This is a genomic window from Amycolatopsis orientalis DSM 40040 = KCTC 9412, from assembly GCF_000478275.1.
GTDB classification, from domain to species: Bacteria; Actinomycetota; Actinomycetes; order Mycobacteriales; family Pseudonocardiaceae; genus Amycolatopsis; species Amycolatopsis orientalis.
Genome location: NZ_ASJB01000083.1, coordinates 560,435 through 675,777, shown reverse-complemented (window position 1 = coordinate 675,777; position 115,343 = coordinate 560,435). Strand labels below are relative to the sequence as shown.

At 69.1% G+C, this 115,343-nt stretch carries 104 protein-coding genes, 1 tRNA gene and 2 pseudogenes (2 of these 107 running past the window's edge); 72 read left to right on the top strand and 35 right to left on the bottom strand.

What is annotated here, in order from left to right:
• From L324_RS34400 to L324_RS34375, 6 genes are all read right to left on the bottom strand, one after another.
• Nucleotides 1-164, bottom strand: the start of a protein-coding gene (locus L324_RS34400; protein WP_037318482.1) for an N-acetylmuramic acid 6-phosphate etherase. The gene continues 766 nt to the left of window position 1, outside the view; 164 of the gene's 930 nt are visible here — the first part of the coding sequence; the start codon lies at nt 162-164; its stop codon lies beyond the left edge, outside the window.
• 17 nt (nt 165-181) lie between these two features.
• Nucleotides 182-1,180 (bottom strand): MurR/RpiR family transcriptional regulator, encoded by a 999-nt coding sequence (locus L324_RS34395; protein ID WP_037318479.1) that lies wholly within the window; start codon nt 1,178-1,180, stop codon nt 182-184.
• A 210-nt stretch (nt 1,181-1,390) separates the two neighbouring features.
• Nucleotides 1,391-3,166: a serine hydrolase domain-containing protein gene (locus L324_RS34390; protein WP_152547078.1), complete on the bottom strand. Its 1,776-nt coding sequence runs from the start codon at nt 3,164-3,166 to the stop codon at nt 1,391-1,393.
• A gap of 11 nt (nt 3,167-3,177) precedes the next feature.
• On the bottom strand, nt 3,178-4,446 hold the full coding sequence (locus L324_RS34385) for an exo-beta-N-acetylmuramidase NamZ family protein (RefSeq protein ID WP_037318476.1): 1,269 nt from the start codon (nt 4,444-4,446) through the stop codon (nt 3,178-3,180).
• A complete protein-coding gene (locus L324_RS34380) occupies nt 4,443-6,296 on the bottom strand; it encodes a glycoside hydrolase family 3 protein (RefSeq protein ID WP_037318471.1) in 1,854 nt (617 codons plus the stop codon). The genes L324_RS34385 and L324_RS34380 overlap by 4 nt, the downstream gene beginning before the upstream one ends.
• Before the next feature lie 619 nt (nt 6,297-6,915).
• Nucleotides 6,916-7,713, bottom strand: a complete 798-nt coding sequence (locus L324_RS34375; RefSeq protein WP_037318469.1) for an HAD family hydrolase — start codon at nt 7,711-7,713, stop codon at nt 6,916-6,918.
• Between the two features lie 595 nt (nt 7,714-8,308).
• Between L324_RS34375 and ssd the strand changes: the two genes are divergently transcribed.
• From ssd to L324_RS34335, 8 genes are all read left to right on the top strand, one after another.
• Nucleotides 8,309-9,382, top strand: coding sequence for a septum site-determining protein Ssd (gene ssd, locus L324_RS34370; protein ID WP_037318468.1), 1,074 nt, complete (start codon nt 8,309-8,311; stop codon nt 9,380-9,382).
• Nucleotides 9,379-10,521, top strand: a complete 1,143-nt coding sequence (locus L324_RS34365; RefSeq protein WP_037318466.1) for a TadA family conjugal transfer-associated ATPase — start codon at nt 9,379-9,381, stop codon at nt 10,519-10,521. Before ssd ends, L324_RS34365 begins: the two co-directional genes overlap by 4 nt.
• Nucleotides 10,518-11,255: a type II secretion system F family protein gene (locus tag L324_RS34360; RefSeq protein ID WP_037318464.1), complete on the top strand. Its 738-nt coding sequence runs from the start codon at nt 10,518-10,520 to the stop codon at nt 11,253-11,255. The genes L324_RS34365 and L324_RS34360 overlap by 4 nt, the downstream gene beginning before the upstream one ends.
• Complete coding sequence (locus tag L324_RS34355; RefSeq protein WP_037318953.1) at nt 11,249-11,827, top strand: type II secretion system F family protein; 579 nt, start codon at nt 11,249-11,251, stop codon at nt 11,825-11,827. Before L324_RS34360 ends, L324_RS34355 begins: the two co-directional genes overlap by 7 nt.
• A gap of 16 nt (nt 11,828-11,843) precedes the next feature.
• Nucleotides 11,844-12,017: a DUF4244 domain-containing protein gene (locus tag L324_RS41885; RefSeq protein ID WP_037318462.1), complete on the top strand. Its 174-nt coding sequence runs from the start codon at nt 11,844-11,846 to the stop codon at nt 12,015-12,017.
• Nucleotides 12,017-12,385: a TadE family type IV pilus minor pilin gene (locus L324_RS34345; RefSeq protein WP_037318460.1), complete on the top strand. Its 369-nt coding sequence runs from the start codon at nt 12,017-12,019 to the stop codon at nt 12,383-12,385. Before L324_RS41885 ends, L324_RS34345 begins: the two co-directional genes overlap by 1 nt.
• On the top strand, nt 12,382-12,738 hold the full coding sequence (locus L324_RS34340) for an Rv3654c family TadE-like protein (RefSeq protein WP_037318458.1): 357 nt from the start codon (nt 12,382-12,384) through the stop codon (nt 12,736-12,738). The genes L324_RS34345 and L324_RS34340 overlap by 4 nt, the downstream gene beginning before the upstream one ends.
• Nucleotides 12,739-13,156: 418 nt before the next feature.
• Nucleotides 13,157-13,783 carry a bifunctional DNA primase/polymerase gene (locus tag L324_RS34335; protein WP_037318456.1) on the top strand — a complete coding sequence of 209 codons (627 nt, stop codon included), beginning with the start codon at nt 13,157-13,159 and terminating at the stop codon, nt 13,781-13,783.
• A gap of 28 nt (nt 13,784-13,811) precedes the next feature.
• Here the strand turns inward: L324_RS34335 and L324_RS34330 are convergent, their stop codons facing one another.
• Nucleotides 13,812-16,295 (bottom strand): DEAD/DEAH box helicase, encoded by a 2,484-nt coding sequence (locus L324_RS34330; protein WP_037318454.1) that lies wholly within the window; start codon nt 16,293-16,295, stop codon nt 13,812-13,814.
• 318 nt (nt 16,296-16,613) lie between these two features.
• Between L324_RS34330 and L324_RS34325 the strand changes: the two genes are divergently transcribed.
• The 4 genes from L324_RS34325 to L324_RS34310 all read left to right on the top strand — a co-directional run bounded on the left by L324_RS34325 (nt 16,614) and on the right by L324_RS34310 (nt 20,918).
• Nucleotides 16,614-18,908 carry a sodium-translocating pyrophosphatase gene (locus L324_RS34325; protein WP_037318452.1) on the top strand — a complete coding sequence of 765 codons (2,295 nt, stop codon included), beginning with the start codon at nt 16,614-16,616 and terminating at the stop codon, nt 18,906-18,908.
• A 115-nt stretch (nt 18,909-19,023) separates the two neighbouring features.
• Nucleotides 19,024-19,596 carry a hypothetical protein gene (locus tag L324_RS34320; protein ID WP_235783724.1) on the top strand — a complete coding sequence of 191 codons (573 nt, stop codon included), beginning with the start codon at nt 19,024-19,026 and terminating at the stop codon, nt 19,594-19,596.
• 91 nt (nt 19,597-19,687) lie between these two features.
• Nucleotides 19,688-20,272, top strand: coding sequence for a hypothetical protein (locus L324_RS34315; protein ID WP_037318445.1), 585 nt, complete (start codon nt 19,688-19,690; stop codon nt 20,270-20,272).
• 34 nt (nt 20,273-20,306) lie between these two features.
• Nucleotides 20,307-20,918, top strand: a complete 612-nt coding sequence (locus L324_RS34310; protein ID WP_037318442.1) for a hypothetical protein — start codon at nt 20,307-20,309, stop codon at nt 20,916-20,918.
• Nucleotides 20,919-21,001: 83 nt separating this feature from the next.
• Here the strand turns inward: L324_RS34310 and L324_RS34305 are convergent, their stop codons facing one another.
• On the bottom strand, nt 21,002-21,814 hold the full coding sequence (locus tag L324_RS34305) for a S1 family peptidase (protein WP_037318440.1): 813 nt from the start codon (nt 21,812-21,814) through the stop codon (nt 21,002-21,004).
• A 268-nt stretch (nt 21,815-22,082) separates the two neighbouring features.
• On the opposite strand from L324_RS34305, the gene topA reads away from it, so the two are divergent.
• From topA to L324_RS34270, 7 genes are all read left to right on the top strand, one after another.
• Complete coding sequence (topA, locus tag L324_RS34300; protein ID WP_173426431.1) at nt 22,083-24,995, top strand: type I DNA topoisomerase; 2,913 nt, start codon at nt 22,083-22,085, stop codon at nt 24,993-24,995.
• Nucleotides 24,996-25,201: 206 nt separating this feature from the next.
• A complete protein-coding gene (locus L324_RS34295; RefSeq protein ID WP_037318437.1) occupies nt 25,202-25,993 on the top strand; it encodes an ESX secretion-associated protein EspG in 792 nt (263 codons plus the stop codon).
• On the top strand, nt 25,986-26,759 hold the full coding sequence (locus tag L324_RS34290; protein ID WP_037318436.1) for an ESX secretion-associated protein EspG: 774 nt from the start codon (nt 25,986-25,988) through the stop codon (nt 26,757-26,759). Before L324_RS34295 ends, L324_RS34290 begins: the two co-directional genes overlap by 8 nt.
• Before the next feature lie 29 nt (nt 26,760-26,788).
• Nucleotides 26,789-28,012 (top strand): hypothetical protein, encoded by a 1,224-nt coding sequence (locus L324_RS34285; RefSeq protein ID WP_037318434.1) that lies wholly within the window; start codon nt 26,789-26,791, stop codon nt 28,010-28,012.
• Nucleotides 28,013-28,175: 163 nt separating this feature from the next.
• On the top strand, nt 28,176-28,640 hold the full coding sequence (locus L324_RS34280; RefSeq protein ID WP_235783723.1) for a hypothetical protein: 465 nt from the start codon (nt 28,176-28,178) through the stop codon (nt 28,638-28,640).
• Between the two features lie 144 nt (nt 28,641-28,784).
• On the top strand, nt 28,785-30,839 hold the full coding sequence (locus tag L324_RS34275) for a bifunctional MFS transporter/dTMP kinase (protein WP_037318430.1): 2,055 nt from the start codon (nt 28,785-28,787) through the stop codon (nt 30,837-30,839).
• Nucleotides 30,836-32,044, top strand: a complete 1,209-nt coding sequence (locus L324_RS34270) for a DNA polymerase III subunit delta' (protein ID WP_037318428.1) — start codon at nt 30,836-30,838, stop codon at nt 32,042-32,044. The genes L324_RS34275 and L324_RS34270 overlap by 4 nt, the downstream gene beginning before the upstream one ends.
• A 419-nt stretch (nt 32,045-32,463) precedes the next feature.
• Here the strand turns inward: L324_RS34270 and L324_RS34265 are convergent, their stop codons facing one another.
• Nucleotides 32,464-34,140, bottom strand: a complete 1,677-nt coding sequence (locus L324_RS34265; RefSeq protein WP_152547077.1) for a hypothetical protein — start codon at nt 34,138-34,140, stop codon at nt 32,464-32,466.
• Between the two features lie 140 nt (nt 34,141-34,280).
• Between L324_RS34265 and L324_RS34260 the strand changes: the two genes are divergently transcribed.
• Nucleotides 34,281-34,354, top strand: a tRNA-Thr gene (locus L324_RS34260).
• A 94-nt stretch (nt 34,355-34,448) separates the two neighbouring features.
• Here the strand turns inward: L324_RS34260 and L324_RS34255 are convergent.
• Nucleotides 34,449-35,075 carry a TetR/AcrR family transcriptional regulator gene (locus tag L324_RS34255; protein WP_037318425.1) on the bottom strand — a complete coding sequence of 209 codons (627 nt, stop codon included), beginning with the start codon at nt 35,073-35,075 and terminating at the stop codon, nt 34,449-34,451.
• A 44-nt stretch (nt 35,076-35,119) separates the two neighbouring features.
• On the opposite strand from L324_RS34255, the gene L324_RS34250 reads away from it, so the two are divergent.
• The 6 genes from L324_RS34250 to L324_RS34225 all read left to right on the top strand — a co-directional run bounded on the left by L324_RS34250 (nt 35,120) and on the right by L324_RS34225 (nt 41,370).
• Nucleotides 35,120-36,046, top strand: a complete 927-nt coding sequence (locus tag L324_RS34250; protein ID WP_173426430.1) for an alpha/beta hydrolase — start codon at nt 35,120-35,122, stop codon at nt 36,044-36,046.
• Entirely contained in the window at nt 36,043-36,867 is an 825-nt protein-coding gene (locus L324_RS34245) for an SDR family NAD(P)-dependent oxidoreductase (protein ID WP_037318419.1), read from the top strand. Before L324_RS34250 ends, L324_RS34245 begins: the two co-directional genes overlap by 4 nt.
• A complete protein-coding gene (locus L324_RS34240) occupies nt 36,867-37,796 on the top strand; it encodes a hypothetical protein (protein WP_037318418.1) in 930 nt (309 codons plus the stop codon). The genes L324_RS34245 and L324_RS34240 overlap by 1 nt, the downstream gene beginning before the upstream one ends.
• On the top strand, nt 37,793-38,278 hold the full coding sequence (locus L324_RS34235; RefSeq protein WP_037318415.1) for an NAD(P)/FAD-dependent oxidoreductase: 486 nt from the start codon (nt 37,793-37,795) through the stop codon (nt 38,276-38,278). Before L324_RS34240 ends, L324_RS34235 begins: the two co-directional genes overlap by 4 nt.
• Complete coding sequence (locus L324_RS34230; RefSeq protein WP_037318412.1) at nt 38,275-39,765, top strand: flavin-containing monooxygenase; 1,491 nt, start codon at nt 38,275-38,277, stop codon at nt 39,763-39,765. Before L324_RS34235 ends, L324_RS34230 begins: the two co-directional genes overlap by 4 nt.
• A gap of 72 nt (nt 39,766-39,837) precedes the next feature.
• The gene (locus tag L324_RS34225; RefSeq protein ID WP_037318409.1) at nt 39,838-41,370 is read left to right on the top strand and encodes a PstS family phosphate ABC transporter substrate-binding protein; all 1,533 of its coding nucleotides are present in this window, start codon (nt 39,838-39,840) and stop codon (nt 41,368-41,370) included.
• Nucleotides 41,371-41,435: 65 nt separating this feature from the next.
• On the opposite strand, the gene L324_RS34220 is transcribed toward L324_RS34225, so the two are convergent.
• The gene (locus L324_RS34220) at nt 41,436-41,900 is read right to left on the bottom strand and encodes a GreA/GreB family elongation factor (RefSeq protein WP_037318404.1); all 465 of its coding nucleotides are present in this window, start codon (nt 41,898-41,900) and stop codon (nt 41,436-41,438) included.
• A 123-nt stretch (nt 41,901-42,023) separates the two neighbouring features.
• On the opposite strand from L324_RS34220, the gene L324_RS34215 reads away from it, so the two are divergent.
• The 6 genes from L324_RS34215 (at nt 42,024) to glyA (ending at nt 46,901) form a co-directional block, all read left to right on the top strand.
• Nucleotides 42,024-42,611 (top strand): TetR/AcrR family transcriptional regulator, encoded by a 588-nt coding sequence (locus L324_RS34215; RefSeq protein ID WP_037318402.1) that lies wholly within the window; start codon nt 42,024-42,026, stop codon nt 42,609-42,611.
• A 115-nt stretch (nt 42,612-42,726) separates the two neighbouring features.
• A complete protein-coding gene (locus L324_RS34210; protein ID WP_037318395.1) occupies nt 42,727-43,953 on the top strand; it encodes a M14 family metallopeptidase in 1,227 nt (408 codons plus the stop codon).
• A gap of 164 nt (nt 43,954-44,117) precedes the next feature.
• Nucleotides 44,118-44,639 carry a gamma carbonic anhydrase family protein gene (locus tag L324_RS34205; RefSeq protein ID WP_037318393.1) on the top strand — a complete coding sequence of 174 codons (522 nt, stop codon included), beginning with the start codon at nt 44,118-44,120 and terminating at the stop codon, nt 44,637-44,639.
• A gap of 34 nt (nt 44,640-44,673) precedes the next feature.
• Nucleotides 44,674-45,105, top strand: coding sequence for an uL11 family ribosomal protein (locus L324_RS34200; RefSeq protein WP_037318392.1), 432 nt, complete (start codon nt 44,674-44,676; stop codon nt 45,103-45,105).
• Nucleotides 45,102-45,521, top strand: coding sequence for an ABATE domain-containing protein (locus tag L324_RS34195; protein ID WP_051174250.1), 420 nt, complete (start codon nt 45,102-45,104; stop codon nt 45,519-45,521). The genes L324_RS34200 and L324_RS34195 overlap by 4 nt, the downstream gene beginning before the upstream one ends.
• 111 nt (nt 45,522-45,632) lie before the next feature.
• A complete protein-coding gene (gene glyA / locus L324_RS34190; protein WP_037318391.1) occupies nt 45,633-46,901 on the top strand; it encodes a serine hydroxymethyltransferase in 1,269 nt (422 codons plus the stop codon).
• Between the two features lie 125 nt (nt 46,902-47,026).
• Here the strand turns inward: glyA and L324_RS34185 are convergent, their stop codons facing one another.
• Nucleotides 47,027-47,545 carry an inorganic diphosphatase gene (locus L324_RS34185; protein WP_037318389.1) on the bottom strand — a complete coding sequence of 173 codons (519 nt, stop codon included), beginning with the start codon at nt 47,543-47,545 and terminating at the stop codon, nt 47,027-47,029.
• 152 nt (nt 47,546-47,697) lie between these two features.
• Here L324_RS34185 and dacB point away from each other — a divergent pair, with 152 nt between their 5' ends.
• The 14 genes and pseudogenes from dacB (at nt 47,698) to folK (ending at nt 62,365) form a co-directional block, all read left to right on the top strand.
• Nucleotides 47,698-49,800: a D-alanyl-D-alanine carboxypeptidase/D-alanyl-D-alanine endopeptidase gene (gene dacB, locus L324_RS34180; protein WP_152547076.1), complete on the top strand. Its 2,103-nt coding sequence runs from the start codon at nt 47,698-47,700 to the stop codon at nt 49,798-49,800.
• Between the two features lie 109 nt (nt 49,801-49,909).
• Entirely contained in the window at nt 49,910-50,938 is a 1,029-nt protein-coding gene (locus L324_RS34175) for a zinc-dependent metalloprotease (protein WP_037318383.1), read from the top strand.
• Nucleotides 50,935-51,912 carry a tRNA lysidine(34) synthetase TilS gene (gene tilS / locus L324_RS34170; RefSeq protein ID WP_037318380.1) on the top strand — a complete coding sequence of 326 codons (978 nt, stop codon included), beginning with the start codon at nt 50,935-50,937 and terminating at the stop codon, nt 51,910-51,912. The genes L324_RS34175 and tilS overlap by 4 nt, the downstream gene beginning before the upstream one ends.
• A gap of 13 nt (nt 51,913-51,925) precedes the next feature.
• Entirely contained in the window at nt 51,926-52,489 is a 564-nt protein-coding gene (gene hpt, locus L324_RS34165; RefSeq protein WP_037318378.1) for a hypoxanthine phosphoribosyltransferase, read from the top strand.
• A gap of 144 nt (nt 52,490-52,633) precedes the next feature.
• Entirely contained in the window at nt 52,634-52,999 is a 366-nt protein-coding gene (locus L324_RS34160) for a hypothetical protein (protein WP_037318375.1), read from the top strand.
• Nucleotides 53,000-53,016: 17 nt separating this feature from the next.
• Nucleotides 53,017-54,387, top strand: a complete 1,371-nt coding sequence (locus tag L324_RS34155) for a WXG100 family type VII secretion target (protein ID WP_037318366.1) — start codon at nt 53,017-53,019, stop codon at nt 54,385-54,387.
• A gap of 65 nt (nt 54,388-54,452) precedes the next feature.
• Nucleotides 54,453-55,247 carry an ESX secretion-associated protein EspG gene (locus L324_RS34150; RefSeq protein ID WP_037318364.1) on the top strand — a complete coding sequence of 265 codons (795 nt, stop codon included), beginning with the start codon at nt 54,453-54,455 and terminating at the stop codon, nt 55,245-55,247.
• A gap of 422 nt (nt 55,248-55,669) precedes the next feature.
• Nucleotides 55,670-56,503 carry an ESX secretion-associated protein EspG gene (locus L324_RS34145; RefSeq protein WP_037318361.1) on the top strand — a complete coding sequence of 278 codons (834 nt, stop codon included), beginning with the start codon at nt 55,670-55,672 and terminating at the stop codon, nt 56,501-56,503.
• Nucleotides 56,504-56,704: 201 nt separating this feature from the next.
• Nucleotides 56,705-59,134, top strand: coding sequence for an ATP-dependent zinc metalloprotease FtsH (ftsH, locus tag L324_RS34140; RefSeq protein ID WP_037318358.1), 2,430 nt, complete (start codon nt 56,705-56,707; stop codon nt 59,132-59,134).
• Nucleotides 59,103-59,375: pseudogene (locus L324_RS41090) on the top strand (GTP cyclohydrolase I); the annotation flags it as partial. The gene ftsH and the pseudogene L324_RS41090, both read left to right, overlap by 32 nt.
• A 969-nt stretch (nt 59,376-60,344) precedes the next feature.
• A pseudogene (gene folE / locus L324_RS34130) lies at nt 60,345-60,689 on the top strand (GTP cyclohydrolase I); the annotation flags it as partial.
• Entirely contained in the window at nt 60,686-61,528 is an 843-nt protein-coding gene (gene folP, locus L324_RS34125; protein WP_037318357.1) for a dihydropteroate synthase, read from the top strand. The pseudogene folE and the gene folP, both read left to right, overlap by 4 nt.
• Entirely contained in the window at nt 61,521-61,880 is a 360-nt protein-coding gene (gene folB / locus L324_RS34120) for a dihydroneopterin aldolase (protein WP_037318356.1), read from the top strand. The genes folP and folB overlap by 8 nt, the downstream gene beginning before the upstream one ends.
• Nucleotides 61,877-62,365 carry a 2-amino-4-hydroxy-6-hydroxymethyldihydropteridine diphosphokinase gene (gene folK / locus L324_RS34115; RefSeq protein WP_037318355.1) on the top strand — a complete coding sequence of 163 codons (489 nt, stop codon included), beginning with the start codon at nt 61,877-61,879 and terminating at the stop codon, nt 62,363-62,365. The genes folB and folK overlap by 4 nt, the downstream gene beginning before the upstream one ends.
• An 83-nt stretch (nt 62,366-62,448) precedes the next feature.
• Here folK and L324_RS34110 read toward each other — a convergent pair whose 3' ends face one another.
• Nucleotides 62,449-63,390, bottom strand: a complete 942-nt coding sequence (locus tag L324_RS34110; RefSeq protein ID WP_037318354.1) for a MerR family transcriptional regulator — start codon at nt 63,388-63,390, stop codon at nt 62,449-62,451.
• A gap of 60 nt (nt 63,391-63,450) precedes the next feature.
• Here L324_RS34110 and L324_RS34105 point away from each other — a divergent pair, with 60 nt between their 5' ends.
• The 7 genes from L324_RS34105 (at nt 63,451) to L324_RS34075 (ending at nt 70,590) form a co-directional block, all read left to right on the top strand.
• A complete protein-coding gene (locus L324_RS34105; RefSeq protein ID WP_037318353.1) occupies nt 63,451-63,912 on the top strand; it encodes a DUF3180 domain-containing protein in 462 nt (153 codons plus the stop codon).
• 69 nt (nt 63,913-63,981) lie between these two features.
• Nucleotides 63,982-66,078, top strand: coding sequence for a DUF6779 domain-containing protein (locus L324_RS34100; RefSeq protein ID WP_037318351.1), 2,097 nt, complete (start codon nt 63,982-63,984; stop codon nt 66,076-66,078).
• 75 nt (nt 66,079-66,153) lie between these two features.
• On the top strand, nt 66,154-67,323 hold the full coding sequence (locus tag L324_RS34095) for a PrsW family intramembrane metalloprotease (protein WP_081736552.1): 1,170 nt from the start codon (nt 66,154-66,156) through the stop codon (nt 67,321-67,323).
• Between the two features lie 147 nt (nt 67,324-67,470).
• The gene (locus L324_RS34090; protein ID WP_037318347.1) at nt 67,471-68,394 is read left to right on the top strand and encodes a Rossmann-like and DUF2520 domain-containing protein; all 924 of its coding nucleotides are present in this window, start codon (nt 67,471-67,473) and stop codon (nt 68,392-68,394) included.
• Nucleotides 68,391-69,299, top strand: coding sequence for a pantoate--beta-alanine ligase (panC, locus tag L324_RS34085; protein WP_037318345.1), 909 nt, complete (start codon nt 68,391-68,393; stop codon nt 69,297-69,299). Before L324_RS34090 ends, panC begins: the two co-directional genes overlap by 4 nt.
• Before the next feature lie 12 nt (nt 69,300-69,311).
• A complete protein-coding gene (panD, locus tag L324_RS34080; protein WP_037318343.1) occupies nt 69,312-69,806 on the top strand; it encodes an aspartate 1-decarboxylase in 495 nt (164 codons plus the stop codon).
• A gap of 4 nt (nt 69,807-69,810) precedes the next feature.
• Entirely contained in the window at nt 69,811-70,590 is a 780-nt protein-coding gene (locus tag L324_RS34075; protein WP_037318341.1) for a type III pantothenate kinase, read from the top strand.
• Between the two features lie 236 nt (nt 70,591-70,826).
• Here L324_RS34075 and L324_RS34070 read toward each other — a convergent pair whose 3' ends face one another.
• On the bottom strand, nt 70,827-71,636 hold the full coding sequence (locus L324_RS34070) for a class I SAM-dependent methyltransferase (RefSeq protein ID WP_051174247.1): 810 nt from the start codon (nt 71,634-71,636) through the stop codon (nt 70,827-70,829).
• A 96-nt stretch (nt 71,637-71,732) separates the two neighbouring features.
• Here L324_RS34070 and lysS point away from each other — a divergent pair, with 96 nt between their 5' ends.
• On the top strand, nt 71,733-73,244 hold the full coding sequence (gene lysS / locus L324_RS34065; protein ID WP_037318338.1) for a lysine--tRNA ligase: 1,512 nt from the start codon (nt 71,733-71,735) through the stop codon (nt 73,242-73,244).
• Between the two features lie 151 nt (nt 73,245-73,395).
• The gene (locus tag L324_RS34060) at nt 73,396-73,749 is read left to right on the top strand and encodes a histone-like nucleoid-structuring protein Lsr2 (protein WP_037318336.1); all 354 of its coding nucleotides are present in this window, start codon (nt 73,396-73,398) and stop codon (nt 73,747-73,749) included.
• A 29-nt stretch (nt 73,750-73,778) separates the two neighbouring features.
• Here the strand turns inward: L324_RS34060 and L324_RS34055 are convergent, their stop codons facing one another.
• Nucleotides 73,779-74,600, bottom strand: a complete 822-nt coding sequence (locus L324_RS34055; RefSeq protein WP_037318334.1) for an AraC family transcriptional regulator — start codon at nt 74,598-74,600, stop codon at nt 73,779-73,781.
• Between the two features lie 66 nt (nt 74,601-74,666).
• Between L324_RS34055 and L324_RS34050 the strand changes: the two genes are divergently transcribed.
• Nucleotides 74,667-75,257 (top strand): TIGR03086 family metal-binding protein, encoded by a 591-nt coding sequence (locus tag L324_RS34050; protein WP_037318331.1) that lies wholly within the window; start codon nt 74,667-74,669, stop codon nt 75,255-75,257.
• Here L324_RS34050 and L324_RS34045 read toward each other — a convergent pair.
• Complete coding sequence (locus L324_RS34045) at nt 75,254-76,072, bottom strand: (2Fe-2S)-binding protein (protein WP_037318328.1); 819 nt, start codon at nt 76,070-76,072, stop codon at nt 75,254-75,256. The genes L324_RS34050 and L324_RS34045 overlap by 4 nt on opposite strands.
• Before the next feature lie 357 nt (nt 76,073-76,429).
• On the opposite strand from L324_RS34045, the gene L324_RS34040 reads away from it, so the two are divergent.
• The 4 genes from L324_RS34040 (at nt 76,430) to L324_RS34025 (ending at nt 81,615) form a co-directional block, all read left to right on the top strand.
• On the top strand, nt 76,430-78,988 hold the full coding sequence (locus L324_RS34040; protein ID WP_037318325.1) for an ATP-dependent Clp protease ATP-binding subunit: 2,559 nt from the start codon (nt 76,430-76,432) through the stop codon (nt 78,986-78,988).
• A gap of 124 nt (nt 78,989-79,112) precedes the next feature.
• A complete protein-coding gene (locus tag L324_RS34035) occupies nt 79,113-79,427 on the top strand; it encodes a type II toxin-antitoxin system RelE/ParE family toxin (RefSeq protein ID WP_037318323.1) in 315 nt (104 codons plus the stop codon).
• 1 nt (nt 79,428) lies between these two features.
• Entirely contained in the window at nt 79,429-79,767 is a 339-nt protein-coding gene (locus L324_RS34030) for a helix-turn-helix domain-containing protein (protein WP_037318320.1), read from the top strand.
• Between the two features lie 60 nt (nt 79,768-79,827).
• Nucleotides 79,828-81,615 (top strand): Hsp70 family protein, encoded by a 1,788-nt coding sequence (locus L324_RS34025; RefSeq protein ID WP_037318319.1) that lies wholly within the window; start codon nt 79,828-79,830, stop codon nt 81,613-81,615.
• A 172-nt stretch (nt 81,616-81,787) separates the two neighbouring features.
• Here the strand turns inward: L324_RS34025 and pcp are convergent, their stop codons facing one another.
• Together pcp and L324_RS34015 are read right to left on the bottom strand one after the other, a co-directional pair.
• Nucleotides 81,788-82,423: a pyroglutamyl-peptidase I gene (gene pcp, locus L324_RS34020; protein WP_037318317.1), complete on the bottom strand. Its 636-nt coding sequence runs from the start codon at nt 82,421-82,423 to the stop codon at nt 81,788-81,790.
• Between the two features lie 204 nt (nt 82,424-82,627).
• Nucleotides 82,628-84,043: a M1 family metallopeptidase gene (locus L324_RS34015; protein ID WP_037318316.1), complete on the bottom strand. Its 1,416-nt coding sequence runs from the start codon at nt 84,041-84,043 to the stop codon at nt 82,628-82,630.
• Nucleotides 84,044-84,192: 149 nt separating this feature from the next.
• Here L324_RS34015 and L324_RS34010 point away from each other — a divergent pair, with 149 nt between their 5' ends.
• Nucleotides 84,193-87,378 (top strand): ATP-binding protein, encoded by a 3,186-nt coding sequence (locus tag L324_RS34010; protein WP_037318315.1) that lies wholly within the window; start codon nt 84,193-84,195, stop codon nt 87,376-87,378.
• A 61-nt stretch (nt 87,379-87,439) separates the two neighbouring features.
• On the opposite strand, the gene L324_RS34005 is transcribed toward L324_RS34010, so the two are convergent.
• Together L324_RS34005 and L324_RS34000 are read right to left on the bottom strand one after the other, a co-directional pair.
• Entirely contained in the window at nt 87,440-88,237 is a 798-nt protein-coding gene (locus L324_RS34005) for an ABC transporter permease (protein WP_037318314.1), read from the bottom strand.
• Nucleotides 88,234-89,211: a daunorubicin resistance protein DrrA family ABC transporter ATP-binding protein gene (locus L324_RS34000; protein WP_037318313.1), complete on the bottom strand. Its 978-nt coding sequence runs from the start codon at nt 89,209-89,211 to the stop codon at nt 88,234-88,236. Before L324_RS34000 ends, L324_RS34005 begins: the two co-directional genes overlap by 4 nt.
• 180 nt (nt 89,212-89,391) lie before the next feature.
• Between L324_RS34000 and L324_RS33995 the strand changes: the two genes are divergently transcribed.
• Together L324_RS33995 and L324_RS33990 are read left to right on the top strand one after the other, a co-directional pair.
• Nucleotides 89,392-90,375: an endonuclease/exonuclease/phosphatase family protein gene (locus L324_RS33995; RefSeq protein ID WP_081736551.1), complete on the top strand. Its 984-nt coding sequence runs from the start codon at nt 89,392-89,394 to the stop codon at nt 90,373-90,375.
• A 31-nt stretch (nt 90,376-90,406) separates the two neighbouring features.
• Nucleotides 90,407-91,243 (top strand): hypothetical protein, encoded by an 837-nt coding sequence (locus L324_RS33990; RefSeq protein WP_037318310.1) that lies wholly within the window; start codon nt 90,407-90,409, stop codon nt 91,241-91,243.
• On the opposite strand, the gene L324_RS33985 is transcribed toward L324_RS33990, so the two are convergent.
• A complete protein-coding gene (locus L324_RS33985) occupies nt 91,236-92,048 on the bottom strand; it encodes an SIR2 family NAD-dependent protein deacylase (RefSeq protein ID WP_037318308.1) in 813 nt (270 codons plus the stop codon). The genes L324_RS33990 and L324_RS33985 overlap by 8 nt on opposite strands.
• Nucleotides 92,041-92,349 (bottom strand): antibiotic biosynthesis monooxygenase family protein, encoded by a 309-nt coding sequence (locus L324_RS33980; protein WP_005165349.1) that lies wholly within the window; start codon nt 92,347-92,349, stop codon nt 92,041-92,043. Before L324_RS33980 ends, L324_RS33985 begins: the two co-directional genes overlap by 8 nt.
• Before the next feature lie 76 nt (nt 92,350-92,425).
• On the opposite strand from L324_RS33980, the gene L324_RS33975 reads away from it, so the two are divergent.
• Entirely contained in the window at nt 92,426-93,625 is a 1,200-nt protein-coding gene (locus tag L324_RS33975; protein ID WP_037318934.1) for an FAD-dependent monooxygenase, read from the top strand.
• 64 nt (nt 93,626-93,689) lie between these two features.
• On the opposite strand, the gene L324_RS33970 is transcribed toward L324_RS33975, so the two are convergent.
• On the bottom strand, nt 93,690-95,132 hold the full coding sequence (locus tag L324_RS33970; RefSeq protein ID WP_037318306.1) for a M1 family metallopeptidase: 1,443 nt from the start codon (nt 95,130-95,132) through the stop codon (nt 93,690-93,692).
• Here L324_RS33970 and L324_RS33965 point away from each other — a divergent pair.
• Nucleotides 95,131-95,913 carry an alpha/beta fold hydrolase gene (locus tag L324_RS33965; protein WP_152547075.1) on the top strand — a complete coding sequence of 261 codons (783 nt, stop codon included), beginning with the start codon at nt 95,131-95,133 and terminating at the stop codon, nt 95,911-95,913. The genes L324_RS33970 and L324_RS33965 overlap by 2 nt on opposite strands.
• Nucleotides 95,914-95,919: 6 nt before the next feature.
• Here the strand turns inward: L324_RS33965 and L324_RS33960 are convergent, their stop codons facing one another.
• From L324_RS33960 to L324_RS33950, 3 genes are all read right to left on the bottom strand, one after another.
• On the bottom strand, nt 95,920-96,360 hold the full coding sequence (locus tag L324_RS33960; protein WP_037318304.1) for a thioredoxin family protein: 441 nt from the start codon (nt 96,358-96,360) through the stop codon (nt 95,920-95,922).
• Nucleotides 96,361-96,388: 28 nt separating this feature from the next.
• Nucleotides 96,389-96,739, bottom strand: coding sequence for a rhodanese-like domain-containing protein (locus L324_RS33955; protein ID WP_037318302.1), 351 nt, complete (start codon nt 96,737-96,739; stop codon nt 96,389-96,391).
• 92 nt (nt 96,740-96,831) lie between these two features.
• Nucleotides 96,832-97,785: a LysR family transcriptional regulator gene (locus L324_RS33950; RefSeq protein WP_037318300.1), complete on the bottom strand. Its 954-nt coding sequence runs from the start codon at nt 97,783-97,785 to the stop codon at nt 96,832-96,834.
• Nucleotides 97,786-97,990: 205 nt separating this feature from the next.
• Here L324_RS33950 and L324_RS33945 point away from each other — a divergent pair, with 205 nt between their 5' ends.
• From L324_RS33945 to L324_RS33935, 3 genes are read left to right on the top strand one after another with little or no spacing between them, the layout of a single operon-like run.
• Nucleotides 97,991-98,677: a tRNA-dependent cyclodipeptide synthase gene (locus tag L324_RS33945; RefSeq protein ID WP_037318298.1), complete on the top strand. Its 687-nt coding sequence runs from the start codon at nt 97,991-97,993 to the stop codon at nt 98,675-98,677.
• A 2-nt stretch (nt 98,678-98,679) separates the two neighbouring features.
• On the top strand, nt 98,680-99,993 hold the full coding sequence (locus tag L324_RS33940; RefSeq protein ID WP_037318928.1) for a purine-cytosine permease family protein: 1,314 nt from the start codon (nt 98,680-98,682) through the stop codon (nt 99,991-99,993).
• Entirely contained in the window at nt 99,990-100,991 is a 1,002-nt protein-coding gene (locus L324_RS33935) for a LysR family transcriptional regulator (protein ID WP_037318297.1), read from the top strand. The genes L324_RS33940 and L324_RS33935 overlap by 4 nt, the downstream gene beginning before the upstream one ends.
• Before the next feature lie 28 nt (nt 100,992-101,019).
• Here L324_RS33935 and L324_RS33930 read toward each other — a convergent pair whose 3' ends face one another.
• Nucleotides 101,020-102,474, bottom strand: a complete 1,455-nt coding sequence (locus L324_RS33930; RefSeq protein WP_037318296.1) for a M1 family metallopeptidase — start codon at nt 102,472-102,474, stop codon at nt 101,020-101,022.
• A 525-nt stretch (nt 102,475-102,999) separates the two neighbouring features.
• Here L324_RS33930 and L324_RS33925 point away from each other — a divergent pair.
• Nucleotides 103,000-104,154, top strand: coding sequence for an MFS transporter (locus tag L324_RS33925; RefSeq protein WP_037318295.1), 1,155 nt, complete (start codon nt 103,000-103,002; stop codon nt 104,152-104,154).
• Here the strand turns inward: L324_RS33925 and L324_RS33920 are convergent.
• The 4 genes from L324_RS33920 to L324_RS33905 form a co-directional block, all read right to left on the bottom strand.
• A complete protein-coding gene (locus L324_RS33920) occupies nt 104,099-105,061 on the bottom strand; it encodes a peptidoglycan recognition protein family protein (RefSeq protein ID WP_037318294.1) in 963 nt (320 codons plus the stop codon). The genes L324_RS33925 and L324_RS33920 overlap by 56 nt on opposite strands.
• 87 nt (nt 105,062-105,148) lie before the next feature.
• Nucleotides 105,149-106,024: an iron-sulfur binding domain-containing protein gene (locus L324_RS33915; protein WP_037318292.1), complete on the bottom strand. Its 876-nt coding sequence runs from the start codon at nt 106,022-106,024 to the stop codon at nt 105,149-105,151.
• Between the two features lie 19 nt (nt 106,025-106,043).
• Nucleotides 106,044-106,535, bottom strand: coding sequence for a beta-class carbonic anhydrase (locus L324_RS33910; protein WP_037318925.1), 492 nt, complete (start codon nt 106,533-106,535; stop codon nt 106,044-106,046).
• A gap of 52 nt (nt 106,536-106,587) precedes the next feature.
• A complete protein-coding gene (locus L324_RS33905) occupies nt 106,588-107,688 on the bottom strand; it encodes a LacI family DNA-binding transcriptional regulator (protein ID WP_037318290.1) in 1,101 nt (366 codons plus the stop codon).
• 200 nt (nt 107,689-107,888) lie between these two features.
• Between L324_RS33905 and L324_RS33900 the strand changes: the two genes are divergently transcribed.
• Genes L324_RS33900 through L324_RS33890 form a run of 3 tightly spaced genes read left to right on the top strand, consistent with a single transcriptional unit; the run spans nt 107,889 to nt 110,540 of the window.
• Entirely contained in the window at nt 107,889-108,821 is a 933-nt protein-coding gene (locus L324_RS33900) for a metal ABC transporter solute-binding protein, Zn/Mn family (protein WP_037318287.1), read from the top strand.
• Complete coding sequence (locus L324_RS33895; protein ID WP_037318285.1) at nt 108,821-109,654, top strand: metal ABC transporter ATP-binding protein; 834 nt, start codon at nt 108,821-108,823, stop codon at nt 109,652-109,654. The genes L324_RS33900 and L324_RS33895 overlap by 1 nt, the downstream gene beginning before the upstream one ends.
• A gap of 4 nt (nt 109,655-109,658) precedes the next feature.
• The gene (locus L324_RS33890) at nt 109,659-110,540 is read left to right on the top strand and encodes a metal ABC transporter permease (RefSeq protein ID WP_037318283.1); all 882 of its coding nucleotides are present in this window, start codon (nt 109,659-109,661) and stop codon (nt 110,538-110,540) included.
• On the opposite strand, the gene L324_RS33885 is transcribed toward L324_RS33890, so the two are convergent.
• The 4 genes from L324_RS33885 to L324_RS33870 form a co-directional block, all read right to left on the bottom strand.
• Nucleotides 110,537-111,850, bottom strand: coding sequence for an alginate O-acetyltransferase AlgX-related protein (locus L324_RS33885; protein ID WP_037318277.1), 1,314 nt, complete (start codon nt 111,848-111,850; stop codon nt 110,537-110,539). The genes L324_RS33890 and L324_RS33885 overlap by 4 nt on opposite strands.
• Before the next feature lie 242 nt (nt 111,851-112,092).
• On the bottom strand, nt 112,093-113,316 hold the full coding sequence (locus tag L324_RS33880; RefSeq protein ID WP_037318275.1) for a DUF445 domain-containing protein: 1,224 nt from the start codon (nt 113,314-113,316) through the stop codon (nt 112,093-112,095).
• Between the two features lie 50 nt (nt 113,317-113,366).
• Entirely contained in the window at nt 113,367-114,593 is a 1,227-nt protein-coding gene (locus L324_RS33875) for a DUF445 domain-containing protein (RefSeq protein ID WP_438938473.1), read from the bottom strand.
• A 48-nt stretch (nt 114,594-114,641) separates the two neighbouring features.
• Nucleotides 114,642-115,343: the 3' portion of a DUF445 domain-containing protein gene (locus L324_RS33870; RefSeq protein ID WP_037318271.1), read on the bottom strand. 528 nt of this gene lie beyond the right edge of the window; the window shows 702 of its 1,230 coding nt (coding positions 529-1,230); its start codon lies off the right edge, out of view; the stop codon is at nt 114,642-114,644.

Genomic DNA, 115,343 nt, shown 5'->3' with positions numbered 1-115,343 from the left:
ACCTGCGGCAGAACGGCCGCGACGGCTTCGGGGACCCGGCGGTCCTCGGCGTTGATCGCACCGAGGATGCCCATGGTCGACATCAGGTCGATGTCGGTCGTCCGTGGATTGCGCTGTTCGGTTGGCGAATCGACGTGCACCACCTGGCGTGGGACGGTCATCATGCGCCTCACTTTTTCGCTCATTTGCCGGTTTCCCGCGGCCGTCGCCTGCCGTCGGGCCGTACGCCCAGCCGGTGCGAACCCACCGCGTCCCTGGTCGCGTCGAGCGCGTTGACCGACGCGTCCATGTGCCGCTGCGCGACACCGATGAACAGGCAGTCGATGACGGTCAGCTGCGCGATGCGACTGGCGGTCGCACCGGAACGGAACGTCGTCTCCCGTGCCGCCGTGGTCAGCACGTGGTCGGAGACCTCGGTGATCGGCGAACGCGGGAAGTTCGTGACCGCGACGGTGATCGCGCCGTGCTCGCGAGCCACCCGCAGCGCCTCGACGGTGTCCGTGGTCGCGCCCGTGTGGGAGATGCCGATCGCGACGTCTCCGGGGCTCAGCACGGCGGCCGAGGTCAGCATGATGTGCGTGTCGGACCAGGCGAAGCTGACCCGGCCGATGCGGTGCAGCTTCTGCTGCAGGTCCGCGGCGACGAACGCGCTCGCGCCCACGCCGTAGACGTCCACCCGGCCCGCGCCTGCCAGGACATCGATCACCCGCTGTAGCGACGGGATGTCGAGCTGGTCGGCGGTCTCCTCCACGGCACGGGCGTCCGCGAAGCTCACCTTGCCGATCACGGCGGCCAGGTCGTCCTCCGGGCCGATCTCGCCGCCGAGGTTCCGGCTCGACCGGGCCTCCGTGCGGGCGGTGTCGGCCGCCAAGGCGATCCTGAGCTGCGGATAACCGCCGACGCCGACGGCCTTGCAGAACCGCGTGACGGTGGTTTCGCTGGTGTTGGCCGCGAGCGCGACCTCGGTGATGCTGCGCCGCGCGACCGTCGCCGGGTCGTCGAGGACGACCTTCGCGACGCGCTGCTCCGCCCGGGCGAGCCCAGGCAGAAGTGAGCGGATCCGGACAAGCGGGCTCGCGTCAGCGTCCCGTGTCGGCTGCGCCGGCACGGCCTCGGACGGTGCGGCCGCGATTACGGAATCGGTATCGCCCACCGTGGGAAAGTTACTAACCGTTGGCATCTGCGACAAGGCTACCCACACCCTTCGGGAAGATCGCAACCTATCCGTGTCTGCGGATTCGATTTGCGATTAATCGTTGACCAGAAAGTCGCTAACCAGGTCGAGGCCGTTAACGAGGTCGAGCTAACGACTTGGCAACTTAGTGTCGCGATGCAAGGGGCTGTGTCCCGGTCAACGGGGCCGTACGGTCAGCGCATCGGAGCTGCCCGGTTACCTAGTGCTCAACTTCCAACCGGTAGCGACGAAAGTAGGGGGATTATGCTCACTGTCCAGCAGTATGTGGCCGCGTTCAGTGACTTTCACACCGTCCAAAGAAATTCCGCGCCCGGTGTAACGAGCATCGGTCGTGTAACGCCAGCGGAGGGTGATTTGTGAGCTTTGTGGCACTTCGGCGGCGACCCGCCACCACGCCCGATGACCATGCCCGCCGAGACCGGTCTGGTCGCCCGCGGGAGCCCCTGGTCCGTTTGCACGCAGAGTAATCGTTTTCCAGGTCGCTCCGTCGTCGGTACTTATTTCCAGAAAAAGCGAATCAGCGGGCCCTTCGGTGTCCACGAAGGCATCGAAGGAGACCTTCAGCGGTCCGCCGGAGGTCCGCAGCGGCTGGGTCGTGAGCGTGGCCGTGGAGACGTCTCCGGCTCCGCTGAACCAGGCGTCCCGCCCGCGTACCGGGCGGACAGCCATCGCCTTCGCGAGCGAACTCGCCCACGTCTCCCTGGCGAGGTTGATCGAGCCCCAGGTCCGCGTCGGGTGCACGCGGTTGGTGAGCAGGATCGCGAACGACCGCGAGAGTGGATCGATCACCAAGGACGTCCCGGTGAACCCGGTGTGCCCGGCGGTCGAGGGCGCCGACAGCGCGCCCATGTACCAGGGCTGGTCGAGTTCGAAGCCGAGTCCGTGAGAGTTGTCGGGGAACTTGTGGTTGTAGTTCGTCAGCATCGCCCGCACGGTCTCCTCGCGCAGGATCCGGTGACCGCGGTACGCGCCGCCGTTGAGGATCGTCTGCGCCAGCACGGCCATGTCGGACGCCGTGGAGAACACGCCCGCGTGCCCGGCGACGCCGCCCAGCGACCACGCGTTCTCGTCGTGGACCACGCCCCGCACGAGTCCCCGAGGCGGCTTCGCGGCGTACTCGGTCGCCGCGACCCTGGCGAGTTTCGAGGCCGGCGGGTTGTACCCGGTGTCGGCCAGGCCCAGCGGTGCCGCGATGCGGTCCTGGACCACCTGGTCCAGCGGCGCTCCGGCCACCTTCTCGACCAGGAAGCCGAGCGTCAGCAGGTTGATGTCGGAGTAGAGGTACGTACTGCCCGGCGGGTTCTTCAGCGGGCTGTCGAGGACGGCCTTCCGGCGCGACGGGATGTCCGGGTAGCCCTCCCACAGTGACGGGAGCGGCGTCGCGGCGAACCCCGACACGTGGGTGAGCAGCTGCTGGACGGTGACGGCCTCCTTGCCGTTCACCCCGAACTCCGGCAGATACCGCACCACCGGCGCCGAGATCTCCAGCTTGCCGGTCTCGGCCAGTTGCATCACCGCGATGGAGGTGAACAGCTTCGAGATCGAAGCCATGTCGAAGATCGTGTCCGCACGCATCGGGACCTGCTGCTCCGGCGGCAGCTCGGTGCCGTTCGCGTCGGCGTAGCGGACCGCGCCGCCGACGGCCTGGCGTTCGACGATCACGCCGTCGTGCGCCAGCAGCCCGACCGCGCCGGAGAAGTGCGGATGCCCGGTGGCGTCCGGTTTCGTCCAGCCGTCGATGAAGCTCTCGGCCGCCTTGATCGGCGCCGGGTCGAGCCCGACGTCCGCGGGCGCGCCGTCACGCAGGACGGTGGAAGGGGGCGCGAAACCCACCCGCGGCCGGTCGAACCGCCCGGCCGCGCGGTTTCCCTGGTCTTCGGTACCCGGAATCGCCTGTGCTCCCGCCGTCGACAGCGTGGTCGCCGCGACCAGGACGGAAACAGCCGCGATCAGGCTCTTCCTAACACGCAAGGTCGTTCCCCTCAGCGATAGATGAGATGGCGACGGCGTTTCCGGTCGAACTCGGCCAGTTCGGCCTGCCAGGAGCCGACGATCTCGTCCACCCCGGCGCCCTTGTCGACCATCGTGCGCAGCCTGTCGGAGCCCGAGAGCTTGTCGAGGAAGTTGTCGGGCCGCCACTTGAACTTGTCCGGATGCACCTGCTTCGCGGTGACGAACATGGTGACCGCGGTGCGGATGGCGTCGAACACCCGCGGCTCCGTGATCGTCACCTGCACACCGCCGCACGGCTCGTTGACGAACTTGCCGAACGTCGGCACGAAGTACGCCTCACGGAACTTCACGCCGGGAAGCCGCAGCTCGCCGAGCTTCTCGCGCCAGCGCCAATCGAGGCCCGGCGCGCCGATGATCTCGAACGGCCTGGTGGTCCCGCGGCCTTCGGAGAACACGGTGCCTTCGAACATCCCGGTGCCGGGATAGACGAGCGCGGTGTCCGGCGTCGGCATGTTCGGACTCGGCGGGACCCAGGTCAGGCCGGTGCGGTCGAAGAGCTGGTCACGCCGCCAATCGCGGACCTCGACGATCTCCAGCCTGCCCGGGGTGACCCCTTCGGCGGGCAGGAACTCGGCGGCGAAGAACCGCGCGAGTTCGCCGACGGTCATGCCGTGCTGCTGCACGATCGGCTTCCGGCCGACGCCCGACGCGTACGCCGGGTCCAGCATCGGCCCGGCGGCCTTGCCGCCCAACGGGTTCGGCCGGTCCAGTACGACCACGGCCGCGCCGACCCTGGCCGCCGCGACCATCGCCGTGTACAGCGACCAGATGTAGGTGTAGAACCGCGCGCCGACATCGGCGATGTCGAAGACGACGGTGTCGACGCCGGCCTTCGTGAACATCCCGGCGAGCTTCGTCGCGTCCGCGCCGTACGCGTCGTAGACGGGGACGCCGGTGCGAGGGTCGGTGTAGTCGCCTTCGGAACCGCCCGCTTGCGCGCTGCCGCGGAAACCGTGTTCGGGGCCGAACGCGGCGAGGGGGCGGACTCCGGCGGCCACCATCGAGTCGACGATGTGATCGCCGCTCGCCAGCACACCTGTCGGGTTCGACAGCACGCCGAGCTTGCGGCCGGACAGCGGCGCCCAGCCCCGCGCCGCGAGGACCTCCGCTCCGGTGCGGGTGAGCGGGGGACCTTTGCTCTCGCTCGGCGCCTGGGCCTGCGCGACCGAGGACCCGGCCGTCAGCGTGGGGACCGCGAGCGCGCCCGCGGCGAGAAAGTGACGACGGTTGAGGTTCACCAGGTCAGCCCGTGTCCGAAGGGGTATTTCACCGTGCCCACGTCCTTGCCCGCGGGGACGTCCACCGGCAGCTTGCCCTGCGGCTTCACCTTCCCGAGGATCACCTTCGCCAGCGCCTCGAGCGAAGGCGAGATGTACCCGTACGTCGCGAGCCAGGTCTTGACGGGGTTCTCGTAGCCGGCGTCGTAGGGGATCTGCGCGGCGACGGCGACCACGGGCTTCCCGGTGTCGGCCAGCGCCTGCAACAGCTTGCCCTGCAACGGATACGTGCCGACGTTGTTGGTCAGCACCACGACCAGGTCCACGTTCCGCGCCGCCGCGACCGCCTGCGCGATCTGCGCGTCGGTCGGGGTCTGACCGGTCTGCAGCGCCGTCGCGCTCGTGCCGTGCGCGGTGAGCTTCGCGGCCAGTGACGCCGTCGTGCTCACGCCCCAGCCGGTCACGAGTGTCTTCGCGGGCTGCTGCTTGAGCGGGAGGACGCCGCCGTCATTGCGGATCGCGGTGACCGAGCGGTCGGCGATGCCCTGCGCGGTCGCGAGGTTCGCCGGCGTGCCGACCTTCGAGGCGACCTTGGCCGGATCGACGAACGGCGAGGTCAGGATGCCCCGGTGCAGCTTGAGCTTGAGGATCCGCAGGACGCTCTCGTCGATGCGGCGTTCGGTCAGCTCGCCCTTGCGGACCGCGTCGAGCACCGAGTTGATCGCGAGGTCCAGGTTCACCGGCATGAGCAGCTGATCGGCGCCAGCCTTGAGCGCCAGCACCGGGATCTCCGCGTCGGTGTGCATCTCGCGCACGGCGTCCATCGAGAGCGAGTCGGTGACGACGACGCCGCGGTAGCCGAGTTCTCCGCGCAGCTTGCCGGTGAGGATCGGCTTCGACAGCGTCGCGGGCTCACCCGACGGGTCGAGGCTGGGGAACTGGATGTGCGCGCTCATGATCGAGTCGATGCCCGCCTCGATGGCGGCCTTGAACGGCGGCACGTCGGTCGCGCGCCAGCTGGCCTCGCTCCGGTCGATCCGGGGCAGTTCGAGGTGACTGTCGGTGGCCGCGTCACCGTGACCGGGGAAGTGCTTCGCGGCGGCAGACACGGTTTCGGTGCGGCGGCCCCAGCCCGAGGTGCTCTTTCCCGCCGAGGGCGCGTCGACAGAGTCTTGGAAGCCCTTCACCTGTGCCGCGACGAACTGGCTCGCCAGCTCCGGGCGGCCGGAGAAGGAACGGACGCCGATCACCGGGTTCGCCGGGTTGGAGTTCACGTCGGCGTCGGGCGCGAAGTCCTGGTTGATGCCGACGGCGCGCAGCTCGTGCCCCAGTATCCGCGCGGCCTCCTGCGCGGCGGTGGTGTCGCGGCCCGCCGAGATCGCCATCGCGTTCGGCAGTTCGGTGGCGGGGGAACCCATCCGGGTGACCGTGCCGCCTTCCTGGTCGGTCGCGATCTGCAGCGGGATGCGGGCACCGCTGCGAACGGCCGCCCGCTGGAGCCCGTTCGACAGCTTGGCGACCTGTACCGGGTCGTCGAAGTTGTCGCGGCTGTCGTTGTTGAAGTAGATGACGCCGCCGAGGTGGTACTTCTCGATCACCTGCGCCGGGGTGTCCACTCCGAAGTCGGCCTTGTTCTTGGCGTTGACCTCGTCGGCGGACTTCCCGTTCACCCACGTGACGAACAGCTGCCCGACCTTCTCCTCCAGGCTCAGCCCGCGCAGCGTCCGCTGTGCTTCCGCGTCCGCCGTCACCGGCTGCGCGGTGGCCGGAACGCCCGCCGCGGCTCCGGCGGCGAGAGTGAGCAGACCCGCGAGGGGCAGTGCGAGCGCATGGATCCTCCGATGACGGGCGTGCGCGGTTCGGGTCGTCACCTCAAGCCTCCCAGATTCGTGCCTGACTCTCAGATGGAAAGAAGTCCACCTGGAAGCACTGATATCCGGAAGCTACCCACGAGCACTTTGGTTGTCCATCAGCCACTCGCACGAACGGACCGTTCATACACAAAGGGACGCGAAGTGGCCGGTCACGACGGGAAACGGGAGCGTCGCCGGTGCGTGACCGGACCGGTCACGACGAAAAGGAGGGGCAAAACACTGGCGGCGCCCGTCGGCCGAAGCCGGCGGGCGCCGCCAGTCAGTGCGGACCACTCGGGCGACCAAGCGTGCAACTCTGGTCGTACCTTCATGGACTCGGCGTCCGGCGTCCCGGTACGCAGTCCCTAGACGACGAGCCTCCCGCGGCGCGCTGCGCGTGGGTACCCGGTGTCCGCACACGGAGATTCGCCGGGGTGGAACAGGCTTCTCTTCTACCTGTTCCCTGGCCGACCGAACGTCCGCACCTACTTTCTACGCCGTGAGCCGGGTCACTTCAAGTGCGCAGACGGGTGCACCGGTACAGAGGCTCGATCTAGTGACACGGGCACCCTCCGCGACGGACAATTCGCGGCCCTGGCTGCGAAAACCGGCCCTGTACCGCCGTATGGGTGTGCGCTCAGCGAGTGCGTTTGCGCCGGTTGTAGCCGTACCAGGTGGCGCCCGCGGCGACCGCTCCGAGCGCCACCAGACCCGCCGAGCGGGCCGGGATCCGGGTCCGCAGCGACATCGGGTGCTCGAACGCGAGGATCTCCCAGCCCTGTTCGGTCGCGTGCTTGCGCAGGACGCGGTCGGGATTGACCGCGTGCGGCCGTCCGACGGCTTCGAGGAGCGGGATGTCGGTGCTCGAGTCGGTGTACGCGTGGCATTGCGTGAGGTCGTAGCCGTAGGTCGCCGCGAGTTGCTTCGCGGCGACGGCCTTGTTCTCGCCGTAGCAATAGAAATCGACTTCGCCGGAGTAGCGGCCGTCGACGATTTGCATCCGCGTGGCCACACTCCGTGTCGCGCCGAGCATTTCGGCGACCGGGGCGACGACCTCTTCGCCGGTCGCCGAAAGCACGACGACGTCGTGACCGTCGGCGCGATGCGAGGAGATCAGTTCGGCGGCCTCGGCGTAGACGAGCGGGTCGACGACGTCGTGCAGCGTTTCGCGAACGATCGCGGATACCTGTGCGACGTCCCATCCGGTGCACAGTGCGGAAACCTCGGCCCGCATCCGCTCCGTTTTCGCCGCGTCCGCACCCGCGAGCGAGAAGACGAGCTGGGCATACGCGCTGCGAAGCGCGGCTCGGCGGTTGATCAGGCCTTCGCGCAGTAGGGGCTTGCTGAAGGCCAGCGCGCTCGAGGACGCGATGATCGTCTTGTCGAGATCGAAGAACGCCGCGACCGGGCTCGGTGTCGTGCTGGGTTGGGCCACCCGCCAAGGATAGGAGAGCCGGACGGCGGCTCGCCCGTTGGTCGACCACGATCGGGATACGGCGGTGGAAAATTCGCGACCGCGCACCGGATCCGGCGTGTCGTGCCGTTACCGAATTGTGGGTACCGCTGTCCGCCGCAACGGGCCGGTACCGGAGTTACAGTGAGAATGTCCGGTCTCGTACCGGGCCCAGGTTCAGTCCGACCCCCCGGGGCTGAACCCCAGGCGGCCCTCGTCCCTCCCCCCTGGCGAGGGCCGCCCTCTATTTTCCCGCCCCGCCAATGGTTCAGACCTCGTCGGTCGCGGAAACTTCGCTGAATCAAGGCTGAATCGCCCTTTCGTCGCCACTTTTCCTTTGTTCGCAAGCTTTTTCACGCCTTTCATGGGTGGTGAGACGAGAAGGCGCGCTCGGTGCGAAAAGCCGGAAAGTGTGCCAGAAGGGTCCGACGGAAACGGTGGGAAATGGGTTTCCGCCGTCGGAGTTGTCCACAACACCCCAGTTGTCCACAGGTGGGAAGGAATGGCGTTGTGCGGACCGGGACGCGGCGCGACCGTGGAGTCACAGACCGAGTCCGACCGAACCCCTGGGGGAGTCATGGCCGAGGAACATCCGCTCGTCGTCGCCGGAGACGACGTCCTGCTCGACGAGATCCTGCGCGTGGCCGCGGCCGCGGGCTGCGAGGTCGAACGCGCACCCGATCTGGCCGCCGCTCGCGGGAGGTGGGCCCGCGCGCCGCTCGTCGTGCTCGACGAGGAAGCCGCGCGGACGCCGAGCAAATTGCTGCGGCGGAACAAGGTTCTGCTCGTCTGCAAGGGCGCGCCGACACCGTTGACTTGGGAACGTGCCTTCAACACCGGTTCGGAGAAGGTCCTTTCGCTCCCGGAGGAGGAAGGCGACCTCATCGGCGCGTTCGCGGACGTCGTCGACGGGCCCGCCCGTGACGACGGCGTCGTCATCGGCGTGATCGGCGGCCGGGGCGGAGCCGGGGCCTCCGTGCTGGCGGCCGCCGTCGCGTACCGGGCGGAGAAGACCGCGAACGGCGGGCTCCTCGTCGACTGCGACCCGCTCGGCGGCGGCATCGACGTCCTCCTCGCCGCCGAACGCGATCGCGGGCCGCGGTGGCCGGAGCTCGACCTCGGCGGCCGGGTGTCCATGACGGCGTTGAGTGAAGCCCTGCCGCGGAAACGGTACGCGACCGGAGCACTGTCCTTTGTGTCCTATGGCCGGGAAGGGCGGGGTCCAGAGCCGGCCGCGATCGAGGGGGTGTTGCACGCCGGACGGCGGGCGGGGCGGACGGTCGTCTGCGATCTGCCGAGGCATTTCGGTGCCGAGACGGCCACGGTCCTCGGACTGGCCGATCTGGTCGTGGTCGTCGTCCCGGCGGAACTCCGCGCCTGCGCCGCGGCGAGACAGGTCCTCGCCAGACTCGAACCTCAGTCGACACGGATCGGGGTCGCCGTCCGCACGCCGTCTCCCACCGGACTGGACCCGCGAGAGATCGCCGACGCCGTCGGCGCCCCGCTCATCGCGTCGATGGGCCGAGAGCGGTCGCTGTCGGCAGCGCTCGACCGCGGCGAGTTCGTCCTCAAGCATCGCGGTCAACTGGCCTCGGCCGCCGCCGACGTCCTCGCGGCCGCGCACGGGAATCCGGCCGGTGTGCCGCGATGAGCGACGATCTGGTGGAGCGGGTCCGGCGGCGGCTGGCCGGATCGGCCGTCCCGGCGGATCCGGTGAGCGTCGCGCGGGCGGTCCGCGCCGAAGCGGGCGGCGCGCTCGGGCAGGACGCCGTCCTCGGAGCGGTGCGGTTGGCCCGTGACGAGTTCGTCGGCGCCGGGCCGCTCGCGCCGCTTCTCGAAAACCCTTGCACCACCGACGTTCTCGTCACCGCGCCGGACGAAGTCTGGACCGACACAGGACAAGGTCTCGAAAGGACGGAGATCCGTTTCGCGGACGAAGAGGCCGTCCGCAGGCTGGCCCAGCGACTCGCCCTCGCCGGCGGACGGCGGCTCGACGACGCCCAACCGTTCACCGACTGCTGGCTGCCGGGAGTGGGACCGCACGGCCGGATCCGGATGCACGCGATCCTCCCGCCGATCGCGCCGGCCGGGACCTCCCTTTCGCTCCGCGTGTTGCGTCCCGCCACCCATGACCTCGCCGCGTTGCGCTTGCGCGGGGCGTTCGGCACCAGCGGCGCGGAGCTGCTCGATTCGGTCCTCCGCCGACGGCTCGCGTTCCTGGTGTCCGGCGGGACCGGGGCGGGCAAGACGACCTTGCTTTCCGCGCTGCTCGGCGCGGTGTCCCCGGCCGAACGCATCGTCTGTGTCGAGGACGCCGGTGAACTGCAACCGGACCATCCGCAGTTCGTCAGCCTGATCGCCCGCCCCGCCAACGTCGAGGGCGCCGGGGAGATCGGACTCGGCGAACTGGTCCGGCAGGCGTTGCGCATGCGCCCGGATCGGCTGGTCGTGGGCGAAGTGCGGGGCGAAGAGGTCTGCGCGCTGCTCAACGCGATGAACACCGGGCACGAGGGCGGAGCCTGCACCCTGCACGCCAATTCGCCGTCGGAGGTCCCGGCCCGGATGGAGGCGCTGGCCGCGCTGGGCGGACTGAAACGGGACGCGTTGCACAGCCAGCTGACCGCGGCGGTGCGGGTCGTCCTGCACATGCGCCGCCTGCCGAGCGGGATCCGGCGGCTGGACGAGGTCGGCGTGCTGCGGTCGTTCCGGGGCGAGGCCAAGGTCGTGCCGGTGTGGAGCCAGGGCCACTGGATCGGCGACGAGACACCGTTCGAGGAGATGGCGGCGTGACTCCGTGGTTCCTCCTTTCCTGCGGCGCGGCGTTGGCCTGCTGGCCGAGACCGGTGGCGGGCACCTCGTTCTCATGGCGCCTCCCTCGGGCCGTTCGCGTGGGCTGGTGGCTGTTGCCTGCTGTGCTCGTCCTGCCGGTTCTCGGGTTCGGCTGGGCGACGGCGACGCTGATGCTCACCCTCGCCGTCCGCCAGGAGCACCGGCACCGGGCACGGGCGAAGGCGGCGATGGCCGAAGCCGAACTCACCGCGTCCGTACTGCGGACGATGATCGGTGAACTCCGGGCGGGCGCCCATCCGGTGACGGCGGCCGAAGCCGCGGCGGAAGCGGTGCCCGCGGCGTCCGGACGGCTGCGCGGGCTGATCGCGGCCGCCCGGCTCGGCGGGACGGCCGATCCCGACGCGCCACCGGCGCTGGTGAACGCGTGGGCGCTCGCGAGCAGGTACGGGCTCCCGATGGCCGACGTGCTCGACGCCGCACGCCGGGACGCCGAGGCGGCGGCCGGTTTCCGCCGCCGTCTCAAGGCCAAGATGGCAGGCCCCCGGGCGAGCGCCACCGTGCTCGCGGTCCTCCCGCTGGTCTGCCTGCCGCTCGGAGAGGCGATGGGAGCGGGTCCGGTCCGCGTCCTCACCGAAACGGGCGTCGGTCGGTTGCTGCTCGTTTTGGGCGCCGGGCTGATCTGGGCGGGTACGGCCTGGTGCCGGGCACTCACCGGGCGGGTGGCGCCATGCTGACCGGAACGGCGTTGATCCTGCTGGGCGCCGCGCTCTGCTGCTGGCCACGTCACGGTCCCTGGGTCGCCGCACGGCCGGGACGTCTCCTCACGTGGCTCCGGGAACGGACGGCGCGGGACAAGGGCGGCTCCGAACTCCTCCGCTCCGCGGCCACCCTCGACCTCCTGGCCGCCTGTCTGGCCGGTGGGCTCCCGGTGCCCGTCGCGCTCGAAGCCGTCGCGCCGTCGGCGTCAGCGGCGACCGCGACGGCGCTGCGTTCGGTCGCGGCGCATCTCGCCGTGGGTGTCGGACCCGCCGACGCCTGGGCTCCGGTCCGTGACCGGCCGGGCCTGACCGAACTGTCCGTCGCCGCGGTGCGCACCGCGAGGGCGGGCACCGCGCTGGCGGCGCACGCGAAAGATCTCGCGTCCCGGCTGCGCGAGTCGCTTTCCGCCGAAGCCGAGGAACGTGCCGAACGGGCCGGAGTGCTGCTGGCCGCGCCGATCGGTCTCTGTTTCCTTCCCGCGTTCCTCTGCCTCGGCGTCCTGCCCGTCGTGCTCGGCCTCGCCGGCCGTCTCGACGGCTTCCTCTGAACGAAAGGCGAATCCCATGAGCAAGTTCCCCACCTTCGGCGAGGACGACGGCATGGCGACGGTCGAATACGCCATCGCCACCCTGGCCGCGGCGGCACTGGCCGGTGTCCTCTACCTGATCGTCAACGGCGAGGCCGTCGTCGCCGGGCTCACCGCGCTCATCGAGCGCGCCTTGTCGGTGAAGTTCTGATGCCCGGCGGCGACCGCGGGTCCGTCACGGTGGAGGCCGCGCTCGGCATCGGCGCGCTGACGTTCGTCTCGGCCCTGCTGCTGTCCGGGATCGGGGTCGCCGCCGATCAGCTCCGCTGCACCGACGCCGCCCGTGAGGCGGCCCGGCTACTCGCCCGCGGCCAGCCCGCCCGAGCCGAACAGGCGGTGCGGGAGATAGCGCCACCCGGCGCCCGGCTGGACGTCGTCCGCGAAGGGGACGCCATCACCGCCGGGGTCGAGGCCGAACCGGTGGCCGGACTGCTGCCCGGCATCCGGCTGCGTTCTCGCGCCTTCGCGATCGCCGAGCCGACCGCCGACCCGGCCGCCGAGCCTGGCGGCGGGCCATGAAGGCGGACGACCGCGGGGTCGCGACCGCGTGGACGGCCTCGATCCTCGCCGTCCTGATCTCCGTGGCGGCGTTCACCTTCTGGATCGGCGCGGCCGTCGCGACCCGGCATCACACCGAGGCCGCCGCCGATCTGGCCGCGCTCGCCGCGGCTTCGCACGCGGCCGACGGTCCCGCCGCCGCCTGCGAACGGGCCCGGCAGGTCACCGTCCGGATGTCGGTCACGCTGCTGACCTGCCGATGGGAGCGAGGCGACGCGCTGGTCGAGGTGCGATCGGCGGTGCCCGGACGCCTGGCGGACATCGGCCAGGCGGAGGCACGTGCCCGGGCCGGGCCGGTCGACCGGCCACCGTGACGGGCGTCGCACGGTGAACGGTCGCCCGGCGGTGACCGGCCGGTAGTACGGGCGAGTAACCGCCGGGCGCGAGCAGCGGTCGTTGGTGCGCGGCGAGCGGTCGAAGTCATGATCAGCGCTCCGCCGAACGGTCACGCCACTCGCCTGTGAGCGGGGTCACGAGGACGAGATGCCCTGCTCGGCTGCGACGAACGGCGCCGTACCGGTCGCGTCCGCCCGTTCATCGGACGTGCGGCGTTCGGTCCGTCCTGTCGGGCTACCGCGCGTTCATCGCTAAGTAACCGCCGGTTGTCGCGTGAGGTCTTCTCCCGATGTGCAACTTGCCGTTTATTGAGATGTGCGCCACCTCGAGAAGGTCGCCGGGTGGCCGCGGCACAGGACAGACACAGGACAGAGTTGACCTGAGGCAGGGACAGTAATGTTGGACGCGAATTGGCCGGACAGCTGGCGGGGCGCCTTCCGCATCGAAATGCGGGCGGAGGCGATCGGCCTCGCGTGGCGTGGCTGGCCGGTGCTCCCGGGAGCGGAGCCCGCCGCGATCACCCCGGAAGGTGACGACCTCACCTGGCGGCGTCCCGTCCCCGCCCAGGACAACTGGCGTGAACTGATCGAGACCCATCCGCACGAGGTCGCCACCTGGTTCGGCGACGACACCCACAGCCTGCTCGTGGCCACCGGCACCGTGCTGGACGCCATCGAGGTCGATGACGAGCTCGGCAAGCGGGCCGCCCGCCTGCTGCGCGCCACCGGTCACCCGGCCCCGATCGTCGCGATGCCGAACGGCCGCTGGCTGTTCCTCACCACCGTCGCCGCGAGCATCCCGCAGGAACTGGCCGCGCAGGCCTCGATCCAGTGGCACGGCGCGAACGACTACATCCCGCTGCCCCCGTCGCCGTTCCAGCACGGTGTCGTGCACTGGCGGGTCAAGCCCGAGGTCTGGGGCTGGCAGCTGCCCGAGGCCGCCGAGGTGCACGACGTGCTCGTCCGTGCGCTGGCCGGTGACAAGGCCGCCGCCCCCGTGGCGACCCTGACCACCGCCGCCTGATCAACCCACAATTTCAAGCCATATCGATTCACACCACCAAGTGGCCTGACCGGTCCCCGTGCTGACGCAAAGCCCCGAGCACGGTGTCCAGAACGGCCACTGCCCCTGCCTTGTCCAGCGGATCGTTGCCGTTCCCGCACTTCGGCGACTGGACGCAGGACGGGCAGCCGGCCGGGCACTCGCAGGAAACGATCGCCTCCCGCGTTGCGGCCAGCCAAGGGACAATTGCGGCAAACCCGCGATCGGCGAATCCCGCACCCCCGGGATGGCCATCGTGCACGAACACCGTCGCCTCCCCGGTGTTCTCGTGCCACGCGGTCGACACCCCGCCGATGTCCCAGCGGTCGCAGGTAGCGAACAGCGGTAGCAGGCCGATCGCCGCGTGCTCGGCGGCATGCAGGGCACCGGGGACGCGCGCCGGATCCAACTCGGCGCACGTCCTCGGTGCCTTGCCAAGATCCTCGGTCCCCACCCTGGAGCCTCCGGTCCCCACCGGCTCCAGAACTTCGGTCCCCGGCCGATGGCCCCCGGTCCCCGCCACGCCATCGGAACCGCCGAGGTCCTCGGACGGGCCGAGCAGGTCCGCCGAGATCGTGTACCAGACGGCGCGGGTGTGCAGGCTCTGCTCCGGCAGGTCGAGCGGAGTCTGGTCCAGCACCTCACCCGAGGGACGCCGCCGCAGGTAGCCGACTACTTGCGAACTCACCGACACCTCGCCGAGGTTCACCGTGACCCCGCCGTGCACCCGGGTCTCCTCGGTGCGCAGCACACTGATGTCGACGATCTCGCGCGGTGACGTGGTCCAGTCCGGATCCTCCGCGTGCACCAGGGCCAGCCCGGTTTCCAGATCCAGTTCGTCGACCACGTAGGACGAACCCTGGTGCAGGTACACCGCACCGGGATGTACCGCGTAACAGGCGGATCCCGGATCGACGGTGCCGAGCATCCGCCCGGAATCGGCCTCCACCACGGCGATCTGCTCGCCGCCGGAACCGCGGATGCCGACGTCGGCGTGCGGCCGGTCGCGTGAAGTCCAGTACCAGCCGCTCGTCCGGCGCCGGATGATCTTCTCCTTGACCAGATCGGAGAGCACCGCCCGCGCCGCGTCGCCGCCGAAGGCCGCGACCTCCGGTTCGGTCAGCGGGAGTTCGGCGATGGCGCAGGCCAGCTGCGGTGCCAGCACATACGGGTTCGACGGGTCGAGGACGGCGGCTTCCACCGGCCGGTCCAGGATCGCGGCCGGATGGTGCACGAGATAGGTGTCCAGCGGATCGTCGCGGGCGACGAACACGACCAGTGCCGCGTCACCCGCGCGCCCGGCCCGCCCCGCCTGCTGCCAGAACGACGCGAGCGTGCCGGGATAACCGGCCAGTACCACCGCGTCGAGGCCCGCGATGTCCACGCCGAGTTCGAGCGCGTTCGTCGTCGCCACGCCGAGCAGCCGGCCGGACAGCAGCGCCGCTTCGAGGGCGCGGCGCTCCTCGGGCAGATAACCGGATCGGTACGCGGCGACGGACTCCGCCAGTGAACCGTCCACTTCGGACAGAATCCGCCGGGCGCCGAGCGCGGTCAGTTCCGCGCCCCGCCGTGACCGGACGAAGGCCAGCGAGCGGGCACCCTCGATGACCAGCTCGGCGAGGATCCGGGAGGCCTCGGCGCCGGCCGAGCGCCGCACCGGCGCCCCGTTCTCGCCGGAAAGTTCCGACAACAGCGGGGGTTCCCACAACGCGACCGTGCGGGCGCCGCGCGGCGAGCCGTCTTCGGTGACCGGGACGCACTCCTGCCCGGAAAGTTTCGCCGCGAACGCCGCCGGGTCCGCCGTCGTCGCCGACGCGAGGACGAAGACCGGCGAAGCGCCGTAGTACGCGGCGACCCGCCGCAACCTGCGCAGCAGCAGCGCGACATGGGAGCCGAAGACGCCGCGATAGCTGTGGCATTCGTCGATGACGACGAACGAGAGCCGCCGGAAGAACCGTGACCAGCGCGCGTGCGAAGAGAGGATCCCCCGGTGCAGCATGTCCGGGTTGGTGAACACCCAGTTCGCGTGCGCGCGGACCCAGTCCCGCTCCTCCAGCGGGGTGTCGCCGTCGAACGACGCCGCGCGCACCTTCTTGATGTCCAAAGAGGACACTGCGCGCAACTGGTCGGCGCCGAGCGCCTTGGTCGGGGACAGGTACAGCGCCGAAGTCCGCTCGTCCTCGACCACCGCCGAGAGCACCGGCAGCTGGTACGCGAGTGACTTGCCCGACGCCGTGCCGGTGGAGATGACGACATGCCTGCCTTCGCGGACCAGCGACGCGGCTTGGGCCTGATGCCGCCACGGCGTCTCGACGCCGCTCGCCGTCAGCGCCTCGACGACCGGGGCCGCGACCCACTCCGGCCAGTCCACCGAATCCGCCGGACGGGCGGGCAGTTCGGCCACATGGGTGACCGGGTACAGCGAAGCCGGGATACCCGCCGTCGCGCGGTCGAGAAGCCGCCGGCCCTTGCCGGATTCCGCCGTGCCGTCCACCTTCGGAAGCTTCGCACAGCACCCCGACAGAAAACGTCCGCCCGCGACCGGAACGGGCCCCGGGGAGGGGCGCGGATGATCGATACAGTGATCAGCCTCACAAGGTAACGGAACGTGCGGTGCCGGGGACGCCTTGCCGCCCGCCATCCCACTACCAATACACTCCCGCAATCCACACCGTCTGTGGCGAGCGTCATGTGAGACGTGCCTTGCAGTGCGACTAGCGTGACGTTCGGTTCAGATCCCCATGCCAACGTCGGCACGCCGGTTCCATCGGCGGATCGTCGTTGGCCAACGGCGACGTCTCCAGGAGGACGAATGTCCCGGCAGTTCCTCGCGGCGGGCGAACTCTCGCTCACCGGAGGTGGTTACACCATTGTCGGTGTAATCGCCGTGGTCGCCCTTGCCGCACTGGTCATCGGCTACGTTCTGCTCAAGGAGGTGCTGGCCGCGGGCCAGGGCACCACCAAGATGCAGGACATCGCGAAGGCAGTGCAGGAAGGTGCGGCTGCCTATCTCAAACGGCAGCGCAACACCCTCGTGATCTTCGGGGGAATCGTGTTCTTGCTGCTCTTCGCCTTGCCGGCCGATGACTGGAACGAGAAGATCGGCAGGTCGATCTTCTTCCTGGTCGGCGCGGCGTTCTCCTTCGCGATCGGCTATCTCGGCATGTGGCTGGCGACGCAGGCGAACCTGCGGGTCGCGGCCGCGTCGCGTGAGGAAGGCGGTCGCGAGAAGGCGATGCGCCTGGCCTTCCGCACCGGTGGCGTGGTCGGCATGATCACCGTCGGCCTCGGTCTCTTCGGCGCCGCGGTGGTCGTCCTGGTCTACACCGGACAGGCGCCGAAGGTGTTGGAGGGCTTCGGTTTCGGTGCCGCGCTGATCGCGATGTTCATGCGTGTCGGCGGCGGTATCTTCACGAAGGCCGCCGACGTCGGCGCGGACCTGGTCGGCAAGGTCGAGCAGGGCATCCCCGAGGACGACCCGCGCAACGCGGCCACCATCGCCGACAACGTCGGTGACAACGTGGGTGACTGCGCCGGGATGGCGGCGGACCTCTTCGAGTCGTACGCGGTCATGCTCGTGGCGGCACTGATCCTGGGCAGCACCGCCTTCGGCGTGCACGGCCTGATCTTCCCGCTCATCGTCCCCGCCATCGGCGTGATCACCGCGGTCATCGGTGTCTACATCACCAAGGCCAAGGCGGGCGAGGGCGGCCTCGTCACGATCAACCGCTCGTTCTACATCTCCGCGGCCATTTCCGCGGTGCTTTCGACGATCGCGGCGTTCGTCTACCTGCCCGGCTCGTTCTCCGAGCTGACCAGCGGGGCCACCACCCAGTCCGGCAGCCCGGCCCTCATCGCGACCATCTCGGTGATCATCGGCATCGTGCTCGCCGCAGTCATCCTGAAGCTCACCGGGTACTACACCGGCACCGAGCACAAGCCGGTGAAGGAAGTCGGCAAGTCGTCGGAAACCGGTGCGGCGACGGTGATCCTGGCCGGTATCTCGGTCGGTTTCGAATCCGCCGTGTACACCGCCCTGGTCATCGGCGCGGCCGTGTTCGGCGCGTACCTGCTCGGCGGCGGCGTGGCGCTGTTCGCCGTGGCGCTGGCCGGAACCGGTCTGCTCACCACCGTCGGCGTCATCGTCGCCATGGACACCTTCGGCCCGATTTCGGACAACGCGCAGGGCATCGCCGAGATGTCGGGCGACGTCGACGAAGAGGCGGCGCAGATCCTCACCGAACTCGACGCGGTCGGCAACACCACCAAGGCGATCACCAAGGGCATCGCGATCGCCACGGCGGTCCTCGCGGCGACGGCGCTGTTCGGGTCCTATCAGGACGCGATCAGCAAGGCGCTGAAGTCGATTCCGGAGGCGGCGCAGGCCAGTACGGACGCGCTGAACTTCTTCGTCAACTCGGTCGTCAGCCCGAACACCCTCGTCGGCGTGATCGTCGGCGCGGCGGTCGTGTTCCTGTTCTCCGGTCTCGCGGTCAACGCGGTGTCCCGGGCCGCCGGCGCGGTCGTCTACGAAGTGCGCCGCCAGTTCCGCGACATCCCGGGGATCATGGAGGGCACCACCCGTCCCGAGTACGGCCGGGTCGTCGACATCGTCACGCGTGACTCGCTGCGTGAGCTGACCACGCCCGGTCTGCTCGCGGTCTTCGCCCCGATCGCGGTCGGTTTCGGCCTCGGCACCGGCGCGCTCGCCGGCTACCTCGCCGGCGCGATCGCGACCGGCACCCTGATGGCGATCTTCCTCGCCAACTCCGGTGGCGCCTGGGACAACGCGAAGAAGCTCGTGGAGGACGGAAGCCACGGCGGCAAGGGTTCGGACGCGCACGAGGCCACCATCATCGGTGACACCGTGGGTGACCCGTTCAAGGACACCGCCGGTCCGGCGATCAACCCGCTGATCAAGGTGATGAACCTGGTTTCGGTGCTGATCGCCCCGGCGGTCGTGCAGTTCTCGATCGGCGCGGACGCCAACGTCGGCATCCGTATCGCGATTTCGCTGGTCGCCGTCGCGATCATCGTCGCGGCGATCGTCGTTTCCAAGCGGCGTGAGTCGGTTCTCTCCGACACACCCGCGGAAGCGAAGGCGTAACGCCGAAGATCCCCACCGCCGGGCCCGTCACGTTTTCCGTGGCGGGCCCGGCGTTTTTGCCGGGGCAGGCTAATCTCTGCGCGTCACGCCGATCCTGTTCCGGGGGAGTCCTGCCATGAGGCGTCCGTTCGCGCTTTTCGCCACCGCGTTCCTGCTGACGGCCTGCGGTGGTGGTGCCGAGACGCCGCCCGCCGCTCCCGCACCTTCTTCTCCCGCCACTTCTTCTCCCGCCGCCGCTGCCGGAGCCTCGTGGATGGACGGCTTCTGCGGCTCGCTGATCGACTTCGCCAAGATCGGCGACTTCAAGATGCCCGAAGTCCAGCAGGGCGATGTCGCGAGCGCGCGGAAGGCGATGGACGAAGCCTTCGGGGTGTTCGCTCCCGGTTTCGACAACGCCGTCACCGGACTGAAGGGGCTCAGCCAGGCGCCGAGCCCGGAAGCCGAGGCCGCACGCAAGAGCCTCGTCGACGCGCTGACGCCGCTGCGCGACCAGGTCGTCGCGGCGAAGACCAAACTGGACGCCGCGCCGAAGGACGACAAGATGGCCGCCGCGGCCGCCGCGGTCTCGTTCCAGCAGATCGGGTCCGCCATCAACGACATGCCCGACCCGTTCCAGCAGCTGGAAACGAACGCGTCGCTGAAAGCGCTGGCAGCACAGGCCCCGAACTGCAAGAAGCTGCCTTCCTGACCTTTCTTGTCGTCACGTTGATTTGCATTGCCCCCCGGGATCGGTACCGTCGGGGGCCAGCTGGGAAGTCGTCAGGTCGGGAGGTGTTTTCGTGCGGCCGCGGTTCACCGTCCTTGCCGCGCTAGCAACAGGTATCGGGCTCGGCCTCGCCGGGTGCGGGCAGCAGCCCGCGGTGACTTCCCAAGCCAGACAAGAAGGTCTCGCGACGGTCAGTGCGTCGCAGGCCGACCCCACCTCCGCCTGGGCGGAGGGATACTGCGGCGCCGCGGGCAGCCTCGTGCGTGCGCTGTCGACGTTGCCCAGCGTCGATCCGAGCACGCTGCAGCAGGCGTCCCGGACCTCCAGTGAGCTGATGGGCTCGGTGGTCGAAGGGCTGAACCGCACGTCCGCCGCGCTCCGGAGCCTCGGCCCGTCGCCGGTCGCCGGCGGCGACGCCTCGCGAACGGCCGCGGTCGCCCAGCTCGACGGCATCCGCGTCCGCGCAGACGACGTCCGTCACCGCCTCGACTCCTCAACCGACGCCGAGGCGACGAAGACGGCCCTTCGCGACGCGAGGTCGTCCCTCGACGAACTCGACCGCCTCGACCTCCTCAGGGGCCTTAACGACGTCCCTCAGCTCGCTTCGGCGAGCAGCCGGATCCCCGCTTGCCAGGAATTGGTCAAGCAACCGCGCTGAGTCACCGGGCTGTCACTGGCCATGAGTCGAACTTGTGTTCTATTCTGTCGGGGTGGACGGGACGATCTCGCTCTTCTCGGCGGAGGCGAGCGGGCCTGGGCTCGCCGACCTCGCCGGTGTGCTGTGCGGGCCCGGGTGGATGGCGGGCTTCGGGCGGACGGCCGCGCGGCTGTCCGCCGTGGTCGACGAGCCGTGGCGGGCGCGTGCCCTGGCGAGGGAATGCCGACGTCGCGGCGCGGAGGCGCAGGTCACCGCCGCGGACTGCGGGCGGCCGCTGGTGAGAACGCCGTTCCGGGTCGATCTGCTGCCGCTGGAACGGCACTGGACCCGTGGTGAGGAAAAGGTACTGCCGGACGGGTTCCGGCTCAACGGGGCGATGCTGAGGATGTGGGCACTGGCGGCGGGTAGCCCGCAGGGCAACGGCTACCTGCTCGCACTCGATCCGGAGGCGCCGGAAACGCACGAACGGCTGATCACGGCGCTGGCCCGGCTGGGCGTCCCGGCGAAAGCCTTCAAGGGTGAAGAGGCGCTGCTGCGCATCACGGGCCGTCGGCGGCTCGCGCACGTGCTGGAGCTGATCGGGGACGCGCCTGTCGGCGCGGAGCCCGCTTGGCCGAGTCTGGTGCCCGCCGTCCGCGCCGGGTGAACCTCGCCAAAATGCCAGGAAAGGTCCTTTCCTCGCAAATTTTGCAAGGAAAGGACCTTTCATGGCACTCGAGACGAGGGGTGTCAGGGCTTCGGCGCCCTGCAGTTCGGATTCGCCAGGTCCAGCTCGCTATGGGAAAGGCAGGACGTCAGCTGATAGGTCTGCTCCCCGTAGTTGATGCCCTTCCGCACGGTCACGTTCCCGGCGGCGTCGACCTCGCACGGGTTGTTCATCGTGCACCGCTGACCGCTTTCGTTGCCGGTGTTGTTGACGCCGACGACCTTCCCGGTCGAGGTCTCGATGATCGGCGAACCCGAGGTCCCGCCGATCGTCTTGCACGCCGAGGTGTACCTGATCGAGTCCTTCCAGACCCAGTCCGCCTCGTGCAGCTCGTGCACGAAACCGTCGATGTTGCAGGAGTAGATCTTCTTCCAGTACCCCGAGACCACGTCCATCGCGACGCCGGCCGAAGGACGGGTCGGCGACAGCGTCAGCGGGGAGATACCGTAGGTCGACTGGATCTTCGAATAGCTGGTGCCGAGCTGGTACAGCGAGACGTCGGTGTCGGTCATCGTCGCGTAGAGCAGCTTCTTCGCCTTGAGTGTGCCCAGCGACGAACGGCCGTCCTTGGACAGCAGGCTGAAGGTTCGTGACGACGGCTTGTTGACGATTACTTCTCCAGGGTCCGGGAAACCTTCTTGGAGGCAATGCCCGTTGGAGAGGACGAGGGCCGGGTCGTCCAGGCTCGCCTCGGGCGGTTTGACCACCGACCCGGAGCAGTTCGACAAGGCCACGGTTCCGGCGAACGTGGTCGTCGCCGCCTCCGCCGGGGTGACGCCGACCAGTGCGGATGCGGTCAGCATGGCGAACAGGGTGCCGAGAAGTCGTCGGGTCACGTGGAGTCCTTTCGGGTCGGCGTGGACATCAAGTGAAGCGTTGGCGGGAAGGACCCACCACCGTCGAACGGAGGGTGTTGACCCGGTCACGCGGGACCCCAGGCGGACGTGTCCGACATCACGTGCTAGGTGTTGAAAGGAAACATCGGCGAGGTCAGCGGCGATGCGCTGGACACACGATCGGCGGCGTGTTGCACCACCTAGACGTGGTCCGGGCGGTGCGAGCGTGCACACTGACGGGTCGAGAGGCGGCGCGAAGGCGCCGAAGATGAGCGGAGAGCAGGACAGCGTGGCAGGAGCACGGACGAAGAAGACCGCGGCGTCGGACGATGGCGCGGGCCGCCGTCGGCTGGTGATCGTCGAGTCGCCGACCAAGGCCCGCAAGATCGCCCCGTACCTCGGCGCGAACTACGTCGTGGAGTCCTCCGTCGGGCACATCCGTGACCTTCCCCGCGGCGCGGCCGACGTACCCGCCCAGTACAAGGGTGAGTCGTGGGCCCGGCTGGGTGTCGACGTCGACAACGACTTCAAGGCGCTCTACGTCGTCACACCGGACAAGAAGTCCAAGGTCACCGAGCTGAAGGGCTTGTTGAAGGACGTCGACGAGCTCTACCTCGCCACGGACCCCGACCGCGAGGGTGAAGCCATCGCGTGGCATCTGCTGGAGACCCTCAAGCCGAAGGTCCCGGTCCGCCGGATGGTCTTCCACGAGGTCACCGAGCAGGCGATCCGCGCCGCGGCCGACAGCACCCGTGAACTCGACGGCGACCTGGTCGACGCGCAGGAGACCCGCCGCATCCTGGACCGGCTCTACGGCTACGAGGTCTCGCCCGTGCTGTGGAAGAAGGTCATGCCGAAGCTTTCGGCGGGCCGGGTGCAGTCCGTGGCGACCCGGATCGTGGTCGAACGCGAGCGTGAGCGCATGCGCTTCACCTCGGCGTCGTACTGGGACATCTCCGCGACGATGGACGCCGGTGCCGAGGCGTCGCCGCGGAACTTCCCGGCCAGGATGATCGCCGTCGACGGCGCGCGCCTGGCCACGGGCCGCGACTTCGGCTCCGACGGGCGGCTGAAGGCTTCGAACAACGAGATCCGTGTGCTGGCCGAGGCCGACGCCGTGCGGCTGGCCGAGGCGCTGAAGAACCGCGACTTCAAGGTCGCGAGCGTCGAGGAGAAGCCGTACACGCGGAAGCCGTACGCGCCCTTCATGACCTCGACCCTGCAGCAGGAGGCGGGCCGCAAGCTGCGGTTCACCTCCGAGCGCACCATGCGGATCGCGCAGAAGCTGTACGAGAACGGGTACATCACTTATATGCGTACCGACTCCACGACGCTGTCGGAGTCGGCGATCTCGGCGGCGCGCAGCCAGGCGACGCAGCTGTACGGCAAGGAATACGTCTCGCCGTCGCCGCGCCAGTACACCCGCAAGGTGAAGAACGCGCAGGAAGCCCACGAGGCGATCCGTCCCTCGGGCGAGGTCTTCCGCACGCCGGGCCAGGTCGCGAAGGATCTGGACACCGACGAGTACCGCCTTTACGAGATGATCTGGCAGCGCACGATCGCGTCGCAGATGGCGGACGCGAAGGGCACCACGATGTCGGTGCGCATCGTCGGCACGGCCACCAGCGGCGAGGAGTGCACCTTCGCCTCCTCGGGCCGCACGATCACCTTCGCCGGGTTCCTCAAGGCGTACGTCGAGGCCGTCGACACCGAAAGCGGTGGCGAGGCGGACGACAAGCAGAGCCGTCTCCCGCAGCTGGTCAAGGACCAGGCGCTGACCGCGACCGACCTGAGCCCCGACGGGCACACCACGTCGCCGCCGGCGCGCTACTCGGAGCCGAGCCTGGTCAGCAAGCTCGAAGAGCTGGGCATCGGCCGCCCGTCGACGTACGCGTCGATCATCAAGACCATCCAGGACCGCGGCTACGTGTGGAAGAAGGGTTCCGCGCTGGTGCCCTCCTGGGTCGCGTTCGCCGTGATCGGCCTGATGGAGCGGCACTTCGAGCGGCTGGTCGACTACGACTTCACCGCCGGGATGGAGGACGAGCTCGACCGCATCGCCGCCGGTGACGAACACCGGACGCAGTGGCTGTCGAAGTTCTACTTCGGCGGCGACATGGGCGTCGACGGTTCCGTCGGCAGGCTCGGCGGGCTGAAGAAGCTGGTCGGCTCCGGCGTCGAGGACATCGACGCCCGCGAGATCAACTCGATCCCGCTGTTCAGCGACGCCGACGGCCACGCCGTCGTTGTGCGCGTCGGCCGCTACGGTCCGTACCTCGAGCGCGAGGTCGACGGCACGTCGCAGCGGGCGAACCTGCCCGAGGACCTGCCGCCGGACGAGCTGACCGCGGAACTCGCCGAGAAGCTGTTCGCGACGCCGCAGGAAGGCCGCGTGCTCGGCACGGACCCGGTCAGCGGGCACGAGATCGTGGCGAAGGAAGGCCGCTTCGGCCCGTACGTCACCGAGCTGCTGCCCGAGCCGGAGCCGCTGCCCGAGGGAGCGACAGCCGCACAGAAGAAGGCCGCGAAGGCGAAGCAGCCGAAGCCGCGTACGGGCTCGTTGTTCAAGTCGATGTCGATCGAGACGATGACCCTCGAAGACGCGCTGAAGCTGCTCTCGCTGCCGCGCGTGGTCGGCAAGGACCCGGAGTCCGGCGACGAGATCACCGCGCAGAACGGGCGCTACGGGCCGTACCTGAAGAAGGGCACGGACTCGCGTTCGCTCACGACCGAGGACCAGCTGTTCTCGATCACGCTCGAAGAGGCACTGAAGATCTACTCGGAGCCGAAGCAGCGTGGCCGCTCCGCGACCGCGAAGCCGCCGCTGAAGGAGCTGGGCGACGACCCGGTGTCCGGCAAGCCGATGGTGGTCAAGGACGGCCGCTTCGGTCCGTACGTGACCGATGGCGAGTACAACGCGACGCTGCGGAAGTCGGACAGCATCGAGGAGCTGACCGCCGAGCGCGGTGCCGAACTGCTGGCGGAGAAGCGCGCGAAGGGCCCGGCGCCCAAGCGCAAGGCTCCGGCGCGCAAGCCCGCGGCGTCGAAGACGACGGCCACCAAGACGGCCGCGGCGAAGAAGACCACCGCGACCAAGACGACCGCGACCAAGACGGCGGCCGCGAAGTCGACTGCCGCCAAGAAGCCCGCTTCGCGCTCTACGGCCACGAAGACGAAGTAGCTTCTGTCGCCGGCCCAGCCCGAGTGTCATAAGGGGTCCCCATAGGACGAAATTCGTCCCATGGGGACCCCTTATGACATCCGGCGGCGGGTGCCGAGAGCGGCCCACCGGAGGCGACACCAAAGGTCCCCCGCTACCGCTCACCGACCGCTCGCCGACCGGCCTCACCCGTTCGAACAAAAGTTCTAAAAATTGTCGGTACCAGGGTGTTCAATGGTCAGGTGAGCACTTCAACGACCGCTGTCTTCGACGTCATCGACGAGGTCATCGCCCCGCTGGCCGCCGAGGTTCCGGAGCGTCCCTCGGTGATGGAGTTCTACGATCCGGAGCTCTCCGTGCCGCCGGTGCTGGCCGACGAGGAGCCGACCCCAGGGCTCACCCTTGCCGAGGAGGTGGAGCAGTACACCCGGTTCGTCAGCGGGATGACGGCGATCGGGCTCGCCCCGGGCGGTGAGGTCACGCCCGAGGCCGTCGGCCTGTATCGCGCGCTGCGCGGAGGGTTCATCCGCGGCGTGGTGACCGGCGTCTTCCCGTCGCGCGCGGAGCCGTGGGAGGTCCGGTTCTTCGGCGACGAGGACTACACCACGGTGCTGAACAAGCTCGGCAGGCGAGCGCGCCTGCGGTCCGGTTTCCTCAGCGCGCTTCCGGGATGGGTGTTCGACGGGCTGCCCGATCACCCGCCGGGCGCCGGCGAGACAATGCGCATCGAGACGGACGCGGGCGGCTTGATCCCCACGCGGGCCCGGGAGGCCGTCGAGGTGATCCGCGAGGGTGCTTCGCGGCCGCGTCACGGCACGGTCCTGGTCGATCTCGCGGTGCGGAACGCCATCCTCGCCGAGTATCCGCACGGCGCGTTCGGCCTGGTGGACAACGACCTCGGCCGCTACCAGTTCAGCGCGGCGATGAACAGCGCCGGCCGCTGGACGCTCACCTGGGGACCGGCCACCCGGTCGACGGCCGAACAGTGGATCGTGAAGGCGGTGCAGAACCATGCGTGAACCGACCACGGTGCGGGAACTGATGAAGCGCGCCGCCGAGCCGGTGCTGCGCGCCGTGCCGGAACGCCGGAGCGTGTACCTGGGCTACGACCCGGAGATCACCGACGACGAGATACGCCGTCTGTGCCCGTCCTACGACGAGCCGGCGGATCTCGTCACGCAGGCCGAGCGGTACGCGGCCAAGGCGGCGATGCTCGAAGAGGCCGGGCTGATGGAGAACGGCGAGATCCATCCCGCCGCGGTCCGGATGCACGGCGTGATGCTGCGGGGTTCGGTGCGCGGCGTCCTCACCGGCGTCTTCGCGTCCGCTCCCCGCTCGGTGCGGGTCGATTGCTACGGCGACGGGCAGCAGGCGGTCGTCTGGCGGATGCGGTCGGGGCGGCGGACCACCTTCAGCCTGAGCGATTTCGGTGAGCTGGGCGCCCGCGTCTTCGGCGGGCTCCCGCACGTTCCCGCCGGTGAAAGCGCCCCGATGCGCATCCGCATCGACGAACACGGCGTGCCGTTGCTCGGTCAGGAGGAAGAGGTCGGCCTGGTCGGCGAGACGCTCAGCCGTCCGCGGACCGGGACGGCGATCCTCGACCTCGTGGCCTTCGGCGGGCTGAACGCCGAGTATCCGGACTACGGCTTCGTCATCGTCGACAACGATTCAGGGAGGTTCGTTCTGTACGCCGCCCCTTCCGAAGGGTGGCTGATGTTCGGTGGAATGGACCGCCGGGCATTGGCGGGCTGGCTGCACGAGGCGGTGGACTTGAGCCGGACGTAGCCGCCTCTTGTGAACGAGGGAGGGCGGCGATGGATCTGGACCGGCCGGCGGCCGACGCGTGGTTCCGGCGTCGAGGGCTGCCGATGGTCATCCACCGGCGAAGGCGAGGGGCGGGCATGGTGCGTCGCTCGACGCCCGGACTGGTGTTCCTGTGCCTGCTCGACCTGTTGCTCGCGGGGCTGCTGAAGCTGCTCGACGTCCCACCGGACGTACTCGAAGCCCGGATGCGCGGCAACGGCCTCGCCTACGTCCTCGGCGTGCTGGCGCTGACGTTCGCCGTGGTCGTGGTGCCGGTGGTCGCCGGCCGCCTGATGGCGAAGCTGCTCCGGGTGCTGAGTCGCGCCCGAGTCCGGCTGGCCGTCATGGTGGCGACGGTCGGGTTCTGGGTGCTGGTGCTGCCGCTCGGTGAACGCCTCACCGGGCTGGTGTCGTGGGAAGACCCGTTGTGGGTCGCCGTGCTCACCAACGTCGCCGCGCTGGCGGTGCTGATGCTGCTGGTGCGGATCGGTGTCGGTTCGATCCTGACCTGGGCGGCGCGCAGCGCGGTCGCCCAGGTCAGGGCCATCGGCACGCTGGCGTCGCGGGCGCTTCCGCTGCTCCTGCTGGTGGTGATGTTCAGCTTCTTCACCGCCGAGCTGTGGCAGGCCGTGGAACGGCTGAGCCCGGGACGGTTGTGGCTGGTGGTCGGCTTCCTCGTCCTGATCGGCGCGGTGTTCCTGGCGTCGATGCTGTCCGACGAGATCAAGGAGCTGAAGTCCTGGACCGTGGAGCCCGGGGCATCCGTCCTGCGCGGTACGCCCTTCGCCGACGACGACACCCCGCTGCCGGCGCGGCGCGCCCTGTCGAGGGTGGAGCGGTTCAACATCGCCCTGGTGCTGTTCCTCGCCCAGGCGGTGCAGATCGTGGCGTTCGGGGTGCTGGTGTTCGCCTTCTTCGTCGTGTTCGGCGTGCTGATCCTCCGGCCGGAGGTGGTGACGGTGTTCGCCGGCCGTGAATCGGCGCCCGGAACCCTGCTGGGTGTCCCCCTTCCGGTGAGTTCCGCGCTCATCAACGTCTCCGTTTTCCTCGCGGTCTTCTCCGGTCTGTACTTCGCCGCATCGACGGCGACGGACGCCCGGTACCGGCGTTCTTTCTTCGAACCTTTGCTGGAGGATGTGAAGATCAGCCTTGCCGCGCGTGACATTTATCTGGCCCATTGGGCGGATGTGCGCCGGGCCGAGGTGGTTACCCTGGAAGCAGAGGACATTCCGTAGTGAGGTGGTCACCATGAGCGGGAAGGGCGATACACCCTTCTTCGATGCCCCCGACTTCGTGAAAGGCGATGGCACTCAGGCAGATCCTCCGGGCGACACGTTCGCCGACCCGGTATCCGGGCTGGTCACGACCAGTACGGCCGCGCAGCCGGACGCTTCGTCGGTGGCAGAAGAAAATCACCTGCCGATCCCCGGGCCGGTGCAGCACGACCCCGAAGTCGTGAGCCGGATGGTCGACGCGGCGATGCTGGCGGAAGAGCAGCCCGCCCGGACGCCGGACACGGGGCAGTCCGCCCTTCTTCCGTCCGCCGGGATCATCAGCACGGTCGGTGAGCAGGGCGCTACGCCGATCGGGATCCTTCCGCAGCAACGCACCTGGCCGTCGAGGCCCCCACAGCTGCTTCGCCAGCCTCGCCGCGCGAGGCAGGAAGAGCCGGTCGACGTCGACGAAGAGGCCGAGGTCGAAGTACGGCGGGCCAAGCGTTCGATGCAGCTTCCGCGGCTCGCCAAGCCGTCGTCCAACACCACCGGTGTGATGATCGCGATCGCCCTCATGATCGTCTTCGCGGTCCTCGCCATCCAGCTGCTGGCCAGCCTCTTCAACAGCATCGCGGGCATCTTCGGGTAACCCGTCCGGCGGTAGCGCCGGACGGGCCCGTCCGTGCCGACGTCACCCATCGGGCTACCCTGGCCCTACGGTCGGGGGACTCGGCGTACACGCGGGTCGCGCCCGGCGCCGCGTGACTAGTGGGGTGGGCGTATCAGCGAGGGCGTGCAATCGGTGCCCGAAGCGGGCACGGGTGGTTCGACGGGCCGTGACACGTCCACCATCCACCGCGTGCGGCGGGTGCTGGCGATCAAGCCGTTCCGCCGGCTCTGGGGTGTCACCTATCTGTGCAGCGTCGCGGACTGGCTGAACCTGCTGACACTGACCGGTCTGGTCACCAAGCTGACCGACAACTACGCCGCGCAGAACTTCGCGTTCGTCGGGGTCGTGCTGACGTCGCTGCTGCCCGGCCTGCTGTTCGCCCCGCTGGGCGGGCTGCTGGCCGACCGGTTCGACCGCCGCAAGGTGATGGTGCTCTGCGACCTCGGCCGGTGCGGGTTCCTGCTGTCGATCGCGTTCGTCGGCACGCCGTGGTGGGTGTTCGTCGGCAACTTCCTGGTCGGCTGCTGCTCGATGATGTGGATCCCGTCGAAGGACGCGGCGGTGCCGAACCTGCTGCGCCGCCCGGACCAGGTCGAGACGGCCAACCAGCTCGGCATGGTGATGACCTACGGCCTCGCGGTGATCACCGCGGCCGGGGCGAACGCCGTGCTCACCGGTAGTAACACCACGTTCCACTTCTTCGACGGTGACGCCCAGCTCGGCATCGCGAAGGTGGCCGTCGTCATCACCGGCATGCTGTACCTGGCCAGCGCCATCGTGATCGCCACCCGGATCCCCGAACTTTCGCTGCGCAACGTCCACGCGGTCGAGAAACCCAAGGTCAAGGCCGCCGACGAGGAGAAGTTCGGCTTCCGCCAGATGATCTCCGACGGCGCCCGTTTCGTGCGGACGACGCCGCTGGTACGCGGGCTGATGATCGGTGCTTTCGGTGCTTTCGCCGCCGGTGGCGCGGTGATCGGTTCGGCCAAGCCGTACTCGTCCAGCCTGCTCGCCGGTGACGCGGCGTTCAACCTCCTCGTGCTCGCCGTCTTCCTCGGACTCGCCACCGGGATGGCCGTGGCGCCGAAGCTCGCCCGCCGTCTCGCGCACGATCGGCTGTTCGGCATTTCGATCGTCGCCGCTGGTCTCTGTCTCATCGTCGTCGCGCTGTCGCCGCACCTCGCCGTTTCGCTGGTCGCCGTCGCGGCCGTCGGGGTCTGGGCCGGGACGGCGTTCCTGACCGGTGTCACGATCATCGGCTCGCGGATCGAGGACTCCATCCGCGGCCGGATCAACGCGATCTACCAGTCGCTGATGAAGATCGTGCTGTTCGGCTCGACCGTGCTGGTGCCGGTGCTGATCAGCCTGGTGCAGTCGCGCAAGATCGACGTCTGGGGCGGCCAGATCACGATCGACGGCACGCGGCCGGTGATGATCGGCGGCGGTGTCCTCGCGCTGCTCGCCGGGATCTTCGCCTACCGGCAGATGGACGACAGGCGCGCCGAGCCGATCCTCGCCGATCTCCGCAACGCGCTTCGCCGGAGCCCGCGTCGCGTCAACGGGCTGCTGATCGCGCTCGAAGGCACGCGGGCGGTCAACACCGAGACCCAGGCCGCACGGCTCGCCGAATGGCTGCGCGCGGGTACGCGTCCCGTCGTCCTGGCGGCCGACCCGGCTCTGGACGACCAGCGGCTTGCGAAGCTCCTCTCCGGTGCTTCGCTGTCCGGCGCGCGGGCGCAGGCGCTCGCCGCCGCCGCGGTCCGCGCCGACATCGTCGAACGGGACATCCAGCCGGCGCTCGACGCCGGTTCGGTCGTGGTGATGGAACGGTTCGTGGATTCGCCGCTGGCGCATCTGTCCGCGGTCGCCGGACTGGACAGCCAGGAACTCGAAGGGCTCGCCGACTGGGCGACCGGCAGGCTGCGGCCCGACATCACCGTCCTGCTCGACGCCGATCCCGGCACGGTGATGGTGAAGTCGGAGTCGCTGGACGCGCAGTGGCGGGTGCAGCATCTGCTCACGGAGATGGCCGCCGCCGATCCGGACCGGTATGTCGTGGTGGACGCGGACGGCACCGAGGACGAGGTGAGCGACCGGATCCGGACCGCGATCCGCGCGGTGCTCGTCGGCAGGCTCGCCGGGCTCGCCCCGGCGGAGGAAAAGGTCGAGGTGAGATGACGGAAGCCCCTGTGCTGATCGGTGTCTGGAAGCAGCTCGTCGGCCAGGAGCCCGCCGCGCGCACGCTTTCCTCGGCGTCGGCGGCGGCCACGCGGATCATCGAGAACCAGCCCGTCGCGCCCGGTGCGATGACCCACGCGTGGCTGGTCACCGGCCCGCCCGGATCGGGGCGTTCGACCGCCGCGAGGGTGTTCGCGGCGGCGTTGCAGTGCAGCACCGGCACCGGTTGCGGGGAATGCCCCGGCTGCCGCACCGTGCTCGCCGGTACCCACGCCGACGTCAAGCTCGTCGTGCCTGAGGGTCTCTCGATCTCGGTCGCCGAAATGCGTTCGCTCGTCCAGGCCGCCGCCCGCCGCCCGACCAACGGGAAGTGGCAGGTGGTGATCATCGAGGACGCCGACAGGCTGACCGAAGGCGCGTCGAACGCGTTGCTGAAGGCCGTCGAGGAGCCGCCGGACCGCACGGTGTTCCTGCTGTGCGCGCCGTCCGATCACCCGGACGACGTCTCGGTGACGATCCGCTCGCGGTGCCGTCTGGTCACCCTGCGGACGCCGCCGCCCGAAGCGATCGCGCAGGTGCTGGTGGAACGCGACGGTGTCGACCCCGAGCGCGCGCGGTGGGCCGCGTCCGTCTCGAGTGGACACGTCGGCCGCGCGCGGCGGCTCGCCACCGACGAGGCGGCCCGGCAGCGGCGGACGACGGTGCTGCGGATCCCGCTCGGCCTGCGCCGTCCGTCCGATGTGTTCACCTGCGCCGATCAGCTGATCAGCGCGGCCGAGGCCGACGCGGGCGAGGAGAGCAAGGTCCGCGACGAGGCCGAGCGTTCCGAACTCCGCACCGCGATGGGTGGTGACGGCATCGGAAAGGGCGTCGCCGGAGCGAAACGGGCCGCCGAAGCCGCGGTGAAGCAACTCGAGAAGCGCCAGAAGTCACGGGCGACCCGGACGCAGCGGGACACTCTCGACCTCGCGCTGGTGGACCTCGCCGCGTTCTACCGGGACGTGCTCGTGACCGCGAGCGGCGCGAAGGCGACGCTGAACCACCCCGACCACGCCGCGGAAATCGCCCAGGCCGCCTCCGCCTGGGCGCCGGACTCGATCCTGCGCCGGCTCGAAGCCGTCCTGGAATGCCGCGACGCCATCGACCTGAACGTGAAGCCGCGAATCGCCGTCGAAGCCATGGTCACCACACTGCGCCAAGGCTGACGCGCCTACCCCAGCCCCCCCCGCCCGTCCCAGGGGGGCGTCCCCGAGTCCAGTCTACCGGGGGTGGGGCGGGGAAAGTGCTGGTAGCGCGAGTTGTCCACAGTGGGAGCGGGTTGTGGATAAGTGCTGTGGGTAAGTGAGGAACCTTCGGGTCTCCGGTAAGTCACGGTCCCGACGTCTCCAATGTGGCAGGGGAGACGCTCCCTGGCCCCAATGCCACATTGGGGCCAGGGCCCGCGCACATTGGGGACACGGCCCGCGGCGAGCCAGGCAAAGCGAAGGGGACCTTCGCCGCTCGAAGCGAAAGCGGCGAAGGTCCCCTTCGGCTCACTGAACTCAAGCGAGAGAGGGTGGCACGAACGGGCCTCCCACGCGGGGGCAAGGCGTGAAAGGACCGTTCATCACCCTCCTCGCCCCGTCTAGTCCCGCGGTCGCGGTGAAGGCTTGAAGCCGGGCGAGTCCTTCGAGACCGGAACCGGAACAAGCCGGCGTCGTCCCGGCATCGCGGCGACGAGGACGACACCGATCAGCAGCATCGCCGTACCCGTCCAGAACATCGGCACGGTGTCGTACGCGGCGTTGGTGTAGGCCAGGTTCTTGACCGGGCCCTTCGGCGCCGCGCCACCGTTGTTGCCCGCGGGCGGCGGGGTCACCGTGCCGCACTCCACCCCGCCGGCCGGCGCGTACGCCCGGGCGATCTGCTCACCGAGCGAGATCTGGGCCAGCGACGAAGGCAGCTTCTTCGCGGCGTCCGGCGGCAGCGCCTTCTGCAGCGCGGAGGTCGGCAGGATCTGCAGGTCCAGCAGTCGCGCCGAGGCGCCCATCTGGAAGCCCTTGAACGGCGACGTCATGTCGCTCGACTTCTGGTTCAGCCCGGCGATCGACAGCTTCAGCACGCCGAGGTCGAGGGTGAGCCCGTTCCCGGCTTCACCGCCCGGAAGCTGTTTCGTGGCACCGTTCAGCATCTCGGCGAGGCCGCCGATGACCGGCACGTTCTTCAGCTGCTCGAAGCCCGGGACCTGCTTGAGCGACGGCAGCGGGATGCCGATCGGGATGTCCTTGGTCGGGTTGTTCGCGTCGAGGGTGTACAGCACCTTGTCACCGCGGACGATCTGCAGCACCGGAGCGGTGTACTCGACCTTCGACGTCTTCTTGTCGCCGGTCGAGGTGACCCGCAGCGTCGGCTGGCTGGCGACCTTGATCGTCAGGCCGAGCGGCGTGCCCTTCAGCAGTTCGATGCTGGCCGCCTGCAGGGTCGACGTCGATTCGACGGCCTTGTTCTTCGAGCCGGGGATGTCGACCAGCCGCACGACCGAACGCGACGACAGCGTGTTCGGCAGGCTCAGCACCGCGCCCTTGCCGTCGCTGCCCGCGCTGGTCCCCGACAGCAGCCCGCCCAGGTTCGCCAGCGGGCCGGGCAGTCCGGCGAGGCCGGCCTTGAGCTGGTCGCTCGCCGCGGTGAGTTGCTCGGCGCCCGGGATGTTCGGGATCGTCGGCAGCAGCGCGAGGTTCGCGATCGACGTGCTCGAATCGGCGATCGTGCCGACGCACGGCCCGAGCGTCGGGCTCCAGCGCGCGTGCGCCTCACCGTTCAGCAGGCCGAGGTTGAACAGCGGGTTCTTCGGCGCGTTGAGGCCGCCGCTGATCGGCTTCGGGTTGTCCGGCAGCGCCGTCTGCACGAGGCTGCCCGGCGTCTGCGGCGCGTTGCCCGCGGCCGACAGACCGAACGGCGACGACTGCGCGATCGACTTCTCGTAGTTCAGGTACGCCTCGGAGTTGGCCTGGGCGCTGGAGAGTCCCATCCCGGCTTCGAGCGCGGACTGTTTCGGCAGCATCTCGCCGGCGCCGGGCAGGATGGCGCTCGTCGGCACCGCGTTCGGCAGCAGCCGCAGCACGCCGAGGGCCGCCCCCGCGTCACCGACCGCCCTGCCCAGCGGCTGCGGTCCGATCGGCGCCGACATCGGCGGCTGACCCGGGTTCGCCGGATCGGGGATCGGCGTCGTGGGCATCGTCTGGGCGGTCGCCGGAGCCGCGGTCAGCAGAAGCAGGGCCGCGGCGGCCGGAAGCGCCAGCACACGGGGCAGTCGTTGCCGCATGAACAGGTCCTCCAGTGGGGATGGGCCGATCTTGGGGGACTGAGACCGGCGTCATAGGACCTTAACGACGGTGGCCCTGGAAGGTGACGTTCAAGCCTCCGCTACACTTGACCCCGTCATCGGGTGCGAGCCCGATGTCCGCCGCCTTAGCTCAGTCGGCCAGAGCGATTCACTCGTAATGAATAGGTCAGGGGTTCGATTCCCCTAGGCGGCTCCGCAGGTCAGGGCCTCATTCGGATACTCCGGATGGGGCCCTGACCTGTTTCCGGGGCAGTCGCGCGGCCGCGACGAAAGTTCACCCGTTGGTGTCACCCCTTGAGGAACATCCGCGACAGTGACGTGCCGACACCGGTGAGGTGGTCGACGAGGGTGTCCGCGTCCGCGTCGAGCAGGCCGGAGCGCCACGCGAGCATGATCTCCACGAAGCCGCCGATGCCCAGCAGGACGTTGACCCGGAACTCCAGCCCGTCCACGTCCGGCTTCAGATGCGGCCGGGCCAGTTCGATGAGCAGCCCGGTGGTCTCCTGGACGGTCTGCCGCCGCAGCTGCTCCAGCACCGCGCTGCCCGCGTGGTCGCCGAACAGGATCTGCGCGCGGGCGGGCTCCTCCTGCACGTGGTGCACGACGACGTCGACAGCGGCGCGGAGCTGGTCCAGGGCGGGTTGCTCGATGTGGGCGGCGACCGCGTCGAGGACCATCCGCAGGGTTTCGTCGCGGACCTGTTCCCAGGCGGTGGCGAGGAGTTCGTCGCGGTTGGTGAAGCTTTCGTAGAAGTACCGGTCGGTCAGGTTCGCCCGCGCGCAGACCCCCCGCATGGTGACCGCCGCCCAACCCTGTTCCTGCCAGATGTCCAAGGTGGCGCCGAGCAGGGCGAGCCGTCGTTCGGCGCGGCGCTCGTCGGCGGTTTTGCCGCTGTAGCGGCGGGACGCGGTCACCCCTCCATCTTGACAGCAGGTGCCCTCAGATTCATTCTGAGGGCATGCGACCGCAGAATGGCCTGCGACCCGGTTTGGCCGCCACGCTGACGTCCGCCTTCGTGCGGCCGATCGCCAACGCGATCCCTGCCAACCGGGCAGGCGTCGCCTTCTCCCGCGCATTCATCGCGAGCAGCCTGTGGTTGGCTTCGCCGCCACTGAAGGGAAGCCGCATCGAGCCGGGCGTCCGCGGCGAGTGGGTTCGCGCGCCCGAGGTGACCGAGGGCAACGCGGTGGTCCTCTATATCCACGGCAGCGGGTACGCGCTCTGTTCCGCTCGCACGCATCGCGGGCTGACCACGCGGGTCTCCGCGGGCACCGGGCTGCCGGTGTTCGCCTGCGAGTACCGGCTCGCGCCCCGGCACCGGTTCCCGAACGCCGCCGACGACGTCCGCGCGGCCTACGAACGCCTTGTCGGCCAGGGATACCGGCGGATTCTGGTGGCAGGCGACTCCGCGGGCGGGCATCTCGCGGTCGACCTCGCCGCGCAGCTCATCCGAGAGCGCAAGGCGTCACCCGCCGCGCTCGCCCTCTTCTCGCCGTTGTTCGACGTGACCTTCGGGCTCGCGGCGGAACGGGAACGTATGCGGCCCGATCCGATGATCTCCGCCGCCGCGGCCGCCCGGCTGGTCGGTCTGTACACAGTGGACGCCGATCTCGCGTCGACGCGGCTGCGGTTCGCCTTCGACGACATCAAGGGCTTCCCGCCGACGCTCATCCAGGCCGGCGGCCTCGAAATGCTCGCCGCCGACGCGATCGAACTGGACAGGGCGCTGCGCCGCGCGGGGGCGGACTGCGAACTTGACATCGTCCCCGGCCAGATGCACGTCTTCCAGGCATTGACCCGCTTCATCCCCGAAGCGGCACCGGCGATGGAGCGGGCTTGCCGGTTCCTCACCGGCAATCTTCCGGCGATCGTGAGGGCGGCATGACGAAACGGACCCACGGAGCGCATGCCGTCGTCACCGGCGCGGGCAGCGGTATCGGCCGGGCGATCGCGGCCGAACTCGTCCGGCGTGGCAGCCGGGTCGTCTGCGCCGACATCGACCTCGAAGCCGCCGAAGAGACCGTGAGGATGCTCAAGGACAAGGGCGAAGCGGTCGCCGTCGCCTGTGACGTGTCCATTGTGGACGACGTCGCCGAACTCGCGAGCCAGGCGCGTTCCTGGCTGGGCCGCGAGCCGGACCTCGTCGTCAACAACGCCGGGATCGGCGCGGGCGGAACCCTGGTGGGAGAGAGCCCGCTGGCTGACTGGCAACGGACCCTCGGGGTGAACCTCTGGGGCGTGATCCATGGCTGCCACACCTTCGTGCCCGCCATGCGAGCGGCGAAGGCGGGCGGCGTCATCAACGTCGCCTCGGCGGCCGGGTTCACGGCCGCGCCGAGGATGGCCGCGTACAACGTGAGCAAGGCCGGGGTCGTCAGCCTTTCCGAAACCTTGGCCGCCGAGTTGTCCGGCACCGGCGTCGCGGTCACCGTGCTGTGCCCGACTTTCGTCCGCACCAACATCTTCGGCGGCGAACTCATCGACGCCGGAGCACGCGGTCTCGCGCAGCGGGTCTCCGATGTCGTCGGGTTCTCGCCGGAGCGCGTCGCCCGGATGACGCTCGACGCCCACGATCGCGGGCGCCTGTACGTGGTGCCGCAGCCCGACGCCCAGCTTTTGTGGCACGCCAAGCGGTTCGTGCCGGTCCCGTATACGCGGATCGCCGGTCTCCTCGGCCGGTTCCTGCCCGCCGAAAAGGAGAAGTGATGGCCTACGACTTCGCCGCGATGCTCCAGACCATCAAGGACAAGCAGTGGTCGCTGGCCGACATCGACTGGGACGCGCCCGGCGCCGAGACGATGACCGACGAACTACGCGCCAAGATGCGGCCGTTCATGGCCGATCTCGTGTGGATCGAGCACGTCGGAGCGCGCGGCTTCGCGTCGCTGGCCAAGAAGGCGCCGACGCCGGTGATCCAGGAGATCTACCGGTATTTCCACGCGGAGGAACAGAAGCACGCCAACGCCGAGCTGGCGCTGATGAAGCGCTGGGGCATGCTCGACGAGAACGGTTCGATGCCCGAGCCGAACATCAACGTCAAGCTGGCCATCAAGGTCCTCGACGACTACGGCGACTCGCTGCCGTTGACCGCGCTGGCCACGCTCATCCCGCTGCTGGAATGCGCGCTCGACGGGGCACTGGTGAAGTTCCTGCTCGAAGAGGTCTCCGATCCGGTGTGCCATCAGGTGTTCCGGCATATCAACTCGGACGAGTCCCGGCACATCACGGCCGATTTCGAGGTGCTGGAACTGATCGGCGCCGGCTCGACGACCAAGATCGTCACCGAATCCGTCGGCTCGCTCAAACCGCAGATCGTGCTGGGCCTGATCGTGGTGTTCGTCCCGCTGATCAACAAGATGCGGGACAACATCGTCGCGATGGGCCTGCCGGAGAAGAAGCTGTACAACGCCGTGAAGCGGTTCTCCGCGATCGGCGGCCGCGGCGAGTTCACCAAGCGCATCCCGGCCTATCACGTGCTCAAGGCGCAGGCGGCGATGATCGTCGACCGCTCGCACGTCTACCACCGGCTGCTGGCCGACCCGATGGTCAAGGTGACCCGCCTGATCCCCGCGCGGCTGCTGGGCAAACCGCAGTCGTGGACCGAGGAGATCACCCACGAACCGGTCGCGTCATGATGCTCGGCGAGTTCCGGGGCGAGGTGCTGCGCGGCACCGAATGGTTCGGGCACGACTTCGCCGGGCAGCGGGTCGCCGTCGTCGCACCCGGCCGCGAGGCCGCGCAGATCGTGCCCGAGGTGGCGGCCACGGCGCTTTCGGTGAAGGTGTTCCAGGAGGAACCGGACTGGGTGGTGCCGATGCCGGTCCCCGGGCCGACCGTCGTCGGGATCGCCGTCGCCCGCGTTTTCCTGCGCTGGCAGGTGAAAGACCCCTGGCTCCGCCGACTGCTGACGCCCGACCGCCGCTTCGGCTCGCGGAAGACCGCACCCGGCCTCGGCTATTACGGCGCGCTCGCGCGGCCCGGTTGCAAGCTCATCACCTGGCCGGTCTACGCCTTCGCGCCCCACGGTGTCCGCACCGCCGAGGGCATCGAGCATCAGGCGGACGTCGTCGTACTCGGCGCGAGTTCGCTGTTCGCCAAGGAAGGACTTCCCGCATGACCACGCCCGACCACGAGATCGCGATCATCGGCGGCGGTTTCTCCGGCATCGGCGCCGCGATCCTGCTGGAGAAGGCGGGTTTCGGCGACTTCCTGATGCTGGAGGAGGGTGACGGCGTCGGCGGCGCCTGGCACTGGAACACCTATCCCGGCGTCGCCGTCGACATCCCGTCGTTCAGCTACCAGTTCTCGTTCGAGCAGATCTCCGGCTGGTCGCGGGTCTACGCACCGGGCCGCGAACTGAAGGCCTACGCCGACTACTGCGTCGACAAGTACGACATCCGCCGCCGCACCCGCCTCGGGGCCAAGGTCGTCGCCGCGACGTTCGACGACGAAACGCATTTGTGGCGCCTCGAAACCGCCGACGGCTGGTCGATGACTGCGCGGTTCGTCGTCGGCGCCACCGGCGTGCTCACCCAGCCGAAGCCGCCGGACATCGACGGCCTCGCCGACTTCCGCGGCACCGTCATGCACACCGCCCGCTGGGACCACGGCGTCGATCTGCGCGGGAAACGCGTCGCCGTCGTCGGGACCGGAGCCTCGGCCGTGCAGGTCATCCCGTCCATCGCGCCGGAAGCTGGGCATTTGACGGTGTTCCAGCGGACGCCGATCTGGTGCCTGCCCAAACCCGACGCCGCCCTGCCCCGGCCCGCGCGGCTGGCGCTGCGAAGGCTGCCGGGCGCGAAACTGGTTTCCCGGCTGGCCAGTCAGGCGCTGGTCGAACTGACCTTCCCGCTGGCCGCGCACTTCCACCAGCTCCTGCCGACCGCGGGGGCCGGCGAGCGGATCGGGCTCGCGCATCTGCGCCGTGCGGTGAAGGACCCGGCGACCCGCGAGAAGCTCACCCCGCGTTACGCGCTGGGCTGCAAGCGGCCGAGCTTCTCCAACGACTACCTGCAGACGTTCAACCGCGACGACGTCACGCTGGAGACCACGAGCATCGACGCGATCACCGAACACGGCGTGCGCACCGTCGACGGCACCGAACACGCTGTCGACGTCCTCGTGCTGGCGACCGGGTTCAAGGTGTTCGAGAAGGGCAACATGCCCGCCTTCACCGTGCGCGGAACGGGCGGTGCCGATCTGGAGAAGTTCTGGGAGGAGAACCGGTTCCAGGCCTACCAGGGAGTCAGCGTCCCCGGTTTTCCCAACCTGTTCACCATTCTCGGGCCCTACGGCTACAACGGTTCCTCGTACTTCAACCTCATCGAGACACAGACCGCGCATATCGTCCGGTGCCTGCGCAACGCGCGCAAGACCGGCGCGACGCGGGTGGAGGTCACGGCCGAGGCCAACGACCGGTACTTCCAGACCATGCTGGACCGCCGCAAGCACCAGGTGTTCTTCCAGGACAGCTGTTCGCTGGCCAACAGCTACTACTTCGACGCGAACGGGGACGTGCCGTTCCGGGCGTCGCCGACGCTGGAAACGATGGTGACGAGCCGGTTCTTCGACCTCGACGACTACGCCTTCGCGGACGGCCGGTGAACACTGGCTGAAGTCCGCCGCCCCTGGCCGAAATGAGCCTTAGGTTCGATTTCCCGAACCTGGAGGCTGGTCTTGGAAGGCTTTCCCTGGGACGTCCTGCTAGCGGTGGTCGGGATCGCCGTCCCGGCCGTCGCGTTCCTGTGGGAGTTCGTGCTCGTCGGCCGCAAGCGGCTCGGCTACCGCGTGCAGATGGACACCCCGACCGGATCCGAACGCGGGTTCGCGCCGACGGCCGACGCGCTGGCGCAGCTGCAGCACGAGAACGGCGAGCGGCTCGTCGACCCGTCGTTCGTGCTGCTGCGCATCGAGAACAGCGGCACCACCGACATCGACACCGACGACTACGCGGTCAACGAGAACGACCGCGTCGGCGTCCGCGTGAAGTTCCCCGGCCGTACCGTGGCCGGGATGGTGGTGACCGAACTCAGCTCGCCGCATCTGCACGAATGTTTCGGCGACGACTCCGGGTTCGGCGCGCGCGACGAGAATCCCGAGCGGCCGGTCGGGGTGATCGACCTGCCGAGGGTGCCGCTGAACCGCGGCGCGCACTACAAGATCCTCGCCGTACTCGACCGGATCCCGAACGGCTCGACCGAAGACTTCGCCGATCCCCAGGTCGTCGGGGAGATCAAGGGCGGCAGCCTCCGCGAGACCAAGAGCCGCACCGGGCCGACGGGTTCGGTGATGGCGCTGATCCTCTTCCTCGTGGTGCTCAGCATCTTCCAGCTGGCCCGCTCGCTGGTCTTCGACGAGAAGCCGCCTCCGCTGGATTGCGCGTCCGGGAAGCTTACGATCACCGGATCGACGGCGTTCACGCCGGTGCTGAAGGAGGCGACGGCCTCGTACACGAAGACGTGTCCGGGCGCGTCCTTCGTCTTCGACACCCGGGGGAGCGCGGAGGGGCTCGGCAGCCTGAACCAGGCCGGGAACGACGGCGTGCTGGCGTTCTCCGACGGCGCCAAGGGCGAGGGCTTCCCGCAGCTGCTGCCGCGTCCGGTCGCGTTCTCGCTGTTCACGCTCGTGGTCAACAAGGAGGCGGGCGTCCAGGACCTTTCGCTCGCGCAGATCCGCGACCTCTACGACGGCAAGATCGCGAACTGGCGGGAGATCGGCGGCAAGGACCAGCCCGTCCGGCTCGTCGACCGGCATTCCGACTCGGGCACGCGGCGGACGTTCGAGGTCCGGCTCCTGGCGGGCAAGCGGGAGCCGGGTGACAACTCCGACGACTGCCTCAAGCAGGCGCCGGGCGCCCAGCCGGGGGTGGTGCGCTGCGCGAGGCCGTCCACGAACGACGTCCTCGACGCGGTGGCGCGGGTCCCCGGCGCTCTCGGCTACAGCGAACTGGGGGCGGCGACGAAACGCGAAGAGGTTCTGCCGGTCCGGATCGACGGCCACCAGGCGACCCTGGAGGGGGCGATCCACGCGGCGTACCCGTTCTGGGAGACCGAGTACGCCTACACGTTCGGGGAGCCGAAGGCCGACTCGCTCGTCGCGAGCTTCCTGCGGTACCTGACCAACCAGGTCGGGAAGGACATCGTGCGGTCGCACGGGCACCGGCCGTGTGCCGAACTGGCGAATCCGGTCCTCTGCCGTCCAGGTACGTGACGCGCGTGAAGGCCCCCTTTCCTCGGCTCAGCCGTGGGAAGGGGGCCTTCACGCGCGAAGAAGGGTCAGGCAGGCGGCTTCAGGGTGACGACGGTGGCGCTGGTCTCGCCGCGCGGCGTCCGGTACTTGATCTCGTCGCCCTCCTTGGCGCCCACGAGCGCGAGGCCGAGCGGGCTGTCCGAGGTGACCGTCGAGGCGTCGGCGTCCTCGCCGGGGATGGTGACGACGTGGAGTTCGTCCTCGTCACCGTCGGAGAACCGGAGGGTGACGGTGGTGCCGTCGGGGAGCAGGCCCTTGCTGTTGCGCCCGCCGTGCTCGAGTTTCGCGGCGACGTCGGCGATGCGCCGGTCGAGGTAGGCCGCGGCTTCCGCGCGGTCCAGCACCTCCGCCTGGTCTGCCGCGTCGCCGGTTCGTTCCTGTTCGCCGACGAGCGGCGCCATCGCGTCGCGCTGCGCACGCAGATCGGCGAGTTCCTTCTCCAGCTGCCGGCGCGCGGCCGGACTGAACCCGTTGTCCCCTGAGGTCACCATGCCGGGCATTGTCCGCTACAGATCGGCTGCGAGCCACCTAGATTTTTCACCCGCTGTGATCGGCCAGGACGGACGGCCTAAGCTTCAGGTCCCCTGTCCTGAAGACTTCGTGTAAGGAACCCCGTGACCGTCGTGCCGGGCCGCAGCGAGCGGCTTTCCCCCAACCAGCTGCAGAAACAGGAGCAGATCGTCGAAGCGGCGCGCGTCGTGCTGGCCAGGGACGGGCTCGCGGGATGCACGGTGCGGGCGATCGCGGAGGCCGGGCCGCTCACGAAAAGTGCGATTCATTACTACTTCGCGGACATCGACGTCCTGATCGACCGGGCCATGGCGGCGCATATCACAACGTTCGCGGCCGATTTGCGCAAAATCGCGGCGAACCACGATCACCCGGATGAGCGGCTCTTCGCCGCGCTCGAAGCGTTCCTCGCCGAGTTCTCCGGCCGCCCGAACGCGGCCTTCCTCTGGTTCGAGTACTGGATCGCCGCGGGCCGCGCGCAGCATCCGCAGGCCATCGACGTCATGCTGACGTCGATCACCGAACTGCTCGCGGAGCTCCTCGCCCCGTTGGACGTCGAGGACCCGCGGGCACGGGCGAGGGCCCTGCTGTCGTATCTCCTCGGTGCGATCGTCCAGCAGCGCGTCCGGCGGCGGCCGTTCGCCGCACTGCGCGGCGACATCGAAGCGCTCTGTTTCGCGAACTACGGGTAGAAATACGCATTAGATCCGTACCGTTACGGATTGTTCGGTCCACCGGCTCCCGCCATGGTGAGGTTCCCTTCCCTTGCCTGAGAGCTAGGAGACGACGATGCGCATAAGACGGTGCATGGCCGTGGCGATCGCGGCCGTCGCGGCGTTCACCATCCCGGTCGCCGCGAGTCCGGCGACCGCGGACCAGCGGGCCGAAGAAGCGCAGGTCCAGATCTACGAGGTCTTCGGAACCGGCACCTCGCAGCAGCGCACCCAGATCTCCCGGCTGGGCGTCGACGTCCTCGGCACCTCCGGCTCCACGACCACGTTCATCGGCGAGGAACGCGACGCGGCGAAGATCCGCTCGCTCGGCTTCCGCGTCGAGCAGCGCGGCGTCGTCGACCGCTCGCCCGAGGTGAGCACGAACGCGATCAACGACTTCCCGCCCGCCGACTCCGGCTTCCACAACTACACCGAGGTCACGACGGAACTGCGCAACGCCCAGACGAACTACGGTTCGATCGCGCGGCTGAGCAGCGTCGGCAACTCCTACCAGGGCCGCGCGCTGAACATGCTCAAGATCAGCGACAACGTCGGCACCGACGAGAACGAGCCCGAAGTCCTCTTCACCTGCAACCAGCACGCCCGCGAGCACCTCACCACCGAGATGTGCCTGCGGATCGTGAACCGGTTCACCCAGGGCTACGCCTCCGACCCGGCGATCAAGCGGTTCGTCGACAGCACCGAGATCTACGTGATCCCGAACGTCAACCCGGACGGCTCGGAGTACGACATCTCCGGCGGCAGCTACAAGTACTGGCGCAAGAACCGCCAGGGCAACGGCACCGACCCCAACCGCAACTGGGGTTACAACTGGGGCTGCTGCGGCGGTTCGTCGGGCTCGACGACCAGCGAGACCTACCGCGGCCCCTCGGCCTTCTCCGCGCCGGAGACGAAGGCGGTGTCGAACTTCGTGAACTCGCGCAAGATCGGCGGCGTCCAGCAGATCAAGGCGAGCATCGACTTCCACACCTACTCGGAGCTCGTCCTGTGGCCGTTCGGCTTCACCTACAACGACACCGCCCCCGGGATGACCGCGGCCGAGGCGCAGCGTTTCCAGACGCTGGGCAGGCAGCTCGCGGCGACCAACGGCTACACGCCGCAGCAGTCGAGCGACCTGTACATCACGGACGGGACGATCGACGACTGGATGTGGGGCACGCACAAGATCCTGAGCTTCACCTTCGAGATGTACCCGCGGGGTTCGAGCCCCGGCTTCTACCCGCCCGACGAGGTGATCGTCCGGGAGACCACGCGTAACGACAAGGCCGTGGACCTCCTGCTGAACACCGCCATCGGCTGACGCACGTGGGCTGAAAGCGTCCTTCACCGCTCCATCCATGCCCCCGCCGCCGCCCTCAACGGAGGCGCTGCGCGCCCGGCCTGGATTCCAGCGGTGAAGGACGCTTTCGTCGCGTCTTATGCGGGCATGGTCCCCTTCAGCCCCCGCCGCATAGGGTGCGGGGCATGCCGATGTTCGAATTCGAGGGGCACCGACCCCAGGTGGATCCCGAAGCGTGGATCGCCCCCACCGCCACCCTGATCGGCGACGTCGTCGTCGAGAAGGGCGCCTCCGTCTGGTACGGCGCCGTCCTGCGCGCCGACTTCGGGCGGATCCTCATCCGCGAAGGCGCCAACATCCAGGACAACTCGGTCATCCACGTCAACGGCGGCGTGACCGAGGTCGGCAAGAACGTCACCGTCGGGCATCAGTGCCTCGTGCACGACTGCACGATCGGCGAGCAGGCGCTGATCGGGAACGGCTCGACCGTGCTCGACAAGGCGCAGATCGGCGCGAAGGCGCTCGTCGCCGCCGGTGCCACGGTGACGCCCGGCATGATCATCCCGCCCGAGACCGTCGCCATGGGCAGCCCGGCGAAGAAGCACGTCCCCCTCGACGGCACCGCGCGCGGCTGGGTCGAGCACAACGCGGCGATCTACCAGGAACTGGCGCGCAGGCACGCGGAGAGCGTCAAGCAGATCGATTGACTCTCCAGTAACTGGAGACCTTAGCTTCGGGCGTATGGCACCGAAGACCAGGAAGAAGACCCACCAAGCGACGCTCGAGCTGACCGCCGGCAACGCGCCGGTGGTCGACCTCGGCAAGATGCTCGGCCAGACCGGCGTGAACCTCGTCGAGGTCAAGAAGGCCTACGACGCGGCGACGGCGGCGCAGCGGGGCGACATCGTCCCGGTGGTCGTCTCGGTGTTCGAAGACCGCTCGTTCGAACTCCGCCTGAAGACCCCGCCGACGTCGTTCCTCATCAAGAAAGCCTTGGGCGGTAAGGGATCCGGCCGCCCAGGACATGAGGTCGCCGGGAAACTCACCCAGGACCAGCTGCGCGAGATCGCCGAGCGGAAGCTGCCGGACCTCAACACCGGCGACCTCGGCGCGGCCATGCGCACGATCGCGGGCACCGCCCGCTCGATGGGCGTCGCGATCGAAGAACCGTGACGCGCAAGCACGTGATCGTCCCGCCTTTCCGTGACCTCGACCCGGAACTCGAGGTCGCGGAAAGGCTGCTGGCCCAAGGGAATCCGTGGCTCGACGGGGTGGTGGCAGCGCTGCCCGACGAACCCGCGGCCGCGGACCGGCTCAACCGGATCCTGGCGGGCACTGGGGCGGCGCCGCGCCTGCGCCGCGCCGGAAACGGTTGGCGCGTAGTGCATGTGACGTCGTGGCCGGGCTGCGGCGACCTGGTCGCCGGCGCTTCCGGGCTGGCCGGACTGGTCGCGTACGGCGGCTGGCGGCGGCTCAAACGCTGCGCCGTCTGCGCGCAGGCGTTCTGCGATCGGACGTCCGGCTGCAGCCGCCGTTGGTGTAGCGGGCATCGTCCGCACGCCGAGGCCGGCACGAGCGGAGTGCACTAGTCTTGTGCGCACCAGCGACTGGCGCCATTTGAGGTGGAGCACCACCGGGAAGCGACGACAAGGCCGGTACCGCGCGCCTGGGTCCGGCCGTCTCTGGCAGGAGAACGTCCGATGACACACCAGCCCGAACTTTCCGCGCTCGCCGCCGCCGACCCGCAGATCGCGGGGCTCGTCGAGGACGAGGCGAAACGCCAGCACGACAAGATCCGCCTGATCGCGTCCGAGAACTACGTCTCCCAGGCCGTACTGGAGGCGACGGGCACCGTCCTCACCAACAAGTACTCCGAGGGCTACGCCGGCAAGCGGTACTACGAGGGCCAGCAGCTCATCGACCAGGTCGAGAACCTCGCCATCGAGCGCGCGAAGGCCGTCTTCGGCGTTGACCACGCCAACGTCCAGCCCTACTCCGGCTCCCCGGCGAACCTGGCGGTGTACCTCGCCTTCGCCCAGCCGGGCGACACCGTCCTCGGCATGGCGCTGCCGGACGGCGGCCACCTCACGCACGGCTGGAGCGTGTCCGCGACCGGCAAGTGGTTCACCCCGGTCCGCTACGGCGTCCGCAAGGAGACCGGCCGCGTCGACCTCGACCAGGTCCGCGAACTCGCGCTGCAGCACCGGCCGAAGCTGATCTTCGCGGGCGGCACCGCGATCCCGCGCACCATCGACTTCCCGGCGTTCGCGGAGATCGCCCGCGAGGTCGACGCCGTCCTCGTCGCCGACATCGCGCATATCGCCGGGCTCGTCGCCGGTGGCGCGCATCCGTCGCCGGTCGGGCACGCGCAGGTCATCACCACGACCACGCACAAGACGCTCCGCGGTCCGCGCGGCGCGATGATCCTCTCCGACGCCGACCACGCGAAGGCCGTCGACAAGGCCGTCTTCCCTGGGCTGCAGGGCGGCCCGCACAACCACACGACCGCGGCGATCGCGGTGGCGCTCGGCGAGGCGCAGAAGCCGGAGTTCGCCGAGTACGCCCACGCGATCGTGGCCAACGCGAAGGCGCTGGCGGAGGCGCTGACCGAACGCGGCTACGACCTCGTGTCCGGCGGTACCGACAACCACCTGCTGCTCATCGACCTGACGAACAAGAACGTGCCGGGCAAGCCCGCGGCGCAGGCGCTGGACCGCGCCGGGATCGAACTGAACTACAACACCGTGCCGTTCGACCCGCGCAAGCCGTTCGACCCGTCGGGTATCCGGCTCGGCACCTCCGCGATCACCACCCGCGGGCTCAAGCCGGAGCACCAGGTGCAGGTCGCGGACTGGATCGACCGCACGATCACCGCGGCGGCGGCCGAGGAACAGTCCGCTTTGGACAGCATCGCCGCCGAGATCCGCGAGTTCCTGGCGCCGTTCCCGATCCCCGGCTACTCGGCCTAGTCAGACGCGTCGCGTTTAGCGGGCTAAACGCGACGCGCCTGAGGGACCCCAGGGCGACCCCAGAACGCAGCGAAGGGGCCTTTCACCACGTCAGACGTGGTGAAAGGCCCCTTCGGCGCAAAGAACTAGTGAGCCGCCGGACCGTCGATGGCCTCCTTGGCCAGCCGGTCGGTCTCACGCTCGAGCGAACGCTTGATCTCGGCCTCGGCGTCGGCACGCCCGACCCAGGACGAGCCCTCGACGCTCTTGCCCGGCTCCAGGTCCTTGTACACCTCGAAGAAGTGCTGGATCTCGAGCTTGTGGAACTCGTTCAGGTGGTGGATGTCGCGCAGGTGCTCCAGGCGCGGGTCGTTCGTCGGGACCGCGAGGACCTTGTCGTCCGGACCCTTCTCGTCGGTCATCCGGAACATGCCGATCGCGCGGCAGCGGATCAGGCAGCCCGGGAAGGTCGGCTCCTGGACGAGCACCAGCACGTCGAGCGGGTCGCCGTCCTGGCCGAGGGTGTCGTCGATGAACCCGTAGTCGGCGGGGTACTGGGTGGCGGTGAACAGCGTCCGGTCGAGTTTGATCCGACCGGTCTTGTGGTCCACCTCGTACTTGTTGCGCTCCCCCTTGGGGATTTCGATAGTGACGTCGAATTCCACGCCGGCCTCGCTGCTCTCGTCTTTGGTACGCCCCGCCGTCGCGGACGGCTCACCGAAATCATCGTCTTGTCTTCACTAGTGTGGACCACGGGGGCCCGGACGGTCGCATCGATGTGGTCGTATGTGAGCTTGGCCCCTTCCCCTGGCGGTGGATGAAGGAGTGTCGAGTGCCGGAAAACGATGACCCGAGGTGGCCGTCGGACGACAAGGACACCTCATCCACCGAGCCCAAGGGCACCGAGGGGAACGGCGAGTCCACGATCTGGCTCCCCATGACCGGCCTGGCGAGCGGCAAGACCGAAGAGCTGTCAGTGCCCAAGGTCACACCCGAAAGTGGCTCGTGGTTCGAGCCGGTCGTCGAGGTCGAGGAAGAACCGGACGTCCCGGACACCCCCACGCCGCAGTGGTCCGCCTTCGCCCCGGTGACACCGGTCGAGCCGAAGGAGCCCGAGGCACCGAAGACGGTCTTCGTGCAGCCTGTCCAGCCGCAGCACCTGACCGAACCCGACTGGGACCAGTTCGACCGAAACGCCGGTACGCCGTCCCGCGATCCCGAGCCGCGCCAAGAACCCCAGCGCCAGGAACCCCAGCGCCAGGAACCGCCGCACCAGGAACTCCAGCGGCAGGAGCCCCCGCGCCAGGAACCCCAGCGCCGTCCTGAGCAGAACCGGGTCGAGCCGCCGCGTCCGGCGCCGGTCCCGTCGGCGACCATGCACGCGCGGCCGGTCCGCATCGAGCCGGCCGAAGAGCGTTTCGACTCCGAAGCCACCGTCGGCATGCGGCACGCCGAACCGCCGTCGGAAGAGCCCCCGGCCGCCGAGACCGAGGCCGCGCCCGCACCCGCGCCGAAGCCGAAGAAGCGCAAGCGCAAGGTCCTCGTGATCACGACCGTGGTCGTCGTCCTGCTGCTCGCCGGGCTCGGCGGGGCCGCCGCGATGCCGAAGGTGTCGAACCGGCTCGGCCTGCCATGGGCACCGAACGCGCCGAAGGGCGAGATCCCGAAGCCAGCCGGCGTCACCCGGGTCCTGCACGGCCCGGACGTCAACGGCGCCGGGCCGACGAAGGAAGGGCTCGCCGCCGCGCTGAAGGGCCCCGCCGGATCCGCCGACCTCGGCACGCTCACCGGCACCGTCGTGGACGCGGCGAGCGGGACCGTCCTCTGGGACAAGAACTCCGGCACCCCGCTGACCCCGGCGTCGACCACGAAGATCCTCGTCGTGGCGGCCGCGCTGCTGTCGATGGACCACGGGACGCAGATCTCGACGAAGATCGTCCAGGGTGCGGACCCGGGCACGGTCATCCTCGTCGCGGGTGGCGACCCCTCGCTGACCGCGCTCCCGCTGGGCACCGACTCGCCGCTGTATCCGGGTGCCGCCCATGTCGACGACCTCGTCGCCCAGGTCAAGAAGGCGGCGGGCGGCAAGATCTCCAAGGTTCAGCTGGACGTCAGCCTGTTCAAGGGGCCGACAGGGGCGGTGGGCTGGGATCCCGAGGACACCGCCGCCGGGAACACCTACATGGCGCCGGTCGTCCCGGTGATGGCCGACGGCGGCCGCACCGATCCGAAGAACGACCACTCGCCCCGGGTCGCGAACCCCGCGACGGCGCTGACCCAGAAGATCGCCGGAAAGCTCGAAGCCCAAGCCGGTGGCACGACGACGGCGCCGAAGGACGCGAAGGTGCTCGGCGAGGTCAAGTCGCAGCCGTTGACGGAGTTCGCGAACTCGCTGCTGCAGCTTTCGGACAACATGCTCGCCGACGCCCTCGCCCGCCAGGTCGCGCTGGCGAAGGGCGCCGAGCCGTCGTTCGCCGGCGGCGCGTCCGCGACGATGGACGTCCTGAAGCAGGCCGGTTTCGACCTCACCGGCGTCCAGCTCAACGACGGCAGCGGGCTGTCCGACCAGAACAAGATCCCGGCCAAGGTGCTCAGCGAGATCCTCGCGGTCGCGGCCGCGCCGGACGGGCAGGATCCGCGGACGGCCAAACTGCGGCCGATGCTGGCGGGTCTCCCCGTCGCCGGTGGCAGCGGGACGCTGGAGAAGCGCTACGGCGACCCGGCGTCGTCGGCGGGCCGGGGCTGGGTCCGCGGCAAGACCGGGACGCTGTCCGGGGTGAACACCCTGGCCGGGGTGGTGCTCGACACCGACGGCCGGATGCTGGTGTTCGCGCTGATGTCGTCCGGATCGGATCAGAACAAGGGCCGGGCCGCGCTCGACGTCGTCGCGGCGACGCTGCACAAGTGCGGTTGCCGGTGACTTCCGTGAGCGACCGGAACCGGAGCGTGAGGAATTCGCGGCGGAATCCGGCCTTTCAGCGGGTAGCGTCATAAGAGTGACTGAGGAAACGCCGACCAAGACACGTTCGATGGTCGACTGGTCCCTGGCCGCCTCGACGGGCGCCCTGCTGGTGCGCGGCGGCCCGGTGGTCGATCGCGAAGAGGCCGAAGAAGCCGTCGCCGATCTTCGCGAGCTGACCAGCGAAGCGGAGGGGCACGTCCGTGAGCTGACCGGGCTCGGCCTCGACCTGCCGCTGCTGCCCGCCGACGTCGTCGACAGGCCCGGCTGGGTCCGCTCGGCCGCCGCCGGGCTCGACGCGCTCACCGGCCGCGCCCTGCCGCAGGCGCAGGGCGGGCCGCTCGGTCCCGTGCTGGCCTCCGGCGCCGGCGTCCAGACCGGTCTGGTGCTCGCTTTCCTGGCTTCCCGCGTACTCGGCCAGTACGACCCGTTCGGCGGGCCGGACCGCGAGGGCCGCCTGGTGCTCGTCGCGCCGAACGTGGTCGCCGCCCAGCGCGCGATGGACGTGCCGGGCCACGACTTCCGGCTGTGGGTCTGCCTGCACGAATGCACCCACCGGCTGCAGTTCACCGCGGTCACCTGGCTGCGCGACTACTTCGCCGACGAGGTCGAGCGCCTGATCGGCGGGCTCGCCGGCCGCGACGCGGACGGGCTGAGCGACCTGGTCGGACGGCTGCCGGACACGATCAAGCAGATCGGCAAGGGCAAGACGGGCGGCGCGGGACTGGCGGAACTGCTGCAGTCGCCGGGCGAGCGTGCGGTGTTCGACCGGCTGCTCGCCCTCTCCACCCTGCTGGAGGGGCAAGCCGACTTCGTGATGGACGCCGTCGGCCCGCAGGTCGTGCCGAGCGTCGAGCTGATCCGGTCGCGGTTCACCGCCCGTCGCAAGGGCGGCGGGCTGATCGACCGCGTGCTGCGCAGCCTGCTCGGCGTGGACGCGAAGATGCGCCAGTACGAACAGGGCGCGAAGTTCACGAAGCACGTCGTCGGCGCCGTCGGCATGGACGGTTTCAACGCGGTGTGGACCTCGCCGAACACGCTGCCGACCCGCGCCGAGATCACCGATCCGGCGGCCTGGGTGCGGCGCCTGCACGGGTGAGCGGGCCGGATCCGGCGATCGCGGCCGTCCGGACGGCCGTGCGGGAGTTCCTCGCGTCGATCACCGACGTCCGTGACGAGCTGTGCGTCGCCGTCTCCGGCGGCGCCGATTCGCTGGCGCTCGCCGAAGCCGCGGCCTTCACCGGTTCCCGCGCGGGGCTGAAGGTCCGGGCGCTCGTCGTCGATCACGGTCTCCAGGACGGCTCCGCCGAAACGGCGGCTCGGGCCGCGAGCACCGCGCGGGAACTGGGCGCCGACTCGGCGGAAGTGCTGAAGGTGCGCGTCGAGGGTGCGGGCGGCCCGGAAGCGGCGGCCCGCCGGGCTCGCTACCGCGCACTGCGCTCGGCGCTACCGGAGGGACACGGCGTCGTCCTCCTCGGCCACACCCTCGACGACCAGGCCGAAACCGTCCTCCTCGGCCTCGGCCGGGGTTCGGGACCACGGTCGCTGGCCGGGATGCGGCCGCACGACCCGCCCTGGGGACGGCCGCTGCTCGGCGTCACCCGCGCCACCACCCGGCGGGCGTGCCGCGCGCTCGGCGTCGACCCGTGGCAGGACCCGCACAACGAGGATCCGCGGTTCACCCGTGTCCGGTTACGGACGGAAGTACTGCCCCTGCTGGAGGAGGTGCTTTCCGGCGGTGTCGCGGCCTCGCTCGCCCGCACCGCGGCGCAGCTGCGCGAGGACACCGAGGCGTTGGACACACTCGCCGACGAGGTCTACCTGCGCGCCTTCACCGAGGAAGGGCTCGACATCGCGGTGCTCTCCACCGAGCCGCCCGCGCTGCGACGGCGTGTCCTCCGCAGGTGGCTGCTGGACTCCGGCGTCCGCGAACTCACCGACGCCCACCTGCGTTCGGTCGACGCGCTGGTGGGGAACTGGCGGGGTCAGGGCGGGGTCTGGCTACCCGGCGACTTGGTGGCCGCGCGGGCGCATGGCAGGCTCTCCCTCGCAGCACCCCATTCCACCACCTAGAGGGGAACGTCCCGTGTACGAAGGCGAGATCGCCTCCGTGCTCGTCACCGAGCAGCAGATCAACGACAAGATCGCCGAGCTGGCCGCGCAGGTAGCCGCGGACTATCCGGCCGACGGCCCCGGCGCCGGGCAGGGAGACCTCCTGCTCGTCGGCGTGCTCAAGGGCGCGGTGATGTTCATGACGGACTTCGCCAGGGCACTTCCTCTTCCCTCCCAGCTCGAGTTCATGGCGGTCTCCTCCTACGGCTCGTCGACCTCGTCGTCGGGCGTGGTGCGGATCCTGAAGGACCTCGATCGCGACATCGCCGGCCGCGACGTGCTCATCGTCGAGGACATCGTCGACTCCGGTCTCACGCTGTCCTGGCTCCTGAAGAACCTCGCCAGCCGCAACCCGGCCTCGCTCGAAGTCGTCTCGCTCCTGCGCAAGCCGGAGGCGGTCAAGGTCGACGTACCGGTCAAGTACATCGGGTTCGACATCCCCAACGAATTCGTAGTCGGATACGGCCTGGACTACGCGGAGCGTTACCGGGACCTGCCCTACATCGGCACCCTGGATCCGCACGTTTACACGTCCTGAGAACCGCTTGCCCGGGTCCGCGGGAATGGGGAACCCTGAGCACCGAGAACGCGTCATAGGCTGCGATCAAGTGCGTTAACCTATGCGAAGACCTTTGCCACGGAGACGTCGTGGCCTGGCCCGGGGGAAACGGAGAGAGCTCAGATGGGGAACAGCAGCTTGGCGGACGCGAACGCGTTCAAGAACGCCGCGGCCCAGGGTCAGGTCGGGATCGACCCGGACGCGGCCCAGACCGTCCTGAACAAGATCCGTACCGGCAAGGACGCCATCGAGTCCCTGCTGCACCGTGCCGGTGACCTCGGGCAGGCGCCGAAGCTGGGCGACAACCCGGTCGGGCACGCCATCGCCGCGAAGGTCGCGAACCGCGCCGACGGCGGCGGCGACTCGTACGCCGCGGCCCTCCAGAACCTTTACCAGCAGTACGAGGCCGCCGAGTCCGGCATCGTGACGGCGATGGCCCGCTACCACGAGATCGACCAGGCCGCGGCCGAGCCGTTCCGTAACGTCTGAGGGGGAGTCAGAAAGCCATGCCACCGAAGCACAGCGCCGACTCTTACGGCGAGCAGAGCAGCACCCCGGTCCAGCTCGGAGACAGCGGGCAGACGTCCGGCATCGTCGAGTCCGCGCGCGGCCGCTCCGACGGGTTCGAGATCGGCGCCGACCGCGCCATCACGAACCCGCCGAACTGGGAGAGCGCCCCGACCAGCCAGGACCTGTGGAACCAGGCCAACCTCGGCAACGACCCGAGCACGGCGACGGCCATCAGCCAGTCGTGGAGCTCGCACGGCAGCCAGCTGAACCAGGCGTCGAACGACCTCTACAACGCGATCTCCGAACTGGGCGCCGCCTGGATCGGCCAGGGCGCGGCGAGCGCGCAGGGCGCGCTGGTCGCCATCGCGAACTCGGGCTCGCAGGCCTCCGAGGCCGCGGTCACGATGTCGGACAGGCTGCAGAAGCAGGCCGACGCGGCCACCAAGGTCAAGCTGATGCCGAAGCCGACCGACTACAGCCCCGAGAAGGCGATGGGGCAGGCCCTCGCGGCGGGTCCGCTCGGCATGATCACCGACCAGAAGCCCCTCGCCGACCAGGACAAGGAAGTGCGGGCGGAGCAGGCCAGGTTCCTCGAGGCCTACACCAAGGAGATGAGCGAGGTCGACAGCTCGACCCCGAGCTTCGGCCCCGAATCCCTCGGCATGAAGCCGACTGCCACGCACAACAGTGCCTCGTTCAGCGGCGTCGGCAACGTCGGCGCGGGCGGCATCAACCCCGGTGCCGTCTCCGGCACCCCCGTCCTCGCCGGCACCCACGGCTACGGCGGCGCGCAGGGCGGTCCGCACGCCGGAGCCGTCCACGCCGGACCGGACTCGGGCGTCTTCTCGCAGGCCGGTTACAGCCCCGCCACCGGCAACCTGCCGGCCGCGGGTGTCGCGCCCGGCGCCGGTGTCGCCTCCGGCGCGGGCGCCCCGATCGCCCCGCACGCCCCGGCGAGCGGTGGCAACGGGCTCGGCCAGGCGCTCACAGCGGCCGCGCTCGGCGGCGGTCTCGGCTACGCCGGTGCCAAGGCGCTCGGACAGGGCAACAAGTCCGGCGCCAAGGACACCGACAGCACCGACGCCGCGGCGACCGACAACGCCCCCGCGCAGAGCGCCGCGTCCCAGGCCGTGCCGCAGCAGGGCATCGTGTCCTCCAGCGGCACCATCGGTGGTGGCCCCACCCCGCCGATGCAGGGCATGGGCGGCGGCATGGGCATGGGCGCCCACGGCGCGCAGGCCGAGCAGGAAGAGGAGCACACGCACGCGTCGTTCCTCATCGAGCCGGACCCGGACGACGCTTTCGGCGCCAACGAGGCGACCCCGCCGCCGGTCATCGGCGCGTGGACCGAAGACGACGATCGCTAGAGCCGTTTTCACCGGGCGCGCGGCCGAACCGGCCGCGCGCCCGCTGACCTGTATGGGGGCGTTGAATGGCGAACGGTGACCTGCTCACCCCGGTCGAACTGGACTTCCTCTGGGAGACCGCGAACGCCGGGGAGCTGCCGTATCCGCTGCGGCTCCGTTCGCACGGGGCGACCGTGGACGAGCGCGCCGCGCTGCGGAAGCAGACCCTCGAGTCGCTGAACCAGCGCCGTCTCGCCGACGACCGCGGGCGTCCCGAACCCCACCTCGAAGACTTCTTCGGCATCCTCGCGAGGCCGGACCTGAGCCTGGACTGTGTCCAGCTCAACAACCCCAACACCGAACCGCTGCTCGCGGTCGCGTCGCTGCTCGGCGGACAGGGTCTCCTGACCGTGCAGGACCCGCGCGGTTTCCACTTCCACCCCATCGCCCCGGACGGTCTCGCGAGCGCCATCGTCTCCCTGCTGCCGCCGGGCGCGCGCGGCACGGAGAAGTCGATCACCCTCCCGCTGGACGGTCTCGTCGGCGCTTCGGGCGCGGACTTCCTCCAGCGTCGCCAGCCGCAGGTCGACGGGCGGGCCACGTCCGACGAGGACCGCAAGGCCCTCTCGCGGCTCCAGGCGCAGCCCCGGTTGCGCGGGGGTCAGTTCGGCGCCAACGCGCGCAGCCGGCATGGCACTCGGAGCCGGTCTTCGGTGCTGAGCTGGTTCGACACGCAGTCGGGCCGGTACTTCACCCAGGCCACCCGCGGCTCCGACGGACGGGACTGGATCACCATCGCGCCCGCGGATCCGGCGACGCTGCGGCACCGGCTCACGGAGATGCTGGGCAAGATCGCGGCGGACGCCTCCTTGGCGCACTGACTCCCTGCTCTCTCTCGTTCGTCCTCTGGTTCCGGAGGGGGCTGAAGGGGCCCTTCACCGCATCGCATGCGGTGAAAGCGCCCTTCGCCGCATGCGATGCGGTGAAAGCGTCCTTCAGCTCCCACGCTCGCGCGTGTGCCGGGGTCCTGAGTGGCGTGACCCCCGCGCGCTACCTCGCAACCAGTCGACTACTTGCGCCGGTCCGCACCATCCGCCACCAGAGTCCACTCCACACCCAGTCGAAATCGCCCCTCGCGGACACCGTCACCGGCCCATTCGCGCATCCGCCCACCGCGGGCGCGGACCCTTCGCTATCGTGAACCCGGGGCCCCCTGACGCACAGCGACCGGCCGGGCACGGGGACCGTCCCGGCGGGCATACGCCCCGCAGCAAGAGCCAAGGTGCCGGGAGGGCACAGAGCAATGCACCAGGAACACTTCACGCCGATGGCGTTCGACTTCCTCTGGGAGTCCGCCGAACTCGGCGACCTGCCGTATCCGCTGCGGAACCGCTCGCACGGCGCGACCGAGGCCGAGCGCCGCGCGCTGCGCAACCGCACAGACGTCGAGTTCAAGGCCCGCGGCATCCGCGACAGCAGGGGAAGGCTGGAGCCGAGGATCGAGGACTGGCTCTACCTCCTCGCCCGCGGCTCGCTGACCATCGACGCGTTGCACATCCCCGAATTCCAGGCCCCGACGATCGCCGTACTCGGCGCCACCGACGGCCGCGACGGCGTGCTCGCGATCCAGGACCAGTCCGGGATCTGGCTGCGCGAGGCCCCGGCCGACGGACTGCCGACCGCGGTCGTCGACCTGCTGCCCCCGGGGCAGCGCGGCTCCGAGGCGTCCGTCACGCTGCCGATCGACGACGCCCGCCGCACCCAGCCGATCCGGGCCGCCGTCAACCCGACGAAGCAGTCCGAAGAGTCCGAAGCGGCGAAGACCCGTCGCAAGGAGAAGGCCCGAGTCTCACTCAGTGAGCGCATCACGGCGGACCCGCGCGAGGCGTTCGGCAAGCTCACCGGCCAGCCTCGGTTGCGCGGCGGTCAGCTGGCAGCGAACAGCCGGTCCCACGTCGGCGCCAAGCAGCGATCCCGCGTCCTCGGCTGGTTCGACACCGTCAGCGGGCGCTACCTCAGCACGTCACAGGCCGGTCCGGACGGACGCGAGTGGGTCACCGTCTCACCCGCCGACGTCAAGACACTGCGCATGAGGCTGGGTGAAATGGTCGCCGGTGTGGCGGTCGACACACGTTAGGGTGGCCGACGCGTTCACGCTCCGGGAACCCTCGCGAGGCGTCCGCCGTTGACGTCCGAGAGGCTCACCACCCTCGTCCGTCCAGGCGGGCGGTATCCTGAGGGGCGGGTGTCGGAGCACCATGGGTCGTCAAGATCGTGATGGCGGGTATCACAGGAGCCGCCCAACCAGGAAGGGTCGAGGCCACCAGGGCCGAGTCGTATGAACCGGAAGAGCGTGCTCAGGAACCCAGTGCTCTGGATTCTCGCGGCGGTACTGGCGTTTCTCGCATACAACACGATCTTCGACAGTGATCGTGGCTACACCCAGGTGCCGATCTCGGTCGCGAACCAGCAGATCACCACGAACAACGTCAAGGAAGCCTCGCAAGAGGACAAGGAGCAGCAGGTCAAGCTGCTCCTGAACAAGAAGATCGAGGTCGACGGCCAGCAGGTCGACCAGATCATCGCGCAGTACCCGGCGAACGTCGCGGGCACCATCTACAACCAGCTCATCGCCCTCAAGGCCGGTGACAACCCGATCAAGTTCACCACCAAGGTCACCCAGCAGAACGTCCTCACCCAGATCCTGATCTTCGCCATCCCCTTGGCGCTGGTGCTGGGCCTGCTGATGTGGATGATGAACAACGCCCAGGGCGGCGGGAACCGCGTCCTCAACTTCGGCAAGTCGAAGGCCAAGCAGCTCAACAAGGACATGCCCAAGACGACCTTCGGGGACGTCGCGGGCGCCGACGAGGCCGTCGAAGAGCTGTACGAGATCAAGGACTTCCTGCAGAATCCCGCGCGCTACCAGGCACTCGGCGCGAAGATCCCCAAGGGCGTCCTGCTCTACGGGCCGCCCGGTACCGGTAAGACGCTGCTCGCCAGGGCCGTCGCCGGCGAGGCGGGCGTGCCGTTCTACACGATCTCCGGTTCCGACTTCGTCGAGATGTTCGTCGGTGTCGGTGCTTCGCGAGTCCGCGACCTGTTCGAGCAGGCCAAGCAGAACGCGCCCTGCATCATCTTCGTCGACGAGATCGACGCGGTCGGCCGCCAGCGCGGCGCCGGCCTCGGCGGCGGCCACGACGAACGTGAGCAGACGCTGAACCAGCTCCTCGTCGAGATGGACGGCTTCGACGCGCGCGGCGGCATCATCCTGATCGCCGCGACCAACCGTCCCGACATCCTCGACCCGGCGCTCCTGCGCCCTGGCCGCTTCGACCGCCAGATCCCGGTGTCCGCACCGGACATGCGCGGCCGCAAGGCGATCCTCGAGGTGCACGCCAAGGGCAAGCCGATCGCGCAGGGCACCGACCTGAGCAGCCTCGCCAAGCGGACCGTCGGCATGTCCGGCGCCGACCTGGCCAACGTGCTCAACGAGGCCGCGCTGCTCACCGCCCGCCAGAACGGGCACGTGATCACCGACGCCGCGCTGGAGGAGTCGGTCGACCGCGTCGTCGGCGGCCCCGCCCGCAAGAGCCGGATCATCTCCGAGAAGGAGAAGAAGATCACGGCCTACCACGAGGGCGGGCACGCGCTCGCCGCGTGGGCGATGCCGGACATCGAACCGGTCTACAAGCTGACGATCCTGCCGCGCGGGCGCACCGGCGGGCACGCCCTGCTCGTCCCGGAGGACGACAAGGAGTTGATGACCCGCTCGGAGATGATCGGGCGCCTGGTCTTCGCGATGGGCGGCCGGACGGCGGAGGAACTCGTCTTCCACGAGCCCACCACCGGTGCCTCCTCCGACATCGAGCAGGCGACCAAGATCGCCCGCGCGATGGTCACCGAATACGGCATGAGCGCCCGGCTCGGCGCGGTCAAGTACGGCCAGGAACAGGGCGACCCGTTCCTCGGCCGCTCGGCGGGCCGCCAGGCCGACTACTCGCTCGAGGTCGCGCACGAGATCGACGAGGAGGTGCGCAAGCTCATCGAGACCGCGCACACCGAGGCGTGGCACGTGCTGAGCACCTACCGCGACGTGCTGGACGAGCTGGTCATCGAACTCCTCGAGAAGGAGACGCTGACCCGAAAGGACCTCGAGCGGATCTTCGCGACCGTCGAGAAGCGCCCGCACATCACCATCTTCAACGAGTTCGGCGAGCGGAAGCCGTCGGACAAGCCGCCGATCAAGACCCCCGGCGAACTGGCGATGGAGCGCGGCGAGCCGTGGCCCCCGCCGGAGGAGAAGAAGGAGCAGCCGGTGCTGCAGCCGGCGCCGACCCCGGTCGGCACCGCGCAGGGCGGTAACGACCTTCCCGGTGGCCCGCCGTACGGGGCCCCGGCCCCGCCGCCGGACCCGAACGCCAACCCCTACGCTCCTCCGCCGCCCGGCGCCTACCCCAACGGTGGTCGCCCCAACGGTGGGCCGAACGGCACCGGCCACTGGCCGCAGGCATATGGTGGGCAGCAGCCGGGCGGACCGGCAGGTGGTTACCAGGGTGGGCCCGTCGGTGGCCCGCCGAACTACGGGGCTCCTCCCGGATGGACCCCGGCGACCCAGCCGGGCGGCCAGCCGAACCAGCCCTGGCGTCCCGCCGAAGACCGCCCGCGTGACGGCTGGTTTGCCGACCAGCCTGACCAGCCCGGCGGTCAGCAGCAGGACGAAGGACAACAACGGCGTGACGACGGACAGGACGAAACCAAGCGATAACGGCGCAAGCCCGGTCTTCGACCAGGACCGGGCCGAGAAAGCCGTACGCGAACTCCTGCTCGCCTGTGGTGAGGACCCGGACCGGGACGGTCTCCTTGAGACCCCGGCCCGGGTCGCTCGCGCTTACCGGGAAATGTTCGCCGGGCTCTACACCGAACCGGACCACGTCCTGGACCGCACGTTCGACGAGGCGCACGAAGAACTCGTCCTCGTGACCGACATCCCGATGTTCAGCACCTGTGTGCCCAGCAAACAGACGGTGAACGCGGTCGGAGGCCGTAAGCAGGCGGCCGAGGTCGAAGTTGGTGACAAGCTGTGGACTCTTTCGGGCGGCAAGGTCGAGGAGACCACTGTCACCGAGATCAGCTCGCATCAGACTCGCGATCTGGTCGAGGTCACGACCGCGGGTGGAAGCTTCAAGGTCACGCCCGACCACCCCTTGGCGACGCCCAAGGGCTGGGTGGAGGCCAAGGATGTCGAGGGTTCCTTCATCGAGTGGACCCACGCGCGCAAGCTTTGCCGGGATCGCTGGAAGCCGAAGTTCGGATATGACTTCGGCTATGTCATCGGTGCGACCTGCTCGGACGGGACTGTCGCTGAGCGTTACGTCTCGCTGGTGGTGAACGACCGCGACTTCGCGAAGAAGTACGCCGAGTCGCTCTACCGTGCCTTCGGGATCGAGGCGAAACTCGAACCGGTCACGCGGCCATCGGGCTATCTGGGACGTGACGTGGCGGGTTTCCGGGTGCGAGTCGTCTCGTCGTTCCTCGCGGATCTGATTCGGCAGTACGTCGGTGGCGACGCTCATCATCAGAGGCAGCGCTTCCCGATGGTCGTGCTCAACGACTTGAGTACCTTCAACGGCTTTCTCGACGGGTATGTGGACGGGGACGGCTGCGAGGATCCCGGTAGATCAGGGCGCCGGATCACGAGTGCGAACGTCCACTTCTTGGAGGACTTGGCCACTGTCATCGGCGCTCGCTTCTCGCCGAGTCTCAAGACCACTTCACAGCTGTGGGTCGCCGACAGCTGGTTCCGGCGACACGGCTTCCCTCACGATGACTACACAACCGACCTGATCGAGTCGGAGTACGTCGAGGTGGAGTCCGTCCGGCCGGTGAAGGCGACGGGAACCAAGCCCTACACGGTGTACAGCTTCAAATGCGAGCCTCACCCGACCTTCCTGATCGCCGGGCACCTGACGCATAACTGTGAACACCACCTGGTGCCCTTCCACGGGGTCGCCCACGTCGGCTACATCCCGAACGGCCACGGCAAGGTCACCGGCCTCTCCAAACTGGCCCGTCTCGTCGACCTCTACGCCAAGCGCCCCCAGGTCCAGGAACGGCTCACCTCGCAGGTCGCCGACGCGCTCATGCGCAAACTCGCGCCCCGCGGCGCGATCGTGGTGGTCGAGGCCGAGCATCTCTGCATGGCCATGCGCGGCATCCGCAAACCCGGCGCCCGGACGACGACGTCGGCCGTGCGCGGGCTGCTGCAGTCTTCGCCGTCCTCGCGGGCGGAGGCGCTGGACCTGATCAAGGGCCGCCGATGACCGCCCTGCCCCGGCCCGGCCGGTGCGCGGTGATGGGCATCCTCAACGTCACGCCCGATTCCTTTTCGGACGGTGGCCGTTACCTCGACGTCGACCAGGCGCTGGAGCACGCGCATGAGATGTGGGCGCGCGGCGCGGACCTGATCGACGTCGGCGGGGAGTCGACGCGGCCGGGAGCGTCCCGGGTGGACGCCGATACCGAGAATTCCCGGATCATGCCGGTGATCCGCTCGCTCGCCGCCGACGGTGTCGCGATGTCGGTGGACACCACGCGCGCCGAGGTCGCCCTCGCGGCCGTCGAGGCGGGCGCGTCCGTGATCAACGATGTCTCCGGTGGGCTGGCCGACCCGAACATGGCGAAGGTCGCCGCCGAGACCGGGGTCCCGTATGTGCTGATGCACTGGCGAGGGCACAGCAAGGACATGAACGCGCTGGCGTCCTATGAGGACGTCGTCGCGGACGTGCGCGCCGAACTGCTGTCCCGAGTGGACGAAGCGGTCGCCGACGGTGTCGACTCCGGCGCGATCGTGCTCGACCCGGGGCTCGGGTTCGCGAAGAACGCCGAACACGACTGGGCGCTGTTGAACGGTCTGGATTCCTTCCTGTCACTGGGTTTCCCGGTGCTCGTCGGTGCCTCGCGCAAGCGTTTCCTCGGGCGCCTGTTGTCCGGAAAGGACGGAAAGCCCGCCCCGCCGGACGGTCGTGAGAACGCGACCGCGGCCGTGTCCGCGCTCGCCGCGGCGGCGGGCGCCTGGGGTGTGCGGGTGCACGAGGTCGGCGCGAGTATCGACGCCGTGACCGTCGCGGCCGCTTGGCGAAAGGGGAGTCCCGTTGTCTGACCGGATCACGTTGACCGGGTTGAGGGTCTTCGGCAGGCACGGGGTCTTCGACCACGAGAAGCGCGACGGGCAGGAGTTCGTCGTCGACATCGTGGTGTGGCTGGACCTCGGCCCGGCCGCCGCGTCCGACGACCTGACCAAGACGCTGCACTACGGCGAACTGGCCCAGCTCGCCGCCGGGATCGTGGCGGGCGAACCGTACGACCTCATCGAGAGTGTCGCCGGGAAGATCGCCGACGAGGTGCTGCGCGACGAGCGGCTGAGCGCCGTCGAGGTGACGGTGCACAAGCCGTCCGCGCCGATCCCGCTGAACTTCGACGACGTCGCCGTCACGGTGCGGCGGGAGCGATGAGCCGCGCGCTGCTCTCGCTCGGTTCCAACCTGGGAGACCGGCTCGCGTTCCTCCGGTCGGCCGTCGACGCCGTCCGGCCGGCGGTCGTCGCGGTGTCGTCGGTTTACGAGACGAAGGCGTGGGGCGTCGAGGACCAGCCGGACTTCCTCAACGCCGTCGTCCTGGTCGACGACCCTGCGCGCGATCACTGGGATTGGCTGCGCACCGGGCAGGCCGCGGAGCAGGCGGCGGAGCGCGTGCGCGAACTCCGGTGGGGTCCGCGCACGCTGGATGTCGACATAGTGACCGTGGACGGGGTGTGCTCCGACGACCCCCAGTTGCTGCTCCCGCATCCCGGCACGCCGGAGCGCGCGAGCGTGCTGATCCCCTGGCTGGAGATCGAGCCCGACGCGGTGCTCCCCGGCCACGGCCCGGTCGTCGACCTCCTCGCCGCCCGCCCCGCCTCGGACCGCGACTCCGTCCGACTCACGCATTTCGTCCTCTGAATGCGTGGGCCAGGCTCGCGTTTAGCCCGCTAAATGCGGTCGTCGGCGCCACGAACTACCGCATTCAGAGGACGAAACGCAGGTCAGGCGAGGGTGGCCCGTAGGGCGGCGATGATCCACTCGGCCTGCGGCATCTGCGAGGGGAACGACGGCCAGCCGTTGATCTTCCCCAGCAGCAGCCAGTACCGCTCGGCCCGCGGGTCGGAGCTGATCGCCATCCCGTCGGTCAGCCGCTCGCGCCAGGCCGGATCGGCCGGGTCCTGCCCGTTCCGCGAGGACTCCGTAAAGATCGTCTCCGCCAGTTCCCGCCCCTCCGCCGAGTCCGGGGCGATGCCGGCTTCGAGCGCTTCGGACGCCTTCTGACTCCATGCCATCCACAGCTGCTGCTGCTTCTGCCCGAAGTCGGCCCCGTCCTCCTTCCGGAGCTTCGAGTGCCATTCGCTCATCCGGCGGATGGACGCGCGGAACTCGTCGTCCTGCACGAGTTCGGCGAACTCGATCCAGGCCTCCAGCTGTTCCGGCGTCGGGTCGTCGGGCAGTTCCGGTTTCGCCGAGCGCATCCGCTCGTAGAACTCCGGATCCAGTTCGAGCCCTTCGACCATGTCCGCCCAGAACCGGTCCAGCAAACGTTTGCGGTCTTCGTCCGACATCGATGCGAGCTTGTTCATCAGTTCGACCTCCTCCAGTGGTGAGTCCCGTTTGGCCACCGCTCGCAGTACCGCCCGGCGCAACTCCAGTCGCCGGATCTGCTCGTCCAGGGCGGCGACATGCTGGACCGCGAGGTCCCCGATGGTCGCTTCCCTGGTCAGCGCCCGCTCCACGTCCGCGAGCCCCAGCCCGAGCTCCCGCAGCGTCCGGACCAGCTCCAGGCGAGCCATCGCGGTGGCGTCGTAGAGGCGGTAACCGGAATCGGTGCGGTCGGTCGGCGGCAAGAGCCCTTCGTCGGAGTAGAAGCGGATGGTCTTCACCGGCAGGCCGGTCCGTTTGGCCAGCTCCCCGATGGTGAAAACCGCTGCGGTGCCCATATGCTTCATCGTCGACTCTCCAGTTGGTGGAGAGTCAAGCCTGCCAGGTAGCGTTGGACCATGCACTTCACCCGGCCACGCGAGCTGGCGGTGGCCGGCCTTCTGGGCTTGGTCCTGGCCTACCTGCTCTTCCAGCTCGCCTACGGCTCCATCCCCGCGCTTCCGCTCTTCGCCGGAATCACGCTGCTCGTCCTCGCTCTCTGCGAGTTCGTGCTCGCCTTCATCATCCGTTCGAGGATCAAGGAGGGCCGGGTCCTGTCGGCGATCTCTGTCGCCCGATCGGTGGCACTCGCCAAGGCCTCGTCACTCGCCGGATCCGCCATGACGGGTGTCTGGCTGGCGGCTTTCGCGTATCTTTTTCCGCGACGTGACGAACTCCTCGCGGCGAGCGGTGACCTCCGTTCGGCGACGGTCGGGATCGTCAGCTCGGTGGCCCTGGTAGCTGCGGCTTTGTGGCTCGAACACTGCTGCCGGACGCCCGAAGGCGGTGATCGGGAGCGCGATGCCGAGCCGACCGGTTAACGCTTGAGAGACGCCGCTCGAAGTACCGACTAGGTCTCGTTCGGATTACTAGAAGGTACGGTGTTGGGCATGACCGGGGTGGGTGACGACTCGCGCGGCCGCCTTGCGGGTAGGCCGTGGCTTGTCGTCGGCTTGGTTCTCGCCGTCGGCGCGACTCTCGCATTGGTGCTTTCCGACGACCTCCGCTACTTGCGGCTGGGTATCGTCGCGGCGTTGTGGGCCGCGTTGATCGGCGCCTTCCTGGCGGTCCGCTACCGCAAGCACGTGTCACAGAGTGAGGACGCCGTCGCCGAGGCGCAGGCCGTCTACGAGCTGGAGCTGGAACGCGAGATCGCCGCCCGCCGCGAGTTCGAGCTGGAGATGGAAGCGGAGACCCGGCAGGCCGCCGAGAGCCGCTCCCACGACGAACTCGAAGCGCTCAGAGCCGAGGTGAGCGCCCTGCGTGAGAGCCTCCAGTCGCTCTTCGGTGGCGAGGTTCTCCTCGAACGTGTCGCGCTCACCGCGCAGGCCACCCGGATGCGGTCCCTCGACAACAAGCAGCTGATGAGCGCGGGATCCGACAACGGCAACGGCAAACCGCAGCTCATGGCGTCCAACGGCACCACGATCGACGTCGACGACCGCGAACGCGGGCGTGACCGCCCGACCGAGATGATCGACCGCGTCCTCGAACCCGCGTCCGCCCGTGCCGGTGCCCCGGCCGCCGCGCGCCGCAAACCGTCGAACGGCCAGGTCAACGGCAACAACGGGGTCAACGGCGTCAAGGGCGGCAACGGCGCGAACGGCTACGGCCAGAGCAATCAGGTCCCCCGGCCCAAACCGGTCGACGAATCGACTCGCCGCAGCATGCGCAAGGCCGACGCCCGCGCCTCGAAGGCCGCCGAAGCGCTCGCCGCCGAAGCCGCCCGCCGCGAGCGGCTGGAGATGTCCAACCCCGGGATGTCGCCCGCCGAGGTCTCCCGGCCGATGCCGAGGGTCGACGCCAAACGCAAGACCCCGCCGCCGGTGACCCCGGCCGAGGTGTCCCGTCCCTCCATGCCCGGCATTTCGCGGGCCGAGGTCTCGCAGCCGTCGATGCCCACCGTCGCGCGGCAGCCCCAGCGTCCGGAACCCCCGCGCCAGGAACCCCAGCGCCGTCCGCAGCAGCCGTCGCTGCAGCAACGTCTCGACGCCGGCACCGTGCAGCGCCCGCCCGCGCCGCGGCCGGAGGAGCAGACCCGCAAGCAGACGCCGCCGGTGAAGCCCCCCGCGCAGGCGAAGCCGGCGGTGAAGAAGGTCGAGCCGGATCGTCCCCGGCCGAATCGTGAACTGGGTCTGACCCGGCCCGGCATGAAACCGGTCGAACGGCCCCGTCCGGCCGGTGGCACGCCGCCGCCGGTGAACAAGCCCGCCGATCCGGAGCCGATGGAGGCCACCGGCGAGTGGAAGCCGTCGTGGACGCAGGAGCGCCCGGTCTCCGACCTGAGCGCCGCGTTCCCCAGGAAGGACGACTTCCAGGACCGGCTGCGTCCCACGCCGCCGTCGAAGCCCCAGCCGTCGGCGTCCCTGCCGCGGCCCCCGGCCCCGAGCCCCCAGTCACGTCCGGAGCCGCGTCCCGAGCCCCGTCGTGAACCGGAGCCCCCGACCCCGCTGTCGATCCCGATCGTTTCCGAGCCGCCTCGCCGTGCCGAGCCGGTGCGGCCGCCGGAGCCCGAACCCGTACGCCGCCCGGCCGCCGAGACGCCGTCCCGGCACAGCCCGCCCGCCGAGACCCCCGCGCGGCACAGCCCGCCCGCCGAGGAACCGCCCGCGGTCAACCCGACGCTGCCCGAAGAGGTCCGTGCCCTGCAGAACCGGCCCGGCGGACGCCGTCGCCGGGCGGCGGAAGACTCTTCGACCTCGCTCACCCCGGCCCCCAACGTGCCCGAGCCCACCGGTGGTGGCCGTCGTCGCCGTCCGGACGGCGAGCCCCCGGCGTGGCAGAACACCGAGTCCTCGGGTGGCCGTCACGGCGGCAAGCGGGCGAAGCCGGACGACGAGGCGCCGTCCCGCAACGGCTCTTCGCACAGCCGCCCCGAGACGCCTCCCGCCGGCTCGCACGCGTCCGGCCGGTCGGTGATGGATCTGCTCGCCGCCAACGGCGCGAACGAGTCCACTCCGCGGCGCAGGCGGCGTGCGGAGGATTAACCGATCACCGCCGAATAGCCCCGAAGGACTTCCGGCGGCAACCACTGCCCCGTACCGACGGTAGGGTGACCCGCTGTGAGCGAGCCTTCCTCCCCGGAGCCCGGTTCCGACCGCGCCCGACGGCCTCGGTCGATCACCGTGCTCCTGCCGGTGCTCGGGCTGATCGCCGTCGCGCTGTGCGGGCTGTTCGTCTTCGGCACGGTGACCGAGAAGGTCGGCCTTCCCGCGGTGACGATCGGCGTGCTCGCCGCGCTCGTCCCGGTCGCCGTGGTGGTCACCGCGTTCCTGTGGGTCGACCGCTGGGAACCGGAACCACCGAAGCTCCTGCTGCTGTCCTTTGTCTGGGGAGCGTGCGTCGCGACGATCATCGCGCTGCTGCTCAACAGCGGTGCCGAGGCCGTCGGTGACCTGCTGCTCGGCAGTGGTGGCGGCGGCAAGATCAGCGGCCTGGTCTCCGCGCCGCTGGTCGAGGAGGCCGCGAAGGCCGCGTTCATCCTCCTGCTGTGGTGGCGCCGCCCGATCGAGTTCGACGGCGTCGTGGACGGCATCGTCTACGCCGGGTTCACCGCGGCCGGATTCGCCTTCACCGAGAACATCTACTACTTCGGCCGCGCCTTCGCCGAGCACGGTTTCGGCGACGGCACGAGCGCGGGAGTGGTCGCCGCGTTCTTCCTCCGCGGGGTCCTTTCGCCGTTCACGCATCCGCTGTTCGCGGTGATGACCGGGATCGGGCTCGGCGTCGCGGCGAGCAGCAAGGTCCGCTCGCTGCGGATCCTCGCGCCGATCGGCGGTTACCTCGTCGCCGTGCTGCTGCACGCGCTGTGGAACGGCGCCGCGCTGCTCGGTGGCGCCAAGACCTTCCTGAACGTCTACTTCCTGATCATGGTGCCGCTGTTCATCGGCGTCTTCTCGGTGGTGGTCATGCAGCGGCGCCGCGAGCAGCGGATCGTCGCGGCCGCGCTGCCGATGATGGTCGACGCACGCTGGATCGCGCCGTCCGAGGTGCCCCTGCTGGCCAGCCTGTCCGGACGGCGGTCGTGGCGGAAACAGGCGCGGAAGCAGTCGGGGCGGGACGCGGCGAAGGCCGTCGGCCGCTACCAGGCCAGCGTGACCGAACTCGCGTTCCTGCGGCGGGGCCGGAAGCTCACCGACGAGGCGAAACAGCGGCAGCGTGAACTGCTGCGAGTGCTCAAGACCTCGCGAGCCGAGGCCGTGAGGCTGGCGGACGGTGCTCCGCGCGGGTGACCTCGGTCAGGTGAAGCTGGTCACGGGGGTCGTTTCAGACACGGGCCGGAGGGTTACCCTCGCGCCGTCGTCTGGTACCCGCGACCGCAGAGCGGGACTGGAACGAGTTGAGGAGTTTTCGACCATGAGCGTCCATTGGCGCACGCCATGACGAGGCCCGCCCGGCTGGCCGTGGGTGTCGTTTCCGCGGGCCGGGTCGGCAGCGTCGTCGGCGCTGCACTCACGAGGGCCGGGCACACGGTCGTCGCCGCTTCGGGCCTTTCCAACGCCTCGGTACGCCGGGCGGAGCAACTGCTCCCCGAAGTCCCCCTTCTGCCTCCCGACGAGGTCGCGCGCCGCGCCGACCTCGTCCTGCTCGCCCTGCCGGACGACGCGCTGCCCGGGATGGTGCGCGGCTTCGTCGCGACCGGTTCCCTGCGGCCGGGGCAGATCGTCGTGCACACCTCCGGGGCACACGGCATCGACGTCCTCGCGCCCGCCGCCGAGGCCGGGGCGCTGCCGCTGGCCCTGCATCCCGTGATGACCTTCACCGGCCGCGCGGAGGACCTCGACCGGCTGACCGCCTGCAGCATCGGCGTCACCGCCACAGAGGGTGACGAAGCGGCCTGGAACGTCGGTGAAGCGCTGGCCGTGGAAATGGGCGCGGAGCCCGTCCGGATCCCTGACGAAGCGCGAGCGCTCTATCACGCGGCGTTGGCGCACGGGGCGAACCACCTGATGACACTGGTCGCCGATTGCGCGGAACTGTTGCGGGAAGCGGGAATCGCCCAGCCCGAACGCCTGGTGGCTCCGTTGTTGTCGGCGGCATTGGATAATGTTCTCCGGCACGGGGACCGGGCGCTGACCGGGCCGGTGGCCCGTGGTGATCTCGGCACCGTGCGTAAGCATCTCGCGGTGCTGGCCGAGCGGGCTCCCGGAGTCGCTCCGGGCTATCGCGCGCTGGCCAAGCGCACGGTGGCGCGCAGCAACGCCGCCGGGCTCCTCGACGCCTCGGCCGCCGCCGAGCTCACCGAACTCCTCAGTGAACCGGCAGACCCCACAGATCCCGCCGAAGGGCAGCAAATCCAGTGACCACACCGAAATTCGCCCGAGGCACGCTGCACACCTTCCAGCCGCCCGAGCAGGTGAGCCAGGTGACGCGTGCCCTGCACGGGGTCGGCCGCAAGGTCGCGCTGGTGCCCACCATGGGCGCGCTGCACGCGGGTCACCGTGAGCTGATCCGCCGGGCCAAGCGGCTGCCGAACACGGTCGTCGCGACGTCGATCTTCGTGAATCCCCTGCAGTTCGGGGAGGGCGAGGACTTCGAGGCGTACCCGCGTCCGCTGGACAAGGACCTCGAGGTGCTGAAGGAGGACGGCGTCGAACTGGGCTTCCTGCCCAAGGCGTCGGATCTGTATCCCGACGGTGCCACCGTCACGGTCCACCCCGGCGCGCTCGGGGACGAGCTGGAAGGGGCGGTACGGCCGGGGCATTTCGCCGGCGTGCTGACCGTGGTGGCGAAACTGTTCAACATCGTGCGGCCGGACTACGCCTTCTTCGGGGAGAAGGACTACCAGCAGCTGGTGCTGATCAAGAAGATGGTGCGCGACCTGAACTTCGAAACCCGCGTCATCGGGGTGCCGACGGTCAGGGAGCGCGACGGGCTGGCGTTGTCCTCGCGCAACGTCTACCTCACTCCTGAGCAGCGCGAGGACGCGATCGTGTTGTCGGCGGCACTCACCGCGGGTGCCTTCGTCGGCCGCGACGGTGCGGACGCCGTGCTGGCGACCGCCAGGAAGACCCTCGCCGCGCGACCCGCGGTCGAGGTCGATTATCTGGAATTGAGGGGAACCGACCTCGGGCCCGCGCCCGTCGACGGTGAAGCGCGGTTGCTGATCGCGGCCAGGGTGGGGAGTACCCGGCTGATCGACAACGTGCCGGTGGTGCTCGGCGCGGCCGCGGACCATCCGGAACACGCGCTGGACGCAGGGGAATAGGGAGAGTCCACGATGTACCGCACAATGCTGAAGTCGAAGATCCATCGGGCGACGGTCACCCAGGCCGATCTCCACTACGTCGGATCGGTGACCGTCGACGAGGACCTGATGGACGCGGCGGATCTGCTGCCGGGCGAGCAGGTGTCCATTGTGGACGTCACCAACGGCGCGCGGCTCGAGACCTACGTGATCGCGGGCGAACGCGGCAGCGGGGTGCTCGGCATCAACGGCGCCGCGGCGCATCTGGTGCACCCCGGCGATCTGGTGATCCTGATTTCGTACGCGCAGATGGAGAACGCCGAGGCGGCCTCGTTCCGGCCGCGGGTCATCTTCGTCGACGCGGACAACCGGATCGTCGAGAAGGGCGCCAACCCGGGGCACGCGCCGGAGGGGTCCGGGCTGCTGAGCGGCACCGTGACGCTGGCCGACGACGACACGATGACCTTCCCGGTCGCCGAAACCGCCGACGCCCGCCGTCTCGACGCGCTGCTGCACGCCGAGAGCTGAGTCGTTGCTGCTCACGGTCGACGTCGGCAACACCAACATCGTGCTCGGCCTCTACGACGGCCCGGCACTCAAAGGTGACTGGCGGATGCGCACCGACGCGCGGATCACCGCCGACGAGCTCGCGCTGACCATGCGCGGGCTCCTCGGCGCGCACGCGGACGCGATCACCGGTATCAGCGCGCTGTCCACGGTGCCCGCCGTACTGCGCGAGCTGCGCGTCATGCTCTCGCGCTACTACGGCGGGCTGCCGAAGATCGTCATCGAGCCGGGGGTGCGCACGGGCGTGCCGCTCCTGGTCGACAACCCCAAGGAGGTGGGCGCGGACAGGCTGGTGAACACCCTGGCCGCGCACCATCTGCACCCCACCACAGCCTGTGTCGTGGTGGATTTCGGCACTTCGACCAATGTGGACGCCATTTCCGCCAAGGGTGAGTTCCTCGGCGGCGCGTTCGCGCCCGGGATCGAGATCTCGGTCGACGCGCTGGCCGCGCGGGCCGCGGCGCTGCGCAAGGTGGAACTGGTGCCGCCGCGGTCGGTGATCGGGAAGAACACCGTCGAATGCCTGCAGTCCGGCATCCTCTACGGTTTCGCCGGCCAGGTCGACGGCCTGGTGAAGCGGATCAAGCGCGAGCTTTCGCCGGACGGGTCGGAACCCGTCGCCGTGATCGCGACCGGTGGCCTGGCCCCTCTGGTGCTGGAGGAGTCGGAGACGATCACCGAGCACGTGCCGGACCTCACCCTGCTGGGCCTGCGCCTCGTCTACGACCGCAACCACCGCGTTTAGTCCTCTGAATGCGGTAGGCCGGTGCTCGCTGCCTGGTCGTGAGTGGCGAGTGTCGTTCTAACGGCACTTACCACTCACGACCAGGCCTGACTGCGCAAGTAGTCGACTACGTGCGACGTCCCGCACTGGGCCTGCTCATCCTGGTGCGACTCGGGGCGCGGGGCTGAAGGGCGCTTTCCCCGCATCGCATGCGGGGAAAGCGCCCTTCGCCGCGTGAGATGAGGGGAAAGGGCCCTTCAGCCGCGTCCGTCGCGACCTTGGCCGGGCCACTCAAGACCGCGGCGGGTCCGGAAGACCGTGGTGGTGAGCGGGAGGTCGAATTCCCCCGAGGCGGTTTCCGGGTTCCGGTCGAGGAATTCCCGCGCCGCGCGCAGTTTGGCCGCGCGTTCCGCTTCCGGGGCGACCAGGAGATGCGAATGGGTGGCGATGGTCTCCACCAGGCTTTCGGCCGTCCTGCGCTGTTTGTGGTCGAAAGTCTTCTTCTCGAACGGTTCGAAGGCCTCGTGTTCCGGCAGCGATTCGTAGTCGCTCAGCCAGCGCCTGCTCATCGAGCTCTTGATCAGTGAGTTGAACTCCGCCAGCCAGCCGGTCGACTCGTCGTCGTGATTCCACAGCGCGGCAACGACTCCGCCCGGCCTCAGCACCCTGGCGATCTCCGGATAGGCCAGATCGAGGTCGAACCAGTGGAAAGCCTGTCCGATGAACACGGCGTCCACGGATTCGTCCGCCAGCGGGATCCGCTCGGCGGTCCCGATGAGGGGCGTCACGGCCGGGAGCGCCTTGGCGAGTTCTTCGAGCATCTGCGCGTCCGGTTCGACGGCGGTGACCGTGACCCCCAGCGCGACCAGCCCTTCGCTGACCTTGCCGGTACCGGCGCCCAGGTCGAGGACCCGTTCCGGTGGCCGGTTCGCGCCGGCCAGCCCCCAGGCCAGTGCCTTTTCCGGATAGTCGGGCCGGTGCGCGGCATAGGCGGCGGCCTTCGCGCCGAACGAAGCGGCGCGGCGGGCGTGCAGTTCGGGTTCGATGCCGGGAGTGGATGAGTTCACGCGAACCAGGTTAATGGAGAGAAAACCGACCGGTCCGGACCCGGAAAAGGTAATCCGGTTGGCGTAGGGAACCGGTGGGTTCGTACGCTGTGCGGCATGACTGAAATCCCCGCATCCGAGGGCGTGAGCCCCGACGAAGACCTGCCGGAACAGATGCGGGTGCGCCGGGACAAGCGCGACCGGATAATCGCGGAGGGTATCGATCCGTATCCGGTCGAGGTGCCCCGGACGCACTCACTGGCCGAAGTGCGCGCGAAGCATTCCGACCTTCCCGTCGACACCGCCACCGGCGACATCGTCGGTGTGACCGGCCGGGTCATGTTCATGCGCAATACCGGAAAACTGTGTTTCGCCAGTCTCCGTGAAGGTGACGGCACCGAGTTGCAGGCGATGATCAGCCTCGCGAAGGTGGGCGCGGACGCGCTCGCGGCGTGGAAGTCCGATGTCGATCTCGGCGATCACGTATTCGTCTCCGGCGAGGTCATCACCTCCAAGCGCGGTGAACTTTCCGTGATGGCCGACTCCTGGCGGATCACGTCGAAAGCATTGCGCCCGTTGCCGGTGATGTACAAAGACCTGGCCGAGGAAACGCGGATCCGGCAGCGTTATGTCGATCTGATCGTGCGTCCCAAGGCGCGGGACGTGGTCCGTACCCGGGCCGGTGTGCTGCGTTCCCTGCGTGACTCGTTTCACGGCCGGGGATTCCTCGAGGTCGAGACGCCGATGCTGCAGACGCTGCACGGGGGTGCGGCGGCCAGGCCATTCGTCACGCATTCGAATGCCTTCGACCTCGATCTGTACTTGAGGATCGCGCCGGAGCTGTACCTCAAGCGTTGCGTGGTCGGCGGTATCGAGAAGGTCTTCGAGATCAACCGGAACTTCCGGAACGAGGGCAGCGACTCGTCCCACTCGCCCGAGTTCGCCATGTTGGAGTACTACGAAGCGTATGCGACCTATGACTCCAATGCGGTGATGACGCGGCAGCTCATCCAGGAGGCGGCGCAGAACGTTCTCGGTACTCAGGTGGTCACTCTCGCCGACGGTTCGGAGTACGACCTGTCCGGCGAGTGGACCACACTCGGAATGTACGAGTCGTTGTCCGAGGCGTTGTCGGAAGAGGTCACTCCCGAGACATCGGTGGACAAGCTGCGTTCCTATGCCGAAGCGCGAGAGCTGGAGGTCGACCCCAAGTTAGGGCACGGCAAACTCATCGAGGAACTGTGGGAACACCTCGTCGGCGATCATCTGCACGAACCTACTTTTGTCCGTGATTTTCCGGTCGAGACATCCCCGCTGACCAGGCAACATCGCAGCAAGCCGGGGGTGGCGGAGAAGTGGGATCTGTACGTGCGCGGTTTCGAACTGGCCACCGGATACTCCGAGCTGGTCGATCCCGTGGTGGAGCGTCAGCGTCTGGTGGAACAGGCCAGGCTGGGTGCGCAGGGCGATAGTGAGGCCATGAACCTGGATGAGGATTTCCTCCGGGCACTGGAGTACGGAATGCCGCCGAGCGGTGGTGTCGGAATGGGGATCGACCGGTTGCTGATGGCGCTGACCGGCCTTGGTATCCGGGAGACCATCCTGTTCCCGCTCGTCCGACCTGAATAACCCGTCCGCGTGACAGATACCTCGATCGTTCTCGTAAACGAGATTTGCGTTATGTCACGGTAGCGGGTATTAATGTCGCTAGACAAAGTCTTCTGTCCGGGGCATGCCCCGTACCAGATCATTCGTGTAAGCCCCCAGCAGGAGGAAACAGATGGCACAGAAGGTGCTCGTCTCGCTCGTTGACGACCTCGACGGCAGCGAGGCGGAAGAGACCGTTGAGTTCGGTTTGGACGGTGTCAGCTACCAGATCGACCTTTCCGCGGAAAACGCGGAAGAACTTCGCGACGCGCTGGCCCAGTATGTGGAGCACGCCCGCCGCGCGGGTGGCCGTAAGCGCACCGCCATTCGTCCGGTCGCCGGCGTGAAGGCCGCCGCCCGCCCCGCGACCGTGGACCGCGAGCAGAACCAGGCCATTCGCGCCTGGGCCCGCAAGAACGGCTTCCAGGTTTCCGACCGTGGACGTATCCCGTCCGAGGTCGTGGAGGCCTACCACAAGAAGAACTGAGGTCTCTCGACCTTCGAGCCGCCGGGAACCTATTCCCGGCGGCTTTCTTGTTCTTGTACACGGTTCAAGCGGGCGTACTCCGTGGGCGCCCATCCGGTCACGGAGCGAAAATCCCGGATGAAGTGTGCTTGGTCGCTATAGCCCAGCTCGGTCGCCAGTTTCGCGTAGTCCGGCTGTTCCTCGGCCGCGATCCGTGCCGCCGCTTCGTTCAACCGGTATACCTGAATCGCCCATTTGGGGGCGGTGCCGACATGTTCGGCGAACAGTCGTTGCAGGCTCCGCTGAGACAGGCCCGTTCGGCTTGACAGCTCGGAGACCCGGGTAATGGCCGGTTCGGCCGCGATTGTTTCCACCGCTTCGATGGCCGTCCGTGCCGCCGCGGTGAGGACAGGGCGTTTCGTGAGGAGCAGTTCCTCCGCCATGCGGACCATTTCGAAGTCGTTCGTCGCATTGCGTACCGATTCCGTCACTCCTCCGGCGCAGGCGAAGAGATCGGTGAGCGGAACGGAACCGCCGGAGATCATCGAGACCGGACCGGTGAGGAATGCCCGGAAAGCCCCGGGCCGGAATCGCACGCCGATACCTTGATCCACACCGTCGACGACGTAGCGGAAAGGCCGTTTCCCCGGCCCGAAGGCGCCGGCCGCGTCGCGGAAGAACGTCACGTTGACCGCGAGATTCGGCAGAACCACCTGTTCATGGGGCCGACGGCCGGTCAGCTCCCAGCGCAGCACCCAGTGGTGGTCGACGAACGGGCGCAGTTCCGGTGCGGGCGCGTGCCGGACCAGGCTGAACTTCGCGCTCGCCTCCCGCGCGTTGACGATTCCCGCCGGGATCCGGTGCCTGCTCACCCGCTCAACGTAATCGTGTCGCGTTTCTTCAAGACGGCGTGGCGGCCGCCGTGAACTCATGCCCGTATGTCCGAACACGCCGCTCTCATCGCCCCCGCCGCCGCGAAGTTCACCGCGGTCCTGCGCGGGATGGGCGAAGCCGATCTCGCCGCGCGCACCCCGTGTACCGAGTACGACGTCCGCGCGTTGCTGAACCACCTTCTCTACTGGGGTCCCTGGCTCGAAGCCGCCGGACGCAAGGCGCCGCCGCCCGAGGTGTCGTCGGGCGAGGCGGAGACGGACCTCGTGGGCGACGATCGGCTCGGTGCCATCAGTGCCATCGAGGAGCAGACCGCCCGGCTCGTCGAAGTCTTCGGAGCTCCTGATGCTTGGCAGGGGCAGACCACCTTCGGCGGCCAGCCGATGCCCGCCTCGATGGCGGGGTACATGGTGCTGGACGAGTTCGTCTTCCACGGCTGGGACCTCGCCAGGGCGACCGGCGCGGAGTTCACTGTTCTCCCCGAAGTCGCCGACGCCGTGTACGCGATCGCACTGGAGATCGGCGATCAGGCGCGGGCGATGAAGGTTTACGGCGACGAAGTGCCCGTCGAGGAAGGCGCGACGACGTTCGAACGCGCTCTCGGCGCGACCGGACGGGATCCCGGCTGGACCCCTTAACGGATTCGCGGACAGCCCTCGCATTCCGATTCCGCGGGCAACAGATAGGAGTAACAGCAGCTTTCCCGGTTTCTCGTCCACTCGCGGCGACCATCGGCGGCCGGGGCCAGCCTCAGCTTCGACGCGGACGTCAGCGGCGGGAATCGTGCTTCGAGGACCAGCGCGGCGTCCGCGACGCCGGAGCCCTCGGCGTCCGCGGTCCCGCCCAGCCGTCCCGCCGACCACAGCGCGTTGTCGAGCGCGTCCGTGGCGGCCGCCCACAACTGCCGCCGCCCGAGCCTCGTCAACGGCCCGTAGACGTCGATGAACCGGTTCGCGTGCGCGACGAACCTTCCGCGCAGCACGGTCGCCAGCGTTCGCTCGTCCGGCACGACGACGGCGGCCGGATGCGCCGAACCCGGGTCGGTCGGCAGGCAGTGGAACCCGTCGCCGAGGACGGCGATCGACGCGGGATGCGGCCGGTCGCCGCCGATCCGGAAGGCCAGCGCGGACGGCGCCAGCGACGGGACGCGGCGTTCGTGGTGCAGCAGCATCGCGCCGGCGAACGCCGGGACGTGCAGGTACCAGGACAGGATCCAGCTCGCCGCGATCCGCTCCGGAATCGCGGACGCTTCCGGGTACGCCCCGGCCAGCCAGCCGCCGAGCCGTTCCCGCCAGCGGACGAGACGCGCCGGTTCGCCGAGCAGGGCGTCGCAGCGGACCCAGTCCGGCTCGCTCACGGGCACCACGCTGCGGAGCCCGGCGTCTTCGGGCATCCTCGACAACGAGGCCCGGAGGCCGTCCTCGGGTGACGCGAGCGTGTGATGATGCGACACGGCCCTCCCGTCATTAGGTACGCCTAACCTTACATACGGTCGGTGACTACTCCGGACGGGTGTCCATCCACCGGGCTGTCTCTGGCCGACTCGGCGTGTTCGCGCTCAGCGGACAAGGCGCATCCGACGGAATCCGAGTGCGGGTTCGCACGTTGGGCTTGACGTAAAGGTGCAGGGCAACCGGAAGATGAAGGAGCGCACGGCCGGAGAACGGCCGGGGCGCGAACGGGCCGCAATCAGCCGTAGTGGTACGCCAGCGCGACCGCTTGGCTACTAGAGTGGTCTCACGGTGCTGAATCCATCGCGGTGAAAGCACGATGGAAACGGGCCGCCGTCGCAGCAGTCGAGGGAGTGCACATGTTTGAGAGGTTCACCGACCGCGCGAGGCGGGTGGTCGTCCTGGCCCAAGAAGAGGCCAGGATGCTCAACCACAACTACATCGGCACCGAGCACATCCTCCTGGGTCTGATCCACGAGGGTGAAGGTGTCGCCGCCAAGGCGCTGGAATCGCTGGGCATCGCGCTGGAGGGCGTCCGCCAGCAGGTCGAGGAGATCATCGGCCAGGGGCAGCAGGCCCCGAGCGGGCACATCCCCTTCACCCCGCGGGCCAAGAAGGTGCTTGAGCTGTCGCTGCGCGAAGCGCTGCAGCTCGGCCACAACTACATCGGCACCGAGCACATCCTGCTCGGGCTGATCCGCGAGGGAGAAGGCGTCGCCGCGCAGGTGCTCGTCAAGCTCGGCGCGGACCTCAACCGGGTGCGTCAGCAGGTTCTGCAGCTGCTGTCGGGCTACCAGGGTGGCAAGGAGTCGGCCGAGACCGGCTCCGGACGCGGTGAAGGCACCCCGTCGTCGTCGCTGGTGCTCGACCAGTTCGGCCGCAACCTGACCGTGCAGGCCCGCGAAGGCAAGCTCGACCCGGTCATCGGCCGTGGCAAGGAGATCGAGCGGGTCATGCAGGTGCTGTCGCGGCGCACCAAGAACAACCCGGTCCTGATCGGTGAGCCCGGCGTCGGCAAGACCGCCGTCGTCGAAGGGCTCGCGCAGAACATCGTCAAGGGCGAGGTCCCGGAGACGCTGAAGGACAAGCAGCTCTACACCCTCGACCTCGGCTCCCTGGTCGCCGGTTCCCGGTACCGCGGTGACTTCGAAGAGCGCCTGAAGAAGGTGCTCAAGGAGATCAAGACCCGCGGCGACATCATCCTGTTCATCGACGAGCTGCACACGCTCGTCGGCGCGGGTGCCGCCGAGGGCGCGATCGACGCCGCGTCGATCCTGAAGCCGATGCTGGCCCGTGGTGAGCTGCAGACGATCGGCGCGACCACGCTCGAGGAGTACCGCAAGTACATCGAGAAGGACGCCGCGCTGGAGCGCCGTTTCCAGCCGATCCAGGTCGGCGAGCCGTCGCTCGAGCACACGATCGAGATCCTGAAGGGTCTCCGCGACCGGTACGAGGCGCACCACCGCGTCTCGATCACCGACTCGGCGCTCGTGGCCGCCGCGACGCTGGCGGACCGGTACATCAACGACCGGTTCCTGCCGGACAAGGCGATCGACCTGATCGACGAGGCGGGCGCCCGGATGCGCATCCGCCGGATGACCGCGCCGCCGGACCTGCGCGAGTTCGACGAGAAGATCGCCGACGTGCGCCGGGACAAGGAGTCCGCGATAGACGCGCAGGACTTCGAGCGCGCCGCGCGCCTCCGTGACGAGGAGAAGACCCTCCTCGGCCAGAAGGGCGAGCGGGAGAAGCAGTGGAAGGACGGCGACCTCGACGTCGTCGCCGAGGTCGACGAGGAGCAGATCGCCGAGGTCCTCGCCAACTGGACCGGTATCCCGGTGTTCAAGCTCACCGAGGAGGAGACCACGCGTCTGCTCCGCATGGAGGACGAGCTGCACAAGCGGATCATCGGCCAGGAGGACGCGGTCAAGGCCGTCTCCCAGGCGATCCGCCGTACCCGCGCCGGTCTGAAGGACCCGAAGCGCCCCTCCGGTTCGTTCATCTTCGCCGGTCCGTCCGGTGTCGGTAAGACCGAGCTGTCCAAGGCGCTGGCGGCGTTCCTGTTCGGCGAGGACGACGCGCTCATCCAGATCGACATGGGCGAGTTCCACGACCGCTACACCGCTTCGCGGCTCTTCGGTGCCCCTCCGGGCTACGTCGGCTACGAAGAGGGCGGCCAGCTGACCGAGAAGGTGCGGCGCAAGCCGTTCTCGGTGGTGCTGTTCGACGAGATCGAGAAGGCCCACCAGGAGATCTACAACACGCTCCTGCAGGTCCTCGAAGACGGCCGTCTCACCGACGGTCAGGGTCGTACGGTCGACTTCAAGAACACCGTGCTCATCTTCACCTCGAACCTGGGTACCTCGGACATCTCCAAGTCCGTTTCGCTCGGCTTCTCGCAGGGAGGCGACACCGCCAACCGGTACGAGAAGATGAAGCAAAAGGTCAACGAGGAGATGAAGAAGCATTTCCGGCCGGAGTTCCTGAACCGGATCGACGACATCATCGTCTTCCACCAGCTGACCAAGGATCAGATCATCCAGATGGTCGATCTGATGATCGCGCGGGTCGAGACGCAGCTCAAGGCCAAGGACATGGAGCTCGAGCTCACGCCCAAGGCCAAGTCGCTGCTCGCCAAGCGCGGCTTCGACCCGGTGCTGGGCGCGCGGCCGCTGCGTCGCACGATCCAGCGCGAGATCGAGGACCAGCTGTCGGAGAAGATCCTGTTCGGCGAGGTCCAGGCCGGCCAGATCATCCTGGTCGACGTCGAAGGCTGGAACGACGAAGAGGGCGAGAAGGACGACAAGGCGCACTTCGTCTTCCGCGGCGAAGCGCGACCCTCGTCGGTCCCGGACGCCCCGCCGGTCAGCATCGGCGCCGGTACGAGCGAAGAGAGCGGTGAAGCCGAGAGCGAGTAAGCCTCGGTGATTCAAGGAAACGCCCGTCGCGGGTTCGCCGCGGCGGGCGTTTCCTTGTGCAGGGCCGCATGGGCCTCGTGAGTGGTAATGACGGTTAGAACCGTCATTACCACTCACGAGGCCGGTGGGAGCGGAGGACCCGGTTTCGGCGGACCGGGTCGAGGAAGCGATCGACATGCTGGCTCGCGAAGGACCGCAGTTGGGACGGCCGCTGGTCGACCGGATCAGTGGCTCGTGCCGGCATAACTTGAAAGAGTTGCGCCCGGCCTCGGCGGGGCGCACCGAGATCAGGATCCTGTTCGTCTTCGATCCGGTGCGAAGAGCCGTGCTTCTGGTGGCCGGAGACAAAGCGGGAAACTGGAAGCGGTGGTACGACATCAACATCCCGATCGCGGAGGAGCGATACCGGCGGCACCTGGACTCGATGGAGGAAGGCTGAAATGGGTCGATCCTGGAAAGAGGTCAAGGCCGACAAACTGGCTGTCGATCGCCGGTCTGGGCGCGACATCGACGCGGCGCGGGCCGAGGCCAGGGAGGCCACGCAGGCCTACATTCTCGGCTTCAGGTTGTCGCAACTGCGGGAGGACGTCGGGCTGAGCCAGGCTGAGGTCGCCAAACGCATGGGAGTGAGCCAGCCACGAATCAGCCAGCTCGAACAGGGTGATCCGAGCCAGATGGAACTGGACACCCTTCGCAGGTACATCGTCGCCTTGGGCGGACGTATGCGGGTGGTCGCCGATTTCGACGATCACGACGTCACCATTTCCGCCGCCGTCTGACCGCTCCCGCTCGCCCGATCTTCGCGTGAGACGATGCCACCGGGTCCGGGAGGGGGTCAGGTGGACGTTCTGGCGATCGATTTCGGTACCTCCAGCACGGTCGGGGTGCTCTCGATCCACGGCAGGGGGACACAGGTCGTCGAAATCGACGGGTCGGTGACGATGTCGTCGGCGATCTACGCCGACAAGGACGGCACCGTCTTCGTCGGCCGCGACGCCGAACGCCGCGCCCGGCTGGATCCGAGCCGGTTCGAAGCGAATCCGAAGCGACGCATCGACGAGGGCGCCCTCCAGCTCGGCGACGTCACGTTGCCCATCGCCGACGCCTTCGCCGCCGTCCTGCGCCGCGTCGGCGAGGAGGCCGAGCTGCTCCTCGCGCGCCCGCCCGCCCAGGTGCGCATCTCCCATCCGGCGGGCTGGGGCCCGGATCGCAAGCAGATCCTCCGCGACGCCGCCCTCAAGGCCGGCTTCGGCACCACGCTGCTCATTCCCGAGCCGGTCGCCGCGGCCGCGCATTACGCCTCCCTCAACCAGGGCCAGGTGCGGCCGTCCGGTCCGATCGCGGTGTACGACCTCGGGGCGGGCACCTTCGACTGCGCCGTCGTCGGGGTCAGCGCCCAGGGGTTCGCCGTGCTCGCCGAGGACGGCCTGCCCGACCTCGGCAGCCTCGACATCGACCAGGCGCTGCTGGTCCACATCGGCCGCGAGGTCTCGCATTCCGATCCGGCGGTCTGGCAGCGGGTGCTGCGCCCGCAGTCGGTCGGCGACCGCCGGACGCGCCGTTCGCTGCTGCAGGACGTCCGTGACGCCAAGGAAAGCCTGTCCCGGCATCAGCAGACCGAGATCCCGATGCCGGAGCCGTTCGGGGACGTACGGGTCACGCGGATGGAGCTGGAAGCGCTCGTCCGGCCGAGTTTCCTGCGCAGTGCCGAACTCCTGGCCACCACCATCCACCGCGCCGGGCTCACCCCGGCCCAGCTCGGCGGCGTCTACCTCGTCGGCGGGCCGAGCCGGATGCCGTTGCTGGCGAGTCTGCTGGCGAACCAGCTCAGGATCGCGCCGACGACCCAGGACCAGCCGGAGACAGCGGTCGCGTTCGGGCTGCACCACGTGCCGGCGGGCGGCGAGGACTCCCAGCTGACCGTGCCCGCGTTCGCCCCGGTCTCCCAGCCCGCTCAGCAGCGGCCCGTCCAGCAGCCGCCGCCTCAGCCACCCCGGCGGCCGCAACCGCCGCGCTGGTCACCACCACCACCACCACCACCACCCGGCCGGAACTGGCGGAAGCCCACGGCCTACGGCGTCGTCGCGCTCGCCCTCGCGGCGATCGTGACGACGATCGTCCTGCTCACCGGCGGCGAGGACGAACCCGTCGCGGCCCCGGCTCCCGCCGTCCCGGCGCAGCAGCCGAACTGCGATCAGGCCGGCCCGAAGGACGCGCAGGGGTTCACGGACTGCCTCCGCCGGATCGCCGCCGTCCTCCCGCAGCGGGACGTTTGCCGGGACGCGCCGGAAGCGGCCGCCGCGATGGGGGCGGCGACCGCGGTCACCTGCGTGTTCAAGAACGACGAGGCGTCGAACGCGATCAACTACTACCAAGGCGTCGCGATGACCGGCCTGGAGGACGACGCCCGGCGGCAGATGACCAAGGGCAAGCCCGTGGAGGGCACCTGGGCGGCCGATGGGCTGCGGGGCCGCTACCTCGCGGGTGCGGGCAAGCGAAGCGGCATCGTGCTCTTCGGGACCGAAGACGCGCCGTTGAGCGCGATGCTCGTCTCGACCCGCCGCGACGGGACCGCGCGGACGACGCAGGAGATGGTCGACTTCTTCACCGCGCAGCTCAAGCCGTAAGCGCTTTGCTCGATCGCTCCGTGAGCGTCACGCAATTACACGCAATTAGTCGACTGCTTGCGCCGGTCTGCATCGTGAACCAGGCCGTGGTGAAGGGGCCTTTCGTCTCATCTCATGCAGCGAAGGCGCCCTTCACCGCATGAGATGAGACGAAAGCGTCCTTCAGCCCCGGTCAGTGCAGGGTGCCCGCCGGCGTCGAGAGGTCTTCGGTCACGGAGAGCGCGGTGTCGACGATGATCTCCAGCGCCTCCGCCGCGCGATGCACGGCCAGGCTCGGCGCGGTCGTCCGCGCGGCCTGTTCCGGCGTGTAGGGCACGTGCACGAAGCCGCCCCGCACGCCGGGAAAGTCGTTGTCCAGCAAGTGCATCAGCCCGTAGAAGACCTGGTTGCACACGTACGTCCCCGCGGTGTGCGAGACCGACGCCGGAAGCCCCGCGGCCTTGATCCCCTCGACGCAGGCCTTCACCGGCAAGGTCGTGAAGTACGCGTTGGGCCCGCCCGGGATCACCGGGACGTCGACGGGCTGCGAGCCCGCGTTGTCCGGGATCCGGGCGTCGATCAGGTTGATCGCGACCCGTTCCGGGGTGACGTCGGGGCGGCCGCCCGCCTGGCCGACGCAGACCACCAGTTCCGGCCGGTATTCGTCGATGGCGTCGCGCAAGGTGATCAGCGAACGCGAGAACACGCACGGCAGCTCGACGGCCACGGCGTCTCGCCGTCGGCCGGTGAGCAGGGAAACCGCCTGCCACGACGGGTTCACCCGCTCACCGCCGAACGGTTCGAAACCGGTGAGGAGCACTGACGTCATGCCGCTCACCCTAACGTGTGACGGACGTCAGGCAGTGTCTCTCAAAGCGCGCTTTCGGTTTTCCGCAGCCGGGCCGAGGCACTGGTTGTTCGACTCACTCAACCGTGTCAGCGGCCCGCCTCCGCAAAACCGAGGCCTCCGGCCGAAGAGAACGCGCGCGCGTGTCCTCGCCCAGGCGGCCGACGTCGGTCTGGGCGACACGCGTCAGGTAGCGGGCTTGAGGTCCCCGGGGTAGAGGAACTCGGGCGCCGGTTTGGTGTTGCCGTAGAACCACGCGTCGAAGAAGCCCTGCAGGTTCTTGTGCGCGACGCGTTCGGCGAACTTCTGGAACTCCGGCAGGCTCGCGTTGCCGTCCCGGTGCAGGGTCGGCCACGTCTTCAGGATGCGGTCGAACGGCGCCGCGCCGATGTAGTTCTTCAGCGCGTGCAGCGCCACCGGGCCCTTCGAGTACACGTAGGTGAACTCGTTGCCGGGCCCCATGTCGTACAGTTTCCCGGCCCAGAACCGGTCCGTGGCCTTCTGCACGGCGGCCAGGTAGCGCGCCTTGAGGTCCTGACCCGATTTCGCCTCGGACCACATCCACTCCGCGTACGAGGCGAAGCATTCGTTGAGGCAGACGTCCTTCCACTTGTCGACGGCGACCGAGTCGCCCCACCACTGGTGGGCGTTCTCGTGCACGATCGTCGGGATGTTGCCCGCCGCGCCCGAGTAGATCGGCCTGCTCAGCGTCTCCAGCGAGAACCCGATCGGCTCGGCGAGGAAGATGCCGCCCGCGGCGTCCACCGGGTACCGGCCGAACTTCGACGCCAGGAAGTCGATGATCTCCGGCAGCCGCGCCTCGGCCTGTTTGGTCGTGGCGGGTGTGCCGGGGGCGTAGGCGTTCACGACCGGGGTCCCGTCGGACAGGTTCGTCCGCTCGAACTCCCATTTGTCGATCGCGACCGTGGTCATGTACGGCACGGCCGGGGTCTCCTCGGCCCAGACGTACGTGGTCTTCGCGCCTTCGGCGAAGTGCCCGCGCTCGCGGCCGTTCGAGATGACGCCCCACTCCGACGGCACGGTGATCGTGAGGTGGAAGGTCGCCTTGTCCCGCGGGGTGTCGTTGACCGGGTACCAGGTCGTCGCCGACTTCGGCTCGCCCGCGACGAACGCGCCGCCGGATTTCGCGTACTGCCAGCCGTTCTCGCCCAGCAGCGGATCCTCGATCGGCTGCGGGACACCGTGGTAGGCGATCTCGGCGGTGAACCGCTCGCGGTTCCGCAGCGGACGAGCCGGGGTGATCACGAGTTCGTGGTCGCCGGTCCGCGCGAAGGTCGCCTTCCGCCCGTTGACCTTGACCGAGTCGACGGTCAGCCCGTGCAGGTCGAGGTTGAACGAGCTGAGCGCCTGTGTCGCCCGGCCGGTGATCGTCTGCAGGCCCGTGAGCTGCTTGGTGGCCGGTTCGTAGCCGACCTTCAGGTTGTAGTCGCCGACGTCGTAGCCGCCGTTGCCGTCCTGCGGGTAGTAGCTGTCGCCCGCGCCGTCGGCGCCGGGTTTGCCGGGATCGGCGAGGGCGGTCCCACCGCCGAGGACACTCGCGGCCAGTACGGCTGCGATGACGGCCACACTCCGGTACCTCATTCACGCTCCCAGTCGATCGGCTGTCAATTGGTCCCGAACCTAGTCCCGTGACTTCGGCCGACCGCCCGGAAAGCTCCTTCGTGCCCGGATAATCCCCACTTCCGTCGCCTAAGGGGTCAACCGGTTGCGGGTTCTGGAAAGCTGGGGCCGTGCGTGTGACGTTGCTGGGCCCCGTCGGAGCGGAGGCCGGAGACGGCACCCCGGTCGACATCGGCGGTGTCCGCCTCCGCATGCTCCTGGCCAGGCTCGCGCTGGACGCCGGCCGCCCGGTCCCGGCGACCGCCCTGATCGACGATCTCTGGGGTGCGGAACCGCCCGCCGACGCGGCGAACGCGCTGCAGTCCCTGGTCTCGCGGCTGCGCAAGATCCTGCGTGCCGACGACGTCGCGCTCGACTCGGGTCCCGGTGGCTACCGGCTGGACGTCGCCCGCGAGGACGTCGACGTCTTCCGGTTCGAACGGCTGGCCGCGGAAGGGCGGGCCGAGCTGGCGGCCGGCCGGGATTCCGGCGCGGCCGCCGTCCTCGCCGAAGCGCTCGGCCTCTGGCGTGGCCAAGCGTTGTCCGACGTGCTCGAAGCCCCTTTCGCGCAGGCACCGGCGACCCGGCTGGAGGATCTGCGTCTCGAAGCCGCCGAAGACCGGTTCGAGGCGGAGATCCGGATCGGCGGGCACGACCGGGTCCTGGCGGATCTCAAGGAGGCCGTCGCGCGGAACCCGCTGCGCGAACGTCTCGCCGGGCTGTGGATCCGGGCGTTGTGCGCGGCGGACCGGCAGTCCGACGCCCTCGCCGTCTACGAGGAGGTCCGCGCGGCGCTGGCCGATCAGCTGGGCGTCGATCCCTCGGCCGAACTCAAGGAGATCCACCTCGCCGCGCTGCGCGGCGAACTCGGCCCGCCGCCCGCGGTCGCCGATCATCTCCCGGTCCGGCTGACCAGTTTCGTCGGCCGCGACGACGAGCTGAAGCTGGTCGCGGAACTCCTCGCCGGCGCGCGGCTGGTGACGTTGGTCGGTCCGGGCGGTGCCGGGAAGACGCGGCTGGCCACCGAAGTCGCGACGCGGCATCCGGCGCACGCGCGCGGACGTGTCTGGTTCGTCCCGCTCGCGGGCATCCGGGACCCGGGCGACCTGCCCGGCGCGGTCTTCGCGGCGCTGGAGCTGTGGGATCTCGGGCTCTCGCACGGCGGCGACCCGATGCGGCGGCCGGTGGAGGCGCTGGTCCGGGTCGTGGAAACGCTCGGCGCCGGTGAGTCGGTGCTGGTGCTGGACAACTGCGAGCATCTGGTCGACGCGGCCGCGGAGCTGACGAACACCCTGCTGCGCCGCGTGCCGACCCTGCGCATCCTCGCGACGAGCCGCGAGGCGCTGGCGATCGACGGCGAGACGCTGTGCCCGCTCGGCCCGCTGTCCGTGCCGGAAGGCAGGCCGACCGTTCCCCAAGCGGCCGAGGCGGGCGCGATCCGGCTGTTCGTCGACAGGGCGATGGCCGTTCGCCCGGACTTCCTGCTCGACGAGTCCACTGTGGACGAGGTCGCGCAGATCTGCCGCAGGCTGGACGGGATGCCGCTGGCGCTGGAACTGGCCGCGGCGCGACTGCGTTCGATGACCGTCGCGCAGATCTCGCAACGTCTCGACGACAGGTTCCGCCTGCTCACCTCCGGCAGCCGGACCGCGTTGCCGAGGCAGCGCACGTTGCGTGCCGTGGTCGAGTGGAGCTGGGACCTGCTCGACGACGCCGAACGCGTGCTCGCCAGGCGGCTTTCGGTGTTCGGGGCCGGCGCAGAGGTCGAAGCGGTCGAGAGCGTCTGCGCCGGTGACGGCCTGCCCGCCGAGGACGCCCTGTACGTCCTCGGCTCGCTCGTCGAAAAGTCCATTGTGGACGCGATCGCCGGGGATCACGGCGAGCCGCGCTACCGCATGCTGGAGACCATCCGGGCCTACGCGGCGGAACGTCTCGACGAGGCCGGGGAGCGGGAACAGCTGACGAAGGCCTATCACCGCTACTACGCCCAGCTCGCCGAGCGGCTGGAGCCGATGCTGCGGACGGCGGATCAGCTCGTCGCCATCTCACGCTACGACGCGGAGCACGGCAACATCGTGACCGCGCTTCGCCAGGCCATCGACGCCGACGACGTGGAAATGGCGACGCGTCTGTTCGGCAGCACCTTCTGGTACTGGCTGATCAAGGGCGACAGCGATCGCGTCGAGTCGTTCGTCGCCGAAGTGCTCACCTTCGGCGACCGCCTGGAGGACGACTTCGCGGCCGCGTTCCGGGCGATGCGCGAGATCACCACGATGGTGCCCGGCGTCGGCGACCCGGCAGCCGTGCGCGCGCTCATCGGCGAATGTGTGCGGACCGACGCGTACAACCGGTTCGCCGGGCTGGCCATCGGCCTGCCCATGCTGGCCTTCTTCTCCCAGGACAAGGAACTCGCGCACCGCGAGGTGGACCGGGCACTGTCGAGCCAGGACCCGTGGTCCAGGGCGGCGGGATCGTGGGCGCACAGCTTCGTCCTCACCGACGACGGTGACCTCGACGGCGCCGAACAGGCCAGGGACCGGGCCTACGAAGGATTCCTGGCACTGGGCGACCGGTGGGGCACCGCGATGGCGCTGGGCATGAAGGCGAGCGACATCTCGATGTCCGGCGATCACGAAGCCGCGCTCGCGCTGTACCGCCGAGGGCTCGCCCTGGCACTCGAACTGGGATCGCAGGACGACGTGATCCAGCAGCGCTGGCGGCTCGCGACGGAGTACGCGCGGGCGGGCGACCTGGACACGGCGAGACGCGAGATGGTCGAGGCCGAGCGTTACGCGACCGAAACGGGCAACGCGCAGCTCGCGGTGATGGTGCTGGTGGGCAAGGCCGATCTGCTCTGCCGCGCCGGACGTGTGGACGAGGCACGCGAGGTCGCCGTCCGGTTCCGGGAGAAAATGGCCTTGGTCGCCGCGCCGGGCATGTTCGGCGAGGAGTTCGGCGGGTACATCGACACCGAGATCGGGTTGGCCGCCGGGGATCTGGCAGCGGCCGAACGAGGGGCCGCGGCCGTTGTGAAGTCCACCGCGGAACGCGGCGACATCGCCGATCTCGGGCGGATCGTCGAGGTCTGCGGCCTGATCCGGTTCCGGCAGGGACGCCACGAGACCGCCGTCCGGCTGCTCGGCGCGGCGAAACTCCTGCGCGGCAGACTCGATCTCGGGGAACCCGCCATCCGGGACCTGATCGGGGATCTCCGCGAGTATTTCGGCGAGGAGCGCTACGAAGCGTTGCTCGCGCAGGATGCCGGACTTTCCCGCGCCGACCTGATGTCTTGGATCCTGCGAGAAGTGGTCACGTGAAGAAGGGCCCCTCGCCCGGCAGAGGCGAGGAGCCCTTCACGCGCGTTCCCCCTGACCCCCGTCAGACGCGCTTCCGATAAGCCCAGGTCGCGAGCGGGAAGAAGACCGCGATCGCGCCGGCCATCCAGATCAGCGAGCCGGTCAGCGGCCCGGCGATCGCCCCGCCGTTCATCAGCCCGCGCAGGACGTCGGACATCTGCGTCACCGGGCTGATGTCGGCCCACGCCTTCAGCCAGCCGGGCATGGTGCCGGTCGGGACGAAGACGTTGCTGCCGAAGGTCAGCGGCATCAGGACCACGAACATCAGGCCCTGCACCGCGCCGGGGCTCTTCACCAGCATCCCGACGAACACCGACGCCCAGCAGAACGACAGCGCGAACGCGATGGCCAGGACGACGGCGAGCACGAACTCCGCCGGCCCGGTCTGGATCCGGTAGCCCATGATCGTCGCGACGATCATCAGCACGGTGATGCACACCAGATACCGCACGATATCGGCCAGCACGGCACCGATCAGCGGCGCGGACCGGGAGATCGGCATCGCGCGGAACCGGTCGAACACCCCCTTGGTGACGTCGGTGTTCAGCTGGACGCCGACGGTCATGCTGGCCTGCAGGATGTTGAACACCATGATGCCGGGCACGATCATCTGGAGGTAACCCTCGGTACTGCCCATGATCGCGCCACCGAACAGGTAGACGAACATGACCAGGAAGATGATCGGCGCGATGGTGACGTCGGCCAACTGTTCCGGGTTCTTGCGGATCTTCAGGATTCCGCGCCAGGCAAGGGAAAGCCCGTGCTGAACGCCGCTGGACAGTGAAACGCGCCGTGGTGCGGGCGCGGCGATGGTCGTCATACCAGGCTCCCTTCCGGAGTAATGTCCTTTGTGGACTCGTCGGTCTTCTTGCCGGTCAGTGCGAGGAACACCTCGTCGAGGCTGGGCAGCCGCAGCGCCAGCTCGTCCGCGGTGATCCCGGCTTCGTCCAGCTTGCGGACCAAAGTGGACAGCAGGACCGGGTCGGCGACGGGCGCGGTGAGCAGCCCGGTGTCGTCGTCCCGGTTCGGCCGGGACCCGGTGAGCCCGGCCAGGATGCGCTCGACGGCGTCGAGATCGCCGAGCGCGGTCGGCCGGACCTGCAGCGTCTGGCCGCCGGTCCGCCGCTTGAGCTCGTCGGCCCGCCCGTTCGCCACGACGTGGCCGTGGTCGAACACGGTGATCGTGTCGGCCAGCTGGTCGGCCTCCTCCAGGTACTGCGTGGTGAGCAGCACCGTCGTGCCGTCGGCGACCAGCGTCCGGACCACGGCCCAGACCTCGTTGCGGGCATGCGGGTCGAGCCCGGTGGTCGGCTCGTCCAGGTAGAGCACCTTGGGACGGCCGACCAGGCTCGCGGCGAGGTCGAGCCGCCGCCGCATCCCGCCCGAGTACGTCTTGATCGCGCGTCCGGCGGCGTCGGTCAGTTCGAACCGCTCCAGCAGATCGGCCGCGCGCTTCTTCGCGTCCGCCCTGGAGAACTCCAGCAGCCTGCCGATCAGGACGAGGTTCTCCGTGCCGGAGAGGTCTTCGTCGACCGACGCGTACTGCCCGGTCAGCCCGATCATGCTCCGGACCGCCATCGGGTTCTTGACGACGTCGTAGCCGAAGACGCTCGCGTGGCCGCGGTCCGGCCGGATCAAGGTGGCCAGGATCCGGACGGCGGTCGTCTTCCCCGCGCCGTTCGGCCCCAGCACCCCGACCACCTTGCCCGCCGGGACCTCCAGATCGACCCCGTCGAGCGCCTTCGTCTCCCCATAGTGCTTGACCAGGCCCTCGGCCCTGATCGCGTGGCTCATGTTTCCTCCTGTGGATCTCGCCCCGCGGACAAAGGTGCCCCGCCTGCCTGGCAGACCGCGCACAGCGCGCTGGCAGAACCTGACAGGACCTGATAAGCGCTGGTAGACGCGGTGTGAGGAGGTTGTGGAGGTGTTGTGAAGGCCGCCGCCACTTGATCGTCGATCGGCATACTCGATGTCATGGTGATCGAAGAACGGCCCGTGCCGGTGGCCGGCCGGACCCGGGGAGGCATCCGGTCGACGCTGGTCAGCGGCCTGCTCATCGCGGCGCTCGTCCCGTTCGCGGTGCTGACGGCGCTGCGGCTGGTGGGCTACGACGGCAACACCTACACGATCGCGGCGCTCGCGCTGACGCCGTACGCCGGGATCGCGACGCTGGTACTCGCACTCCTCGCGCTCGGACTGCGTCGCTGGTGGACCGCGGCCGTCGCGCTGGTGCTGACCTTCACGATCGCCGCGATGGTGCTGCCCAGGGCGTTCGCGAACGAGCAGAAGGCGCTCGGCGGGAAGCACGTCCGGGTGCTGGCGTCGAATATGCTCGGCGGGCGGGCGGATCCGGGCAAGATCGTCGGATACGTGAAGGAACACCAGGTCGACGTCCTGAGCCTGACCGAGATGACCCCCGAGGCGGTCGAGGCACTGGGCCGGGCGGGGCTGTTCGAGATCCTGCCGTTCCACGTACTGCACCCGGCGGAGTGGGCGTCCGGCTCCGGGCTGGTGTCGAGGTACCCGCTCACGCCGCTGAAGCTGAGCGGCGATTCGGATGCGAAACAGCCGAGCGCGAGCGCCGACCTCGGCGACGGCGTCCGGATCGAGGTCGTCGCGGTCCATCCGGCGGCGCCGATGTGGGACAGGCACGCGTGGGTCGCCGAGGCCAAGGACCTGCCCTACGCCGACGCCGAGCACGACATCCGGATCCTGGCGGGCGACTTCAACGCCAGTCTCGACCACTCGCTCTTCCGTGAGCTGCTGACCAGGGGATACGTCGACGCGGCCGATCAGCTGGGGAAGGCGCTGACCGGGACCTGGACGAACGGGATGGTGCCGCCGGTGCCGATCGACCACGTCCTGGCGGACAAGCGGACGGCGATCGCGGACTTCAAGGTGCTGGAGACGCCGGGCAGCGATCACGATGCGGTCTACGCCGAGATCGTCCTGCCCTGAACGTGACCTTTCGCTGGCAGGCTTCCCGCTCATGAAAAAGCTCTGGGGGATTCTCGTGTTGTCGCTGGTCGCGGCCTGCGTGCCGGGCACCCTGCCACCGGGACCGCCCGAGAGCGCGCTGGGCTTCACCGTCCAGCCCGGCGCCGCCGGCACCTTCGTTCCCCCGGACCCGGTCGGCGAGGCCCAGCGGCTGTTCCGGCCGGGCCCCGACCGGCGGGCGGTGGCGCTGGCGCGCGCGGGCCGGACCCTGATCGGGGTCGGGGTCCGGGAGTTCCCCGGTGAGGACCGTTCGGAACCGATCGCGTGGGTGTCCGCGGCCGAAGGTCGCGACGCGCGGGAGATCGTCCTGCCGCAGGACCGGCCGGGCCAGTGGGCGACGACGGCGATCGCGGCCGAGGGCGATCAGGTCCTCGTGGCCGGCTCCCTCGGCGGCGACGTGCGGGTGTGGGCGTCCGACGACGCGGGCACGACCTGGACGGTGTCGCCCGTTCAGGTGCGGGGAAGTGAACTCTGGTTCTCCACCGTGCTCCGGACGGAAGGGGAATGGCTGCTGGCAGGCGGTTCCGTGGACGACGCGCTGATCGTGACCGGCGTGCCCGGCGCCTGGGTCACCGCGTTCGCCGGGGAGGGCCGGATCCTCGGCGGGACGGTGGACAAGGCGGGGAAGGCGGTGCTGTTCGGGGATCGCACCGAGACGAACGAGCACGGAACGGCGAACCGGGACTGCTCGGTCGTGTGGGTCGCCGGTACCGGCTGGCGGCGGGGTGAACTGGGCTGCCCCGCGGAGCGGATCACCGCCGCGGTGACCCTCGAGGACGGACGGGTGGTCCTGGCGAGCAGCCGCGATCTGTGGACCCGGCCTAGCTGAGCAGCGAGTCCAGCGCCCGGAGCGTTTCGAGGCCGTTGGCCGCGAGAGAGACACCGCGGCCGTGCCGGATCTGTGGCTCGCGCGGGTTGATCCGCACCAGCGCGCCTGTCGCGGCACTGGCCAGTTCCGAGTAGCGCCGCACCGTCGGCACGGCCTGCCCGGCACCGAGTTCCACCACCACGAGGTCGCGATGCGCCCGCCGCCACGCGGTCAGCTCGTCGAGCTGGGCCTGGCTGCGCCCGCCGAGCCAGTCGTAGTCGCCGAACATCAGGATGTTGGGCCGCGCGAGGCCGCCGCAGCGCGGGCACGACGGCAGCGGGTCCGGCGCGCGCATCGTTTCCTCGTCGACCGGGACCTCGACGTCGGCCGCCGACCAGATCTCGGTGGTGCACCGGGCGAGGCACTGCAGGTGGTGGATGGATCCGTGCGCCTCGGCGACCAGCGGATACCCCGCCTTCTGGAACTGACCGTCCACATTGGACGTGAACGCGCGGACGCCGCCGGGTTTCCGCGCTCCCCAGGACAGCAGGAGCCGGAAGCCCTCATGCGGCACGGTGGCGCGGTACAGCGCGAGCCGGTGCCCGTAGAAACCCCAGGCCAGCTCGGGGTCTTCGGCGAAATGCCGCGGGTCGGCGAGTTCGACGAAGCTGATGCCCAGCCGCTCGTACGGCGGATACGCCTTCCAGAAACCTTCGTCGCCCCGGAAATCGGGCAGGCCGGAGTCGACGCCCATCCCGGCGCCGGCGCAGACGAGCAGCGCGCCGGCGCCGTCGATCAGTTCCGCGGCTCGTTCGAGCTCACTCACCCGGCTTCGAAGCCTGGACGACCTCGAATTCCAGCAGATTCGCCCCGCTGGAGACCGGCTTCGCGCGCTCGCCCGCGTGCGCCTCGCGCGCCGGGCCGGACGCCCACGCCTGGTACGCCTCCTCGGACTCCCACTTCGTGTAGACGAAGTAGCGGCTCTCGCCGGAGACCGGGCGGAGCAGCTCGAAGCCGAGGAAGCCGGGCTGGTTGTCGACGGCGTGCAGCCGCGCGGCGAACCGCTTCTCCAGCTCGGGGCCAGCGCCTTCGGGGACCTCGATCGCGTTGATCTTCACGACTGCCATGCCGCCAGCCTACGACGAAACTCTTTTGCGCCGCGATGTGATGCGTGGGACCTTGAATCGGTTCGAGGGGGAAATGATGACTGACGCGAGGATTCTCGTTTCCGGCGCGAGTGTCGCCGGTCCCGCATTGGCGTTCTGGCTCACGCACCACGGCTTCGCGGTGACGGTCGTCGAGCGCGCGCCGTCCTTGCGTCCCGGCGGCCAGGCCGTCGACCTGCGCGGAACGGCCAAGGAGGTCGCGCGCCGGATGGGACTGGACGAGCGTATCCGCGCGGCGTGCACGGACACCAAGGGCGAGACGCTGGTCGACCGGAAGAACCGGGCGAAGGCCATCCTGCGCGCCGACGACTTCGGCGGCGACGGTCTGATCGCCGAGATCGAGATCCTGCGCGGCGACCTGAGCGACGTGCTGTACCAGGCGACCAGCGAGAAGACGGAGTACGTCTTCGGGGATCGCGTCACCGCGCTGGACGAGCGCGCCGACGGCGTCGACGTCACCTTCGCCAGTGGCACGCGGCGGACGTTCGACGTGGTCATCGGGGCGGACGGGCTGCATTCGGGGGTGCGGGCGCTGGCCTTCGGTGACGAATCGGCCTACGTCCGGCATCTCGGCACGTACGTGGCGTTCTTCACGGTACCGAACCGGCTCGGCCTGCGGGAGTGGGCGATCGGGTTCAACGACGTCGGCCGGTCCGCCGGGATCCGCGCCATCCGCGACGGCGAGGAGGCGATGGGCTACTTCGGGTTCGCCTCGGAGAAGATCGACTACGACCATCGCGACGTCAAGGCGCAGAAGGCACTGGTCCGAAGGTTCGCCGCCGGGATGGAATGGGAGGCGCCCTGGCTGCTGGACCAGATGGAGCACGCTCCCGACTTCTACTTCGACTCGTGCGCCCAGGTGATCATGGACTCCTGGTCGCGCGGCCGGATCGGACTGCTGGGTGACGCCGCTTTCTGCCCCTCACCGCTCTCCGGGCAGGGTACTAGCCTGGCGTTCGTCGGCGCGTACGTCCTCGCCGGGGAACTCGCGGCCGATCTCGACAACGGGCTCGAGCGGTACGAGGCCGTCATGCGCGAGTTCGTCGAGAAGACGCAGGCGATGGGGCGGGCCAACGCGGAGTCGATCTTCGCGAAGTCGCGGACGGCGTTGCGGATGCAGTACCTGACGATGCGGGCCATGCGGTTCAAGCCGCTCGCCGCGCTGGCCGCGCGGAAGATGCGGAACGTGGTGAGCGGGATCGACCTGCCGGACTACCCACCTCTCGACCGCGTTTAGCGGGCTAAACGCGAAGTCGAGGGCGCACCTGAGCGCGTTTAGCCCGCTAAAGGCGCTTGGGGGCTCAGCCGCGCAGGGTGCCCGGGAGCAGTTCGGCGTCGGGAGGGATCACGGTGCCGTGGAACCACGCGTCGAAGAACGGCCGCAGGTCCTGCTCCGAAAGCTTGATCGTGAACGCCTCGAAGTCCGCCCACGACGCGTTCGCGTTCCGGTGCGCCGCCGGCCACTCCTTCAGCAGCCGCGCGAACGCCCCTTCGCCGATTTTCCGCCGCAGCGCGTGGATGGCCAGGATCCCCTTGTCGTAGACGCCGTGGAATTCCTGCCCGGCCCCCATGCCGACCAGTTTCGGGGTCCAGAAATCGGGGCTGCCTCGCATGATCTCGAGTGCGGCGCGATAGCGGTCGTCGAGGTTCTCATTGTCCCGCGATTCCTGCCAGAGCCATTGCGCGTACGAGGCGAGACATTCGTTGAGGCAGATGTCGGACCACGAATCGAGCGTCACCGAATCGCCGAACCACTGGTGTGCCGTTTCGTGGACCACGGTGATCAGGTCGGCCCATTTCGCGTAGGTCGGCCTCGTCTGGGTCTCCAAGGAGAAGTGGATGTCCTCGTCGAGATAGATCCCGCCCGCCGCGTCCACCGGATACGGCCCGAATTTCGAGGTCAGGAAGCCGATGATCTCCGGCAGTCGCCTGCCGGTGTCCCGCCTGTCCTCCGCGCCCGGCGCGTACGCGTTGACCAGCGGCGTCCCGTCGGGCAGCGCCATCCGGTCGACGGTGAACTTGTCGATCGCCACCGTGGTCAGGTAGGCCGCCACAGGCGTGCGCTCCTGCCAGGACGTCGTGGACCAGCCGTTGGCCGAGGTCTTCTGGATCTCGCGTCCGTTCGAGATGACGGTCCAGCCGTCCGGAACCCGGGCGCTGAGGGTGAACATCGCCTTGTCACGCGGGGTTTCGTTGACCGGATACCAGAACGACGCCGAATGCGGCTCGCCGACGATGAACGCGCCGCCGTCCTTCGACTTCTGCCAGCCGTTCTCGCTGCCACCCGCCTTCGGGGTCGCCGACGGCTCACCGCCGTAGAGGACCCTCGTGTGAAAGGTCGTCCCGTTCCGGATCGGCTCGGCGGGCGTCACCACCAGCTCGAATTCGCCTTCGCGGGCGAATTTCGCCGGTTTTCCGTCCACTTCAACGGATTGGACCGTCAGGCCGCGTAAGTCCAGGTTGTACCGATTGAGGTCTTGGGTCGCTTTCGCGGTGACCGTGGTGTCGCCGTCGAGACGCCCTTTCGCCGGGTCGTAAGTGATCCCGACCTGGTACTCGACGGCGTCGTAACCACCGTTTCCGTCCATCGGGTAGTACGGGTCACCCGCGCCCGAAGCGCCCGGCACCGGGTTCATCGGCGGCGGCGGAGGGGGCGGGGCCGGAGGAGTATCGGTGCTGCAGCCGATAATCAGGGCGCTGACGACCCCCAGGACCAGACCGGCTGCGGGGACACGGCTGCGCATGGAGGGGAGCTTAGTGGTGATTCAGCGCGACGGGTTGATCACTTTCGGCGGTGAGGGGCCGCCGATCGTCCTCCTGCACGGGTTGATGGGCAGGGCGACGACGTGGTGGCGGGTCGCGCGACGGCTCGAACCGTATGGGCGTGTCTTCGGTCTCGACGCCCGCGGCCACGGACGCGGCCCACGGGGCGGGCCGTGGCGTACCGAACGATTCGCCGACGACGTCGCCGAGGTGCTGCGGACCTTCGGCGAGCCCGCGGTCCTGATCGGACATTCCATGGGCGGCCTGCACGCGTGGGTCACCGCGGCCACGCATCCCGATCTCGTCCGCGCCGTGGTCTGCGAGGACTTCGCGCCGGACCAGCGCGGCCGGACCGTGGACACCTGGCGCGGCTACTTCGAATCGTGGCCGGTCCCGTTCCGCTCGCTCGCCCACGTACGCGAATTCTTCGGCGAAACCGGCGACTATTTCATCGAATGCGTCGAAGAACGCGAGGACGGTTATCACCTGATCGCGTCGCTCCCGGATCTGTACGAGATCGCGGCGGAATGGGGACGGCGCGATTTCTGGGAGTTCGTCGAGCGCGTCAAGTGCCCGCTGCTGGCCATCGAGGGGGAGCGGACGGCGATGCCCGCCGGTCAGCAGGCCGAACTGGCCGCGCGGGTGCCCGGCGGCCTCGGACGGCACATCGTCGTCCAAGGCGCCGGGCATGTGGTGCACGACGAGGCGCCGGAGACCTATCTCGGCGCCGTCGAAGCGTTTCTCTCCGACGTCGTCAAGTAGCCCTGGTCAGCCCTTCGCCAGCTGGGCGTCGATCCAGGCGCGCAACCGGGTCTCGCCCGGGTAGCCGATGTTGCGCGAGTTCGGCGGTTCGGTGGTGTTGCGGACGCCGACCAGCGTCGGCAGGTAGCGGATGTTGTACCGGCTGGACAGATCCCGGCTTCGGTCGACATCGACCTCGCCGAGCAGGAACCGGCCGCCGTATTCGGCGGCGAGCCGTTCGATCACCGGCTTCATCTGGCGGCACGGCGGGCACCACGTCGCGCCGAAGTCCATGATGACCAGTTTCTGCCGCGAGATGTCCATGACTTCGGCGTAGTTGGCCGAAGTCACCGTGACCACGTTCTCGGCCGACGGCGAGGGGGCGGCGGACGCCGCGCCGGAGCCGAAACCGGTGACGAGCGCCAGCACACCGGCCAGCACGCAGACGAACCGTTTGCACTTGGACAAGACGATCTCCTTGGATGCGGGGAACCATTCAGGACGAAGAACCGGTCGGCAGTCCGTTCGCGACCCAGTCCTCGATGCCTTCGCGGTATTTGCGGACATTCGTGTATCCGAGCTCCAGCAGGCGCCGCCCGACGAATTCACTGTTGCGGCACGGCGTGTTCGCGCAATAGACGACAATCGCGGCCGTCTTGTCCGGAAGCACCACCGGTGCCAGCCGGTCGGTGAATTCGGCGGCCTGTTCGTACGGGAACCCCGGGATATTGCGCGCTTCGGGAAGATGTTCCTTCGCGAAATAGGCGACCGGCATGGTGTCGACCACGACCACCGTTCCGGCCTCCATCCCGGAGAGCAATTCCGTACGAGTGATCAACGGCAGCATGGTGCTCCTTCTCTCCACGACCGTGATTGACGATTCCCATCGTCGGGTGTCGTGCGAAGAACGCTCTAGTGCCGCATCCGCATGTCAGGGGGTTATCCGGCGGCCAGCCTGCCGTGGCGGTGCAGCCAGGTCCGGTACGGAGCGGTCCGCTCGGCCAGCCGCCAGTATCCCGCCGTCGCCTCGGTGGCGAGGTCCTGGACGGTGGGCGCGCACGGACTGTCCTCGCGCCAGGCGAGTACGTGCCGCACGCACATCGGCGCGCCGGCCAGCGGCCGGATGACCAGTCCGTCCGCCGCCTGCCGGGTCGGCTGGACCAGCCCGACGCCGTATCCACCGCCGACCAGGTCCTCCCGCGCGATGTCGAAGTCGACGTCGTGGGTGATCCGCGGATCGAAACCGTGCGCGAGGCACATCTCCCGGAACACCACGCGGCAGCCGTCGCCACCACTCGACACGATCCAGTCCTCCCCGGCCAGTTCGGCGAGTTCGATCTCCTGCTCGCCCGCCAGCGGATGCCCGGCGGGGACCGCGACGAACGACGGCTCCGTGGCCAGGGTCGTGGTCCGCACCTCCGGCGGCACCGGCAGGCCGCGGCCGCCGCAGATCATGATCAGCGCGAGATCGATGCCGCGGTTCGCGACCTGGGCGAGCAGCCGGGTGCGCGAGGTGTCCGCGCGGGTGCGGACCGGTTCGCCCGGCCGCAGTTCGCGCAGCACGCCGAGCAGCGAACCCGTGATGGCGCTGTCGTTCCAGCCGATTCTGAGCGGCTCGCCCGGTGCGGGTTCCTGACGGTGGAAGTCGTGGTCCAGTTCGTCGAAGGTGAGCACGATGGCCCTGGCCCGCCGCAGGATCAGCGCGCCGAGTTCGGTCGGCCGGACGCCGTGCTGGTCGCGGTGGAACAGCGCGCCGCCGACCATCCGCTCGATCCGGCGCAACTGGTGGCTGAGCGCGGGCTGTCCCAGCCCCAGTCCGGCCGCGGCACGGTTGAGGCTGCCGGAGGAAGCGATCTCACAGAGCACGCGAAGATGCCGAACCTGAATCTCCATGACTTCGTATACCGCGCTTCACCGACGTCCGGCACCTCCGAAGGTCGCGCGCCTCGTGAGTGGTAATGACGGTTCTAACCCTCATTACCACTCACGACCCATAACGCGACGGCAGTCACCGTCGGCAATACCGCCGGTTCCCCTCCGTGGCTACGTTCGGTCGACGCCTCTTCTCCGGCGAATATCCCGCGAATCAGGAGCCGTCTTGCTGCGACCACTGCCGCTCACCGAGCATTGCGCCGATCCACTGTCGCGTGCCGAGCACGTGTGCCTCGGCGTCAGCCCGTTCAACAGTCATTTCACGGTGGAACGTATCGCCGATCTCGCCCGCTGGGCCATGTCCGGCTTCCGCGGTTTTCATTTCTTCGTCCCGGACGGCCCGTCCGCCTTCACCCTCGAAGCGCTCGGCTACGACCCGGTCCGCGCCGCGCAGAAGGCGCAACGGCAAGGCAATTACACGCGCAACAAGATCATCCGCGCGCTGGAGCAGGTGTGCCCTTCCGATCCGCGCACCCTGATCCTGGACGCCGCCGTGCTCGAAACCGACCCCGCCTATCTGGGCCTGCTTTCCGAGGCGCACCACCGCTTCGCGATCGATCCGGAGTTCGCCGCGCAGTGCGTCGGCGCGACGGGCTGGGTGCTGGACCGGCGGCTGCCCGAAGGCGAGCACCCCACTCCTGACCAGCTGCGCAGCGCGGTCCGGTACTTCCTGGCCGAATTGCCGATGTTCGTCGGCACCGTGGCGGTGGCCGGTGTCGGCAGTTCCGTGTTCGCCTACCACCAGCGGGTCCCGTTCCTCGAACGGCTGTACCGCGGCGAGCTGTCCTGGCGGCCGCTGCCGGGACAGGGCTTCGTCGTCCTCGAACAAGCCGTCCCGGAACGAGCGGAGTGACCGTGGAGCACGACGACTTCTCCCTGCGCCGGGTTCCCGCCGAACGCCGCTACTCCTGGGTTTCCGTCGCGCTGCAACGGTTCGGGCAGGTCTCCTCGTTCCACCAGTTCCTGCTCGGCGCGGTACTCGGCTTCGGCATGACGTTCTGGGACGCGGTGCTGGCCATCACGATCGGTTCGGTACTGCTGGAGATCATCACCATCCTGATGGGCATCGCAGGTACCCGCGAAGGACTGTCGACCTCGGTGCTCGCGCGCTGGACCGGTTTCGGCACCGGCGGTTCCTCGCTGGTAGGGCTGCTCATGACGTTGAGCCTGGCCGGCTGGTTCGGGGTGCAGAACGACGTGTTCGCGCACGGCCTCCACGCGTTGATGGGCGGCCCGCCGGTCTGGGTCTGGGCGCTGGCAGGCGGCGCGCTGGTGACCGTGATCGTCGTGTTCGGCTTCCACGCGATGGCTTGGACGGCCTACCTGACGGTGCCCGCTTTCCTCGCGCTGGCCGGGTATTCGATCATCACGGCGCTCGACGACCACGCGTTGTCCGCGCTGGTGTCCGCGCCGCCACCGGGACCGGCGATGTCGCTGGCACAAGGCACGACGCTGGTGGCCGGCGCGTTCATCATGGGGGCGATCATGACCCCGGACATGACCCGGTTCAACCGGACGGCGTCCGACGTGGTGAAGCAGACCCTGGTCAGCATCACCCTCGGGCAGTACCTGATCGGCCTGATCGGCGTACTGCTCGCGCACGCGGCGAAAAGCGCCGACGTCGTCGGGATCATCACCTCGTCCTCCGGTGTGCTGGGCACGCTGATCCTGGTCACCGCCATCCTGAAGATCAACGACTGGAACCTGTACTCGTCCTCGCTCGGACTGGTGAACACCGTGCAGGTACTGCTTTCCCGGCGGCTGGACCGCACCACCGCCACCCTGCTGCTCGGCGGCCTCGGGACGGTGCTCTCCGCGATCGGCATCCTCGACCACTTCACCACCTTCCTGACCTGGGTCGGCGTGGTGACACCGCCGGTGGCGGGGGTGGTGATCGCCGAGTACTACGTGGTCCGGCGCTGGAAACCGGATCTGGCGGCGACGCGGGCGTCGGGTGAGTTGCCGCGGACCTGTCCGGCCTGGGTGCCCGCCGCGCTGATCTGCTGGGTGGCCGGGGCCGCGGTGGGTGCTTGGCTGCCCTGGGGAATTCCCACGGTGAATTCCGTTTTCGGTGCTTTTCTCCTGTATATTCTTCTCGGCAGACGGACCACGGCCGCATCGGTTCCCGTGGCGATGACTTCTTCCGACGGGACGAAAACCCGTACGTGACAAAGGAGTTCGACGTCGTACAGCTGGATGTTCACCACCTGAGGGTGATCCGGGCGATCGCGGACACGGGCAGCCTGACCCGTGCCGCGATCGCCCTCGGCATCACGCAGCCCGCGGTGTCCGCGCAACTCAAACGGCTGGAGAACATGCTGGGCTATCAGCTGTTCGAGCGTCGAGAGAACGGCGTGACCCCGACACCGATGGGCGAGTTGCTGCTGCGCCGGACGGCCGCTTTGCTTCCACAGCTGGACAAACTGCTCGAAGACATCGAGCAGCGCGTCTGCACCGGCGGCCCGCCGGAGGTCGTCCGGGTGGCGGCGGTGGCCAGTGCGCTGGTGGCGCATCTGCCCTCGCTGGTGACCCGGTTGTGGCCGGAGGTGTCCGAGGCGGTCGTGGTGCACGACGACCATCCCGAGCGGCTGTTGTCCCTGCTGGCGCAGCGGCGCGTGGAAGTGGGACTGGTCAAGGATTATCCCGGCCACGAACTGGAAGTGCCCGCGAACGTGGACACCGCGGTGGTGGCGACCGAGCCGACCTTCGTCCTGCTGCCGGAGTTCCATCCCTTGGCGTACAAGGAGATCATCGACCTCGGTGAACTGCGGGACGAGCCGTGGGTGATGGTGTCCGATTCGTCGACGACGACGTTCACCAAGTATTTCGCCGACACCTGCGCGCGGCATGGTTTCAGCCCGTCGGTCACCCATCAGGTGACTTCGCAGCAGGTGGCGCTGTTGGTGGTCCGGGCGGGCGCGATCGGCCTGTCGCAGCCGATCTGCGATTCGCGCAACCTCGGCATCGTGAGCCGTCCGCTGAGCGGGGATGTGTTGCTGCGCAGGCATATTCTCGCCTGGAACCGGGACACGTTCGTGACGGCGCGGCACGAGAAACTCGCCGCCGCCCTGATCGACACGTACTGGCGTGAGGCGCGTGATTCGCCGGTCTACGCCGGATATCTGGCTTCCCGAGGTGAGTTCGGGCCCCGCCCGGGTGACGGATGATCGGGTCACGTCACCCGGGCGGGAGTTTTCACCGAGCCGGGCGCAGCGGCCCGGGGTAGAGGTGCTCGTCCGGCGGCCGCACCGTGCCGTCCAGCCACGCGCGGTCGAACTCGCCGAGGTCGAGCTGCGCCATCGCGGAGACGTACAGCTCGAAGTCGTGCCAGTTCTGGTTGCCCTGCGGGTTGATCTGCGGGAAGCCCGCCATGATCTGGAAGAACACTTCGTCGCCGATCAGACGGCGCAGCGCGTGTACCCGCAGCACCGCCTTGGTGGAGGGCGCGAATTCGGTTCCCTTGCCCGGATCGGTGAGCTTGGCCGCCCAGAAGCCGGCGTCGTCGCGCACCCCGGCCACCAGGTCGCGGTACCGTCGATCCAGGTCGATGCCGTTCTTGGCCTCGTCCCACAACCAGACCGCGTACCGCGCGACGGACTCGGTCATCAGCGCGTCGCGCCACATCTTCCCGCTCACGCCCGCTCCCCACCATTGGTACGCGGTGGCGTACACCAGATCGGCGATGGTCGCCGTGCGGCCGTACACCGGCCGGGTCTGGGCGCCGTGCGTGTAGCCGAGCGAGCGGTCGAGGAATAGCCCGCCCGCCGCGGATTGCGGGTAGTCGCCGAATTTCCCGGTGAGGAACTCCAGTACCTCGGGCAGCCGTCCGCCGATCTTCCGCTGGTCGACGGCGCACGGATGATAGGCGTTGATCGCCGTCCGGCCGCCGGGAAGCGTGAGCCGTTCGACCTCCCAGCGTCCGATGCCGAGCATCGCCGTATTCGGCGCGAGCGCGGTGTCCTCCGCCCAGGTGACGGTGTGCCGTCCGTAGCCCGCCGGGACGTCGGAGACCTGGAAACCGTTGCCCACCACGGAGAATTCGTCGAGGACGGTGACGGACACGCGCAGGGTCGCCTTGTCGACTTCGGTACCGTTGACCGGGAACCAGGTCATCGCCGAATGCGGCTGGCCGGTGGCCACGGCGGAATCGCCGGACGTGGCCAGCCAGCCGGTCCGGCCACGCGTCGTGCCGATCGGTTCCGGCCGCCCGTCGTAACCGACCACCACGGTGAACTGAGCGCCTTCGGCCACCGGTTTCCGCGGGGTGATCACCAGCTCGTGCTCACCCGCCCGGCGGAACGTGGCGGCCACGCCGTCGACGGTCACCGAGCGCACGGTGAGGCCACGCAGATCGAGGTTGAACCGGCTCAGGTCCTGGGTGGCCGTCGCGGTGATCGTCGCCTTGCCGTTCACCAGCATCGAGTACGGCGCGTAGTCCAGCGCGAGTGAATAGGCGGAGACGTCGTAGCCGCCGTTGCCGTCCTTGGGGTAGTAGGGATCGGCGCCGAGGACGGTGCCGTTGGGCGAGACGTGCACGTACCCGTCGCCGCCGGGGGACGGCTGAGCCGCCGAGGCCTGGCAGGTGCCGATCATCGTGGTGGCGAGCAACGCGGTGCACAGTGGCTCCTGCCACCGAATCCGCACGGTCATGAACGAGCCTTCTCTCTACGGGGGAGGGTGCCCGGTCATCGTGCGATCGTCCGCGCCGCGCGCGGCACTGTCAGCCGGTCATGCCGTGGGGTTATCGAGGCGAGGGGCGTGAGTGGCGCGACCGACCTCGTCGATGAAGGAATTGGGACGTTGAGTGTCCCGATTCCTTCATCGACGGGCCACCGCCACACAGCGTGCGGCTCTCGGGGCGCGAGCCGGAGCGGCGGGCAGGCAAGCGAGTCCCCGAAGGAGTCCTTCACGGCCCGGCCGCTCCCGGGGCTCACCCTCATCGGCAGCCTCAAGTCAGAAGCCGGGGTTCGTCGCCATTTCGCGGCGACGACGCCGAGGTTTGACCGAACGTGACCGGTGTGTGGAAACAGAGACACTCAACGTCCCTATTTCCACACACCGGCCCGGCCGCTCCCGCTCACCAGAGCTTGAGAGGGTGCAAGCCGGCCCCGATAACCCCGCGGCATCCCCGCCCGGGACTATCCCGCGTCGCGTCCGGGACGGAATCGTCGAGGCATGTTGCCCCTCCCGGCGCTGCTCGCGCTGACCACGACGGTCTTCCTCGGCTGCCTCGCCGAAGTCCTGCCCGCCGGACTGCTGCTGGGGATGTCCGCGGACCTGGGGGTGTCCCCGTCGGCCACCGGGCAGCTGGTGACGGTCTACGCGATCACCACCGCGCTCACCGCCATCCCGCTCACGACGGCGACCCTCCGCGTCCCGCGCAAACGGCTGCTCCTGGCGCTGATCGCCGGATTCCTGGTGACCAACCTGCTGATCGCGCTGTCCCCGTGGTACCCCCTGATCCTCGCCGCGAGGGTCTTCTCCGGCGCGCTGACCGGCGTGATGTGGTCGCTCGTGGCCGGATACGCGATGCGTCTCGCCCCGCCGGAGCTAGCCGGGCGCGCGCTGGCCGTTGCCATGTCCGGAACCCCGATCGGCTTCGCGCTCGGTGTGCCCGCCGGGACCGCGCTCGGCGAACTGGCCGAGTGGCGCTGGGCGTTCGCCGGGATGGCGCTGATCACCGTGCCACTGCTGGTGTGGGTGCTCGTCGCGGTACCGGCCGTACCCGCGGATCCAGCGCGGCCCACCCGGCCGCTGGCCGCGTCACGGCTGCCGGGGATGCGGCCCCTGCTGGCGACGGTGGTGCTGTTCTCGTTGGGGCACAACATGGCCTACACCTACATCGGCCCGATCCTCGCCGGGCTGGACTCGGTGCGCATGCTGGGCGCGGTGCTGCTGGTGTTCGGCTGCGCCACGGTCGGCGGGCTGATCGCCGTCGGCGCCGCGCTGGATCGCCGTCCGCGCGCCGTCCTGATGACCTGCACCGCCGTGACGGCCGCCGCCATCGTCATCATCGGATTCGGCGACGGCGTCCCCGGCCTGGTGCTGACCGCCGCCTGCCTGTGGGGCCTGGCGTTCGGCGGCGCCCCGACAGCCTTCCAGGCCGTCACCGCCCTGATCGCCGGCCCCACGGCCGACGCCGCCCAGTCGCTCACGATCGCGGCCTGGAACGGCGCCGTCGCCGGTGGGGCACTCCTCGGCGGTCTGGTGTTGCCGCTGGGAACGTTCCTGCTCCCGTGGTGCGCCGCCTTCGTGATCCTCTCGCCGTTGCTGTTCAGCCGGCGAGTCGTGCTTTCAGCGCCCGCGATCCGGTCCCGGATCGCGCGATGAGCGGCCAGACGTCGGAACCGAGGAATCCGGTCTCGTCGGTCGCCGCCGTCGCTCCGCAGATGTCGCGCTCGAGCCCGTTCCGGGCCGCCACCGCGGCGACCGCGTCCTTTGTGGACTGACCGAACACGCCGTCGACCGGAACGGCGAAACCGCGTTCCCGCAGGAGTTCCTGAGCCACCCGCACCCGGGGCCCGGTGTCGCCGGGTTTGAGCAACGGCCATTCCGGCACGTCCACCTTCGGCGACGCCGAACCCAGGAGCTTGCCGACCGCGGTCCGCAGTTCCGGAAGCCGGTTGTACAGCACGGTTCCCGGGCATTCGGTCGAGTTGAAGTCCCGGTGCCCCTTGATGAATTCCGGCTTGATCCCGTACTGCGACGCGATGTACGCGACCATCTTCACCAGCGAGTCCCACAGTGCCGGGGTGACGTCTTCGGTGCTGTAGAGGCCCTCGTTCTCGATCCCGATGCAGGTGCTGTTGTTGTTGCCCACGTTCGCGCCCAGCACATGCCGGGTTCCGCCGCGGAGCACTTCCAGGCTGCGATGACGCCCTTCGGTGAGGTGCCCGCCGCGGCTGTTCGTGAACTGCTGGCCGGTGTCTATCCAGCCGCGTGTGTCCATATGGAAGTTCTGGATCGAGCGTGACGCCCAGAAGGCGTGTTCGAGCGTGTAGTCGGTGACATTGCCCGGCTCGACCGTGTGGTGCACGACGATGTACGTCGGTTTGTGGTTCTGCACCTCGATCGTCCCGTTCGGCGGGCGCGCGCCCCACGCGGCCGTGCCGTGGATCTGTGGTTCCGGTACCCCGGAGGCCGCGTTCGCGGCGGAAATCGTCGTTGTCCCCAGTAGCCCGACGGCACTTACCGTCAGGCCGCCCTTGAGCGCGGTGCGTCGGTCGAAATCGGCCATGGACGTGCTCCCGTCATGCGCTTTGGCCGGAAAACTAACCCGCCATCGCGCCGATGACAACCATTGACCAACTTTTGTCGTAATGCGTCAGTGTTCCCCGGGGAGGGCGAACAGGCCGTCCCGGGTCTGTTCGAGCAGGCCGTCGACCAGCAGGGAGTCGAGACAGCGGTCGCGCTGCCCGGATTCGTGCCAGACGAGATCGAGCCGCGCCTTTTCCACCGGCCCTTCGGTTCCGCGCAGGACGTCGAGCAGCAGCCCGCGCACCTGCCGGTCGGTCCCGGCGAATTTCTGGACCTGTTTCGCGGGCCCGGCGTAGGCGGGTTTGCCCGCGTGCTGCCAGGCGCAGTCGTCGTAGATCGGGCAGTCCGCGCAGCGCGGCGCCCGGGCGGTGCAGACGAGCGCGCCGAGTTCCATCAGCGCCGCCGAAAGCTTCGCCGCCGGAGCGTCTTCGAGCGGCAGCAACGCTTCCACGTCGGCCATGTCACGGGTGTTCGACGGCGGCCCGGCGTCGCCCGCGCCGTGCACCGCCCTGGCCACCACGCGCCGGACGTTCGTGTCGACCACCGGCGCCCGCTTGCCGTAGGCGAAGGCGGCGACCGCGCGGGCGGTGTACGCGCCGATGCCCGGCAACGCGAGCAGAGTGTCCACATCGGACGGAACGACGTCGCCGTGCTCGGCGGCGATGACGGCCGCAGCGGCATGCAGGCGCAGCGCGCGCCGCGGATAACCGAGTTTGCCCCAGGCGCGGACGACCTCGCCCTGCGACGACGCCGCCAGCGCCGACGGGACCGGCCAGCGGGCCATCCAGTCGAGCCAGATCGGCTGGACGCGCGCGACCGGCGTCTGCTGCAACATGATCTCGCTGACGAGCACGCCCCAGGCGGTGCAGTCCGGCTCACGCCAGGGCAGGTCGCGTCCCACCTCGTCGAACCACTCGCTCAGCACAACCGCGTCGACGCCCACATGGCCAAGCTTAAAACCCTTACGCGACTTCGCTCAGGCGCCCCGTCTTCACGTCGTAGACGAAGCCGCGCACGTTGTCCCGGTGCGGCAGGAAGTCGCTGCGCCGCACGCGCTGCACCGACCGGCGCACGCTGTCCTCGACCTCGCGGAAGGCCTCGACCGACCAGGTCGGGCGCAGCCCGCTGGCGGCTTCGAGTTCGTCCTTGAAGTCGTCCTCGGTGACCATGGACAGGCCGCAGTCGGTGTGCTGGACGATCAGCACCTCGCGTGTGCCCAGCTTCCGCTGGCTGAGCGCGAGCGAACGGATCGTGTCGTCGGTGACGACACCTCCGGCATTACGCAGGATGTGCGATTCACCCTGGATCAGGCCGAAGATCTCGAACACCCGGATACGGGCGTCCATACAGGTCAGAATCGTCACGTGGAGCGATGGCCTCGGGGAGGAGCGGTCACCGGGGGTGACATCGCCCAGCTCCTGATTGCGTTTGAGCAGTACGTCGATGGAGGTCACCGGCTCATTGGAACCGGGTGAGCCGGTGGAGGGCAACTTTTCGGGGTTCATGTCACGGACCGAACCAGCGTTCCTCGGCCGTCCGCGGCGGGGCCGAGGTGCGGCCGACGCGCAGTTCGGTGGCCAGTGTGATCACCTTCGGGCCGACCCGATCGGCCGCGCTGAGCAGTAGTTTCCCGGCCGCCTTGCCCTTTTCGAGCACCGGCTGGTGGACCGTGGTGAGCCCGGACCGTTCGGCCTCGGTGATGCCGTCGAAACCGGTGACCGTCAGATCCTGCGGCACGCGCAGCCCGCGGCGCTCGGCTTCGGCGAGCGCGCCGAGCGCGAGGATGTCCGAAGTGCAGATCACGGCGGTGACCTGCGGATACGCGTCGAGCAGCTGTCGCGCGGCCGACGCGCCGTCGTCCACGGTGTGGTCGAACCGCTCGACCACCGGCACGGTCGCCCAGTCGACGCCCGCCGCGGAGAAGGCCGCGGCCAGCGCCTCCAGCCGGATCCGCTGGACGTGGAAGTGTGCGGCGCTCTGCCGCTGGATGGAGACGAAGTCGTCGTTGCGCTCGCGGGCCAGCCGCATGCACAGCACACCGATCTGGCGGTGGCCCAGCGAGATGAGGTGCTCGGCCATGGCGGTGACCGCGGCCGCGTCGTCCGGGCCGACCCGGTCGACGCCGTCCACCCGGGGCTGGTCGACGATCACAGTCGGCACCGGGCGTTCCAGTACGGCGCCCAGATGCGGGTCGTCGTCGGGCACGGAGTAGACGACGAAACCGTCGACACCGGCGCGGTGCACGGCCGCGACGTCCTCGCGGCCCGGGCTGGCCGGGACGAGGTGCAGGCCGACGCCCGCGTCTTCGCAGGCCAGCGCGAGCCCTTCGAGTACGCCGACGGCCGCGGGGTCACGGAAGGCGTAGGAGAGGTTTTCGGTGAGCAAAAGACCGACAGCGCCGGCCTTGCGCGTCCGCAGTGAACGAGCGACCGGGTCCGGGCCCGGGTAGCCGAGGCGGCGCGCTGTCTCGAGGACACGGCGGCGCAGCTCAGGGGACAATTGGTCCGGTCGGTTGTAGGCGTTCGAGACGGTGGTCCTCGACACACCGAGCTCTGCGGCCAGCGACGCCAGTGTCGCCTGCCTCCTGGTGCGGATAGGACGGCCCATTCGCAAACCGTAACGGTTCAGAACGTTTTGCAGAAGCATCACCCGACGTGTGGCAGGTCTCGATTCAGAGTGACCCTGGGTACAGCCGACGGCGATCGATGAGGCCCCATCATCCGGATGGGGTACAGTTGAATCTGACAACGGTTTCCATTACCCGGCATCTGGGACACCTGGCCTGGGCATCCGCAGGAGTGCAGTAGATGAATTCCCGCCGTACTAAGAGTGTTTTCGCGGCCGTGTCGGCCCTGGCCGTCCTCGCCCTCGGCGCGACGGCCTGCGCGTCGGGCGACCAGGCGTCGACCGGATCCGGTGCCCAGAACGCGTCAGCCGCGAACCCGGGTGGCGGCGAGAAGATCAAGGTCGTCGCCTCGACCGACGTCTGGGGCAGCGTCGTGACCGCGATCGGCGGCGACAAGGTCGAGGTCACCTCGATCATCCACGACCCCTCGGCCGACCCGCACTCCTACGAGACCACCGCCAGCGACGCCGTCGCCGCGAAGAACGCGAAGCTGACGCTGTCCAACGGCGGTGGCTACGACGATTTCTTCTCGAAGCTCGCCGACCAGGCCGCCGGCGCGCAGAAGCTGGTCGCCGTCGACATCGCCGCGACCGGCAACGAGAACGAGCACGTCTGGTACAGCCTCCCCGGCGTCGAGAAGGTCGCCGACCAGGTCGCCGCGAAGCTCGGTGAGATCCAGCCCGCGTCGAAGGACGCCTTCACCGCCAACGCGACCGCGTTCAAGGGCAAGACCCAGGAACTGCTGAAGAAGGTTTCGGGCCTGGGCGCCTCGAACGCCAAGGTCGTCGCGACCGAGCCTGTCGCGCACTACCTGCTCGACAGCGCGAAGGTCACCGACGCGACTCCGCCCGCCTTCGCCGAGGCCGTGGAAGCGGAGCAGGACGTGCCCGCCGCCGCGCTCAACGAGGTCAAGCAGCTGATCACCGGCAAGCAGGTCAAGGCCCTGATCAACAACGCGCAGACCACCACCCCGGTCACCCAGCAGGTGGTCGGCGACGCCAAGGGCGCCGGGATCGCGGTCGTCGACGTCACCGAAACGCTCCCGCAGGGTGTGACCGACTACATTGCATGGATGACCAAGGAAGTGGACGCGCTGGCGGGAGCGCTGAAGTAGTGAGCTCCGTACCTGCCGAGGCTCGCCCCGCGGTCCGTGTCCGCGGGGCGAGCCTCGCGTTCGGCACCAGGACCCTCTGGTCCGGACTCGACCTCGACGTCGAACCCGGCGAATTCCTCGCGATCCTCGGGCCCAACGGCTCCGGGAAGAGCAGCCTGCTCAAGGTGCTGCTCGGTCAGCAGGGACTACCCGAGGGCACGGTCGAGATCGCGGGGCGGCGCCCCGGCGGGCAGAACCGGCGGATCGGCTACATCCCGCAGCAGCGCGCCCTCGACGAGGGCCTGACGATGCGCGGGGTGGACCTGGTCGGCCTCGGCCTGGACGGGCACCGGTGGGGGACCGGGCTCTTCGGCCTCGCGAAACGACGTCAGCTGGTCTCGCGGGCGATCGAGTCGGTCGGCGCGCAGGCCTATGCGAAACAGCCGGTGGGACGGCTTTCCGGCGGCGAGCAGCAACGGCTCCGCGTCGCGCAGTCGCTGGTCGGCGACCCCGAAGTCCTGCTGTGCGACGAGCCGCTGCTCTCCCTCGACCTCGCCCACCAGCGCGCGGTCAGCGAGCTGATCGACGAGCGGCGGCGCTCGGCGAATACCGCGGTCTTGTTCGTCACCCACGAGATCAACCCGATCCTGTCCTATGTGGACAGGATGCTGTACCTGGTGAACGGCCAGTTCCGGGTCGGTAAACCGGACGAGGTGATGAACTCGGAGACGCTGTCCGAGCTGTACGGCACGCGGATCGAGGTGCTCAAGGTCGGCGGGCAGATCCACGTCGCCGGGGCGCAGAGCGCGCTGTGCGAGGACGAACCCCACCACATCGACGAACAGGTCTCGTAGCGCCGTGGACAAGATGTTCGACTTCGCACTGACCGGCGAACTCCTCGGTCTCGATTTCGTGCAGACGGCGCTGCTCGCGGCCGCCGTACTCGGCCTGGTGGCCGGCGTACTCGGCCCGCTGGTCGTCATGCGGCGGATGTCGTTCGCCGTGCACGGCACCGCCGAACTTGCCTTCACCGGCGCGGCGGGCGCGCTCCTGCTCGGCGTCGGAGTCGAACTCGGCGGCCTCGCGGGTGCGGTGATCGCCGCCCTGCTGATCGGGATCCTCGGCGGCCGCGAGTCCGAACGCGACTCCGTGATCGGCGTGATCCTCGCCTTCGGACTCGGCATGGGCGTCCTGCTGCTCTCGTTCTACGAAGGCCGCAGCGCCAACAAGTTCGGCATCCTCGTCGGGCAGATCATCACCATCGACTCGACCAACCTGAACCTGCTCGTCGGCGCCTCGGTCGTGGTGCTCGTGGTGCTCGCGGTGATCTACCGGCCGCTGCTGTTCGCCACGGTCGACCCCGCGGTCGCGGCGGCGCGCGGCGTACCGGTGCGGCTGCTTTCGCTGATCTTCGCGGTGCTGGTCGGGATCTCGAGCGCGCTCGGCGTGCAGATCGTCGGCGCGCTGCTCGTGGTCTCCCTGATGGTGACCCCGGCCGCGGCGGCCGCGCGCGTCACGGCCAGCCCGTGGAAGGCGACCGTGCTGTCGATCGTGTTCGCGGAGACCGCGGCGCTCGGCGGGATCATCCTTTCGCTCGCGCCGGGGAAGCCGGTGAGCGCGTTCGTCACGACGATCTCGTTCGTGATCTACCTGGTCTGCCGCCTCATCGCGTGGCTGCGCGGCCGGAGTTCGCGGGTCCGCGTCGAGCCGACGGCGGCGGCCCGGCCCGCCCTGCGCTAGCGGATCGGGTGCTCGGCGAGCGCCTTCTTGACCGCTTCCAGGAAACCGGGGTCGATGAACGCGAGCTGGCCACCGGCCACACTCCGTTCCACCGCTTCGAGGACGACCACGTTCGCGTTCACGAAGGCGTCGACGGCTTCGGCCTGCGAAGTCTTCTGCGTGAAGTGCGCCAGCATCGTCAGGTTCGTGAACGCACCCGAGAGATACCGCGAAGACGCCTTCGTGAACGAGTCGCCGTAGATCAGGATCTTGTCGTCCACGGTCCCGATCAGTGGACTGGCGGTGCGGTACACCGGCCGGTCGATGTCGCCGTTGGGTTCGCCCGCGCGCTCGACCAAGCCGTCGGGGCGGAGGCTGTAGAGCGTGTTCGTCTTGGTGCCCTGCTTGTTGATCAGCGGCGGCAGGTCCGCGACCGTGTCGTACTGGCCGACGGGCACGCTGACCCAGGTCTGCGTGACCCCCGGTTTGATCGCGTTCGCGATGGCGCGCGTCATCACCAGCGCGCCCTCGTCGGCCCAGTGCGTGTCGTTCGACGGGTAGATCGGGCGCTGCACCCGGCCCTCGGACGCGCGCAGTTCGGGCCGCAGGTCGATCGCGCGGGCGTCCTTGATCATCCGGTGCCAGGTGCTCGCCTCGGCCGACCGCGAGCAGTCCTTGCCGGGGTAGGTGTCGGGCAGGAACTGCGGGACCATCGTCGACTTGTCCGGCGCGACGACGAGTTCGAACCGCCTCCCGGACTGCTCGACCGCGCGCCGCAGCTCGTTGATCTTGGCGATGGTCTCGGGCAGGGGACGGGACGGATCGCATTTCGCGTCGGCGTCGTAGCCGTAGTACAGCCAGCCGTCGCGACCCTGGACGACGCGGCGGTAGCCGGACGCGGCGTTCGGCGTCGGGCCCTGGGTGGGCGCGGTCTTGGACGGCGTCGGCGCCGGCGGCGCGGGGATCGGGCCGGCCTGCTGCTGCGGTGGCGGCTGGTCGAGCGGGGCGCCCTCGCCGAAGACGCCGCGGCTGATCGCGTCGGCGGCGGCGATCGCGCCCGGCCGGAACGACAGCTGGTCGATGGCCCAGGCCGGCAGGTCGGTGAAGAAGGCCCAGCCCTTGTCCAGGCCGGGGAAGCTCGCGAGCTTGTGGTTCTCGATCTCGCCCGGCCGCACGCCGAAGACCCACAGCAGTGCCGGGGTGGTGAAGAACAGCAGCGCGCTGACCAGCGCGGTCAGCTGCCTGCCGCCGTGACGGGGACGGTGCAGCGCGTGCTCACGGGGAAGCCACGCCTCGTGCACGGCTGGCAGTTGCTGAGGTTCGGACGCCACCCCACCACCGTAATCACCCCGTGTCGCGCGCACGTGAGAACGCCTCACTTCCGCGCCCCGGATCACGATCAGGGGGCGAAACGCAAGTGCCCCCGGGGCGCGTTTAGCGGGCTAAACGCGCGCGCGTCGGTCGGGTCGCGTTTAGCGGGCTAAACGCGACGCCGCCCCGCCCCTGCGGATCGCGATTAGGGGGCGAAACGCAAGTGCGCCCGGGGCGCGTTTAGCGGGCTAAACGCGAGCGGTCAGTGGAGCATCAGCAGGACCTGGAGTTCCCCGACCAGGAAGCCGATGAGCCCGCCGACGGCGATGAGCTTCCACTCGTCCTGCCGGAAGGCGGGCCGCAGCAGGCCCTCGAACTCCAGCGGCGTCAGCCCGAGCATCCGCCGTTCGACGATCTTCGCGACGTCCATCGCCTCGGTCAGGTAGCCCTCGGCGTAGCGGATCGTCGGCGGCAGCCGCTCCAGCGCCTTCCGCGCGGCCGCCTGTTTGATCTCCTGCAGCCGCTGCCCGCCGACGGCCATCGCCACCATCGGCCTCGCGGCGCTCGCCTGCTCGTCGACGGCGTTCGCCACGAGCCGCTCGACCAGTGCGTACAGCCGATCCGACCGCGGCCCGCGCAGCACCGCGTCGAGCAGGTTCGGCACGGTGAGGATCTCGTTCGCGATCAGCTCGCCGTACTGGCGCGCGACCTCGGCCCGCCGCCGCTGGAACTTGCCCTGCAGGATCACCCGGCCGACCCGCACCGGCTCCCGCGGCACGAAGATCAGCTTGATCGCCAGCCAGTCGGTGAACAGCCCGATGCAGCCGCCGAAGATCGGCAGCACCCACGGTTCCTTCGTCGCCGCCCAGACGATCGCCTGCACGACACCGAGCCCGAAGCCGAAGTAGATCCCCGTGCGCGCGATGAACGCCATCTCCGGCCGTGACGTCTCGCGGATGAGCCGGACGAGCAGTTTCTTGTCCCTGGTGAGCCGCTGCACGGTCATGTGCTGAAAGTCGAGCACCTCGTCGAGGTTCTCGGTCATCTCCGCCATGAACTCGCGCACCAGCCGCGGCGTCGACGCCTGGACCTGCTTGATCAGCAGCTCCTGCGCCATCGTCGGCATGACCTCCCATAGCCTGGGATGGTGCTTTTCGAGCACTTCGCGGGCGACCTCGTCCACGGCCCGCAACAACGGCTGCTCGATCTCGCGCGTGATGATCGCCGGGTCGATCCGTCGGAAGACCTCCTTGACGTCCAACAGGTTCGACGTCAGCAACTCGGTCGCGACGGCGGCCATCCGCCCGCCGTGCTTGGGCACCACGCCCTGCCAGCCGAGGAACGGCTTGACGCCGACGAACTCGAGCGGCTTGAACATCATCTCGATGGCGACGCGTTTGGTGACGTAGCCGATCAGCGCGGCGATGAAGGGGATCGCGGCGTACAGCCACCAGTGCCGGGCGAGGTCGTCGAGGACGGCGTCCATGGGACCTCCTCGCTCGTTCTCCGGGGATGGGAAACGGTATCGGGTAGCCGTCAGTGAAGCAGTAGGAGCACCTGAAGTTCACCGACAAGGCCGCCGATCACCGCGCCGACGGCGATCAGCTTCCACTCGTCCTGCCGGAACGCCGGGCGCAGCAGCTGCTCGAATTCGAGCGGGTTCAGCCGTCGCATTCTGTCCACAATGGTGTTCCGGACGTCGAGCGCGTTGACCGCGTAACTCTCGGCGTGCCGGATCGTCTCCGGGATCCGCGCCGCCGCCTTCGCCGCCGCCGTCTGTTTCATCTCCTGGAACCGCCTGCTCCCGACGGCCATCGCGACGAACGGCTTCACGACGCTGGCCTGCGCGTCGATGGTCCGCTGGACCTCGCGGGTGATCATCGTGAACAGCCTGTCCGACTTCGGCCCGCTCAACACGGCTTCAAGCAGGTTCGGGATGGTGATGATCTCGCGCGCGATCATGTCGCCGTAGTCGGCGGCCACCTGGTCCTTGCGTTTCTGGAACACGCCCTGCCAGGTATAGAAGCCGAAGAACCGCTTCGGCTCCCGCGGCAGGAAGATCATCTTCAGCGCGACCCAGTCGGTGAACCAGCCGATGCCGATACCGAACAGCGGCAGCACGATCGGCGACTTCGTCAGCGCCCAGACGAGCAGTTGGACGCAGCCGAGGGAGAAGCCGAACACGATCCCCGACCGCGCGATGAACCGCATCTCCGGCCGCGAGATGTCCCGGATCAGCCGGTTCAGCAAGGCCTTGTCGCGCACCAGGTTCGTCACGACCATGTGCTTGAGGTCGAGGACGTCTTCGATGTTCTCGGCGATCTCGCCCATGATCTTCGTGATCGCTCGCGGCGCCTCGCCCTGCACGCGTTTGAGCAGCAGTTGCTGGGCGGTGTTCGGCAGCACTTCCCACAACCGGGGCTGGTACTGCTCCATCACCTCGCGGGTGACGTCCTCGACGACGCGAAGCAGCGGCTGCTCGATCTCCTTCGCGACCTGCGCCGGGTCGAGTCTGGCGAAGATCTCTTTCGGATCGACTAGGTTGTTCGTCAGCATCTCGGTGGCGGTGGCCGCCATCCGCTCGGCGTTCGCCGGCAGTACGCCCTGCCAGCCGAGAAACGGCTTGATGCCGACGAACTCGACCGGCTTGAACATCATCTCGATGGCGACGCGTTTGGTGACGTAGCCGATCAGCGCGGCGATGAACGGCATGGTGACGTACACCGGCCAGTGCTCGCCGAGATCGGCGATGACGGCGTCCACTCGCAGCCCCTCCCGCGTCTCGCTTGAGGGGAACCTAGCCGCCTGTCCTCAGTGGAGGAGGAGCAGGACCTGAAGTTCACCCACGAGCCCGCCGATCACCGCGCCGACCGCGATCAGCTTCCATTCGTCCTGCTGGAAGGCGGGTCGCAGGATCCCTTCGAACTCGAGCGGGGTCAGTTGCTGCATCTTCACGACGATCGTGTTGCGTACGTCGAGCGCGTCAGTGGCGTAACTCTCCACATGTTTCACCGTTTCGGGGAGGTACGCGATCGCCTTCTCCGCCGCGGCCTTCTTCATCTCCTGGTACTGCTTGCCGCCGACGGTCAGCGCCACCAACGGTTTCGCGATGCTCGCCTGCGCGTCGATGGTCCGCTGGACCTCGCGGGTGATCATCGTGAACAGCTTGTCCGACTTCGGCCCGGTGAGCACGGCCTCCATCACGTTCCGCACGGTGAGGACCTCGTCCGCGATCAGCGCGCCGTAGTCGCGGGCGACCGCCTGGCGGCGTTTCTGGAACATGCCCTGCCAGCTGAAGAACAGGAACCGGCGCGGCTCACGCGGGTAGAAGATCATCTTCAGGGCCAGCCAGTCGGTGACGAAACCGGTGACGAAACCGAAGATCGGCATGATCAACGGCTGCTTCGTCAGCGCCCACACGACGAACTGGACCAGGCCGATCACGAAGCCGAAGTAGATCCCGGACCGGGCGATGAAGCGGAGTTCCGGGGTCGCGACCTCCTTGATCAGGCG

What these genes read in the sequence shown, in the direction of transcription:
- L324_RS34395 (WP_037318479.1), bottom strand. Translation starts at nt 1,180, where the DNA reads ATGCCAACGGTTAGTAACTTTCCCACGGTGGGCGATACCGATTCCGTA.
- ssd (WP_037318468.1), top strand. Translation starts at nt 8,309, where the DNA reads ATGGCCGAGGAACATCCGCTCGTCGTCGCCGGAGACGACGTCCTGCTC.
- L324_RS34365 (WP_037318466.1), top strand. Translation starts at nt 9,379, where the DNA reads ATGAGCGACGATCTGGTGGAGCGGGTCCGGCGGCGGCTGGCCGGATCG.
- L324_RS34355 (WP_037318953.1), top strand. Translation starts at nt 11,249, where the DNA reads ATGCTGACCGGAACGGCGTTGATCCTGCTGGGCGCCGCGCTCTGCTGC.
- L324_RS41885 (WP_037318462.1), top strand. Translation starts at nt 11,844, where the DNA reads ATGAGCAAGTTCCCCACCTTCGGCGAGGACGACGGCATGGCGACGGTC.
- L324_RS34345 (WP_037318460.1), top strand. Translation starts at nt 12,017, where the DNA reads ATGCCCGGCGGCGACCGCGGGTCCGTCACGGTGGAGGCCGCGCTCGGC.
- L324_RS34340 (WP_037318458.1), top strand. Translation starts at nt 12,382, where the DNA reads ATGAAGGCGGACGACCGCGGGGTCGCGACCGCGTGGACGGCCTCGATC.
- L324_RS34335 (WP_037318456.1), top strand. Translation starts at nt 13,157, where the DNA reads ATGTTGGACGCGAATTGGCCGGACAGCTGGCGGGGCGCCTTCCGCATC.
- L324_RS34325 (WP_037318452.1), top strand. Translation starts at nt 16,614, where the DNA reads ATGTCCCGGCAGTTCCTCGCGGCGGGCGAACTCTCGCTCACCGGAGGT.
- L324_RS34320 (WP_235783724.1), top strand. Translation starts at nt 19,024, where the DNA reads ATGAGGCGTCCGTTCGCGCTTTTCGCCACCGCGTTCCTGCTGACGGCC.
- topA (WP_173426431.1), top strand. Translation starts at nt 22,083, where the DNA reads ATGAGCGGAGAGCAGGACAGCGTGGCAGGAGCACGGACGAAGAAGACC.
- L324_RS34290 (WP_037318436.1), top strand. Translation starts at nt 25,986, where the DNA reads ATGCGTGAACCGACCACGGTGCGGGAACTGATGAAGCGCGCCGCCGAG.
- L324_RS34285 (WP_037318434.1), top strand. Translation starts at nt 26,789, where the DNA reads ATGGATCTGGACCGGCCGGCGGCCGACGCGTGGTTCCGGCGTCGAGGG.
- L324_RS34270 (WP_037318428.1), top strand. Translation starts at nt 30,836, where the DNA reads ATGACGGAAGCCCCTGTGCTGATCGGTGTCTGGAAGCAGCTCGTCGGC.
- L324_RS34265 (WP_152547077.1), bottom strand. Translation starts at nt 34,140, where the DNA reads ATGCGGCAACGACTGCCCCGTGTGCTGGCGCTTCCGGCCGCCGCGGCC.
- L324_RS34250 (WP_173426430.1), top strand. Translation starts at nt 35,120, where the DNA reads ATGCGACCGCAGAATGGCCTGCGACCCGGTTTGGCCGCCACGCTGACG.
- L324_RS34245 (WP_037318419.1), top strand. Translation starts at nt 36,043, where the DNA reads ATGACGAAACGGACCCACGGAGCGCATGCCGTCGTCACCGGCGCGGGC.
- L324_RS34240 (WP_037318418.1), top strand. Translation starts at nt 36,867, where the DNA reads ATGGCCTACGACTTCGCCGCGATGCTCCAGACCATCAAGGACAAGCAG.
- L324_RS34235 (WP_037318415.1), top strand. Translation starts at nt 37,793, where the DNA reads ATGATGCTCGGCGAGTTCCGGGGCGAGGTGCTGCGCGGCACCGAATGG.
- L324_RS34230 (WP_037318412.1), top strand. Translation starts at nt 38,275, where the DNA reads ATGACCACGCCCGACCACGAGATCGCGATCATCGGCGGCGGTTTCTCC.
- L324_RS34220 (WP_037318404.1), bottom strand. Translation starts at nt 41,900, where the DNA reads ATGGTGACCTCAGGGGACAACGGGTTCAGTCCGGCCGCGCGCCGGCAG.
- L324_RS34210 (WP_037318395.1), top strand. Translation starts at nt 42,727, where the DNA reads ATGGCCGTGGCGATCGCGGCCGTCGCGGCGTTCACCATCCCGGTCGCC.
- L324_RS34205 (WP_037318393.1), top strand. Translation starts at nt 44,118, where the DNA reads ATGCCGATGTTCGAATTCGAGGGGCACCGACCCCAGGTGGATCCCGAA.
- L324_RS34200 (WP_037318392.1), top strand. Translation starts at nt 44,674, where the DNA reads ATGGCACCGAAGACCAGGAAGAAGACCCACCAAGCGACGCTCGAGCTG.
- glyA (WP_037318391.1), top strand. Translation starts at nt 45,633, where the DNA reads ATGACACACCAGCCCGAACTTTCCGCGCTCGCCGCCGCCGACCCGCAG.
- dacB (WP_152547076.1), top strand. Translation starts at nt 47,698, where the DNA reads ATGAAGGAGTGTCGAGTGCCGGAAAACGATGACCCGAGGTGGCCGTCG.
- L324_RS34175 (WP_037318383.1), top strand. Translation starts at nt 49,910, where the DNA reads ATGGTCGACTGGTCCCTGGCCGCCTCGACGGGCGCCCTGCTGGTGCGC.
- L324_RS34160 (WP_037318375.1), top strand. Translation starts at nt 52,634, where the DNA reads ATGGGGAACAGCAGCTTGGCGGACGCGAACGCGTTCAAGAACGCCGCG.
- L324_RS34155 (WP_037318366.1), top strand. Translation starts at nt 53,017, where the DNA reads ATGCCACCGAAGCACAGCGCCGACTCTTACGGCGAGCAGAGCAGCACC.
- L324_RS34150 (WP_037318364.1), top strand. Translation starts at nt 54,453, where the DNA reads ATGGCGAACGGTGACCTGCTCACCCCGGTCGAACTGGACTTCCTCTGG.
- L324_RS34145 (WP_037318361.1), top strand. Translation starts at nt 55,670, where the DNA reads ATGCACCAGGAACACTTCACGCCGATGGCGTTCGACTTCCTCTGGGAG.
- ftsH (WP_037318358.1), top strand. Translation starts at nt 56,705, where the DNA reads ATGAACCGGAAGAGCGTGCTCAGGAACCCAGTGCTCTGGATTCTCGCG.
- folP (WP_037318357.1), top strand. Translation starts at nt 60,686, where the DNA reads ATGACCGCCCTGCCCCGGCCCGGCCGGTGCGCGGTGATGGGCATCCTC.
- folK (WP_037318355.1), top strand. Translation starts at nt 61,877, where the DNA reads ATGAGCCGCGCGCTGCTCTCGCTCGGTTCCAACCTGGGAGACCGGCTC.
- L324_RS34110 (WP_037318354.1), bottom strand. Translation starts at nt 63,390, where the DNA reads ATGGGCACCGCAGCGGTTTTCACCATCGGGGAGCTGGCCAAACGGACC.
- L324_RS34105 (WP_037318353.1), top strand. Translation starts at nt 63,451, where the DNA reads ATGCACTTCACCCGGCCACGCGAGCTGGCGGTGGCCGGCCTTCTGGGC.
- L324_RS34100 (WP_037318351.1), top strand. Translation starts at nt 63,982, where the DNA reads ATGACCGGGGTGGGTGACGACTCGCGCGGCCGCCTTGCGGGTAGGCCG.
- L324_RS34090 (WP_037318347.1), top strand. Translation starts at nt 67,471, where the DNA reads ATGACGAGGCCCGCCCGGCTGGCCGTGGGTGTCGTTTCCGCGGGCCGG.
- panD (WP_037318343.1), top strand. Translation starts at nt 69,312, where the DNA reads ATGTACCGCACAATGCTGAAGTCGAAGATCCATCGGGCGACGGTCACC.
- lysS (WP_037318338.1), top strand. Translation starts at nt 71,733, where the DNA reads ATGACTGAAATCCCCGCATCCGAGGGCGTGAGCCCCGACGAAGACCTG.
- L324_RS34060 (WP_037318336.1), top strand. Translation starts at nt 73,396, where the DNA reads ATGGCACAGAAGGTGCTCGTCTCGCTCGTTGACGACCTCGACGGCAGC.
- L324_RS34050 (WP_037318331.1), top strand. Translation starts at nt 74,667, where the DNA reads ATGTCCGAACACGCCGCTCTCATCGCCCCCGCCGCCGCGAAGTTCACC.
- L324_RS34040 (WP_037318325.1), top strand. Translation starts at nt 76,430, where the DNA reads ATGTTTGAGAGGTTCACCGACCGCGCGAGGCGGGTGGTCGTCCTGGCC.
- L324_RS34030 (WP_037318320.1), top strand. Translation starts at nt 79,429, where the DNA reads ATGGGTCGATCCTGGAAAGAGGTCAAGGCCGACAAACTGGCTGTCGAT.
- pcp (WP_037318317.1), bottom strand. Translation starts at nt 82,423, where the DNA reads ATGACGTCAGTGCTCCTCACCGGTTTCGAACCGTTCGGCGGTGAGCGG.
- L324_RS34015 (WP_037318316.1), bottom strand. Translation starts at nt 84,043, where the DNA reads ATGAGGTACCGGAGTGTGGCCGTCATCGCAGCCGTACTGGCCGCGAGT.
- L324_RS34005 (WP_037318314.1), bottom strand. Translation starts at nt 88,237, where the DNA reads ATGACGACCATCGCCGCGCCCGCACCACGGCGCGTTTCACTGTCCAGC.
- L324_RS34000 (WP_037318313.1), bottom strand. Translation starts at nt 89,211, where the DNA reads ATGAGCCACGCGATCAGGGCCGAGGGCCTGGTCAAGCACTATGGGGAG.
- L324_RS33995 (WP_081736551.1), top strand. Translation starts at nt 89,392, where the DNA reads ATGGTGATCGAAGAACGGCCCGTGCCGGTGGCCGGCCGGACCCGGGGA.
- L324_RS33990 (WP_037318310.1), top strand. Translation starts at nt 90,407, where the DNA reads ATGAAAAAGCTCTGGGGGATTCTCGTGTTGTCGCTGGTCGCGGCCTGC.
- L324_RS33980 (WP_005165349.1), bottom strand. Translation starts at nt 92,349, where the DNA reads ATGGCAGTCGTGAAGATCAACGCGATCGAGGTCCCCGAAGGCGCTGGC.
- L324_RS33975 (WP_037318934.1), top strand. Translation starts at nt 92,426, where the DNA reads ATGACTGACGCGAGGATTCTCGTTTCCGGCGCGAGTGTCGCCGGTCCC.
- L324_RS33965 (WP_152547075.1), top strand. Translation starts at nt 95,131, where the DNA reads ATGGAGGGGAGCTTAGTGGTGATTCAGCGCGACGGGTTGATCACTTTC.
- L324_RS33970 (WP_037318306.1), bottom strand. Translation starts at nt 95,132, where the DNA reads ATGCGCAGCCGTGTCCCCGCAGCCGGTCTGGTCCTGGGGGTCGTCAGC.
- L324_RS33955 (WP_037318302.1), bottom strand. Translation starts at nt 96,739, where the DNA reads ATGCTGCCGTTGATCACTCGTACGGAATTGCTCTCCGGGATGGAGGCC.
- L324_RS33950 (WP_037318300.1), bottom strand. Translation starts at nt 97,785, where the DNA reads ATGGAGATTCAGGTTCGGCATCTTCGCGTGCTCTGTGAGATCGCTTCC.
- L324_RS33930 (WP_037318296.1), bottom strand. Translation starts at nt 102,474, where the DNA reads ATGACCGTGCGGATTCGGTGGCAGGAGCCACTGTGCACCGCGTTGCTC.
- L324_RS33925 (WP_037318295.1), top strand. Translation starts at nt 103,000, where the DNA reads ATGTTGCCCCTCCCGGCGCTGCTCGCGCTGACCACGACGGTCTTCCTC.
- L324_RS33920 (WP_037318294.1), bottom strand. Translation starts at nt 105,061, where the DNA reads ATGGCCGATTTCGACCGACGCACCGCGCTCAAGGGCGGCCTGACGGTA.
- L324_RS33905 (WP_037318290.1), bottom strand. Translation starts at nt 107,688, where the DNA reads ATGGGCCGTCCTATCCGCACCAGGAGGCAGGCGACACTGGCGTCGCTG.
- L324_RS33900 (WP_037318287.1), top strand. Translation starts at nt 107,889, where the DNA reads ATGAATTCCCGCCGTACTAAGAGTGTTTTCGCGGCCGTGTCGGCCCTG.
- L324_RS33880 (WP_037318275.1), bottom strand. Translation starts at nt 113,316, where the DNA reads ATGGACGCCGTCCTCGACGACCTCGCCCGGCACTGGTGGCTGTACGCC.